This is a genomic window from Pseudomonas fluorescens (genome assembly GCF_902497855.1).
GTDB classification, from domain to species: Bacteria; Pseudomonadota; Gammaproteobacteria; order Pseudomonadales; family Pseudomonadaceae; genus Aquipseudomonas; species Aquipseudomonas fluorescens_BI.
Map to the genome: position 1 here is coordinate 438,266 of NZ_CABVHU010000001.1, position 114,353 is coordinate 552,618.

The 114,353-nt window shown below is 61.7% G+C and carries 108 protein-coding genes, 1 tRNA gene and 1 pseudogene (2 of these 110 running past the window's edge); 61 read left to right on the plus strand and 49 right to left on the minus strand.

Translation table 11 applies throughout. The annotated features are described in order from the left end of the window. The 5 genes from F8N96_RS02065 to F8N96_RS02090 all read left to right on the plus strand — a co-directional run. Positions 1-384: the end of a WD40/YVTN/BNR-like repeat-containing protein gene (locus F8N96_RS02065; protein WP_150796351.1), read on the plus strand. 603 nt of this gene lie to the left of the window's left edge; 384 of the gene's 987 nt are visible here — the last part of the coding sequence; its start codon lies beyond the left edge, outside the window; it ends in the stop codon at positions 382-384. A 15-nt stretch (positions 385-399) separates the two neighbouring features. Beyond that, a complete protein-coding gene (locus F8N96_RS02070) occupies positions 400-2,823 on the plus strand; it encodes an efflux RND transporter permease subunit (protein ID WP_150796352.1) in 2,424 nt (807 codons plus the stop codon). A gap of 155 nt (positions 2,824-2,978) precedes the next feature. Further along, a complete protein-coding gene (locus F8N96_RS02075; protein WP_150796353.1) occupies positions 2,979-4,214 on the plus strand; it encodes a helix-turn-helix transcriptional regulator in 1,236 nt (411 codons plus the stop codon). Positions 4,215-4,768: 554 nt separating this feature from the next. Further along, positions 4,769-5,536 (plus strand): SDR family oxidoreductase, encoded by a 768-nt coding sequence (locus F8N96_RS02085; protein ID WP_150796354.1) that lies wholly within the window; start codon positions 4,769-4,771, stop codon positions 5,534-5,536. A gap of 12 nt (positions 5,537-5,548) precedes the next feature. Next, positions 5,549-6,382: an SDR family NAD(P)-dependent oxidoreductase gene (locus tag F8N96_RS02090; RefSeq protein ID WP_150796355.1), complete on the plus strand. Its 834-nt coding sequence runs from the start codon at positions 5,549-5,551 to the stop codon at positions 6,380-6,382. 490 nt (positions 6,383-6,872) lie between these two features. Here the strand turns inward: F8N96_RS02090 and dmpG are convergent, their stop codons facing one another. The 4 genes from dmpG to F8N96_RS02115 form a co-directional block, all read right to left on the minus strand. Further along, on the minus strand, positions 6,873-7,901 hold the full coding sequence (gene dmpG / locus F8N96_RS02100) for a 4-hydroxy-2-oxovalerate aldolase (protein ID WP_150796356.1): 1,029 nt from the start codon (positions 7,899-7,901) through the stop codon (positions 6,873-6,875). 10 nt (positions 7,902-7,911) lie between these two features. Beyond that, on the minus strand, positions 7,912-8,838 hold the full coding sequence (locus tag F8N96_RS02105) for an acetaldehyde dehydrogenase (acetylating) (protein WP_150796357.1): 927 nt from the start codon (positions 8,836-8,838) through the stop codon (positions 7,912-7,914). 31 nt (positions 8,839-8,869) lie between these two features. Continuing rightward, the gene (locus F8N96_RS02110) at positions 8,870-9,661 is read right to left on the minus strand and encodes a fumarylacetoacetate hydrolase family protein (RefSeq protein ID WP_150796358.1); all 792 of its coding nucleotides are present in this window, start codon (positions 9,659-9,661) and stop codon (positions 8,870-8,872) included. Between the two features lie 74 nt (positions 9,662-9,735). Next, positions 9,736-10,509, minus strand: coding sequence for a glucose 1-dehydrogenase (locus tag F8N96_RS02115; RefSeq protein WP_150796359.1), 774 nt, complete (start codon positions 10,507-10,509; stop codon positions 9,736-9,738). 375 nt (positions 10,510-10,884) lie between these two features. Here F8N96_RS02115 and F8N96_RS02120 point away from each other — a divergent pair, with 375 nt between their 5' ends. The 5 genes from F8N96_RS02120 to F8N96_RS02140 all read left to right on the plus strand — a co-directional run bounded on the left by F8N96_RS02120 (position 10,885) and on the right by F8N96_RS02140 (position 17,859). After that, on the plus strand, positions 10,885-12,072 hold the full coding sequence (locus F8N96_RS02120) for an acyl-CoA dehydrogenase family protein (protein ID WP_150796360.1): 1,188 nt from the start codon (positions 10,885-10,887) through the stop codon (positions 12,070-12,072). A gap of 79 nt (positions 12,073-12,151) precedes the next feature. Then, a complete protein-coding gene (locus F8N96_RS02125; RefSeq protein WP_064677314.1) occupies positions 12,152-13,174 on the plus strand; it encodes a ferredoxin--NADP reductase in 1,023 nt (340 codons plus the stop codon). A gap of 20 nt (positions 13,175-13,194) precedes the next feature. After that, positions 13,195-14,811, plus strand: a complete 1,617-nt coding sequence (locus tag F8N96_RS02130; protein ID WP_150796361.1) for a FadD3 family acyl-CoA ligase — start codon at positions 13,195-13,197, stop codon at positions 14,809-14,811. Positions 14,812-14,906: 95 nt separating this feature from the next. After that, positions 14,907-16,553, plus strand: a complete 1,647-nt coding sequence (locus F8N96_RS02135; protein ID WP_150796362.1) for a DUF1302 domain-containing protein — start codon at positions 14,907-14,909, stop codon at positions 16,551-16,553. Positions 16,554-16,626: 73 nt separating this feature from the next. Beyond that, complete coding sequence (locus F8N96_RS02140; protein ID WP_150796363.1) at positions 16,627-17,859, plus strand: NADH:flavin oxidoreductase; 1,233 nt, start codon at positions 16,627-16,629, stop codon at positions 17,857-17,859. Positions 17,860-18,575: 716 nt separating this feature from the next. Here the strand turns inward: F8N96_RS02140 and F8N96_RS02155 are convergent. Further along, the gene (locus F8N96_RS02155) at positions 18,576-19,412 is read right to left on the minus strand and encodes an alpha/beta fold hydrolase (protein WP_150796364.1); all 837 of its coding nucleotides are present in this window, start codon (positions 19,410-19,412) and stop codon (positions 18,576-18,578) included. A gap of 274 nt (positions 19,413-19,686) precedes the next feature. On the opposite strand from F8N96_RS02155, the gene F8N96_RS02160 reads away from it, so the two are divergent. The 3 genes from F8N96_RS02160 to F8N96_RS02170 are packed head-to-tail and all read left to right on the plus strand — an operon-like array spanning position 19,687 to position 21,844. Further along, positions 19,687-20,421 (plus strand): SDR family NAD(P)-dependent oxidoreductase, encoded by a 735-nt coding sequence (locus tag F8N96_RS02160; RefSeq protein ID WP_150764613.1) that lies wholly within the window; start codon positions 19,687-19,689, stop codon positions 20,419-20,421. Positions 20,422-20,435: 14 nt separating this feature from the next. After that, positions 20,436-21,209 carry an SDR family NAD(P)-dependent oxidoreductase gene (locus tag F8N96_RS02165; RefSeq protein ID WP_150796365.1) on the plus strand — a complete coding sequence of 258 codons (774 nt, stop codon included), beginning with the start codon at positions 20,436-20,438 and terminating at the stop codon, positions 21,207-21,209. After that, positions 21,209-21,844, plus strand: a complete 636-nt coding sequence (locus F8N96_RS02170) for a nuclear transport factor 2 family protein (protein ID WP_150796366.1) — start codon at positions 21,209-21,211, stop codon at positions 21,842-21,844. Before F8N96_RS02165 ends, F8N96_RS02170 begins: the two co-directional genes overlap by 1 nt. A 236-nt stretch (positions 21,845-22,080) precedes the next feature. Here F8N96_RS02170 and F8N96_RS02180 read toward each other — a convergent pair whose 3' ends face one another. Together F8N96_RS02180 and F8N96_RS02185 are read right to left on the minus strand one after the other, a co-directional pair. After that, the gene (locus tag F8N96_RS02180; RefSeq protein ID WP_150796367.1) at positions 22,081-23,274 is read right to left on the minus strand and encodes an acyl-CoA dehydrogenase family protein; all 1,194 of its coding nucleotides are present in this window, start codon (positions 23,272-23,274) and stop codon (positions 22,081-22,083) included. Beyond that, positions 23,271-24,443: an acyl-CoA dehydrogenase family protein gene (locus F8N96_RS02185; protein ID WP_150796368.1), complete on the minus strand. Its 1,173-nt coding sequence runs from the start codon at positions 24,441-24,443 to the stop codon at positions 23,271-23,273. The genes F8N96_RS02180 and F8N96_RS02185 overlap by 4 nt, the downstream gene beginning before the upstream one ends. Before the next feature lie 326 nt (positions 24,444-24,769). Here F8N96_RS02185 and F8N96_RS02190 point away from each other — a divergent pair, with 326 nt between their 5' ends. The 16 genes from F8N96_RS02190 to F8N96_RS02275 all read left to right on the plus strand — a co-directional run bounded on the left by F8N96_RS02190 (position 24,770) and on the right by F8N96_RS02275 (position 41,608). Continuing rightward, positions 24,770-25,660, plus strand: a complete 891-nt coding sequence (locus F8N96_RS02190) for a VOC family protein (protein ID WP_150796369.1) — start codon at positions 24,770-24,772, stop codon at positions 25,658-25,660. A gap of 13 nt (positions 25,661-25,673) precedes the next feature. Continuing rightward, positions 25,674-26,549: a CoA transferase subunit A gene (locus F8N96_RS02195; RefSeq protein ID WP_150796856.1), complete on the plus strand. Its 876-nt coding sequence runs from the start codon at positions 25,674-25,676 to the stop codon at positions 26,547-26,549. Positions 26,550-26,561: 12 nt separating this feature from the next. Continuing rightward, a complete protein-coding gene (locus tag F8N96_RS02200; protein WP_150796370.1) occupies positions 26,562-27,359 on the plus strand; it encodes a CoA-transferase subunit beta in 798 nt (265 codons plus the stop codon). A gap of 17 nt (positions 27,360-27,376) precedes the next feature. Then, complete coding sequence (locus F8N96_RS02205) at positions 27,377-28,285, plus strand: enoyl-CoA hydratase (protein WP_150796371.1); 909 nt, start codon at positions 27,377-27,379, stop codon at positions 28,283-28,285. Then, on the plus strand, positions 28,282-29,394 hold the full coding sequence (locus F8N96_RS02210) for an NAD(P)H-dependent flavin oxidoreductase (RefSeq protein ID WP_150796372.1): 1,113 nt from the start codon (positions 28,282-28,284) through the stop codon (positions 29,392-29,394). The genes F8N96_RS02205 and F8N96_RS02210 overlap by 4 nt, the downstream gene beginning before the upstream one ends. Continuing rightward, positions 29,391-30,143 (plus strand): enoyl-CoA hydratase family protein, encoded by a 753-nt coding sequence (locus F8N96_RS02215; protein WP_150764622.1) that lies wholly within the window; start codon positions 29,391-29,393, stop codon positions 30,141-30,143. The genes F8N96_RS02210 and F8N96_RS02215 overlap by 4 nt, the downstream gene beginning before the upstream one ends. Positions 30,144-30,152: 9 nt before the next feature. Next, positions 30,153-31,316: an acyl-CoA dehydrogenase family protein gene (locus F8N96_RS02220; RefSeq protein WP_150796373.1), complete on the plus strand. Its 1,164-nt coding sequence runs from the start codon at positions 30,153-30,155 to the stop codon at positions 31,314-31,316. A 10-nt stretch (positions 31,317-31,326) separates the two neighbouring features. Continuing rightward, positions 31,327-32,385, plus strand: a complete 1,059-nt coding sequence (locus F8N96_RS02225; RefSeq protein ID WP_150796374.1) for an acyl-CoA dehydrogenase family protein — start codon at positions 31,327-31,329, stop codon at positions 32,383-32,385. 3 nt (positions 32,386-32,388) lie between these two features. Then, on the plus strand, positions 32,389-33,540 hold the full coding sequence (locus F8N96_RS02230) for an acetyl-CoA C-acetyltransferase (protein ID WP_150796375.1): 1,152 nt from the start codon (positions 32,389-32,391) through the stop codon (positions 33,538-33,540). 62 nt (positions 33,541-33,602) lie between these two features. After that, the gene (locus F8N96_RS02235; protein WP_150796376.1) at positions 33,603-34,481 is read left to right on the plus strand and encodes an SDR family oxidoreductase; all 879 of its coding nucleotides are present in this window, start codon (positions 33,603-33,605) and stop codon (positions 34,479-34,481) included. Positions 34,482-35,079: 598 nt separating this feature from the next. After that, on the plus strand, positions 35,080-35,865 hold the full coding sequence (locus tag F8N96_RS02250) for an SDR family oxidoreductase (RefSeq protein ID WP_150796377.1): 786 nt from the start codon (positions 35,080-35,082) through the stop codon (positions 35,863-35,865). 10 nt (positions 35,866-35,875) lie between these two features. Next, entirely contained in the window at positions 35,876-36,346 is a 471-nt protein-coding gene (locus F8N96_RS02255; protein WP_150796378.1) for a MaoC family dehydratase, read from the plus strand. A gap of 7 nt (positions 36,347-36,353) precedes the next feature. After that, the gene (locus F8N96_RS02260) at positions 36,354-37,562 is read left to right on the plus strand and encodes an acetyl-CoA C-acyltransferase (protein WP_150796379.1); all 1,209 of its coding nucleotides are present in this window, start codon (positions 36,354-36,356) and stop codon (positions 37,560-37,562) included. A gap of 90 nt (positions 37,563-37,652) precedes the next feature. Continuing rightward, positions 37,653-38,861: a LuxR C-terminal-related transcriptional regulator gene (locus F8N96_RS02265; protein ID WP_150796380.1), complete on the plus strand. Its 1,209-nt coding sequence runs from the start codon at positions 37,653-37,655 to the stop codon at positions 38,859-38,861. A gap of 112 nt (positions 38,862-38,973) precedes the next feature. Beyond that, complete coding sequence (locus F8N96_RS02270; protein ID WP_150796381.1) at positions 38,974-40,386, plus strand: DUF1329 domain-containing protein; 1,413 nt, start codon at positions 38,974-38,976, stop codon at positions 40,384-40,386. 181 nt (positions 40,387-40,567) lie between these two features. Further along, the gene (locus F8N96_RS02275) at positions 40,568-41,608 is read left to right on the plus strand and encodes a Rieske 2Fe-2S domain-containing protein (protein ID WP_150796382.1); all 1,041 of its coding nucleotides are present in this window, start codon (positions 40,568-40,570) and stop codon (positions 41,606-41,608) included. Positions 41,609-42,678: 1,070 nt separating this feature from the next. Here the strand turns inward: F8N96_RS02275 and F8N96_RS02285 are convergent. From F8N96_RS02285 to cysD, 8 genes are all read right to left on the minus strand, one after another. Further along, complete coding sequence (locus tag F8N96_RS02285) at positions 42,679-43,470, minus strand: SDR family oxidoreductase (protein WP_150796383.1); 792 nt, start codon at positions 43,468-43,470, stop codon at positions 42,679-42,681. Positions 43,471-43,510: 40 nt separating this feature from the next. Next, positions 43,511-43,978: an SRPBCC domain-containing protein gene (locus F8N96_RS02290; RefSeq protein ID WP_150796384.1), complete on the minus strand. Its 468-nt coding sequence runs from the start codon at positions 43,976-43,978 to the stop codon at positions 43,511-43,513. A gap of 20 nt (positions 43,979-43,998) precedes the next feature. Continuing rightward, a complete protein-coding gene (locus tag F8N96_RS02295; RefSeq protein WP_150796385.1) occupies positions 43,999-44,454 on the minus strand; it encodes a nuclear transport factor 2 family protein in 456 nt (151 codons plus the stop codon). A gap of 22 nt (positions 44,455-44,476) precedes the next feature. Beyond that, entirely contained in the window at positions 44,477-45,193 is a 717-nt protein-coding gene (locus F8N96_RS02300; RefSeq protein ID WP_150796386.1) for an EthD domain-containing protein, read from the minus strand. 18 nt (positions 45,194-45,211) lie between these two features. Further along, complete coding sequence (locus F8N96_RS02305) at positions 45,212-46,399, minus strand: sulfotransferase family protein (protein WP_150796387.1); 1,188 nt, start codon at positions 46,397-46,399, stop codon at positions 45,212-45,214. Beyond that, positions 46,396-47,508 carry a DUF1214 domain-containing protein gene (locus F8N96_RS02310; RefSeq protein WP_150796388.1) on the minus strand — a complete coding sequence of 371 codons (1,113 nt, stop codon included), beginning with the start codon at positions 47,506-47,508 and terminating at the stop codon, positions 46,396-46,398. The genes F8N96_RS02305 and F8N96_RS02310 overlap by 4 nt, the downstream gene beginning before the upstream one ends. 74 nt (positions 47,509-47,582) lie before the next feature. After that, positions 47,583-49,496: a sulfate adenylyltransferase subunit CysN gene (cysN, locus tag F8N96_RS02315; RefSeq protein WP_150796389.1), complete on the minus strand. Its 1,914-nt coding sequence runs from the start codon at positions 49,494-49,496 to the stop codon at positions 47,583-47,585. Next, the gene (gene cysD / locus F8N96_RS35745; RefSeq protein WP_318187365.1) at positions 49,496-51,097 is read right to left on the minus strand and encodes a sulfate adenylyltransferase subunit CysD; all 1,602 of its coding nucleotides are present in this window, start codon (positions 51,095-51,097) and stop codon (positions 49,496-49,498) included. The genes cysN and cysD overlap by 1 nt, the downstream gene beginning before the upstream one ends. Before the next feature lie 437 nt (positions 51,098-51,534). Between cysD and cysQ the strand changes: the two genes are divergently transcribed. Further along, entirely contained in the window at positions 51,535-52,305 is a 771-nt protein-coding gene (gene cysQ, locus F8N96_RS02325) for a 3'(2'),5'-bisphosphate nucleotidase CysQ (protein ID WP_150796391.1), read from the plus strand. 74 nt (positions 52,306-52,379) lie between these two features. Here the strand turns inward: cysQ and F8N96_RS02330 are convergent, their stop codons facing one another. From F8N96_RS02330 to F8N96_RS02340, 3 genes are all read right to left on the minus strand, one after another. Beyond that, complete coding sequence (locus F8N96_RS02330) at positions 52,380-52,823, minus strand: hypothetical protein (RefSeq protein ID WP_150796392.1); 444 nt, start codon at positions 52,821-52,823, stop codon at positions 52,380-52,382. Positions 52,824-53,015: 192 nt separating this feature from the next. Further along, entirely contained in the window at positions 53,016-53,819 is an 804-nt protein-coding gene (locus F8N96_RS02335) for a putative hydro-lyase (protein WP_150796393.1), read from the minus strand. A gap of 91 nt (positions 53,820-53,910) precedes the next feature. Next, positions 53,911-54,858: a LysR family transcriptional regulator gene (locus tag F8N96_RS02340; RefSeq protein ID WP_150796394.1), complete on the minus strand. Its 948-nt coding sequence runs from the start codon at positions 54,856-54,858 to the stop codon at positions 53,911-53,913. Positions 54,859-55,124: 266 nt separating this feature from the next. Between F8N96_RS02340 and F8N96_RS02345 the strand changes: the two genes are divergently transcribed. Then, positions 55,125-56,387 (plus strand): OprD family porin, encoded by a 1,263-nt coding sequence (locus tag F8N96_RS02345; RefSeq protein ID WP_150796857.1) that lies wholly within the window; start codon positions 55,125-55,127, stop codon positions 56,385-56,387. 151 nt (positions 56,388-56,538) lie between these two features. Here the strand turns inward: F8N96_RS02345 and F8N96_RS02350 are convergent, their stop codons facing one another. Together F8N96_RS02350 and F8N96_RS02355 are read right to left on the minus strand one after the other, a co-directional pair. Continuing rightward, the gene (locus F8N96_RS02350) at positions 56,539-56,805 is read right to left on the minus strand and encodes a pyocin activator PrtN family protein (RefSeq protein ID WP_150796395.1); all 267 of its coding nucleotides are present in this window, start codon (positions 56,803-56,805) and stop codon (positions 56,539-56,541) included. A gap of 158 nt (positions 56,806-56,963) precedes the next feature. Further along, positions 56,964-57,248, minus strand: a complete 285-nt coding sequence (locus F8N96_RS02355; protein WP_150796396.1) for a phage antirepressor KilAC domain-containing protein — start codon at positions 57,246-57,248, stop codon at positions 56,964-56,966. Positions 57,249-57,296: 48 nt separating this feature from the next. Between F8N96_RS02355 and F8N96_RS34990 the strand changes: the two genes are divergently transcribed. The 7 genes from F8N96_RS34990 to F8N96_RS34995 all read left to right on the plus strand — a co-directional run bounded on the left by F8N96_RS34990 (position 57,297) and on the right by F8N96_RS34995 (position 59,789). Next, positions 57,297-57,710: a hypothetical protein gene (locus F8N96_RS34990; protein WP_191630702.1), complete on the plus strand. Its 414-nt coding sequence runs from the start codon at positions 57,297-57,299 to the stop codon at positions 57,708-57,710. After that, on the plus strand, positions 57,707-57,919 hold the full coding sequence (locus F8N96_RS02365) for a hypothetical protein (RefSeq protein WP_150796398.1): 213 nt from the start codon (positions 57,707-57,709) through the stop codon (positions 57,917-57,919). The genes F8N96_RS34990 and F8N96_RS02365 overlap by 4 nt, the downstream gene beginning before the upstream one ends. Beyond that, the gene (locus F8N96_RS02370; protein ID WP_191630701.1) at positions 57,916-58,122 is read left to right on the plus strand and encodes a hypothetical protein; all 207 of its coding nucleotides are present in this window, start codon (positions 57,916-57,918) and stop codon (positions 58,120-58,122) included. The genes F8N96_RS02365 and F8N96_RS02370 overlap by 4 nt, the downstream gene beginning before the upstream one ends. A gap of 210 nt (positions 58,123-58,332) precedes the next feature. Then, positions 58,333-58,524: a hypothetical protein gene (locus F8N96_RS02375; protein ID WP_150796399.1), complete on the plus strand. Its 192-nt coding sequence runs from the start codon at positions 58,333-58,335 to the stop codon at positions 58,522-58,524. Positions 58,525-58,690: 166 nt separating this feature from the next. Beyond that, complete coding sequence (locus F8N96_RS02380) at positions 58,691-59,092, plus strand: hypothetical protein (RefSeq protein WP_150796400.1); 402 nt, start codon at positions 58,691-58,693, stop codon at positions 59,090-59,092. Continuing rightward, positions 59,085-59,414: a hypothetical protein gene (locus tag F8N96_RS02385; RefSeq protein ID WP_150796401.1), complete on the plus strand. Its 330-nt coding sequence runs from the start codon at positions 59,085-59,087 to the stop codon at positions 59,412-59,414. Before F8N96_RS02380 ends, F8N96_RS02385 begins: the two co-directional genes overlap by 8 nt. A gap of 159 nt (positions 59,415-59,573) precedes the next feature. Further along, the gene (locus F8N96_RS34995) at positions 59,574-59,789 is read left to right on the plus strand and encodes a hypothetical protein (protein ID WP_191630706.1); all 216 of its coding nucleotides are present in this window, start codon (positions 59,574-59,576) and stop codon (positions 59,787-59,789) included. Positions 59,790-59,872: 83 nt separating this feature from the next. Here the strand turns inward: F8N96_RS34995 and F8N96_RS02390 are convergent, their stop codons facing one another. After that, complete coding sequence (locus F8N96_RS02390; RefSeq protein ID WP_150796402.1) at positions 59,873-60,073, minus strand: DUF3606 domain-containing protein; 201 nt, start codon at positions 60,071-60,073, stop codon at positions 59,873-59,875. A 495-nt stretch (positions 60,074-60,568) separates the two neighbouring features. Between F8N96_RS02390 and F8N96_RS02395 the strand changes: the two genes are divergently transcribed. After that, positions 60,569-60,847 carry a hypothetical protein gene (locus tag F8N96_RS02395; RefSeq protein WP_150796403.1) on the plus strand — a complete coding sequence of 93 codons (279 nt, stop codon included), beginning with the start codon at positions 60,569-60,571 and terminating at the stop codon, positions 60,845-60,847. Positions 60,848-61,459: 612 nt separating this feature from the next. Here F8N96_RS02395 and F8N96_RS02400 read toward each other — a convergent pair. From F8N96_RS02400 to F8N96_RS02420, 5 genes and pseudogenes are all read right to left on the minus strand, one after another. After that, positions 61,460-62,044 carry a DUF6338 family protein gene (locus F8N96_RS02400; RefSeq protein WP_150796404.1) on the minus strand — a complete coding sequence of 195 codons (585 nt, stop codon included), beginning with the start codon at positions 62,042-62,044 and terminating at the stop codon, positions 61,460-61,462. 135 nt (positions 62,045-62,179) lie between these two features. Continuing rightward, positions 62,180-62,450 (minus strand): annotated as a pseudogene (locus F8N96_RS35250) (Fis family transcriptional regulator); the annotation flags it as partial. A 15-nt stretch (positions 62,451-62,465) separates the two neighbouring features. Beyond that, on the minus strand, positions 62,466-62,756 hold the full coding sequence (locus F8N96_RS02410) for an addiction module antidote protein (RefSeq protein ID WP_150796405.1): 291 nt from the start codon (positions 62,754-62,756) through the stop codon (positions 62,466-62,468). Further along, positions 62,753-63,049 carry a type II toxin-antitoxin system RelE/ParE family toxin gene (locus tag F8N96_RS02415; RefSeq protein ID WP_150796406.1) on the minus strand — a complete coding sequence of 99 codons (297 nt, stop codon included), beginning with the start codon at positions 63,047-63,049 and terminating at the stop codon, positions 62,753-62,755. Before F8N96_RS02415 ends, F8N96_RS02410 begins: the two co-directional genes overlap by 4 nt. Positions 63,050-63,335: 286 nt before the next feature. After that, positions 63,336-63,423, minus strand: a tRNA-Ser gene (locus F8N96_RS02420). A 123-nt stretch (positions 63,424-63,546) separates the two neighbouring features. Here F8N96_RS02420 and F8N96_RS02425 point away from each other — a divergent pair. Beyond that, positions 63,547-64,218: a Bax inhibitor-1/YccA family protein gene (locus tag F8N96_RS02425; protein ID WP_064677351.1), complete on the plus strand. Its 672-nt coding sequence runs from the start codon at positions 63,547-63,549 to the stop codon at positions 64,216-64,218. 570 nt (positions 64,219-64,788) lie between these two features. On the opposite strand, the gene F8N96_RS02430 is transcribed toward F8N96_RS02425, so the two are convergent. Continuing rightward, positions 64,789-65,229 carry an Lrp/AsnC family transcriptional regulator gene (locus F8N96_RS02430; protein WP_150796407.1) on the minus strand — a complete coding sequence of 147 codons (441 nt, stop codon included), beginning with the start codon at positions 65,227-65,229 and terminating at the stop codon, positions 64,789-64,791. A 136-nt stretch (positions 65,230-65,365) separates the two neighbouring features. Between F8N96_RS02430 and F8N96_RS02435 the strand changes: the two genes are divergently transcribed. Beyond that, positions 65,366-66,259 carry a DMT family transporter gene (locus F8N96_RS02435; protein WP_150796408.1) on the plus strand — a complete coding sequence of 298 codons (894 nt, stop codon included), beginning with the start codon at positions 65,366-65,368 and terminating at the stop codon, positions 66,257-66,259. Positions 66,260-66,266: 7 nt separating this feature from the next. Here F8N96_RS02435 and F8N96_RS02440 read toward each other — a convergent pair whose 3' ends face one another. Together F8N96_RS02440 and F8N96_RS02445 are read right to left on the minus strand one after the other, a co-directional pair. Continuing rightward, positions 66,267-67,298, minus strand: coding sequence for an FUSC family protein (locus F8N96_RS02440; RefSeq protein WP_150796409.1), 1,032 nt, complete (start codon positions 67,296-67,298; stop codon positions 66,267-66,269). Between the two features lie 56 nt (positions 67,299-67,354). After that, a complete protein-coding gene (locus F8N96_RS02445) occupies positions 67,355-68,980 on the minus strand; it encodes an NADP-dependent glyceraldehyde-3-phosphate dehydrogenase (protein ID WP_150796410.1) in 1,626 nt (541 codons plus the stop codon). 343 nt (positions 68,981-69,323) lie between these two features. Here F8N96_RS02445 and F8N96_RS02450 point away from each other — a divergent pair, with 343 nt between their 5' ends. From F8N96_RS02450 to F8N96_RS02510, 13 genes are all read left to right on the plus strand, one after another. After that, positions 69,324-70,211: a Dyp-type peroxidase gene (locus F8N96_RS02450; RefSeq protein WP_150796411.1), complete on the plus strand. Its 888-nt coding sequence runs from the start codon at positions 69,324-69,326 to the stop codon at positions 70,209-70,211. A gap of 349 nt (positions 70,212-70,560) precedes the next feature. Next, positions 70,561-71,313, plus strand: a complete 753-nt coding sequence (locus tag F8N96_RS02455; RefSeq protein WP_150796412.1) for a GntR family transcriptional regulator — start codon at positions 70,561-70,563, stop codon at positions 71,311-71,313. Positions 71,314-71,324: 11 nt separating this feature from the next. After that, a complete protein-coding gene (locus F8N96_RS02460) occupies positions 71,325-73,055 on the plus strand; it encodes a fumarate reductase/succinate dehydrogenase flavoprotein subunit (protein WP_150796858.1) in 1,731 nt (576 codons plus the stop codon). Between the two features lie 25 nt (positions 73,056-73,080). Continuing rightward, positions 73,081-73,326, plus strand: a complete 246-nt coding sequence (locus F8N96_RS02465; protein ID WP_150796413.1) for a ferredoxin family protein — start codon at positions 73,081-73,083, stop codon at positions 73,324-73,326. A gap of 298 nt (positions 73,327-73,624) precedes the next feature. Further along, positions 73,625-75,031: an ABC transporter substrate-binding protein gene (locus F8N96_RS02470; RefSeq protein WP_150796414.1), complete on the plus strand. Its 1,407-nt coding sequence runs from the start codon at positions 73,625-73,627 to the stop codon at positions 75,029-75,031. Positions 75,032-75,302: 271 nt separating this feature from the next. Beyond that, positions 75,303-76,085, plus strand: coding sequence for an ABC transporter permease (locus F8N96_RS02475; RefSeq protein WP_150796415.1), 783 nt, complete (start codon positions 75,303-75,305; stop codon positions 76,083-76,085). Continuing rightward, on the plus strand, positions 76,085-76,933 hold the full coding sequence (locus F8N96_RS02480; protein WP_150796416.1) for an ABC transporter ATP-binding protein: 849 nt from the start codon (positions 76,085-76,087) through the stop codon (positions 76,931-76,933). The genes F8N96_RS02475 and F8N96_RS02480 overlap by 1 nt, the downstream gene beginning before the upstream one ends. Next, positions 76,930-77,892 carry a HEAT repeat domain-containing protein gene (locus F8N96_RS02485; protein WP_150796417.1) on the plus strand — a complete coding sequence of 321 codons (963 nt, stop codon included), beginning with the start codon at positions 76,930-76,932 and terminating at the stop codon, positions 77,890-77,892. The genes F8N96_RS02480 and F8N96_RS02485 overlap by 4 nt, the downstream gene beginning before the upstream one ends. Beyond that, complete coding sequence (locus F8N96_RS02490; protein WP_150796418.1) at positions 77,889-78,164, plus strand: DUF971 domain-containing protein; 276 nt, start codon at positions 77,889-77,891, stop codon at positions 78,162-78,164. The genes F8N96_RS02485 and F8N96_RS02490 overlap by 4 nt, the downstream gene beginning before the upstream one ends. A 134-nt stretch (positions 78,165-78,298) precedes the next feature. Then, entirely contained in the window at positions 78,299-78,916 is a 618-nt protein-coding gene (lexA, locus tag F8N96_RS02495; RefSeq protein ID WP_150796419.1) for a transcriptional repressor LexA, read from the plus strand. Beyond that, positions 78,916-79,533, plus strand: a complete 618-nt coding sequence (gene imuA, locus F8N96_RS02500) for a translesion DNA synthesis-associated protein ImuA (RefSeq protein WP_150764740.1) — start codon at positions 78,916-78,918, stop codon at positions 79,531-79,533. The genes lexA and imuA overlap by 1 nt, the downstream gene beginning before the upstream one ends. A gap of 7 nt (positions 79,534-79,540) precedes the next feature. Further along, complete coding sequence (locus F8N96_RS02505; protein WP_150796420.1) at positions 79,541-80,956, plus strand: Y-family DNA polymerase; 1,416 nt, start codon at positions 79,541-79,543, stop codon at positions 80,954-80,956. After that, positions 80,932-84,030: an error-prone DNA polymerase gene (locus F8N96_RS02510; protein WP_191635325.1), complete on the plus strand. Its 3,099-nt coding sequence runs from the start codon at positions 80,932-80,934 to the stop codon at positions 84,028-84,030. Before F8N96_RS02505 ends, F8N96_RS02510 begins: the two co-directional genes overlap by 25 nt. 251 nt (positions 84,031-84,281) lie before the next feature. On the opposite strand, the gene F8N96_RS02515 is transcribed toward F8N96_RS02510, so the two are convergent. From F8N96_RS02515 to F8N96_RS02545, 7 genes are all read right to left on the minus strand, one after another. Beyond that, positions 84,282-84,944 (minus strand): flavin reductase family protein, encoded by a 663-nt coding sequence (locus F8N96_RS02515; RefSeq protein WP_150796422.1) that lies wholly within the window; start codon positions 84,942-84,944, stop codon positions 84,282-84,284. 12 nt (positions 84,945-84,956) lie between these two features. After that, positions 84,957-86,444 carry an amidohydrolase family protein gene (locus tag F8N96_RS02520; RefSeq protein ID WP_150796423.1) on the minus strand — a complete coding sequence of 496 codons (1,488 nt, stop codon included), beginning with the start codon at positions 86,442-86,444 and terminating at the stop codon, positions 84,957-84,959. Continuing rightward, entirely contained in the window at positions 86,441-87,637 is a 1,197-nt protein-coding gene (locus F8N96_RS02525) for an amidohydrolase family protein (RefSeq protein ID WP_150796424.1), read from the minus strand. The genes F8N96_RS02520 and F8N96_RS02525 overlap by 4 nt, the downstream gene beginning before the upstream one ends. A gap of 166 nt (positions 87,638-87,803) precedes the next feature. Beyond that, positions 87,804-88,856: an extracellular solute-binding protein gene (locus F8N96_RS02530; RefSeq protein ID WP_150796425.1), complete on the minus strand. Its 1,053-nt coding sequence runs from the start codon at positions 88,854-88,856 to the stop codon at positions 87,804-87,806. A 32-nt stretch (positions 88,857-88,888) separates the two neighbouring features. Then, positions 88,889-89,677 carry an ABC transporter permease gene (locus F8N96_RS02535; RefSeq protein ID WP_150796426.1) on the minus strand — a complete coding sequence of 263 codons (789 nt, stop codon included), beginning with the start codon at positions 89,675-89,677 and terminating at the stop codon, positions 88,889-88,891. Next, positions 89,674-90,591, minus strand: a complete 918-nt coding sequence (locus tag F8N96_RS02540; protein ID WP_150796427.1) for an ABC transporter permease — start codon at positions 90,589-90,591, stop codon at positions 89,674-89,676. The genes F8N96_RS02535 and F8N96_RS02540 overlap by 4 nt, the downstream gene beginning before the upstream one ends. Before the next feature lies 1 nt (position 90,592). Further along, positions 90,593-91,678: an ABC transporter ATP-binding protein gene (locus F8N96_RS02545; protein ID WP_150796428.1), complete on the minus strand. Its 1,086-nt coding sequence runs from the start codon at positions 91,676-91,678 to the stop codon at positions 90,593-90,595. A gap of 140 nt (positions 91,679-91,818) precedes the next feature. On the opposite strand from F8N96_RS02545, the gene F8N96_RS02550 reads away from it, so the two are divergent. From F8N96_RS02550 to F8N96_RS02560, 3 genes are all read left to right on the plus strand, one after another. Beyond that, a complete protein-coding gene (locus tag F8N96_RS02550; protein ID WP_150796429.1) occupies positions 91,819-92,511 on the plus strand; it encodes a GntR family transcriptional regulator in 693 nt (230 codons plus the stop codon). A 242-nt stretch (positions 92,512-92,753) separates the two neighbouring features. Continuing rightward, positions 92,754-94,865: a PAS domain-containing sensor histidine kinase gene (locus F8N96_RS02555; RefSeq protein WP_150796430.1), complete on the plus strand. Its 2,112-nt coding sequence runs from the start codon at positions 92,754-92,756 to the stop codon at positions 94,863-94,865. A 192-nt stretch (positions 94,866-95,057) separates the two neighbouring features. Continuing rightward, a complete protein-coding gene (locus F8N96_RS02560) occupies positions 95,058-97,691 on the plus strand; it encodes an excinuclease ABC subunit UvrA (RefSeq protein ID WP_150796431.1) in 2,634 nt (877 codons plus the stop codon). Positions 97,692-97,859: 168 nt separating this feature from the next. Here the strand turns inward: F8N96_RS02560 and F8N96_RS02565 are convergent, their stop codons facing one another. The 6 genes from F8N96_RS02565 to F8N96_RS02590 are packed head-to-tail and all read right to left on the minus strand — an operon-like array spanning position 97,860 to position 103,287. Continuing rightward, positions 97,860-99,803, minus strand: a complete 1,944-nt coding sequence (locus F8N96_RS02565) for a response regulator (protein ID WP_150796432.1) — start codon at positions 99,801-99,803, stop codon at positions 97,860-97,862. Then, complete coding sequence (locus F8N96_RS02570; RefSeq protein ID WP_150796433.1) at positions 99,793-100,668, minus strand: sensor histidine kinase; 876 nt, start codon at positions 100,666-100,668, stop codon at positions 99,793-99,795. Before F8N96_RS02570 ends, F8N96_RS02565 begins: the two co-directional genes overlap by 11 nt. Then, complete coding sequence (locus F8N96_RS02575) at positions 100,661-101,677, minus strand: ATP-binding protein (protein WP_412071797.1); 1,017 nt, start codon at positions 101,675-101,677, stop codon at positions 100,661-100,663. The genes F8N96_RS02570 and F8N96_RS02575 overlap by 8 nt, the downstream gene beginning before the upstream one ends. Then, a complete protein-coding gene (locus F8N96_RS02580) occupies positions 101,668-102,072 on the minus strand; it encodes an anti-sigma regulatory factor (RefSeq protein ID WP_150796434.1) in 405 nt (134 codons plus the stop codon). Before F8N96_RS02580 ends, F8N96_RS02575 begins: the two co-directional genes overlap by 10 nt. Further along, complete coding sequence (locus tag F8N96_RS02585; protein WP_059405963.1) at positions 102,069-102,431, minus strand: STAS domain-containing protein; 363 nt, start codon at positions 102,429-102,431, stop codon at positions 102,069-102,071. The genes F8N96_RS02580 and F8N96_RS02585 overlap by 4 nt, the downstream gene beginning before the upstream one ends. Positions 102,432-102,435: 4 nt before the next feature. Continuing rightward, entirely contained in the window at positions 102,436-103,287 is an 852-nt protein-coding gene (locus tag F8N96_RS02590; RefSeq protein WP_150796435.1) for an STAS domain-containing protein, read from the minus strand. Between the two features lie 463 nt (positions 103,288-103,750). On the opposite strand from F8N96_RS02590, the gene F8N96_RS02595 reads away from it, so the two are divergent. Further along, the gene (locus F8N96_RS02595) at positions 103,751-104,020 is read left to right on the plus strand and encodes a hypothetical protein (RefSeq protein ID WP_150796436.1); all 270 of its coding nucleotides are present in this window, start codon (positions 103,751-103,753) and stop codon (positions 104,018-104,020) included. 164 nt (positions 104,021-104,184) lie between these two features. Here the strand turns inward: F8N96_RS02595 and F8N96_RS02600 are convergent, their stop codons facing one another. After that, complete coding sequence (locus F8N96_RS02600) at positions 104,185-104,706, minus strand: DUF4142 domain-containing protein (protein WP_150796437.1); 522 nt, start codon at positions 104,704-104,706, stop codon at positions 104,185-104,187. A gap of 217 nt (positions 104,707-104,923) precedes the next feature. Between F8N96_RS02600 and F8N96_RS02605 the strand changes: the two genes are divergently transcribed. Beyond that, positions 104,924-105,166, plus strand: a complete 243-nt coding sequence (locus F8N96_RS02605; protein ID WP_150796438.1) for a DUF465 domain-containing protein — start codon at positions 104,924-104,926, stop codon at positions 105,164-105,166. Positions 105,167-105,358: 192 nt separating this feature from the next. Here the strand turns inward: F8N96_RS02605 and F8N96_RS02610 are convergent, their stop codons facing one another. The 6 genes from F8N96_RS02610 to F8N96_RS02635 form a co-directional block, all read right to left on the minus strand. Then, positions 105,359-106,375, minus strand: coding sequence for an SMP-30/gluconolactonase/LRE family protein (locus tag F8N96_RS02610; RefSeq protein ID WP_150796860.1), 1,017 nt, complete (start codon positions 106,373-106,375; stop codon positions 105,359-105,361). A gap of 68 nt (positions 106,376-106,443) precedes the next feature. After that, positions 106,444-107,589: an SRPBCC family protein gene (locus F8N96_RS02615; protein ID WP_150796439.1), complete on the minus strand. Its 1,146-nt coding sequence runs from the start codon at positions 107,587-107,589 to the stop codon at positions 106,444-106,446. Between the two features lie 110 nt (positions 107,590-107,699). Next, positions 107,700-108,563: a LysR family transcriptional regulator gene (locus tag F8N96_RS02620; protein WP_150796440.1), complete on the minus strand. Its 864-nt coding sequence runs from the start codon at positions 108,561-108,563 to the stop codon at positions 107,700-107,702. Between the two features lie 265 nt (positions 108,564-108,828). After that, the gene (locus tag F8N96_RS02625) at positions 108,829-110,676 is read right to left on the minus strand and encodes an amidohydrolase (protein ID WP_150796861.1); all 1,848 of its coding nucleotides are present in this window, start codon (positions 110,674-110,676) and stop codon (positions 108,829-108,831) included. Between the two features lie 319 nt (positions 110,677-110,995). Continuing rightward, positions 110,996-111,310 (minus strand): SCP2 sterol-binding domain-containing protein, encoded by a 315-nt coding sequence (locus F8N96_RS02630; RefSeq protein ID WP_150764762.1) that lies wholly within the window; start codon positions 111,308-111,310, stop codon positions 110,996-110,998. A 64-nt stretch (positions 111,311-111,374) separates the two neighbouring features. Next, the gene (locus F8N96_RS02635) at positions 111,375-112,085 is read right to left on the minus strand and encodes a histidine phosphatase family protein (protein ID WP_150796441.1); all 711 of its coding nucleotides are present in this window, start codon (positions 112,083-112,085) and stop codon (positions 111,375-111,377) included. A 203-nt stretch (positions 112,086-112,288) separates the two neighbouring features. On the opposite strand from F8N96_RS02635, the gene sohB reads away from it, so the two are divergent. Both sohB and F8N96_RS02645 read left to right on the plus strand, forming a co-directional pair. Continuing rightward, a complete protein-coding gene (sohB, locus tag F8N96_RS02640) occupies positions 112,289-113,311 on the plus strand; it encodes a protease SohB (RefSeq protein WP_150796442.1) in 1,023 nt (340 codons plus the stop codon). Between the two features lie 201 nt (positions 113,312-113,512). Then, positions 113,513-114,353 carry the 5' end (the start) of an NEL-type E3 ubiquitin ligase domain-containing protein gene (locus F8N96_RS02645; RefSeq protein ID WP_224794069.1) on the plus strand. Its footprint extends 4,010 nt past the window's final position, so 841 of the gene's 4,851 nt are visible here — the first part of the coding sequence; the start codon lies at positions 113,513-113,515; the stop codon falls past the right edge of the window.

Sequence of the window (114,353 nt, forward strand, 5' to 3'; positions counted from 1 at the left end):
CCGGCGTTCTACAGCGGCTCGCTGTTCGGCATCGTGCGCTTGAGCGCGGATAACTGGGTGACCTACGGCATGCGCGGGCATGTATTCGTCAGCCACGACTTCGGCGACAGCTGGACCCAGATCAACGTGGGTAACCAACTGCCGTTGTACGGCCATGTGCTGCTGCCCGATCACTCGGGGCTGGTGATCGTCGGCGCTGGCAGCTCGGTGGTGCGCCTGGATGCACAGGGCGCGCTGGTGGGTGTCGAACGCCTGGCAGGGCTCGGTACGTTGACCTCGGCGACGATGGTCGGCTCGCGGCTGCTGGTGGGTGGCGAGCGCGGAGTATTGCAGGGTTCAGGTGGCAGCGTTGCTGCCCTAGTGGCCAAACAGGCCACCCGGTAAATTGAGAGGCAGGCAATGAATCAAGGTAAACACTGGGTGACGCGTTGCGTTGAAACCTGCGCCGACCATCTGATGGCCTGGCGCAAGGGGCTGCTGTTGCTGTTCGTGCTGGTGACGCTAGGCCTGGGCTACAGCGCCACCCACACGCAGCTGGATCCGGGGTTTAACAAACAGATCCCGGTGACCCATCCCTACATGGTCAACTTTCTAAAGTTCAGCCGTTACTTCACCGGCGCCAACCGCCTCTTGGTCAGCGTGCGCTGGAAAGGCGAGGGTGACATCTATAACGCCCAGTACCTCGAGACCCTGCGCAAAGTCACCGACGATGTGTTTTTCATTTCCGGGGTCAGCCGCCCCAGCGTGACGTCGCTGTTTACCGCCAATGTGCGTTACATCGAAATTACCGAGGAAGGTTTTTTTGGCGACGTGGTGGTGCCTCCGCGCTTTAGCGGCACCCTCGCGGACCTGGCTCAGGTACGCAGCAACACGGCGGCCTCCGGACAGGTAGGCCGGCTGGTGGCCAATGACCTGAAGTCAGCCATGGTCCGCGCCGATCTGCAGGACACCGACCCCAAGACCGGCCAGCCGGTGTCCTATGTCGACATCGCCAAGCGCCTGGAAGAAATCCGCGCCAAATACAACAGTCCCGATATCGAGATCAACATCGTCGGCTTCGCCAAACTGGTGGGCGATGTGGTCGAAGGACTGAACACGGTAATCGGCTTTTTTGTCGTGGCCTTCGTGATCACCGGGTTGCTGCTGTGGCTGTATTCCCGTTCCCTGCGCCTGACCGTGGTGGCGCTGGTGGTGGCGTTGCTGCCGGTGGTCTGGCTGCTGGGCCTGTTGCCGTTGCTGGGGTTGGGCATTGATCCGATGTCGATCCTGGTGCCGTTCCTGATCTTCTCCATCGGCGTGTCCCATGCGGTGCAGATGACCAACGCCTGGAAGCAGGATGTGCTGGCCGGTAGCACTTCCAGGGAAGCGGCGCGTTCGGCGTTCTGCAAGATTTTCATTCCCGGTTCCCTGGCCTTGTTGATGAACGCCCTGGGATTTGCGGTGATCATGTTGATCGACATTCCCATCGTCCACGAACTGGGGGTGACGGCCTGCATTGGCGTGATGCTGATGATCATCACCAACAAACTGATGCTGCCCATCATCATTTCCTACCTGCGCCTGGAACCTGCGCTATTGCGCCGGGCGCAATCACGTCCTGCGGGCAGGCATCGCCTGTGGTGGCGCCTGTCGGCGCTGGCCGAACCAGGGCCGGCCCTCGGGGTATTCGCCATCAGTCTGTTGCTGCTGGCGGGCGGGGCCTACAAGGCGCGCGACCTGGCGGTGGGCGATATCGGTGCAGGCGCGCCGGAGCTGCGGGCCGATTCGCGCTATAACCTGGACAACGGCAAGATCATCAGCAGCTATTCCATCGGCCTCGATGTGATGTCGGTGTTCGTCCAGGTCAAGGGCGTCGAAGAAGGCTGCTTGTCGCCCACCGTGATGCGTGCGGTGGAAGCCTTCGATTTCCGCATGCGCACGGTCTCTGGCGTGCAGTCGATCCAGAGTGTGGCGGACATGGGCAAGCGGGTGATCGCTGGCAATAACGAAGGCAATCCGCGCTGGGCGGCGATTCCAGGATCACCCCGTGGCCTGAGTCAGGGCGCGCGGGCCTATGTGCCCGATGACGGGCTGGTCACCGACGGCTGCCAGCAGATGCAGATCCTGGTGTTCCTTGCCGACCACGAAGGCAGCACGGTCAGCCATGCGATCGCTGAAGCCCAGCGGATCATTGTCGAGGTCAGCTCGCCGCAAGTCGAATTCCTTCTGGCCGGTGGCAACGTCGGGGTGATGGCGGCCTCCAACGAGGCGGTCAAGCGCGCCGAAATCATCATGCTCGGGGCGCTGTTCGGTTCAGTCGCGCTGTTTTGCTGGATGACCTTCCTGTCGATCCGCGCGGTGCTGTGCATTCTGGTGCCGCTGGCAATTGTCGCGATCCTGTGCAACGCCTTGATGACCATGCTCGGGATCGGCCTGAAGGTCGCCACCTTGCCGGTGATGGCGTTGGGGGTGGGCGTGGGCGTCGACTACGGCATTTATCTGTACGAGCGCATCCAGCATGAAATGCTGCGCGGAGCCAACCTGCGCGAGGCGTTCTACGAGGCCATGTGCCAACGCGGCACGGCGGCGGTATTCACGGCCGTGACCATGTCCATTGGCGTCTGCACCTGGGCCTTCGCGCCGCTGAAGTTCCAGGCGGACATGGGTGTGTTGCTGTCGTTCATGTTCCTGGTCAACGTGCTGGGGGCGATTTTCCTCCTGCCGGCGCTGGCGGCCTGGTTCAATCGCGGGCGACCGTTGGTCCGCGAACGGGCACGCCAGCACCCGGCACCACAAGGCACGTATCAGCTGAAAAAAAGCCCGGCTGCGCGTGATTCTCAATAGCGAAAAAATAAACCTGCCGGGCCTATTGTGGAGTAGGCAGGCGACAGGGAAACTGACGCGCGGGGCCCCTGTTTTCGGGGCCCCCGCAGGCCACTAGCCAAAATTATAAAAATAACAAGGGAAGGGCGCCGTCCTTACCCGAGCGAGGAAAGACTATGCAAGATGGTGTCCTGACCCCGGAAGTCCTGGCGAGCCTTGGCCTGGATCTCACGCGCTACAACGAGTTGGTGGGCGAGATCTACGACGGCGCCCTCGATCCGAAACTGATGGCCAACGCCCTCAGAAGCTTTCGCAAACTCTACGAGGCCAACTACGTCACGCTGATCCTGCGGGTGCCGGACCAACCCGATACGGGTGTGATGATCCTCGTTGGCGATCTCGAAGGTGCCGGTGACGTCTGCTACATGACCTACCCGCAGACCAATACGCCGTTCGCCAACCAGCCACTGGACAAGGTGTTCACCGTCGATGACATCATGAGCTCCACGGAATGGGAACACAGCGCCTACTTCAAGGCGTTCTGCGGTCCCAACGATGTGTATCACGTGATGTGCGCGGACATTTCCACCCCGGACGGCGGCAAACTGCGCTTTCGCGTCACCCGCCCGAAACATGCCCCCAACTTCTGCGCCAACGATCGGGCGCTGTGCGCCAGTTTCCTGCCACACCTGCGTCGTGCCTCGCAATTGCATAACCTGCTGGACCGCAGCGAATCGCTGAGCGGATTGTACTCCCAGGCCATCAGCCGGTTATCGGTGGCGACCCTGGTGCTCGACGAGAGCGGCAGCGTATTGCAGATCAACCCGGTGGCCCAGGAAATTCTCGCCCGTTCCGATGGCCTGAAACTGGTGGGCGGACGCCTGGAGGCGACCTATCCAAGTGACAACCGTGAACTGCAACGCTTGATTCGCGGCGCGTTCTGCCCAGATGCCCCGAAAAGTGCCGAGGCCATGTCGGTGACGCGGCCTTCAGGTCTGGTCAACCTCGGTGTGGTGGTCGAATCTATTCCGTCCCTGGACTGGGCCGAGGAGAAGGGCCAACCGACGGCGTTGGTGTACATCCGCGATGCGTCGAGCAAATCCCTGGCCAGCGAAGTGGTGACCAAGCAGCTGTTCAACCTGACCAAGGCCGAAACTGCCCTGGCCATGGAGCTGGCCAACGGCCTGTCCCTGGAAGAAGCTGCCGAGGCCCTCAATATCCGGCGTAACACCGCGCGGGCGCACTTGCGCTCGATTTTCTCCAAGACCGGCGTGCGACGCCAGACCGAGCTGGTGCGCATCATGCTCAACAGCGTGGTGGCCTTGGGTAAACCCAAGCTGGTGTTGAAAATGGGTGAGAAAATCAAGGTGCCGCCGCTGAAACTGGCCGTGCCTATCTATCGCCAGGCGTGAGAACACCGCGGTGTCTGGTTCGCTGTAGGAGCCAGGCTTGCCGGCGAAGAACGATAACGCGGTACAACAGGCACACCGCGGCGTCTGGTTCGCCTGTAGGAGCCAGGCTTGCCGGCGAAGAACGATAACGCGGTACAACAGGCACACCGCGGCGTCTGGTTCGCCTGTAGGAGCCAGGCTTGCCGGCGAAGAACGATAACGCGGTACAACAGGTACACCGCGGCGTCTGGTTCGCGGGCAAGCCTCGCTCCTACAGGCGAAGAACGATAACGCGGTACAACAGGCACACCGCGGCGTCTGGTTCGCCTGTAGGAGCCAGGCTTGCCGGCGAAGAACGATAACGCGGTACAACAGGCACACCGCGGCGTCTGGTTCGCGGGCAAGCCTCGCTCCTACAGGCGAAGAACGATAACGCGGTGTGTCAGATAAACCGCAGCGCCTGGTTCGCGGGCAAGTCGGAACGCCGCCCGCTCGCTCCTACACGTAGTCCGCACAGACGATGCCGTCGCTTGATAGCCCTGTCGATACTGGGGGACCAATCACGGAGAATCACCATGCCAATTACAGCCATCACCGGGAGCGCCTCGGGAATCGGGGCCGCCGTATCCGCCGCCATGCGCGCCGTCGGGCACCAGGTCATCGGTATCGATCGCAGCAACGCCGAAGTGGTCGCGGACCTGTCCACCCCACAGGGTCGTGCCGCGGCCATCGCGCAAGTGCTTGAACTCAGCGGCGGAGTTCTCGACGGGCTGATCTGCTGCGCCGGGGTTGGTGTCACGGCGCCGACCTGCGGCCTGATCCCGGCGGTCAATTACTTTGGCGTCAGCCAGTTGCTCGACGGCCTGCAAGGGGCGTTGGCCAAGGGGCAACAACCGGCGGCGCTGGTGATCGGCTCGGTGGCGGCGACGCATTCGGGGGCCGACGGCCAGCCGATGATTGACGCGATGCTCGCAGGTGATGAAGATCAGGCGATCGCGTTGGCCAACTCCCTCAACCAGCCTCACGTCGCCTATGCCGCCTCTAAATACGCCATCAGTCACCATGCCCGCAACCTGGCCATGAGCTGGGGCAAGCAGGGCATGCGCTTGAACGTGGTGGCGCCGGGCGCGGTAGAAACCCCGTTGCACCAGGCTTCGCTGGAAGATGCACGGTTTGGCCAGGCGACCCGCGATTTCGTCGCGCCCCTGGGCCGCTCCGGTCGCCCGGATGAGCTCGCCGCAATGGTCGCCTTCCTGCAATCGCCACAAGCATCGTTTGTCCATGGCAGCGTGGTGTTCGTCGATGGCGGCATGGACGCCATGGTCCGCGCCTCGCGCTTCTAAAAAGGAATCGACATGAACAAGGTGGCATTCATCACCGGCGCCAGCCGTGGTATCGGCCGCGAGGCGGCGCTGGCGTTCGCCCGCGCCGGTTTCGATCTGGCGATCAGCGCCCGTACCCTCAACGAGGGTGAACAACATGAACATGCCCTGCGCGACGCCGCCGGGGCACCGCTGGCCGGCAGCCTCAATGGCACTGCGCAGGCGTTGCGCGAACTCGGTTGCCGGGTACTCGTGGTGCCGATGGACCTGCTCGACAGCGCCTCGGCCCTGGCTGCCTGCGAGGCGGTGCTGGCCGAGTACGGGCGCATCGACGTGCTGATCAACAACGCGATCTACCAGGGCAGTGACCTCAACGCCGGGTTCATGGACCTGCAAGCCCAGACCCTGGAGAGGATGTTCCAGGGCTACATCCTCACCCCCTTTCTATTGACTCGGGCAGTGGCCGAACACATGGTGACGCGCGGTGGCGGGGTGGTGATCAATGTCACCTCCGGCGCTGGCGAAAGCGACCCACCGGTGGCGGCGGGCAAGGGCGGTTGGGGTTATGCGTACGGTGCAGGCAAGGCCGCGGTGTCGCGACTGTCCGGGGTGCTGACTACGGAACTGGGTGAGGCGGGCGTTCGCGCCTATACCCTCAATCCGGGCGTAGTCACCACCGAAGCCCTCAAGGCCACCATCGGCGACAAAGGCCTGATCGCCCTGCGCGCCGGCAGTGCCCCACCTCACGTTCCGGCGGCTGTGATGCTGTGGCTGGCCACCGCCGAACAGGCGCCAGGGTTTCAACGCCGGACCATCGCTGCGCAGCCGTTTGCGTTGGAGCATGGGATTGTGGCTGATTGGCGTTAACCCGAAGAACGATGCACCGCAGCGCCCGGCTCCTGTAGGAGCCAGGCTTGCCGGCGAAGAACGATAACGCGGGGTGTCAGATACACCGCAGTGCCTTGTTCGCGGGCAAGCCTCGCTCCTACAGGCGAAGAATGATAACGCGGTGTCTCAGATACACCGCAGTGGCTGGTTCGCTGTAGGAGCCAGGCTTGCCGGCGAAGAACGATAACGCGGGGTGTCAGATAAACCGCAGTGCCTGGTTCGCGGGCAAGCCTCGCTCCTACAGGCGAAGAATGATAACGCGGTGTCTCAGATACACCGCAGTGGCTGGTTCGCTGTAGGAGCCAGGCTTGCCGGCGAAGAACGATAACGCGGTGTGTCAGATTGATCGTTCCCACGCTCTGCGTGGGAATGCATCCCGTGACGCTCTGCGTCACATCCAGAAGCGGACGCAGAGCGTCCATGGCGGCATTCCCACGCGGAGCGTGGGAATGATCAGTTGAGCGGGGCCTTACGCCTGCCGCCGCTGGCGGGCGAGGGTCATGGCGGTGTCTTCGATCATGTCTTCCTGGCCGCCGACCATGCCGCGACGGCCCATTTCCACGAGGATTTCCCGGGCCGACACGCCATATTTCTTCTCGGCGCGCTTGGCGAACAACAGGAACGAGCCATAGACCCCGGCGTAGCCCATGGTCAGGGCATCGCGGTCGCTGCGGATCGGGAAGTCCATGATCGGCACCACCAGATCCTCGGCCACGTCCTGGATGCCGAACACGCTGACGCCAGTCTCGATGCCCATGCGGTCGCACACCGCTACCAGTACCTCCATCGGCGTGTTGCCGGCACCCGCGCCGAGGCCCGCGCAGGCGGCGTCGATACGGTTGGCCCCGGCGGCAATCGCGGCGATGGAGTTGGACACGCCCATCGACAGATTGTGGTGGCCATGAAAGCCGATCTCGGTCTCGGGCTTGAGGGCCGCGCGCATCGCCGCCACGCGGGCGCTCACGTCGTGCGGCAGCAGGTAGCCCGCCGAGTCGGTCAGGTAGATGCAGTTGGCGCCGTAGCTTTCCATCAGCAAGCCTTGCTTGACCAGGCCTTCGGGGCTGTTCATGTGGGCCATCATCAGGAAACCGACGGTGTCCATGCCCAGGCCACGGGCGTGGGAGATGTGCTGTTCGCTGACATCGGCCTCGGTGCAATGGGTGGCCACGCGAATGGTGTTGACCCCCAGCTCGTGGGCCATCGTCAGGTGGTCGACGGTGCCGATGCCCGGCAGTAGCAGGGCCGAGACCTTGGCCTTTTTCATCAGCGGGATCACCGCCGACAGGTATTCCTCGTCGGTATGGGCCGGGAAGCCATAGTTCACCGAGCTGCCGCCCAGGCCATCGCCGTGAGTGACTTCGATCAACGGTACGCCAGCCGCGTCGAGGCCGCAGGCGATGTCTTTCATTTGCTGCAGGCTGATCTGATGACGCTTGGGGTGCATGCCATCGCGCAGGCACATGTCGTGAACGGTGATGCTTTTGCCGCGAAGATCCATGGTCGGCTCCTTATGCGTGGGCGGTTTGGGCGGTGGCTTGCAGCACCAGTTCACCCTTGAGGATTTCCTCGGCGAACATCTCGGCGGTGCGTGCCGCGGCGGCGGTCATGATGTCGAGGTTGCCGGCGTACTTGGGCAGGTAGTCGCCCAGGCCTTCGACTTCCATGAAGATCGACACCCGATTGCCGTCGAACACCGGGCCGTTGACCAGCTTGTAGCCGGGCACATAGCGCTGCACTTGCTCGATCATGGCCTCGATTGCGGCGGTGATCGCCGGCTGGTCGGGTTCGCTGGCGGTCAGGCAATGCACGGTGTCGCGCATGATCAGCGGCGGCTCGGCGGGGTTGATGATGATGATCGCCTTGCCCTTTTTCGCGCCGCCGACCTTTTCCACTGCGCTGGCGGTGGTGCGGGTGAACTCATCGATGTTTTTCCGGGTGCCGGGGCCGACCGATTTGGAGGCGGCGGTGGCGATGATTTCGGCGTATTCCACCGGCTGCACGCTGGACACCGCCGCCACCAGCGGAATGGTGGCCTGGCCGCCGCAGGTGACCATGTTGACGTTCATCACGCCCAGGCCCAGTTGCGCCTTGAGGTTGACGGGTGGTACGCAATACGGGCCGATGGCCGCCGGGGTCAGGTCGATCATCAACACGCCCAGGGCATTGAGCTTGCGCGAGTTCTGCGCGTGCACGTAGGCCGAGGTGGCGTCGAAGGCGATCTGGATCTGGTCTTCGAGGACATGGGGCAGCAGGCCGTCGACGCCATCGGCGGTGGTTTTCAGGCCCAGTTCACGAGCCCGCGCCAGGCCTTCGGAGGTGGCGTCGATGCCGACCATCCACACCGGTTCCAGCACTTCGCTGCGCATCAGTTTGTACAGCAGGTCGGTGCCGATGTTGCCCGGCCCGATCAGCGCGCATTTGATCTTTTTGCTCATGTTTTTTGGCTCCTGAAGAGGGAAGGGCGATTCACGGGACAAAGCGCAGGCTGGTTTCGCCCAGTCCGGTCATGGACAGGCTGATGCGGTCGCCGGCGACCACTGGCACCAGCGGCGCCAGCGCACCGGAAAGAATGATTTCGCCACGGCGGAACGGGATACCCAGTTCGCCCAGGGTATTGGCCAGCCAGGCCACGGCCGCGCAGGGATGGCCTTGCACCGCCGAGCCCAGGCCCGAGCCTGCCGGTTCGCCGTTTTTCAGCAGTTGCATGTGCACCGCGGCGAGGTCCAGTGAACGCGGGTCGATGCGCTGGGTGCCGAGGGCGAATACGCCACAGGACGCGTTGTCGGCCACAGTGTCCTGGATGCGGATCTGCCAGTCGTCGATCCGCGAATCGACGATCTCGAAGCACGGCACGACCCATTGGCTGGCGGCCAGCACATCCTCGGCACTGATGCCCGGGCCTTGCAGGTCTTCGGCGAGGATAAAGGCGATTTCACCTTCGGCCCGTGGCTGGATCAGGTTATGGCGGGCCAGGCTGACATCGCTGTCATCCTCTACCTGCATGGCGTCGGTGAGGAAGCCGAAGTCCGGTTGGTGGACATCGAGCATGTCCTGCACGGCGCGGCTGGTGACCCCGATTTTCTTGCCGACCACTCGCTCGCCAAGAGCTTCGCGGCGTTGCAGGAAGTGCAGGGAAATCCGGTAGGCCTGCTCCAGGGTGATCTGCGGATAACGGCGGGTCAGGGGGGGCAGCGTCTGGCGACCGCGCAGGGCGTTGAACAACTCGTCGCCGAGCGCATTGATCAAATGGGTGTCCATGGTGCGGGCTCCAGATGAATGGAAAGAAAAAAAGCCCGCCCCAACGTCATCAGGGGCAGGCCCAAAGGAGTCGGTCAGCCAGGCCAGACCGACGAGTCGGCACCGCCATCGACATCAATGATCTTGCCGGTCACCCAGGCCGAAGCGGGGCTGGCCAGGTACAGCGCGGCGGCGGCGATGTCTTGCGGGGTGCCCAGGCATTTGAGCGGGGTGTTGGCTTCCATGACTTCGCGCATGGCGGCGGGCATCACGCCGTTCAGCGCTTCGGTCAGGGTGGGGCCGGGGGCGACGGCGTTGACCCGGATCTGCGGTGCGAAGTCCTGGGCCAGCAAGCGGGTCAAATGGCTGAGAGCGGCCTTGGCCGTGCCGTAGGCGCTGAAATGGCGCTGGGCATAGCGCGCCGCCACCGAGCTGACATTGATGATGTTGCCGCCACCGGCCTCGCGCATCAGCGGCACGCACAACTGGCAGAAGGCGTAGCTGGTGGCGACGTTGAAGTTCAGCACCTGGGCGAACTGTTCAGGCGTCATGGCCAGGGGATCGTTGGGCCCGCCGCCGCCGACGTTGTTGACCAGATGCGTGATACGGCCCATATGCTCAACGCTGTGGCGCACCAGTGCCTGGCGTTGCTCGGCATCGTTGACGTCACAGGCGAAGGCCAGGGCGCGCCGGCCCAGACCGCGAACTTCTTCGGCCACGGCCTCTACTTCATCCAGCGAACGTGCCGAGCACACTACATCGGCGCCGGCTTCGGCATACGCCAGGGCAATCGCCCGACCAATGCCGCGGCCGCTACCGGTGACGATGGCGACGCTGCCGTGCATCTGGAAACGCTGCAAAATACTCATGGGCCCTTGCTCCGTGGGGTCGATTGTCGATGGAATTTAATATCGCCGCCACGGCTGCCGCCAGCATCGTCTCAATGGACTAGCGCCGCGGGTGCCGCGTTCTTCGCCTGTAGGAGCCAGGCTTGCCGGCGAACCAGACGCTGCGGTGTATCTATCAAACCGCGTTATCGTTCTTCGCCTGTAGGAGCCAGGTTTGCCGGCGAACTGGACGCTGCGGTGTATCTATCAAACCGCGTTATCGTTCTTCGCCGGCAAGCCTGGCTCCTACGGGAACCGGGCCCCCCTAGTCCGCTTTGACGATGAATGATTGTTCGCTCGATCCGATGATCCACCACAACTCGCGCAGTGGCGCAGTGAGATCGGGAGAATTGAGTGATGCACAGCATGCGAGAAAAGACCCAGGACGAACGTGATCTGCTGGAACGTGCGCGCAGCCTGGTGCCGGCACTCAAGGCACGCACGGCGCAGGCCGACAAGGATCAGAAGGTGCCGGTGGAGAGCATCGTCGAGTTGCAGGCCGCCGGTTTGCTGCGGGCCTTGCAGCCGAAGGCGTTCGGTGGTTATGAAGTGGACCCGCGAACCTTCTTCGAAATCCAGACCATCCTCGCCGAGGGTTGCATGTCCACGGCCTGGATCTACGGCGTGATGGGGGTTCACCCCTGGCAGCTGGCACGTTATCCGATCGAAGCGCAGCGTGAAGTCTGGGCCGATGACCACAGCACCCTGATCTGCTCGACTTATATGCCGGCGGCCAAGGTCACGGTGGTGGAGGGCGGTTACCGGATCAGCGGACGCTGGGGTTTCTCCAGCGGCAGCGAGCACTGCCAATGGGTGCTGTTGGGCGGCATCCTGCCACCCGATGGCGAACTGGCCGCCGAGCACGGTACCTTCCTGCTGCCACAACGCGACTATCTGATCGAGCGCAATTGGGACGTGCTGGGCCTGCGCGGCACCGGCAGTCATGACATCGTGGTCGAGGATGTATTCGTCCCGGCCCATCGCGTGCAACGCACCAATAACTGGACCCTTGAAGCGACGCCCGGGCGCCTGGTCAACACCAACCCGATCTACGCGATCCCCTTCGCCCAGGTGTTCTCGCGCGCTGTCTCGACCTCGGCCATCGGTGCCCTGCAAGGCGCGATCAACGAGTTCCGCGACAACGCCGCCAAACACATCGGCAAGCACGGCGCCCGTACCGCTGACGATCCGGTGGCGCAAACCGCTGTTGCCGAGGCGATGATCACCGTCGACAGCCTGCGCCTGGTGCTGGAGCGCAACTACGCGCACCTGATGAGCCTGGCCCGTGCCGGCGAATACCCGGACACCGAAACCCGCCTGCTGTATCGCTACCAGTCGGCCTATGTGACCAACATCTGCGCCGAGCGGGCCAACGATCTGCTGCGCAGCATGGCCGCCTCTGGCTTGTACAACACCAACCCGGTGGCGCGGCTGTTCCGCGACCTGCATCAGGCGCGTGGGCACATCGCCAACAACTACATGGCCTACGGACGCAGCTACGGCGCGGTGATGCTGGGCCTGCCCAACCCGGACCCGTACGTCTGAGGCCATGGTGCCCGTTTCGATACCCCTGGGTTTACACCTGCCCGTGATGCTCGGGCAGGTGGTCATGAGTACCTGAGCTATGAACAATTATCTTGCCCTGCGCGTGGCGCGAGTGATCGAGGAAACCGCTGATGCGCGTTCCCTGGTGTTCGACGTGCCGGAGCATTTGAGCGAACACTTTCGTTATCAACCCGGCCAGTTCCTGACCTTGCGAGTGCCCTTCGAGGACGGCTGGTTGCCGCGCTGTTATTCGTTGTCGAGCACGCCGTTGCTGGGTGAACCGCTGCGGGTGACGGTCAAGCGCGTGCGGGATGGCCGGGCCTCGAACTGGCTCTGCGGCGAGTTGCAGGCCGGTCAAACCCTGGAGGTGCTGCCGCCCGCCGGGGTGTTTGTGCCGCGCAGTCTGGACGACGACCTGCTGCTGTTCGGCGGGGGCAGCGGCGTGACGCCGGTGCTTTCAATCCTGCGGTCGGCGCTGTTGGCCGGCCACGGCAGGATTCTGTTGATCTACGCCAACCGCGATGAAGCCTCGGTGATTTTTCGCGACGAACTCAAGGCCCTGGCCAGCGCGCACCCGCAACGTCTGCAGATTGTCCACTGGCTCGATTCGGTGCAGGGCATTCCAGCCGTCGAGCAATTGGCTGAACTGGCGCGTCCGTTTACTGACGCCCGGGCCTTTATCTGTGGCCCCGGGCCGTTCATGGACGCAGCGGTCAGTGCACTCAAAAGCCTGGGCCTGCCCGGCGGCCGGGTCCATGTCGAACGCTTTGTCTCATTGCCCGGCGAAGGCGAACTGCCCCTGGCGGCCAGCAGTGAAGCGGCGATGGCTGCGCAGTTATCGGTGCGCCTGGATGGCGAGGAACACAACCTGGCCTGCGACAGCGGCGAAACCGTGCTGGCAGCGATGGAACGTGCCGGCCTGAATCCACCCAGCGCCTGCCGAGTGGGCGGCTGCGCCTCGTGCATGTGCACGCTGGAAAGTGGCGACATCGAACTGCTGCACAACGATGCGCTGGACAGCGGTGAACTGGCCGAAGGCTGGATTCTGGCCTGCCAGGCTGTGCCAACCAGCGCCCACTTGCGTATCCGTTTTCCCGAATGATGCAGATCACCGAGCCTACGATGAACCAGAGCCTGAAGATATCCCCGCCGCTAAGCGAAGTGCCCACCACCATTGCCCGGTTGGTGTTCCAAAGCGCCGAACGCTTTGCCGGTCGCACGGCCATCGAAGACAACGGACAGTGCACTGATTACGCCGAACTGCCAGAACGGGTCATGGGCTTTGCCCGGGGCTTGATGGCCCTGGGCATCCAGGCCGGCGACCGGGTCGGTATCTGGGCGCCGAACAGTGGTGACTGGATCCTCGCGGCGCTGGGCATTCAGTGCGCCGGTGCGGTGCTGGTGCCGATCAACACACGCATGAAGGGCCTTGAGGCCGCCGATGTGCTGGAGCGCAGCGGCTGCCGGCTGTTGTTTGTCCCGCAGCGTTTTCTCGACGTCGACTACCCGGCGCTGCTCGCGCCCCATCGGCCGCCCAGCCTCGAACACCTGGTGCTGTTAGATGGCGACACGCCAGGGCTGTCGTCGGACTTGACCCTTGCACAGTTCCTGCTCGGCGCGGCAACCATCGATGCCGACCGCGCCAGACAGCGAGCATTGGCGGTCGGCCCCGAGGCCATGTGCGACCTGTTGTTCACCTCCGGCACCACCGGCAAACCCAAGGGCGTGATGAGCGGCCACGGTCAGAACCTGCGGGCCTTCACCGAGTACGTCAAGGTCATCGGCCTGGTGCCGGGTGACCGCTACCTGATCGTCAACCCGTTCTTCCACGCCTTTGGCTACAAGGCCGGTTGGCTGACCTGCCTGATCGGCGGGGCGACCATCCTGCCCCATGCGGTGTTCGACGCCGAACAAGTGTTCCAGCGCATCGCCCGTGAGCGCATCAGCGTACTGCCCGGCGCGCCGACCCTGTACCTGTCGCTGCTGGCCCATCCGCGGCTCAAGCAGACCGACCTGTCGAGCTTGCGCATCGCGGTGACCGGTTCGGCGAGCATCCCGCCGAGCCTGATCGAACGCATGCGCAACGAGTTGGGGTTTGCCGTGGTGACCACCGCCTACGGCCTGACCGAGTGCGGCGGACTGGCGACGATCTGCGATCCCCAGGACTCGGCGCAGGTAATCGCCGGCACCAGCGGACGGCCGATTGCCGGCACCGAAGTGAGCATCCGCGACCCGCACAACCAGGTGCTGGACGCCGGGCTTACCGGTGAGATCTGCCTGCGTGGCTTCCACATCATGCAGGGCTATTTCCAGAACCCGGAAGCGACCCGCGAAGCCATCGACGCCGAAGGCTGGCTGCACACCGGCGACGTCGGGCGCCTGGACGAAGCGGGCAACCTGATCATCACCGACCGCCTGAAGGACATGTTCATCGTCGGCGGTTTCAACTGCTACCCGGCGGAAATCGAAGCGGCGCTGATCAGGCACCCGGCGATTGCCCAGGTGGCGGTGATCGGCATCGCCGATGAACGCATGGGCGAGGTCGGGTGTGCCTGCGTGGTGCTGCGCGACGGTAGAGAGCTCGACGAGGCGCAACTGATCGCCTGGAGCCGAGAGCAAATGGCCAATTACAAGGTGCCGCGCCAGGTGCGCTTCTTCAACGCCTTGCCACTCAACCCGTCGAGCAAGGTGGCGAAAAACGAACTGCGGGCGGTGGTGGCCAACAACGCTCAGGCATGAGGCGCACCCGTCTCACCAAACGGACGATGTGCGCGGCACCGGCTTTTTTCATGCTGTGGCGACACCAGAAAAAACAACAACAAAAGGAGAGGAGCATGTTTACGCGAAACACTGTCGCGCGCCATTCGGGGAACCTGACCGGTAGCCGCTGCCTGTTGGCAACGGCCATCACCATCGCCAGTGCCACAGCCAGCGCCGCACCGACCATCGAACTGGGAGAAAACACCACCCTGGATTCATCGCTGACGGTCAACTACACCGCCTCCTTGCGTACCGCCAAGCAGGCCAGTCAATACCGCAACGACCCGAACAACGACGACGGCACGCGCAACTTCAAGCGCGGATCGTTGATCAACAACCGCCTGAGCCTGTTTGGCGAGCTTCAACTCAAGCACGACAACCTCGGTGCGGTGTTGCGCGGCAGTCAGTTCTACGATGATGTCTACAACCAGAAAAACGCCAATGACTCGCCGCAGACGGTGAACAAGGTCGGCCACAACGATGGCTTCAGCGACGAAACCCGCAGGCTCAGTGGCAGCATGGCGCGACTGCTCGACGCGTATGTGTATGGCAACTTCGATGTCGGCGAGACCCAGTACCTGTCGCTCAAGGCCGGGCGGCACCTGGTGGCCTGGGGCGAGAGCCTGTTCTGGCCTAACATCAGCCAGGGCCAGGCCCCGGTGGATGCCACCAAGTTCAACGTGCCGGGTACCGAGGCCAAGGACTCGTACCTGCCGGTGGGGCAGGTGTCCGGATCGTGGTCGCTGAATGAAAACCTGGCGCTGGTGGGCTACTACCAGTACGAGTGGGAAAAGACCCAGCTCAACCCTGTGGGCGACTACTTCGGCAGCGATACGTTCGGTCCCGGCGCCGAGTTCTATCGCCTGGGCAGCGGTGCGGTCGACCGCCTGCCCAACGGCCTGGCGGTCGGTTATGCCGGCGAAAAAGACGCCAGCGACAGCGGCCAATGGGGCCTGGGCGTGCGCTACCGGATCACCGAGAACACCGAAGTGGGGCTGTTCCATTACCGCTATAACGAGCGCATCGGCTCGATGTTCTTCGACTTCACCGGCACCACCCAATACTCCTCGCTCAAGAGCATCGGCCATGACGGCACCGCGCCGTCCTATCGCCTGGGCTACTTCGAAGACGTCAAGCTGTCGGGCATCAGTTTCACCTCCAAGGTTGGCGACTCGGTGCAGTACGCCGGTGACCTGAGCTACCGCGATGGCGCCTCGGTCTACCTGAACAACGGCGCGCCCACCACCGGGCAGATCTGGCAAGGCAACCTCAACGCCATGTACATCCTGGGCCCAAGCCTGCTCGCCCATCAGACCACCTTCATGGGTGAAGTGGTGCATCAACGCATCGACGGGGTGGACAGCCTGACGATCACTGGCGGCGGGGTCGGCGTGGACGGCACCTTCGACACGTTCGAGTCGAAGACCCAGACCCGCGGTTCGACCCTGCTGGGCATTGGCGCCTACATGGATTACCCGTCCATCGCCACGGGCCTGGACCTGAGCACCAAAGTGGTGTGGACGCAGAACGTCGACGGCAGCGCCTATCAGGGCCTGGGCCGTGACGAGAAGCGCCTGACCGTGGGTGGCGACTTCAAGTACCTGGGCAACTTCCAGATCGGCATGACTTATGTCGCTTACCTGAGCTCGCCGGATGTCGCCCAGGGCCGACTGCTGGCTGACCGCGATTACCTGTCGCTCAACGCCAAGTACACCTTCTGATGATCATGGCTGCGTCGCGAGATGGCGACGCAGCCTTCATTTGTAGCCTGATAACAACAAAGAGAGGCCTGTCATGAACCTTCGTCCGACTCCGTCACCGTTCAGCCCTATTGCGATTGGCCCACTGACCCTGAAAAACCGGTTTATCAAATCCGCCACCAACGAGGGCATGAGTGCCCAGGGCGTGCCGTCCAAGCAACTGGTGAAGTTGCACTCGGCCCTGGTCGCTGGCGGCACCGCCATGACCACCGTGGCCTATTGCGCGGTGAGCAGCGATGGCCGCACCTTGCCCAACCAGTTGACCTTCACCCAATCCAGCCTGCCGCACTTCAAGGCCCTGACCGACGGCGTGCACCAGGCCGGTGGCCTGGCCAGCGCGCAGATCACCCACGGCGGCTGCTTTACCTTCATCCGCGAACGCTCGACCAAACGGCCGCTGTCAGCCAGCGGCGGTTTCAACAAGATCGGCCTGATGAGTGGCATGTTCCTCAAACAGGCAATGACCGAAGCCGACATGCAGCAAGTGGTGCGCGAATTCGCGCAAGGCGCACGCCTGGCACGCCAGGCGGGTTTCGATGCCGTGGAAATCCACATGGGTCACGGCTACCTGCTCAGCCAGTTCATTTCGCCGATGTACAACAAGCGCCGAGATCAGTACGGCGGCAGCCTGGAAAACCGCCTGCGCTTTCCGCGCCAAGTGCTGCGTGCGGTGCTGGATGCGGTCGGCAAGGACATGGCAGTGATCTGCAAATACAGCGTCACTGAAGGCGTGCGCGCCGGTAACAGTGCCGAAGACGGGGCGCAGATCGCCCGCATGCTGGAAGAGGAGGGTGCTCACCTGCTGGTGCTCAGCGCCGGGATGAATGCCGAGTCGATCACCACCATGTTCGGCTCTTCCTTCCCCAAGGAAAACCGCGTGCAACAGAAGAACAAGATCATCGCCCTGGCCATGGCCATCCAGCGCCGCAAAGAGCCGACCGTGGAATTCCGTGAACTGTATTTGCTGGAACATGCGCGCAAGGTACGTGCCGCGGTGAAAATGCCGCTGGCTTATCTGGGCGGCGCCAAGAGCCTGGCCAGCATCGAAAAGATCATGGCCGAGGGTTTCGACCTGGTCGCCATGGGCCGGGTGTTGCTGGCCGAGAATGACTACGTCAACAAACTCGAAAGTGGTGCCAGCCGCGACTCGATCTGCACCGCCTGCAACCGCTGCGTGGCGATGATGTACACCCCCGGCGGCACCTCTTGCGTACTGGGCCAGCCCGGCGATGCCGTGTTGAACAGCCAACAGGCGGCGAGTCGCTAACCCGCGCGGGCCTGTAGGAGCCAGGCTTGCCGGCGAAGAACGATAACGCGGTGCGACAGATGCACCGCAGTGCCCGGTTCGCCTGTAGGAGCGAGGCTTGCCCGCGAAGAACGATAACGCGGTGCAACAGATAAACCGCGGTGCCCGGTTCGCCTGTAGGAGCGAGGCTTGCCCGCGAAGAACGTTAACGCGGTGCAACAGATATACCGCGGTGCCCGGTTCGCCGGCAAGCCTGGCTCCTACAGGCGAAGAACGATAACGCGGTGCAACAGATAAACCGCGGTGCCCGGTTCGCCGGCAAGCCTGGCTCCTACAGGCGAAGAACGATAACGCGGTGCAACAGATAAACCGCGGTGTCCGGTTCGCCGGCAAGCCTGGCTCCTACAGGCGAAGAACGATAACGCGGTGCAACAGATAAACCGCGGTGCCCGGTTCGCCTGTAGGAGCGAGGCTTGCCCGCGAAGAACGATAACGCGGTGCAACAGATAAACCGCGGTGTCCGGTTCGCCGGCAAGCCTGGCTCCTACAGGCGAAGAACGTTAACGCGGTGCAACAGATATACCGCGGTGCCCGGTTCGCCGGCAAGCCTGGCTCCTACAGGCGAAGAACGTTAACGCGGTGCAACAGATAAACCGCGGTGCCCGGTTCGCCGGCAAGCCTGGCTCCTACAGGCGAAAACGATAACGCGGTGCAGCAGGTACACCGCGTCGCCCGGATCAGCCGTTCTGCAGGAAGTCGATGCAGCTGCGGTTGAACAGCTCGCGATGTTCCACCTGGACCCAATGCCCGCAACGGTTGAGCACGATGAACCGGGCGTTGGGCGCGCCGTCGATGATGCGCTGGGCGCCGCTGATCGGGTTGAACAGATCGTTGGTGCCCCAGAAACCGAGGATCGGGCACTGGATCTCGCCCAGGCGTGTTTCCATGTTCGGCACCATCATCGTGCTGAACAGGTTCTTCGGCTGGGTTACCGCCACCGCCACGCGTTCCTGCAGCAGGCTTTCGGGCAGGATCGAATCATCGAACAACTGCAGGCGCATCATGCTGCGCATCTCGTCCATGCCGATGGGGCCGGCGTTGAACAGGCTGACCATGCGCACGATGCCTTCCATCTTGAAGTAGGTTTCCCGCTCCTCGACACCGCCCGGTGCCAACAGGATCAGGCCCTGAGGCAATTGCGGCAGACGCAGGGCCAGGCCCAGCGCAATCGCGCCACCCAGCGAATTACCCAGCAGGGTGCAGCGCTGTACGCCGATGGCTTGCAGAAATGCCGCTACGCAGTCGACGAAGAAATCCAGGTTGTACTGGGCGTCTTCGGGTTTGTCCGAACGGCCGAAACCCGGCAGGTCGAGCACGATGTTGCGGTAGCCGGCGGCGGCGAATTGCGGATAGTTGCCCTTGAAGTTGCTGAAACCACTGGCGCCCGGTCCGCTGCCGTGCAGCCACAGCACCACGGGGCCCGCGCCTTCATCCAGATAGTGCAGGCGCAAACCGTTGTTGGGCAGCGTTGCGTAATGGCCGACGGGCAGAGGCAGGTCTACGGGTTGGTTCATGGGGTTCTCCATTTTCTGCGGATTCATAAAGCACAGCCGCGTCAGGCGCGACAGCGAATTGAATGCAGCGAGTTGAAGGGAAACGCTGCACCTGACGTGGTGTGCACCCATGAATGCTGGGGCCGTGGAGGATTGCCGGCATCGTCCGTTCAGACCACCCGGCGATAGTCCCATCGGACGATGTGGGCCAAGGCACTTGCCGCTAATCATGCAGGTGACGGCTCCACTGCAAGGGCAGCGGGCTGCAGCGTATTTGCACATTCGGAGATTGCTGATGAAATTACTCAATAAAGTCGCCTTTGTGACCGGCGCAGGGCAGGGCATGGGCCAGGCCATCGTGCGTGGTTTTGTCGCCGAGGGCGCCAAAGTGGTGGCTGTCGACCTGAATCAGGCAGCCCTGGCCGAGAGCCTGGCAGACCTGGGCGACCAGGTATTGGCCCTGGCCTGCAACGTCGGTGACGGCGCCTCCGTGGCCGATGCGATGGGCCAGGCCGAGCAGCACTTCGGCGGCCTCGACATCCTGGTCAACAACGCTGGCGTGGGCGGGCTGGACAGCTTCCTCGACACCCCGGACGAGAGCTGGGCGCGAGTGATCGGTGTGAACCTGGGCGGCACGTTCCTGTGCTGCCGTGAAGGTGCCAGACTGATGATCAAAGGTGGCCGCAAGGGCGCGATCATCAACCTCTCCAGCACCGCCGCGCTGACCGGCGACGGCCCAAGCCACTACTGCGCCTCGAAAGCCGGAGTGATGGGCCTGACCCGTTCGATCGCCCGTGAACTGGCCGCCAGCGGCATACGCGTCAACACCCTGGTACCGGGGCCGACCAACACGCCGATGATGGCCGGCATCCCTGACGAATACATGCAAGCGCTGCTGAAAAACGTACCTCTGGGCCGCATGTGCGAGACCGACGAGATCGCCAAAGTCGCCGTGTTCCTGGCCAGCGAAGACGCCAGTTTCATGACCGGGCAGAACATCGCCGTCAACGGCGGCATGGCCTTTATCTGATCAGGGAGTTACCCATGAGCAAGCGTTTACAAGGAAAAATCGCCTTCATCACCGGCGCCGGCTCCGGCATCGGTGAAGCCACCGCCCTGCGATTCGCCGAAGAGGGCGCCACGGTGGTGCTGTGCGGGCGACGTATCGAGCCACTGCAAGGCGTGCAGGAAAAAATCCAGGCCCTAGGCGGCCAGGCCGAGATCGCCGTGGCCGATGTCAGCAACGAACAGGCCTACGTCGGTGCGCTGCAAGCCACCGCGCAACGTCACGGGCGCCTGGACATCCTGGTCAACAACGCGATGGCTTACACCTGGGGCGGCATCGACACGATGACCACCGCCGATTGGCACGCCAACTTCTCCACCACCGTGGACGGCACCTTCTGGGGCACCCGCACCGCGATGCAGTTGATGAAAGAGCAGGGCGGCGGTTCGATCGTCAACATCGCTTCGATCTGCGGCCTGTTCGGCACGGCGTGGATGGCTGGTTACTCGGCGGCCAAGGCGGCGGTGATCAACTTCAGCCGGGCGGCGGCCAGCGAAGGCGCACCGCACAATGTCCGCTGCAACGTGATCATTCCCGGCGTGGTCGACACCCCGGCCACCGCCGGCATGCTGGGCGACGCCAAGGCCCGCACCAACACGGAAAAAGTCATCCCGATGAAACGGGTCGGCCTGCCGGTGGAGCTGGCCAACGCCATTCTGTTCCTGGCCAGCGACGAGGCTTCCTATGTCACCGGCGCCAGCCTGGCGGTGGACGGCGGGCGCGGCTCGGACCTGTACGTGGTGCTCGACTGATGAACCAGGACACGAACGTATTACTCGAGCGCATCGACCGCCTGGAGTCGCTGGACGCGATCCGCCAACTGGCCGGCAAGTACGCCCTGGCCCTGGACATGCGGGACATGGATGCGATGGCCAACTGTTTTGCCCCGGACGTGCGCGTGGGCCGCGACAAGAGCGGTCGTGCGCACCTCAAGGCATGGCTGGACGAAACCATGCGCAAGCAGTTCCATGGCACCTCCCATCACCTGGGGCAACACATCATCGAGTTCAGCGATGCCGATCACGCCACAGGCGTGGTCTATTCGAAGAACGAGCATGAGACCGGTCCAGAGTGGGTGATCATGCAGATGCTGTACTGGGACGACTACGAGCGGATCGACGGGCGCTGGTGCTTCCGTCGGCGCTTGCCGTGCTATTGGTACGCGACCGACTTGAACAAACCGCCGATCGGCGGCCTGAAAATGCGCTGGCCAGGGCGCGAGCCCTATGCCGGGACGTTCCACGAGCTGTTCCCTTCCTGGGACGCATTCTGGGCGCAACGGCCGGACAAGGACGCGTTACCGGAAATTGCCGAACCGGCACCGCTGGAGGGGTTTCTTGCAACCTTGCGGCGCGGGGCGGGTGATCCCAAGATTCGCGTTCGCTGAGGGGCGGTTCTTTTATCAGACCGCCTTCGCTGGCAAGCCAGCTCCTACATTGGATCTTTGCCGTGCATGGGGCTTGTGTACACCCCGATCACCTGTAGGAGCCGGCTTGCCGGCGAAGGCGGTGTGTCAGTCGACATCATTGCCGGATGTCAGACCGCCTTCGCTGGCAAGCCAGCTCCTACAGTTGGCCAGTGTTGCGGCCAAGTATCGGGTTCACTGAAGTCGCGGTTGCCGCTTCATTCCCGCACCCGCGCCTCCCGCGGCATACCCAGAGCACGCTCGGCAATGATATTGCGCTGGATCTCATTACTGCCGCCATAAATCGTATCGGAGCGGGTAAACAGAAACAGCGATTGAAGACGACTCAGCTGATAAGACTGGCCATCGAGGATTTCGGCATCGTCGCCCAACACATCCATCGCCAGCTTCCCGAGGTCTGAGTGCCAGGTTGACCAGGCCAGTTTGTAGATCATGGCTTCGCGGCGCAGGCTGCCATCTTGTGGACCCGAGAGCATGCGCAAGGAGTTGTAGCGCAACACCTTGAGCCCGGCCCATGCCTGGGCGATGCGCTGGCGCAGCAGCGGGTCGCGTGAAGCGCCATTGGCGCGGGCAATGCGAATGATCTCGTCGAGTTCATTGTTAAACTGCATTTGCTGGCCCAGCGTCGAGGCACCGCGCTCGAAGCCGAGCAGGGCCATGGCGATTTTCCAGCCGTCGCCCGGTTGGCCGATCAGGTTATCGGCGTGGGTCACCGCCTGATCGAAAAACACTTCGTTGAACTCGCTGGTGCCGGTCAGTTGCTGGATGGGGTGCACACGGATCTGCGTCTGGGCCATCGGTACCAGCAGGAACGACAAACCGTGATGCCCTTGACTGCCGGGTTCGGTGCGCGCCAAAACAAAACACCAGTCGGCTTCGTGGGCCAGCGAGGTCCAGACCTTCTGGCCGCTGATCAGCCAGTGTTCGCCCGTGGCGTCGAGCCTGGCCCGGGTTTGTACATTCGCCAGGTCGGAACCGGCGCCGGGTTCGGAGTAGCCCTGGCACCAGAACTCGCTGCCACCGAGGATGCCAGGCAACAGGCGCTGTTGCTGGGCCGCCGTGCCGAAGGTGGCGAGGGTCGGGCCAACCAGCCCTTCGCCGATGTGGCCCATGCGTCCGGGCCCGCCGGCGCGTGCATATTCCTCATGGAATATCACCTGCTGGCAGAGGCTCAGGCCGCGTCCGCCATGTTCCTTCGACCAACCCAGGCCAATCCAGGCACCCGCGGCGAGTTCACGTTCCCAGGCTTTGCGTTCTTCGGGAAAACTGTGCTCGTCCCCGGGACCGCCGCGAAAGCGCAACGGCGCAAACTCGCCACTCAGGTGTTCTTCCAGCCATTGTGCGACCTCGCGACGGAAAGCCTCGTCGGCATTGCTGAAACCGATTTTCATGCGTCTTCTCCGAACAGGTGTGCCGCCAGGCGTTCGCGATGCAGTGCAGGGCTGCCCAGCAATTGCTCGCTGGCGCGGGCGCGCTTGAAGTACAGGTGCGGGTCGTATTCCCAGGTAAAACCCACGCCGCCATGCATCTGGATCGACTCGGCGGCGCAGTTGAAAAACGCTTCGCTGGCATGGATTTTCGCCGTGGCGGTGGCCATCACCAATTCGCTGGCGACTGCTTTGTCACCGGCGGGGTCGAGGTGCTCCTGAGCCACGCAGGCGGCGTAATAGACCGCGGAGCGGGCGCACTCGACCTGCAACATCATGTCGGCGCAGCGGTGCTTGATCGCCTGGAAGCTGGCGATGGTGCGGCTGAACTGCCGGCGTTCGGCGATGTACGCCAGGGTCAGGTCGAGGACTTGTTGTGCGCCCCCGGCCTGTTCGGCAGCCAGGCCCACGGCGGCGATCTGCAAGCTCTCGCGCAGCACCGGCCAGCCCTGGTCGGGGGCGCAGAGCAATTGTGCGTCGCTGACGAATACATTCCGCAGTTCGATCCGTGCCAGGCGCCGGGTCTGATCCAGGGTGGGCAGGGCAGTGCGCTCCAGGCCCGGTGTATCGGCGTCGAGGGCGAACAGGCTGATCCCCGACTCCCCCTCGCTGCCAGGCGTACGCGCGGCGATGATCACCAGGTCCGCTTGCGCCCCGTCGATGACCTGGGCGTAACAACCGGTGAGGTTAAACCCACCTGTGCAGGCCCGGGCGATGGTTTGCACGCTGTGCGCATCCCATCCGGGGCCACTGGCGAACGCCAGGGTCGCTCGGGTTTCGCCACCGGCAATCGCGCTGAGCCAGCGCTCTTGCAGCGCCGGGTTGTGTCCCGACAGCAGGGCCGGAATGGCCAGACAAGTCGTGGCGAACAGCGGCGAGCCCAGCAGAAAACGACCGCTCTGTTCCAGCAGGATCGCCAGCTCTACAAACCCCAGGCCCATGCCACCGAAACGCTCGGGGACCATCAGGGCCGGCCAGCACAGCTCCAGGCCGATGCGTTGCCAGACCTCGGGATCGTAGCCGTCCGCGCGAAGCATGGTTGCGCGCACGGCCTGGGAATCACTGGCCGTGGCGAGGAAGCGCTCAGCGCTGTCGCGAATCATCAAGTGTTCTTCGGTAAAAGCGAACTCCATGGGGGCTGTCTCTGCAAAGCGGATGGATGCGCGAAGTCTGGAGTTTGAAGCCGGTGTTCGAATCACTAAAACGGACTAGGGAGATCGCCTCATCGTTCTTCGCCGGCAAGCCTGGCTCCCGGGGGAGTGGGCGCAACACAAAACCAGTGTGGGAGCGAGCCTGCTCGCGAATGCGAACGGTCAGTCGACGCCGATGTTGAATGTGATGCCGCCTTCGCGAGCAGGCTCGCTCCCACAAGTGCTTAGTCTCAACGGACGATGAAGGGGCGGGCGGCGCTTTGCACAATGCTCGCCACGAAGCCCATCCAGCCAACGAGGACCCAGGCATGATCGACATTCGCGGTTTGAGCTATTTCGTCTCGCAAATCGAAAACCTCAGCCATTGGCAGCGTTACGCCGAAGACGTGCTGGGCATGCAAGTGCACCCGGCGCCGGGCGGTGGCTTGTACGTGAAAATGGACGAACGCCCGTTTCGCATGCTGATCGTCGAAGGCAGCGAGGCGCGCTACCTGGCCTCCGGCTGGGAGCTGGCTAACGAGACGGCGTTCAAGGCTGCCCTCGAGCACCTGAGCGCTGCCGGTATCGAATGGCAGCCGGGCACTGCCGCCGAGATCGATCAGCGCGGAGTGCAAGCGCTGGTCAAGGTCACCGACCCGTCGGGCAACTGCCATGAACTGAGCTGGGGTCATCGCTCCGATTGCCAGCCGTTTGTTTCGCCTCAGGGTGTGCCGCGGTTCCTCACCGGCGACATGGGCCTGGGCCACACCGTGCTGCCGGCGCCGAACTTCGATGCCACCCTGGCATTCGCCAAGGACGTGCTGGGCTTCGAGCTGTCGGACATCTTCAACTTCCGTCCCGACCCGTCGGTGCCGCCGATCCGCATTCACTTCCTGCATTGCCAGAACGCTCGTCATCACAGCCTGGCACTGGCCGAGTACCCGGTGCCGTCAGGTTGCGTGCACGTGATGGTCGAGGTGGATTCGATGACTGAGGTGGGGCGTGCCCATGACCGTTTGCTGGCCCATGACGTGAGCCTCTCGGCGACCCTCGGCCAGCACCTCAACGACCGCATGACCAGTTTCTACATGAAAACGCCGTCCGGTTTCGATCTGGAATATGGCTTTGGCGGGCTGCAAGTCGACTGGGCCGAGCATTCGGCGTTCGAGTTCACCCGCGTGAGCATTTGGGGGCACGACTTTTCGGTCGGCCAACGCTAAGGAAATTGTCATGATGAACAAACAACTGACAGCGGCCGATGCGGTCGCTCAATTACGCGATGGCATGACCATCGGTTTCGGCGGCTGGGGCCCGCGGCGCAAGCCGATGGCCATCGTGCGCGAAATCCTGCGATCAAAGGTCAAGGACCTGACCGTAGTCGCCTACGGCGGTCCGGAAGTGGGCATGCTGTGCGCTGCCGGCAAGGTCAAGAAGCTGGTGTTCGGCTTCGCCACCCTCGATGCCATTCCACTGGAACCCTATTACCGCAAGGCCCGTGAGGCCGGTGAACTGGAGCTGATGGAGCTGGACGAAGGCATGTTCCAGTGGGGCCTGCGCGCTGCTGGCATGCGCCTGCCGTTCCTGCCGACCCGTTGTGGCCTGGCCACTGATGTGACGCGCCTGAACCCGGAACTCAAGACCATCCAGTCGCCCTATGCCGATGGCGAGGTACTGGTGGCGATGCCGGCACTCAATCTCGACGTTGCGTTTGTGCATGTCAACGTCGCCGACCGCCTGGGCAACTGCCTGGTGACCGGACCGGACCCGTATTTCGATCACCTGTTCGCCCGTGCCGCCGAGCAGTGCTTTGTCTCGTGCGAGCGCCTGGAAGATCGTCTGGAGCTGAGCGCCGACATGGCTCGTTTCAACACCTTCGAGCGTTACCTGGTGAAAGGCGTGGTGCATGCGCCCCTCGGCGCGCACCCGACGCTTTGCGCCCCCGACTACGGCTGGGACATGAAGCACCTCAAGGGTTATGTCGCCAGCAGCCAGGCGGAAAACGGCTGGCAGGACTATGTGCAGACCTACATCGCCGGTGGCGAGCAGGCCTATCAGGCACAGAACGGCGGTGCCGACTCCATGGGCGCCTTGCCCCTTCCCGTGTTCTGAGGATTAGCGACTATGTCTGCAACCTTTGATTTTACCCTCGCTGAACTGATGATCGTCGCCGCATCCGAAGCCTGGCGCGGCAATGGTGAAGTGATTGCCTCGGGCCTTGGCGTGATCCCGCGCCTGGGCGCCAGCCTGGCCAAACTGACCCATAGCCCTGAACTGTTGATGACCGACAGTGAGGCGTTCCTGGTCGAAGAGCCGATTCCGTTGGGCCCGCGTGGCGACTACGTGCCGCGTTACTCCGGTTACATGTCATTCGAGCGGGTGTTCGAATGCGTGTGGGGTGGACGCCGCCACGCAATGATCGGGCCGACCCAGATCGACCGCTGGGGCCAGACCAACCTGTCTTGCGTCGGCGACTATCAAAAGCCCAGGACCGCGATCCTTGGCGTGCGCGGCTTGCCGGGCAACAGCATCAACCACCTCAACTCGTTCTTCGTACCCAGCCATAACACCCGGGTGTTCGTCAGCGGTGAAGTGGACATGGTCTCCGGTGTCGGCTTCAAGGCCGAGCGCTGGCCCGAAGGTGCGCGCCGCGATTTGATGGACATCCATTGCGTGGTCAGCGACCTGTGCGTCCTCGATTTCAATGGCCCGGAGCGTGCGGTGCAGGTGCGCTCGTTGCACCCCGGCGTGAGTTTCGAACAGGTCCAGAACAACACCGGCTTCCCGTTGCTCAAGTCGGCGCAGTTGCACGAGACCGTGCACCCCACCAGCGAACAGTTGGCCCTGATCCGCCGACTCGACCCCCACGATTACCGCGCCACGGCGATCAAGGGCAACCCGCCCGGCATCCGTACGGCCTGAGGCGAGGAACAGTGAACATGCACAGCAGCGAGAGTGAATTCGTCGTCCGCGAGGACAAAGCCGTCTACGAAACAGACACACCGGTGCTGTACAGCGTGGCCGAGGGGATCGCCACGTTGACGCTGAACCGGCCGACCTTCAATAACGCGCAAAACTCGCAAATGACCTACGCGTTGGACGCCGCCTTTCGCGAGGCGGTGAACGACGACAACGTCAAGGTCATCGTCCTGCGCGGTAACGGCAAACATTTTTCGGCAGGCCACGATATCGGCACGCCTGGACGCGATATCGACAAGCCGTTCGAGCGTGCACACCTGTGGTGGGACCACACCAACAAGCCCGGTGGCGAGCAGCTGTATGCCCGCGAGCAGGAGGTGTACCTGGGCATGTGCCGGCGCTGGCGTGAACTGCCCAAGCCGACCATCGCCATGGTCCAGGGCGCGTGCGTGGCGGGCGGGCTGATGCTGGCTTGGGTCTGCGATTTGATCGTCGCCAGTGATGACGCGTTCTTTCAGGATCCGGTGGTGCGCATGGGCATTCCGGGGGTGGAGTATTTTGCCCATCCCTATGAAATGAACCCGCGTATCGCCAAGGAATTCCTCTTCACCGGTGACCGCATGAGCGCCACCCGAGCCTGGCAAGTGGGCATGGTCAACCGCATGGTGCCCCGCGAAGAGCTGGAGCAGGCGACCTATGCCCTGGCCGCCGGCATCGCCCGTCAGCCGCGCATGGGCCTGGCCCTGACCAAACAGGCGGTCAACCACGTCGAGGACCTGCAAGGCAAGCGCACGGCGATGGATGCGGTGTTCGCCTGGCACCAGTTCGCTCATGCCCATAACGAGCTGTTGTCTGGCGACAAACTGGGCGGCTTCGATGCCAAGGGCATGGCCCGGGCCAACAAGCAGGCAGAGGACAAGAGCCAATGAACCGCTGGCTGGATACGCCACTGACCGAGGCCCTCGGTTGCCGCTACCCGATTGTGCAAACCGCCATGGGTTGGGTTGCCGATGCCAACCTGGTGATCGCCACCACCCAGGCCGGGGGCTTCGGTTTTCTGGCCGGGGCGACCATCGCGGCCGATGAGCTGGAGGGCGAAATCCGCAAGGTGATCGACGCCACCGGTGGCAGCAACTTCGGGCTCAATTTTCATATGTTCCAGGACAACGCCGCGCAGTGCGTCGACCTGGCGATCCAGTACCGCCTGCGCGCCGTGAGCTACGGACGCGGCCCGGACAAAAAGACCATCGCGCGTTTCAAGGCGGCCAAGGTGTTGTGCATTCCCACCGTGGGCGCACTCAAACATGCATTGAAAGCTGTGGAACTGGGCGCCGACCTGATCACCATTCAGGGCGGCGAGGGCGGCGGTCATACCGGTGGTGTCCCCAGTTCCATTCTGTTGCCTCAGGTACTGGCCGCGGTCAAGGTGCCGGTGATCGCCGCCGGCGGTTATGCCACCGGTCGTGGCCTGGCCTCGGTGCTGGCTGCCGGGGGCGCCGGCATCGCCATGGGCACGCGGTTCCTCATGACCCGCGAATCGCCGACACCGGCCGCGACCCTGGAGCGCTACCTGAAGGTCAACGACCCGCAACAGGTGCGCGTGACCACGGCGGTGGATGGCATGCGCCACCGCATGATCGAAAATCGTTTTATCAATCATCTGGAGAAGGCCGGTCCTTTCGGTCGCCTGCGCATTGCCCTGGGAAGTGCCTGGCAGTGGAAGCAGCAGACCGGCATGAGCCTGGGGCACATGGCCTCGGTCTTTATCCGTGCGTTGCGTGAAGACCCCTCGCAGCTGTCGCAAGTGGTGATGGCCGCCAACCAGCCGGTGCTGTTGCAGCGCTCGATGGTCGATGGCGCCCCGGACGAGGGCATCTTGCCCAGCGGCCAGGTGGCGGCGGCCATCGGTGAATTGCTCAGTTGTCGTGAAGTCATTGAAGGCATCGCCAGCGAGGCCCAGCAATGCCTGGACGCACTCCTGATCCGCAGCCAGACCCGCCCTTCGAACCATCCCGCCAGTATTGGAGAACCCCTGTGAACCAGGCATTTACGACACAACTCAATCAGGGGATCGCTGAACTGGTGATCGCCAAACCTCCGGTCAACGCCCTCGACAGCCAGGAGTGGCACGCCCTGGCGCGGCAGATCGAAGCCCTCGGGGCCAATCCCGAGGTGCGGGTGATCGTGATCCGCGCCGAAGGCCGCGGCTTTTGCGCCGGTGTCGACATCAAGGAGCTGGACAAGTACCCAGAACGGATCGTCGAGGTCAACGCCGGTAACTACGCCACGTTCAAGGCCGTGCACCGCAACCCGGTGCCGGTCATTGTCGCGGTCCATGGTTTTGTCCTGGGCGGCGGCATCGGCATCACCGGGGCGGCGGACATCGTCATCGCCTCCGAATGCGCGACCTTCGCCCTGCCGGAAGTCGACCGTGGCGCCATGGGCGGCGGTGCGCATTTGCAACGGCTGTTCCCGGTGCAGAAAGTCCGTTACCTGTTCTTTACCGGCGACAGTATCGGCGCCCCCGAAGCCCTGCAATACGGCTTTATCGAGCGGATCGTCAGTAAGGACCAACTGCGCGAAACCGCTTTGGGCATCGCGGCGAAAATCGCCGAAAAGAGCCCGGGCATGATCCGCATCGCCAAGGAAGCCTTGAACGGCATCGAAGACGGCAACCTGGAAGACAAATACCGCTGGGAGCAGGGCTTCACCATGCAGGCCTACAGCAGCCCGGACTCCGCGGAAACGCGCCGGGCCTTCGTCGAAAAACGCGACGCCAAGTTCTGAGAGAACGCCATGGAACTGACTTATACCCCCAAGCAAAACGCCTTCCGCGCCGAAGTACGCGCCTGGCTGGCGGCCAACCTTCCGCGCGAACCGCTGGCCAGCTACGACACCCGGGAAGGCTTTGAGCAGCACCGCGCCTGGGAAGCGAAGCTGTTCGACAGCCGCTGGTCGATGGTGATGTGGCCCGCCGAACTGGGCGGTCGCGGTTGCGATTTGATCGAGTGGCTGATCTTCGAAGAAGAGTACTACAGTGCCGGGGCGCCGATGCGCGTCAACCAGAACGGCCAGTTGTTGCTGGGGCCGACCCTGATGGAGTTTGGCACCCCGGAACAGAAGCAGCGCTTCCTGCCACGCATGGCCGCCAGTCTCGACATGTGGGCGCAAGGCTGGTCGGAACCGAATGCCGGTTCGGACATGGCAGCGATCACCAGCAAGGCCACGCTCGACGGCGATCATTACGTGATCAACGGCCAGAAAACCTGGTCGACCCGAGCGACCTTCGCCGACTGGCTATTCGGCCTGTTCCGCAGCGAACCGGGCTCCTCGCGCCACCACGGACTGTCGTTCGTGATGGTGCCACTGAATGCGCCGGGCGTGAGTATTCGTCCGATCAAGGCACTCAATGGCAAGGACGCTTTTGCCGAAGTGTTTTTCGACGACGTCCGCGTGCCGGTGGCCAACCGCATCGGTGCCGAAGGGCAGGGCTGGCATGTGGCAATGGCCACTGCCGGTTTTGAACGCGGGTTGCTGCTGCGTTCACCGGCGCGTTTCCAGTACACCGCACGCAAGTTGGTGGAACTGTACAAGGCCAACCGCGACAGCGCCGACCGCGATCCGGGCCTGCGTGACGCGGTGCTGGACACCTGGATGGGTGCCGAGGCCTACGCCCTGTCGGCCTACCACACGGTCGGGCGCCTCAGCCGGGGTGAGCAGATCGGTGCCGAGTCGAGCATCAACAAGATCATCTGGTCGGAGCTCGACCTGAAAATGCACGAAACCGCCATGCGCATTCTGGGCGCCGGCGCCGAGCTGCTGCCGGATACCGATACCGATATCGATGCTGCTGGCTGGCTGGAGGGTTTCCTGTTCGCCCAGGCCGGACCGATCTACGCCGGGACCAACGAAATCCAGCGCAATATCATTGCCGAGCGGATGCTCGGCTTGCCGAAATAAGGAACGGGCCATGGACTTCACCTTTACCGATGACCAGCTGACGTTTCGCGAAGCCATCAGTCGTTTCCTGATGACTGAAGCCGCCCCGGAGATGCTCCGGGAAATCTGGGAAACCGATGTCGGTCGCTCACCGGACTTGCGTCACAAGATCGCCGCTCAGGGCCTGACCGCCTTGTCGGTCCCCGAAGCCGAGGGTGGCCTGGGCATGGACGATGTGGCGTGGGCGCTGATGACCCAGGAGCTGGGGTACTACGCGATTCCCGATTCCCTGGCCGACACCGCGTATGTCGCCACCGGCTTGCTCGCCAGCCTGGTGACCGATCACCCGGCACGCAGCAGCTTGTTGCCACGCATCGCCGAAGGCACATTGCGCCTTGCCATCAGCCACCCCGTCAACTTGCTGGTCAGCGATGCGCAACTGGCAGAAGTGTTGATCCTCATCGATGGCGACGACATTCACGTGGTGCCGCGTTCACAGGTGGATGTGCAGCCCCGGACGAGCATCGATGCATCGCGGCGCCTGGGTCGGGTGACCTGGAACCCGACACCGGCTACCTGTGTGACCAGCGGCGCTGCGGGCCGTGTCTTGCAAGCGCAACTGCTCGACCGTGGCGCCTTGTCGGTGGCCGGGCAATTGCTCGGACTGGCGCAACGCATGCTCGATTTGTCGGTGGACTACGTCGCTCAGCGCAAGCAGTTTGGCAAGCCCATCGGCAGTTTCCAGGCGGTCAAGCATCATTTGGCCGATGTCGCCCGGCAGATCGAACAGGCCAAACCCGTGCTGTACCGCGCCGCCCACGGCCTGGCCCAAGGCGACAGCAACGCCGGCGTCTGGGTTTCCCAGGCCCGCCTGGCCTGCTGCGAGGCAAGCGGGATCGCCGCGCGCAAGGGCATTCAGGTGCACGGCGCAATGGGTTACACCTGGGAAGTCGATCTGCAGATGTTCATGAAACGTGCCTGGGCGCTCGATGCGTCCTGGGGTGATCGGGGCTTTCATAAAACCCGTGTCAGCGACTACCTGTTCGCCGACGGTGCCCGCTTGGGCCCGGGCCATACCTTCGAGGAGTGAGTCATGCCAGAGGCCTATATTGTTGATGCACTGCGCAGCCCCACCGGCAAGCGCAAAGGCGCCTTGAGCGAGGTTCACGCCATTGACCTGGGTGCTCATGTGCTCAAGGCATTGGTGGAACGCAACGCTATCCCGGGCGAAGACTATGACGACGTGATTTTCGGCTGCGTCGACACCATCGGCTCCCAGGCCGGTGATATTGCCCGAACCAGCTGGCTCGCCGCCGGGTTGCCGCTGAATGTGCCCGGCACCACGATCGATCGCCAGTGCGGGTCGTCGCAACAGGCGCTGCATTTCGCGGCGCAGGCGGTGATGAGCGGCACCCAGGATGTGATCGCCGTGGGCGGGGTGCAAACCATGACCCGGATTCCGATTTCCTCGGCCATGCTCGCCGGGCAACCCTTGGGTTTTGCCGATCCGTTTTCCGGTAGCGAAGGCTGGCGCGCACGTTTCGGTAATCAGCCGGTCAACCAGTTCTATGCCGCCCAGCGCATCGCCGATCATTGGGGGATCACGCGTGAGCAGATGGAAGCGTTTGCCCTGCAAAGCCATAGCCGCGCCCTGGCCGCCATCGAGAGCGGGCGTTTCGCCCGGGAAATCGTCGCGTGCAACGGCCTGCGTGCGGATGAAACCCCGCGCCTGACCAGCCTGGCAAAAATGGCCGAGCTGCAGCCGGTGGACCCGCAATTTCCCTCGATCACTGCCGCTGTTTCGAGCCAGACCTGCGACGCTTCATCGGCGTTGCTGGTGGTGTCGGAGGCGGCGCTCAAGCGTTACGACCTGACGCCACGGGCACGCATCCATCACCTCACGGTGCTGGGCGATGATCCGATCTGGCACCTGACCGCGCCAATCGCCGCGACACGCCGGGCCCTGGAAAAAACCGGCCTGCGCATGAGCGATATCGACCGGGTAGAGATCAACGAAGCCTTTGCCTCGGTGGTCATGGCCTGGACCAGGGAACTGGACTACGACCCGGCGCGCACCAACGTCAACGGTGGCGCCATTGCCCTGGGTCACCCGCTCGGCGCCACGGGAGCCCGGCTGATGACCACGCTGTTGAACGAACTGGAATGCAGCGGTGGCCGTTATGGCCTGCAAACCATGTGCGAAGGCGGCGGCCAGGCCAACGTCACGATTATCGAACGCCTCTAGATTTTCCCCATCCGTGCCGCCGTCCGCTGGGCGTGCGGTCACGCAGTCATAAGGAGTCAAGCATGGCTATTTGTTCAGGCCGCACCGTGATCATCACCGGGGCCGGCGGCGGGCTCGGTCGCACCTACGCGCTGGCGTTCGCGGCGGCGGGCGCCAACGTGGTGATCAACGATATTCGCGCCGACGCGGCGCAGGATGTAGCGGGCGAGATCCGCGCCAACGGTGGCCAGGCCATCGCCAACAGTGACGACATCACCACCCTGGCCACCGCCGGGCGCATCGTCGAAGCCGCAGTGGCGGCGTTCGGTGAGGTGCACGTGCTGGTCAACAATGCCGGGGTCTTGCGCGACCGCATGTTCATCAGCCTCAGCGAAGAGGACTGGGACATGGTCATCCGCGTTCACCTCAAGGGCCATTATTGCCTGGCGAACCTGTTGGGGCGGCGTTGGCGCGATCTGGCCAAGGCCGGTACTCCGGTCGACGCACGCATCATCAACACCAGCTCCGGCGCGGGCCTGCAAGGTTCGGTGGGGCAGTCCAACTATTCGGCGGCCAAGGGCGGGATTGCTGCGTTGACCCTGGTGCAGGCGGCTGAGCTGGCACGCTACGGCATCACCGCCAACGCGTTGGCCCCGGCGGCGCGTACCTCGATGACTGAAAGCGCCATGCCCGATGTGGTCAAGAAGCCTGAGGACGGCAGTTTCGACGCCTGGGCGCCGGAAAACGTCGCGCCGTTGGTGGTGTGGTTGGGCAGCACCGAATCAGCCCACGTCAGCGGCCAGATTTTCGAGAGCCAGGGTGGCCGTATTTCCCTTGGTGACGGCTGGCGCACCGGGGTCACCCGCGACAAAGGCGCGTTGTGGCGTGTCGAGGAAATCGGCGCCGCCGTCGATGCGATCCTTGCCCAAGCCCCCGCTGCGCAGCGGGTCTGGGGCAGCTGAGAGGCCTGCCCTGTAGGAGCCAGGCTTGCCGGCGAACAGGGCGCTGCGGTGTATCTATCAAACCGCGTTATCGTTCTTCGCGGGCAAGCCTCGCTCCTACAGGCGAACCAGGCGCTGCGGTGTACCTGTTGCACCGCGTTATCGTTCTTCGCCTGTAGGAGCCAGGCTTGCCGGCGAACCAGACGCTGCGGTGTATCTATCAAACCGCGTTATCGTTCTTCGCCTGTAGGAGCCAGGCTTGCCGGCGAACCGGATGCTGCGGTGTATCTATCAAACCGCGTTATCGTTCTTCGCGGGCAAGCCTCGCTCCTACAGGCGAACCGGCCACCGCGGTGTATCTGTTGTACCGCGTTATCGTTCTTCGCGGGCAAGCCTCGCTCCTACAGGCGAACCGGGCGCTGCGGTTTATCTGTTGCACCGCGTTATCGTTCTTCGCGGGCAAGCCTCGCTCCTACAGGCGAACCAGGCGCCGCGGTGTATCTGTTGCACCGTGCGCGGGCATAAGCGTTCTGACGCCGCCATACCCCATATTGACGATGCACCCGCGTAGCACCCTCCGTACAACTACAGCGTATTGATTTCTTCGGAGGTAAACGCTGTGAAACAAGCTCCCCCTTATGTCCCGGGCCATCAATTACTGGCTGGAAAATCCGTGCTGATTACCGCCGCCGCAGGTGCCGGTATCGGTTACTCGGCCGCCCGGCGCAGCGCCGAGGAGGGCTGTCGGGCACTGATGATTTCCGACGTGCACCCGCGCCGCCTCGAAGAAGCCGTGGAGCGTCTCAAGGCCGAAACCGGCCTGCAGGCCATTTACAGCCAGCTGTGCAATGTCACGGTCGAAGCCGAAGTCCAGGCCTTGGTGGCGAGCGCGGAAGAGCTGCTGGGCGGTGTCGATGTGTTGATCAACAACGCCGGCCTCGGTGGCCAGAAACTCGTGGTCGAGATGAGCGACGAAGAATGGCTGCGAGTGCTGGATGTGACCCTGACCGGCACGTTCCGCATGACCCGCGCGATGCTGCCACACATGCAGCGCCGTGGCGCCGGCGCCATCGTCAACAATGCTTCGGTCCTGGGTTGGCGCGCACAGAAGGAACAGGCCCATTACGCCGCGGCCAAGGCCGGGGTGATGGCCCTGACCCGTTGCAGTGCGCTGGAAGCTGCCGAGTTCGGCGTGCGCATCAACGCGGTTTCACCGTCGATCGCCCTGCATGATTTTCTCAAGAAGGCCTCCAGTGAAGAGCTGCTCGCCAGCCTCGCCGGGCGCGAGGCATTCGGCCGTGCCGCCGAAGTCTGGGAAGTCGCCAACGTGATGATGTTCCTGGCCAGCGACTACGCCTCCTACATGGTTGGCGAAGTATTGTCCGTCAGTTCCCAACAAGCCTGAGGAGTGGGCCATGAGTCATGTTTTCAGCAGTGCCCAGGCGTTGCTCGAGGCCGAGGGCCTGGACCTGGGTTGCACCGAGTGGCTGACCATCAGCCAGCAGCGCATCGATCTGTTTGCCAAAGCCACGGGTGATCACCAGTGGATTCATGTCGACCCGGCGCGCGCCGCCAGCGGGCCGTTTGGCGCCTGTATCGCCCACGGCTACCTGACCCAGTCGCTCGTCAATCTGTTCCTGCCGCAATTGCTCACCCTCGACAACATGGCGATGGGGGTCAATTACGGCAGCGACCGCGTGCGCTTCCCGGCGCCGGTCAAGGTGGGATCGCGAGTGCGCGGCAGCGCCAGCATCGTGCGCGCCGAGCAGCTGGCGGACGCCGTGCAACTGGTGGTGCGCGTGACCGTGGAAGTCGAGGGCCAGGCGCGGCCCGGCTGTGTGATCGACACCATCAGCCGTTATACCTTCAACCCTATTACCGAGTGAGCCTGTCATGGACCTGAATGAAGTTGTCATCGTTGCCACTGCGCGGACCGCGCTCGCCAAGTCGTTTCGCGGCTCGTTCAACGATACCGAAGCCCCGGTACTGGGCGGACATGTGGTGCGTGCGGTGGTCGAGCGCGCCGGCATCGAACCGGGTGAAGTAGAAGATGTGATCATGGGCGCGGCGGTGCAGCAGGGCACCCAGGCCTACAACATCGGCCGCCTCTGCGCTTATACCGGCGGCTTGCCGGACACCGTGCCGGGCATGGCCCTGGACCGCATGTGCGCCTCGGGCCTGATGAGCATCGGCGTCGCCGCCAAGGGCATCATGACCGGCGAAATGACCATCGCCATTGGCGGTGGCGTGGAGTCGCTGTCACTGACCCAGACCAAGCACAAGAACAGCTATCGCGCCCAGTCCGAGGCCGTGCTGCAAGTCATGCCCAGTGCCTATATCCCGATGCTGGAAACCGCCGAAATTGTCTCGCGCCGTTATGGCATCAGCCGCGCGGCCCAGGACGAGTATTCCCTGCAGAGCCAACTGCGCACCGCCGCCGCCCAACGTGACGGCTTGTTCGACGATGAAATCGTCGGTTTGAGCGTCGATAAGTTGTGCTTCGATGCAGCTGGCCAACCCAGCGGCCATCAGCGTGTATTGGTCGAGCGTGACGAATGCAATCGACCGAACACGCGCCTGGAAGACCTGGCTTCGTTGAAACCGGTATGGAAGGACGGTAAATGGATCGAGCAGGGTGAATTCATTACCGCCGGCAACGCGTCGCAGTTCTCCGATGGCGCCGCGGCCAGCCTGCTGATGAGCCGCGCCGAAGCCAAGCGTCGGGGGCTGACTCCGTTGGGCATCTACCGAGGCATTGCCGTGGGCGGCTGCGCACCGGAGGAAATGGGCATTGGCCCGGTGGTGGCCGTGCCGAAATTGCTCAAGCGCTTTGGCCTGAGCGTGTCGGATATCGGCCTGTGGGAAATCAACGAAGCCTTTGCCTGCCAGGTCCTGCATTGCCGCGATGCACTGCAAATCCCGGCGGAACGTCTGAACGTCAACGGCGGCGCGATTGCCATCGGCCACCCGTTCGGCATGTCCGGGGCACGCATGGTCGGTCACGCACTGCTGGAGGGTCGCCGTCGCGGCGCCCGTTATGTGGTGATCGCCATGTGCATTGGCGGCGGCATGGGTGCGGCCGGTTTGTTCGAACTGCCATAGGGCTGACCGGGGTGCGTTGAGCGTCTATAACACCCATTACGATCAATTGATGCGGGCCATGCAGTCCGGGCCCGCTGCTGGGGAGTGGTTATGCAAAGTCGCGTGCCGAATGCGCAGGTTCTCGCGCAAATGGGGCTGGAGTTGGCCGAGTACGAAGGCCTCATCGGCGACATGTACGACTCGGCCATGGATATTCGCTGCATGGGTGAGTCGTTGCGCCAGCTCCGGAAGCTGTTCAAGGCCAATTTCGTGACCTTGATTCTGCGTGTGCAGGATGAGCCGCTGCTGTCGCCGATGATGGTCGCCGGGGACATCGAACTGGGGGAGGGCGGCATCAACCATTATGCCTACTACGCCAAGTCCACGCTGTTCGACGGTCTGCCCACCGACACGGTGTTCACCATCGATGAGTTGATGACTGATGATGAATGGATCAGTTCTTCTTTTTACCTGTTGTTTTGCCAGCCCCATGACTGCCACCAGATGCTCGGCGCGGACATCCGCATGCCGGACGGAAGCACGGTGCGCTTGCGGATCAACCGGCCGCGGGATCAGGCACGTTTTTCCCAGGTCGAGCGGGCCATGTGCGCCATGCTCTTGCCGCATTTGCGCCGCGCCCTGCACATGCATTCGCTACTGGATCGCAGTGAGTCGCTGGGCAGTTTGTACTCGCAAACGATCAGCCGTATGGCGGTGGCGACTATCGTGCTCGATGAAAACGGCACCGTGGTGCAACTGAACCCGGTGGCCCGGGAGATTATCGCCAGCCAGGACGGCCTTAAAGTCGTCGGCGGGCGGTTGGAGGCGACTTACCCGAGTGACAATCGTGAACTGTCGCGGCTGGTGCGCAACGCCTTTCAACGGGTGAAGCAGGGCCACGCCGGATTACAGATAGCCGAGGCCACATCGATTTCCCGCCCCTCCGGAAAAGTCAGCCTGGGGGTGGTGGTGGAGTTGATTCCGACGCAGGAGCTGGTCGAGGGCAAGGGCAAACCGACCGTGGTGGTCTATGTCCGCGACGCTGTCAGCAAGTCGCTGGTGAGCAATGTGGTGACTTCGCAGCTGTACAACCTGACACCCGCGGAAACCTTGCTGGCGCTGGAACTGGCTAACGGCCTGTCGCTGGAGGAAGCCTCGGAGGCGCTGAACATCCGCCGCAATACCGCCCGTGCGCACCTGCGTTCGATCTTTTCCAAGACGGGTGTGCGGCGCCAGACCGAGCTTGTGCGGATCATGCTCAACAGTGTCGTGGCATTGGCCGGGCCGCAGTTGCCGGGAGCAGCGAAGGATGCGCTGTAGTCTGTCGTTCACAGGCACCGAGGCAAAACGCGTTAGTCCGTGCGGACGATGCTGCCGGTTCCTTGGGCTGCCGATACTGGGTGACCGCTATCGGTAACCAAGGAGAATAAAAATGACCGGCAGTAACCTGGCCTCCAGTTGTCTTGTCTCGCGGGCTGCCAACGCCACTCCCACCTGGGTGCTGGGGTTGTTATTGGGTTGCAGTGCAATCGGTACGGCGAACGCCGCACCGGAAGATGTGGAGCGCCTGGGCAAGGATTTGACTTGCGTCGGTGCCGACAAGAGCGCCAATGCCGATGGCAGCATCCCGGCGTTCAGCGGCAAGTGGCTGGGCGTGCCGCCGCACGTGGACTTCAAAGGGACTGGCAACCATCCGGTTGATCCTTACCCGCAAGAAAAACCGCTGTTCGTGATTACTGCGGCCAACCTGGCGCAATACAGCGACTACCTGTCCGACGGACAGAAAGCCTTGTTCAAGCTCTACCCGGCTACGTACAAGATGCCGATCTACCCCACGCACCGCGATTTCCGTTTCGACGACGCGGTGTGCCAAGCCACTCGCGAAAACGCCAGCATCGCGCGCCTGGTGGATGACGGTGAAGGGGTGGTGGGCAAAACCGGCGGCACAGCCTTTCCGGTACCACGCAGCGGTCTGGAACTGCTGAAGAACGCCTCTGCCTTTACCCTGCGCGCCTGGACCGAGGAATACACCTCTGACAACGCCTACGTACTCAAGGACGGCAACATCAACTGGGGCCGCGTGCATTCGCGCAACCTGGCGCCGTCGCTGGAGCCAGGCAAAAAAGGCGAGACCGCTGGTAACTCGGCCTTCTACCTCAACGAAACCCTGCTGCCACAACGGGACAAGGGCGAGATCAATACCGGCACCGAGTTCTGGAACGACAAGACCGAGCCTCGCCAGGCCTGGCGTTACGATCCGGGCACTCGTCGTGTGCGGCAGTCGCCGGGTTATGGCTTCGACATGTCGTTCCCCGGCAGCGGCGGTTCGATCACCGTGGACGAGGTGCGCCTGTTCAACGGCTCGGGCCAGCGTTATGACTGGAAGATCGTCGGCAAGCGCGAGATGTTCATTCCCTACAACACCTATCGCCTGCATGCGGCCAACCTCAAGTACGCCAACCTGCTGACCCCAGGCCATATCAACCCGGATGCCATGCGCTTCGAGCGCCATCGGGTGTGGGAACTGGAAGGCACCCTCAAGCCGGGTTACCGCCACCTGTACGGCAAACGCAAGTTGTACATCGACGAAGACACCTGGTTCCCGATGCTCGCCGATAACTACGACAACCGTGGCGAGCTGTGGCGGACCTCGATGCTGAACTTTTTCTACGCCTATGAAAGCCAGCGGCCACAGGCGGGCGTGGGGCTGTACTACGACCTGAACGCCGGCAGTTACCTGGCGTTCAACCTGATCAACGAACAGCGCGATGGTTATCAGTTGAACAAGCCGGGCTTCAGCCCGCGGGATTTCGGCCCGGAAGCCGCCCGTCGGTTTGGTCAATAACCGACGCAGCTTCGCGATGGCAAAGGCTGACAGGTGAACCCTTTGAGAGCGGATCTCATTTGATCTAGTCCAAGTGAGGGATGAATCCCTTGCCGGGGCGCTCAATGATATCCGCTATGGGTTCACCCTGTTTTTTTTGGGGGTATTGCTCCCCAAAGTTTCCAATCGAGGAACAATAACAATGACGAAACTCGCTGAAATCAGCATCGAAAACGCCCAGCGTACTCACCGATACGCCCGTGGCTGGCACTGTCTGGGCGTGGCGGAGGATTACCGCGATGGCCAGTTGCACACTTTGAATATCTTTGGCACCCGCCTGGTGGCGTTTGCCGACAGCAAGGGTGCTGTCAGCATCCTCGACGCCTTTTGCCCGCACATGGGGGCCGACCTGTCCCAGGGCACCATCGAAAACGACACGGTGGTATGCCCGTTCCACCACTGGAAATATGACACCAGCGGTAAATGCGTCGAGATTCCCTACTGCAAGCGCATTCCACCGAAGGCCAAGACCCGCAGCTGGTTGACCTGTGAGGAGAACAACCTGCTGTTCGTCTGGAACAACCCTGAAGGACGTCCGCCGAAAGAGGGCGTGATCATCCCGCACCTGGCCGAGATGGACGACCCGGACTGGATTCACGACTGGAACATCGACTCCATGCTGATCGAAACCAACCCACGGGAGTTGGTTGATAACCTGGTGGACGCGATGCATTTCGGCCCCGTGCACGGCACGCCGACCAAATACTTCGCCAATGTCTTCGAAGGGCACATCGGCCACCAGATCTTCCACGGTGATTCCGAGCGCCTGGGTGGCGATCTGATCGCACCGTCGGCCTACTACGGCCCGGCGACCCACTTCACTCACATCAGCTCGATGTTCGGCGATGTGCGGATACACGCCATTTTGCTCAACAGCCATGTGCCTGTGACGGCCAACAGCTTCGACCTGCGTTTCGGCTGCATGGTCAAGCGCGTACCCGGCTGGAGCGAAGAGCAAAACATTGAAGTGGCCAAAGCGTACGTCCAGGGTAATCGCACCTCGTTCTATCAGGACGTGGATATCTGGAAGCATAAAATCCGCATCGACAACCCGGTGCTGGCGGAAAACGACGGCCCGGTCTACCAACTGCGCGAGTGGTACCAACAGTTCTTTACCGATGAAGACAAAGTGCCCGCAAGCATGGCTGAACGCCGTGAATTCATCACGGTCGATGAGCGTTGAAGGGTAACGCTCCCTGAGTTGTTGCAATGACATAGGTCCGACTTAACGGTCACGAGAGCACTGACAATGAAAACAAAAAGTCTTCTTGCCTATCACGTTTGCTTGTTGCTTCTGTTCCTCCTGGTGGGGACCGTACTGGTCTCCCCGCCAGCGCAATCGCCCAGTTTTAAAGCCTGCAAGCAATATGCAGGCTGTGTCGCCATCAGCCAGAGTGTTCCGAACTGGCTGAATTTCCGCTAGGGTCAGCGTGCGTCGAACAATGCACACCACAAGGTTGACAAGACCTTGTGGTGTGCATTTTTTCGTGTGTAGGAGCCAGGCTTGCCGGCGAAGAACGATAACGCGGTGTCTCAGATCCACCGCAGTGCCTTGTTCGCGGGCAAGCCTCGCTCCTACAGGCGAAGAACGATAACGCGGTGTCTCAGATCCACCGCAGTGCCTTGTTCGCTGTAGGAGCCAGGCTTGCCGGCGAAGAACGATAACGCGGTGTCTCAGATCCACCGCAGTGTCTGGTTCGCTGTAGGAGCCAGGCTTGCCGGCGAAGAACGATAACGCGGTGTCTCAGATCCACCGCAGTGCCTGGTTCGCTGTAGGAGCCAGGCTTGCCGGCGAAGAACGATAACGCGGTGTCTCAGATCCACCGCAGTGCCTGGTTCGCGGGCAAGCCTCGCTCCTACAGGCGAAGAACGATAACGCGGTGTCTCAGATCCACCGCAGTGTCTGGTTCGCTGTAGGAGCCAGGCTTGCCGGCGAAGAACGATAACGCGGTGTCTCAGATACACCGCGGCGCCTTGTTCGCGGGCAAGCCTCGCTCCTACAGGCGAAGAACGATGACGCGGTGTCTCAGATCCACCGCAGTGTCTGGTTCGCGGGCAAGCCTCGCTCCTACAGGCGAAGAACGATGACGCGGTGTCTCAGATACACCGCGGCGCCTTGTTCGCGGGCAAGCCTCGCTCCTACAGGCGAAGAACGATAACGCGGTGTTTCAGATCCACCGCAGTGCCTTGTTCGCGGGCAAGCCTCGCTCCTACAGGCGAAGAAGGGGGCGACATCCCTGTCGCCTTGAGGGTTTAGCAGGGCAGAAAGTGACCGCCGTTGACATCGAGTTGCGCGCCGGTAATGACCTTGGCGTAATCGCTGGCCAGGTACAGGGCGGCCATGGCGCAATCGTTGTCTTCGGGGATTTTGCGCAACGCAATCTGCTGGGCGACCTGGTCGACCAGCGACTCCATCGGGACGCCCAGGCGCTGGGCTTCGCTCTCGAAGTAACCGATCACCGGAGCGCCCCACATCCAGCCCATGAAGGCGGAGTTGACGCGGATGCCGAACGGGCCGAGATCCTGGGCCAGGTACTGCACGGCGGTTTTCAATGCGCCCTTGGAGACGGCATAGCCGGATTCCAGTTGGTTGGGGGTGCGGGTGGCCATGGTGTTGATCATGACGATGCTGCCCGACTTCTGTTTCTTCATCTGCGGCAGCACGGCCAGGGTCATGTGCATGGTGCCAAACAGGTTGACGTCCATCGCCTTGCGCCAGTCGTCCATTGACGACTCGGAAGAACTGCCCCAGGCGCCATGGGCGTAGGCAGAGTTGATCAATACGTCGATCTGGCCGAAGTGTTCGATCGTCAGGTCGGCGAGCGTCTGGCACTGTTCGGCCTGGGCGATGTCGGTGGGGACTTTCAGGACAGGAGTGCTGTAGCCGGCGGCGCGGATGGCCTGTTCAGCCTGGTCCAGTTTGGCGGGGGTGCGGGTGGCCAACACCACGGCCTTCGCCTGATACTCCGCGGCACGCACGGCCAGCTTGATGCCCAGGCCCGGGCCGATACCGGAAATGATGACGACTTTATCTTTCAGCAACATGGAAATTACCTTCTTATTGTTTTGGTAGGGAACGGGTCGTTCAGCTGCGGCTGGCGTGCAGTTCTTCGGCACGTCGTTTCAAATCCAGGGCCATCTGGTCGAAACCGATTTTTACCCATGCACCGTGTTCACGCATGATCGTGTCCTGGTTCAGGCCCAGGAAAATATCAGTGGTGAAATAGCTGCAGCGGTTGGCGTCGATGGCCTTGATGTATTGATCGCGGCGGGCGGCGTCCATGTTGTCCGGGACGGGGCGCTGCTCCCAGGACAACAGTTGCTCGGGGTCGCAGGCCACGAGGTATTCGAAGACCGGAACGGTTTCGCCGGTGTCGGGGGTAAGTACCTGCATATGCACCTCGTCGCCGATCTGCAGGTCGCACTGAATGCGCGGACAGAAGGTGTTCCACTGGTGGTAATTGTCCAGATTAATGAGCACTTCCCAGACCACCCGGGCGGGGGCGTTAATTTCCACCGTGTGGGAGGTCACTATGTTTTCGGCTCTGGCCATGACTGTCTCCTGTTGTGCATTCAATTGATGGGTCTGGAGGTGATCTGCAGCTGTTCGCTCAAGGGTTGGATAGTCTCGAGCAGGGTTTCGTAGCCCGTCTCGGCGATCATCCAGCGCTCGCCGCGCTTGATGTAGCGATCCTGGTAGATCGCGCTGCCGTGCATGTGGGTGTTGTCCTCGAGGTTGATGAACACGTAGCTCAGGTACCAGAGGGCCGTGGCCTGGTTTCCATCGACTTCGATTTCCGGGGTGTGACCGTTGTGGGTGGCCAGGCGGGTCTTGGTGAACGAGGTGCGGTAGAAGTCCAGCGCATCGCCCAGGCCATTGACGTGAAATTCGTAGGCAGGGCTCTTGAACGACAGGGCGACGTCTTCGGTGAGCATGCCCTGCAGCATCTCGATGTTGCAGGTGTCGATGGCACGAAAGTAGCGCGCCTTGAGCTGCTTGATCAGCTCGATTGCTTCTAGGTCCAACATGGGAAGCCTCCTTGTGGGCTACTCAGGCACTGAGCTGGTACTCGCTGGTGAGGATGCAGTCGAGCTTCTGGAAGTCGATGAACTTGCTGGTCGATTCGTACATGGCCTGCTGGCGCTGCGCGCATTTGTCCGGGTCGCCCAGGGCCGCGAAGAATCCTTGCGGATTGCCGATGGCCTCTGGCGGGAAGTTTTCTTCGACGATCCCGTGCAGCACCGGCGCACCGAAGGTGAGTGCCCGTACCACGGTGTTCTGCCGGTAGCCGAAGATCGACTGCAGAGGGTAGGCATTCGGCCCGTGGCCGTTGCGCCAGGTGTCGTACCAATACTCGTAGCTCATCCGATCGGGCTTGTGCAGCAGCGCCACCTGATTCATCCCGGGTGTGCGCTCGCCAACCGGTACCCGGTAGTGGGCTGCGCGCGCCTTGCGCTCCTCGGGGTAGGGTTCGGACTCCAGCACCAGATAAGCCTCCAGGCGGCTGGTCAACGGTGTCACGAGCGCCTTGATCGAAGGCCATTGCGAGGCACTGTCCAGCCACACCGAGAGCAATCCGTCCAGGGGGACGGCGCTATTGATAATGCGCTGTGCAGACGCGGCGGCCACGCCCTCATCGACCACCATGACGCGGGTGGTGCGCGCGCCGGCGCCAACCAGATTGTCGCCCAGGTCGAGCAACGCCTGGCGCCATTGCTCGACGCTTTGCTGTGGCGGTTTCCACAGGGTCAACATGAGTTTTTCCATGAATCCTCCAGCCTGGGTTTAGTGGTTGACGCTCAAATGACAGGCGCGATATTCCTTGTAGTCCTCAGTCATCTGCGCCTCGTTCAAACCGAAGCGCTCCAGGCTGTAGTCGTGGCTGGCACGTTTCTCCCGGCTGTTTTGCGACAGCCAACCCTGTGCGTCGGCGCGGGCCTTATCGGTAAACGGCAGATCGGCGAAGGCGTAGACCCTTTCCAGCACGTCCATCGGCTGGGTCACGGTGTCGGCGAAGTGGATGTCGAGAAAGCGCTCGGCAGCGTGCTGGTCGCGGACCTGCATGGTGTGACGGATGCCACGCGCCATGCGGTGGTTCCACTGTTCGCCGGCGGCTTTCGGATCCGGGTTGTCGCTGTACATCTGCCACAGCGTGTGGGCCATGCTGGCCATTGACGGGATGGTCTGGGCCGGCTCGCGGTGGGTCAAAATCACCTGCGCCTTCGGGAAAACATCCAGCAGTAGATGCAGGGTGTGCAGGTGTTGGGGGGCCTTGAGCAGCCAGCGCTGGCCTGCAGGTTCACCCCGTTGGCCTTTCTGCCATTGCAGGAACTGCAGCATTTTTTTCAGCTGGGTATAGACCGGCCGCTGATCTTGCTGATCCAGCCAGCGGGTATAGCTGGGCACGTTGACGTAGGCGTCCATGGCGCACATGAACGAGTGTTCCATGAGCATGAACTCTTCGTCGCAGAGCATGGCATCGAGCGGGTGGATGGCGAGGATCTGCGGGATGACCTGGGCCATCAGCTCGACCTCGGCCTTGGCCTGGGCGATGCGTTTGGCCGGCACGGCCAGGGTTTCGTCTGCCAGCGGTGCCGGGAAGCGGGTCTCCCACCAGGCAGCCGAGTAGAAGCGCGGGTCAACCGCCAGCGTGCGTTGCAGCATGGTGGTGCCGGTGCGTGGCAGGCCTACGATGACCAGCGGATCGTCGATCTGTATCTGGGTGATTTGCGGATAGCGGACAAGGTAGTCCTCGATCACCAGGCGATTGACCAGTTGTCCCACCAGTCTTTCCTGCAGCAAGTACTGGCCGGTCTGCGACAACCCGGCTTCGGCGGCCAAGGCAACCAGCAGGGCCTCCAGAGACTCGCGATAGTTGTCATCGCCAAAATTGCTCAGGCCGTCGGTGCGCGCGATGGCGCTGGCCAACAGGCGTTCGACGGTCAACTCTTCAATCAGGGTATGCGCGTTCATAGGGCCTCCGCGATGGCAGACACTTTTACTACTTGGGTGGTGGGGTGGCATTGCTCCTGGGCACCGACCCAGCGCAGGCACATCGTGCCTTGGCGTACGCCGGCGGTTTGCAACCAGTTACTCAGCCCGGGATCCAGCTCGCTGAGGACCAGGGTCACGCCGCCGTTGTCGTCGTATTGGGCCTGGTGTTTGTTGAAGCAGATCTGGTGGTAGCGGTAGTCCAGCGACTCCATCCAGTAGTTGTTGATCTGCAAGTTCCAGAAGTCGCAGTCCGGTACTTTGTCGATGTGGATGACCAAGGCTTCGTCTTCAGCCAGCGCCCAGTGTGAGTGGTAGTAGAAAATGTTCGGGTCGCCGCCCACTGACTGGCACAGGGCCTGGTTGGCCGGTGGCAGTTGATTGCTGTGAGGCAGGTAGCTTTGGCTCCAGTCGGCGAACAGCCTGGCGGTGTTCTCCACGAAACTGGAGACCCGCGCCAGGCCTTGCTGGAAGGTCGCCGGATCGAGGGCCTGTGGCTTGGAATCGGTACCCATGCGCTCAATGCTCAGCTTGGCCGGCTCTTCAATCCGACGGTCGAGAAACGTCTGGCGCACGATCAGGGCGTTGGTGGCGTCTTCCATTTTCAGCCAGTTGCCCGGTTTCGGCTCGCGACTGAGGATGATTTCGAAGTTGCCCTGGGCATCGACCTGTAGCTGGCTGGCATCGATGAAGCCGGTCTGGATCAGGGTGCCGTCGGTTTCGTAACCGCCTTTCTGGGTGCCGAAACTCAGGTAGGCGACACTGCCGCGCTGGCCTTTGATGCGGTAATCCAGCGTGCCGTCCAGGCGCGAGTACTCGTAGAGGTTGTCCGGGTTGTCGGCACCGATCTTCGCGGTCTCGTGGGAGGTCTTGAAGAAGCTGGGAAAGGCCGGATCGGCAAACTCGATGTGCATCTCCAGGCCGATGCGCAGCAGGCGCGTGAGGTAGCGGAAGCCTTCGGCGCGGGTGGCCGCATCGGCCGGCGCTTCGGGACGCAGAATCTGCTCGCCGCAGCGCTTGAGGTGATCGCAAAACGTGGCCCAGGTCTGGCCACTCAACAGGTGTTGTTCGTCAATAGAGCTGATTGTCATTGTTAGACTCTCTTGATTGGGCGAACCCGGACCGTGAGCGCCCCCGCAGAGGCGCTCGTGCCCGGGCGATGGGGCTAGAACGCCTGACTGATGATGCCGCGCTCGGTCAGCACCGCGATGATGCGATCCACGGCGCCCTCCGGTGTCAGCTTGCTGGTCTCGATATGGATGTCCGGCTTGTTCGGCACCTCGTAAGGTGAGTCGATGCCTGTGAAGTTCTTCAACTCGCCACGGCGGACTTTCTTGTACAGGCCCTTGGGATCACGCGCCTCGGCCACGGCCAGCGGCGTGTCGACGAAGATCTCGATGAACTCGCCTTCCTGCAGCAGTTCGCGCGCCATCTCGCGCTCGGAACGGAACGGCGAGATGAAGGCCGTCAATACAATCATCCCGGCATCCACGAACAGCTTGGACACCTCGGCCACCCTGCGGATGTTTTCTACCCGGTCGGCATCAGTGAAGCCCAGGTCGCGGTTCAGGCCGTGGCGCACGTTGTCGCCGTCGAGCAAGTAGGTGTGCCGGCCGCGGGCGTACAGTCGGATTTCCAGCAGGTTGGCGATCGCCGACTTGCCGGCGCCCGACAAACCGGTGAACCACAGCAGCACGGGCTGCTGGCCCATCTGTTCGGCGCGCGCTTTCTTGTTCACATCCACGTGCTGCATATGAATGTTCTGCGAACGGCGCAGGGAAAACTCGATCAGGCCCGCGCCCACGGTGGCGTTCGTCAGACGGTCGATGAGGATGAAGCTGCCGGTTTCACGGTTGTCCTTGTAAGGATCGAAGGCGATCGGCTGGCTGGTAAAGAGGTTGCACACGCCGATCTCGTTCAACGCCAGCTCTTTGGCCGCCAAGTGTTCCATGGTGTTGACGTTGACCTTGTACTTGGGCATCGACAAGGTTACCGGCAGGGTTTTGCCGCCGACTTTCATCAGGTAGGGGCGACCGGCGAGCATGGCCTGCTCGTGCATCCAGATCAGGCTGACCTGGAACTGGTCGGCCACGCTGGTCGGGTCTTCTGCGGTGGACAGCACATCGCCGCGACTGCAATCGACTTCTTCGGTCAGGGTCAGGGTGATGGACTGTCCGGCCACGGCTTGTTGCAAGTCACCGTCGAGGGTGACGATGCGCGAGATACGGCTCTCTTGTCCGCCCGGCAACACGCGTACACGGTCACCAGGACGAATCACACCGCTGGCGATGGTGCCGGTGAAACCACGAAAATCCAGGTTGGGGCGGTTGACCCACTGCACCGGCATACGGAACGACAGTTTCTGTTGGTGCGCCTCGTCGATCTCGACGGTTTCCAGGTAACCCATCAGCGTGGTACCGCGGTACCAAGGCATGTGTTCGCTTTGCTCGGTGATGTTCTCACCCCGTAGCGCGGACATCGGGATGGCGGTGAAATCCTGTAGGCCGATCTGCTTGGCGAAGGCGCGGTAGTCATCGACGATGGCGTTATACACTTTCTCCGAGTAGTCCATCAGGTCCATCTTGTTGACCGCCAGCACCACCTTGCGAATGCCGAGCAGCGAGGCCAGATAGCTGTGACGCCTGGATTGAGTCAGGACGCCGCGTCGGGCATCGATCATCACCACGGCCACGTCGGCCGTGGAGGCACCGGTCACCATGTTGCGGGTGTACTGCTCATGCCCCGGGGTGTCGGCAACGATGAACTTGCGCCGGTCGGTGGAGAAAAAACGGTAGGCCACGTCGATGGTGATGCCTTGTTCGCGCTCGGCGGCCAGGCCATCCACCAACAGGGCGAAGTCCAGTTCGCCACCCTGGGTGCCGACTTTTTTCGAGTCGGCCTCCAGCGCTTCCATCTGGTCTTCGAAGAGCATTTTCGAATCGTAGAGCAGGCGCCCGATCAAGGTGCTCTTGCCATCGTCCACACTGCCGCAGGTCAGGAAGCGCAGCAGGCTCTTGTGCTCGTGGGCCTTGAGGTATTGCTCGATATCCTCGGCAATCAGGTCAGATACGTGTGACATTAGAAATACCCCTCTTGTTTTTTCTTCTCCATCGATGCGGCCGAGTCGTGGTCGATCATTCGCCCCTGACGCTCGGATGTGCGGGTCAGCAGCATTTCCTGAATGATCTTGGGCAGCGTATCGGCATCGGACTCGACGGCACCGGTGAGCGGGTAGCAACCGAGGGTGCGGAAGCGCACGTTGCGAATCATCGGCACTTCACCCGGGTTGAGCGGCATGCGTTCGTCATCGACCATGATCAGCATCCCGTCGCGCTCGACCACCGGGCGGGGCGCGGCGAAATACAACGGAACGATCGGGATGTTTTCCAGGTGGATGTACTGCCAGATGTCCAGCTCGGTCCAGTTGGAGAGGGGGAACACGCGGATCGACTCACCCTTGTGTTTGCGCGTGTTGTACAGGTGCCAGAGCTCCGGGCGCTGGTTCTTCGGGTCCCAGCGGTGCTGGTCGGAGCGGAAGGAGAAAATCCGTTCCTTGGCCCGTGATTTCTCCTCGTCGCGGCGTGCGCCGCCGAAGGCTGCGTCGAAGCCGTAGTGATCCAGCGCCTGCTTCAGACCTTCGGTCTTCATGATGTCGGTGTGGATTTGCGAGCCGTGCTTGAACGGGCTGATGCCCATTTCAATGCCTTCGGGGTTGGTGTGGGTCAGCAGGTCCACGTTCAGTTTGGCCACCATCTGATCGCGGAAGCGATACATCTCCTGGAACTTCCAGGTGGTGTCGACATGCAGCAAAGGGAAGGGCGGCTTGGCCGGGTAGAAGGCCTTCATGGCCAGGTGCAGCATGACCGCGCTGTCCTTGCCGATGGAGTAGAGCATGACCGGGTTGTCGGATTCGGCGACAACCTCGCGCATGGCCTGGATGCTTTCGGCTTCCAGTCGTTGCAGGTGGGTAAGCGTCATAGATTTTCCTTTCGCTTTTTGTTGTTGTCGCTTATCAACGTACAACTGCCGCGGTTCGGACTTATGCGCGACTTGATGTTTTAACATCAGGCGCAACATCTGCAGCATGGGGTTGTGGGGCAGGGTGGACGCGACACCTGTCACCTTGTCGAGCGCATCGTCATGGCTGGTGCGCGCAGCTTGCTGGCTGATGTGGGTCGCCAGCTCGCGGGCACCGCTGAGCATTTCGCTGGCTTGCGGCAGGTGAAACAGAAGCAGCCGGTCGGCGCGCTCGCCGGCCCAGGTGATGAAGGTGGCCGCACGTTGCCAGTGCATGCCCGAGAGTAGGGCGAACACCTTGCGTTCGGCACAGCGATGCAGGCGGTCGAAGAACTCGACCAGATGGGGCGCGCGCAGCCCGTCTTCGTAAGGCAGCCAGAGGACCTTGCCGCGATTGCTGATAGCGCGCAGTACGCCATAACTGAGTTTGCCCTGGTCGTTGGGTGCACCGTAGTCGTCGATCCAGAGGATCTCGCCGTTCTGCGCGCGAGCCTGGTCAAGGATGTGCCCGTAGGTGCTGCGGTACCAGCGCTGCACGGCCAGCGAAGCCTTGGCGACACGTTTGGCCGGGCGCTCGGCATTGAGCTGCCAGCGTTGCAAATAATGGGCGGCGGTGCGTTCCGGCAAGTCGATCCCATGCAGGCGCCGGACCAGTGCCTGCATGGCCTCCAGCTGCCAGAGCAGGAACGGTAGCTGGTGCTGTTCGGGCAGTGTGCTGACCAGCAGTTGGTAGATGTTCTGTTCCTGCTGAGCCGAGAGGCTGCGGCCTTCGCCTTGCTTGCGTCCGCGGTCGCGCACGGGCACGGCATTCCAGCCGCCGGCTTGCCAGGCCTTGTAGGCAGCGATGATGGTCGGGGAAGAGAGTCCTGTGTCCTGGCTGATGGTTTTGAGCGTGCTACCGGCGATGCGCAACTGCACGGCGCGCAGGCGGAGCCTGTTGATCTGAGGAACGGATAGCTGATTGCCGTGGGGCACAGGAACTCCTGTTAAACATCCATTTGCTGATTGGCGGTGTTGCGGATGTCTGTACTGTTCCCCGATCCGGAAAACGGCGCATAGGCCGTATGGACCATACGAAGAACAAAAACAGGAGAAACCCCATGAACGAGTCAATGGCTGTTCTGCTCGAAGATGTCATCGGTATTGCCCGCGCAGCGGGCGAATTGGTGTTGGAGGTGTACCGCTCGGATTTCGAGGTGCGGGGGAAGGTCGATACCTCCCCGGTGACCGAGGCTGACGAGCGCGCCGAGACCCTGATTCTGCAGGCCCTGGCGGCGCGCACACCGCAGATTCCGGTAATTTCCGAAGAGGCCGCCGCCGCTGGCCAGGTGCCCGAGGTGGGCCGGCGTTTCTGGCTGGTGGACCCGCTGGATGGCACCAAGGAGTTCATCAATCGCAACGGCGAGTTCACCGTCAATATCGCCCTGATCGATAACGGCGAACCGGTGCTGGGGGTGGTTCTGGCGCCCGCACTGGAGCGTCTGTTCGCCGGTGCCCGGGATTGCGGAGCCTTTATCGAACAGGCCGGACAGCGCCAGGCCATCCACTGTCGGGCGGTGACGGAGGAGGGAATGGACGTGGTTGCCAGCCGCTCCCATGGTGATGCCGAGGCGCTGGATGCATTCCTCGACGGGCGCAAGGTGCGCTCCCTGAAAAGTGCCGGCTCATCGCTGAAGATTTGCCTGGTGGCTGCCGGCGAGGCGGACCTTTATCCGCGCCTGGGACGCACCATGGAGTGGGATATCGCCGCGGGGCATGCGGTGCTGGTCGCCGCCGGCGGACAGGTCTGCACCCTGGCCGGCGATGCGTTGCGTTATGGCAAGCCCGGGCTGGACAATCCGCATTTCTACGCGCGTGGACTGCAGTACTGATTGAGTTGAGGCGTCACCGTGCCCTGGCTGAAGTTGCGCAGGTCACGGTACCGAACTGCTTGCTCGATTCGCCCCTAGCCAGCGTTGATGTTGCCGCAGAAAAGAGGGCGGCTGCCGTCTGCCGGGCTCGTGCGAACGAGCAAGACATAGTCCCCCTTGGTCAGTTCGCTCAGCGCCACCGGTGCTTGGGCCCAATGCTTGGTTCGCGGGGCGAGCGATGGATAGTCGACGCTGTTGGCCTGACGGGTCCTGTACGCAGGTTGTGCGCTGAGCTGCTGGCAGGAGCCAGCGTAGATGGCGGTGTCGAGGCGGCTGGATACGGCCATGTCGTGGGGGACACCACCGACGGTGAGCCAGATGCTGGTTTGGTTGCCCACCGGGCTGAGGGTGGCTCGAGCGATATGCTCTGCGTTTTGCGGGGTAGCATTGAGGGGGACATCGACAATCTCGGTTCTGCTCGCGCAACTTGAAATTGCCCCTGCCGCCACTACCAACGCCAGCCAAGATGTTCTGTTCATCACAGATCTCCTGAGTTGAGGTACGTTGATTTCATCCCCCCTGTGAAGTCTAGTTGCCCGCCCCGGGCGCGGGATCGAGCTGATGGGTGGTTGCACCCGGTCATCTCAAATCCGGCAGAAGCCAGAAAGCCGAGCAAGTTTGTACAAGGTGTTGGGTGGCGGTTGGAATTAACGTCTGATGTCAGCCATTCGCTACACCGCGCTGTTGGACAAATCCGTCACCAGCATGCAGCCGGGGGCGTGGGTGATGCACAGTGGCGGGCGTGAGGCCTGCACCACCGATTGAGGTGTCACGCCGCACGCCCAGAACACCGGTATTTCGTCCGCTTCAACGGGGACGGCGTCGCCATAGTCCGGAGCGTCGAGCGCGTGGATGCCGATCAGCGCCGGATCACCGATGTGCACGGGAGCGCCGTGGACGTTGGGCATACGTGCGGTGATTTGAATGGCCTGGATGGCGGCTGCGGCTTTCATCGGTCGCATGCTCACCACCAGCTTGCCACCGAGGCGAGCGGTGGGGCGCGTGTCGATGTTGGTCTGGTACATGGCAACATTGCGCCCCAGATCGATGTGCTTGAGGGGGATGCCGGCATCCAGCAGCGGTTGTTCGAAGGAGAACGAGCAGCCGATGGCGAAGGCCACCAGGTCATCCTGCCAGAGGTGCTCGATATCCAGCGGTTCTTCGCTCAGTTCGCCATGGCGATAAACCCTGTATCGAGGCACATCATGGCGAATATCAATGGCTGTCCCGAGGTTGCGAAAGTACGGATCGCCCGGTTCGGTAACGTCGAGCAACGGGCAGGCTTGACGGTTGAGGGTGCAATACCTGAGGAACTCGTTGGCCCAGTCACTGGGCAGTATCACGATATTGGCTTGCACCCGGCCTTGGCCCAGGCCGCTGGTGTGACCCTGATAGTGCCCGGCGGCGATGCTTTGACGCAGGGCGAGAGGGGTGCTGCGCTGCAGTTGTTCGAAGGACGGGGCGGGCTGATTCATCATGGCATCTCGGCAGGTTCGTTGATCCTTTTTAAAAAACCACGGCGATGCCGTCCAACAAGGAATGTTGATGCCCCCAGACAACTAAAAGTTATTCGAGGGGTGGTCGGTTGTCGAGGCCCGGTGCCGGCACCATGAGTAACGGCCCGACATCCGCGGCGTATTGGCAGACCACCTGACGGCTCATCTCGACGATGTTCTCGATCAGTTCCAGGCCGACCCCGGCGCGCCACGAGGCCACGACCTCCAGTTGCGGCAAGCGGCTGCCGGGTTCCAGCTGGATCAGTTCGCCGCTGGCCAGGGGTTTGGCCACCAGTGCCGCCGGCAAGGCGCCGATACCAAAACCGTCACGAATCAGCCGGGTCATGGCCGACACCGAGTTGACGCAACTGACGCGTGGTGCGCCGATGCCATGGGCGTGCAACAGGTTGAGCACATCCTGATGCGGTCGTGAGTGTTTGACGAAGGTAATGATGCGCTCACCGGCCATCTCGGTGAGCGAGGCATAAGGCCGGGCATAGATCGAGTTGCTGGCGGCGATCCAGTGCATGGGGTAGTGCGCCAGCTCGAGGTTGCGAACGCTTTCGTGGCGGATCAGGTCAGTCTGGAAAACGATGTCCAGATAGCCCTTTTTCAATTGCTCGCAGAGATTGCGCGCGGCGTCGGCGGTGATCTCGATTTCCACGGCCGGGAAGGTCTGCATCAGGGTCGACATCAACGGGCTGAGCCAGGTGTGAATCACCGTATCCATCACGCCGATGCGCACCAGGCCCTTCTGCGGGCTGGTGTTGTCCAGCGAGTGTTTCAGCGCACGCTGAACCTCGAGCATCTGCTCGGCATAGTCGAGCACCTTGAGCCCTTCGGGCGTCAGCGACACCCCGCGTGAATCACGCACGAACAGGCGCAGGCCCAACTCATCTTCCAGCGCGGCGATCCGGCTGGAGATCGCGGCCTGAGTGCTGAACATTTTCTCGGCGGTCAGGCTGAAGCTTTGCAGGCGGGCGACCCAGACGAAGGTTTCGAGGAATTTGAGGTTCATGGCGGTTCCCTTGGCGCTTGTGGTTCTTGTAATGAAGGGGCGGGATGCAATTGTTACTCCAGAGTCCGCCATCGCGGGCATCAAATTTTCTTATGAATAACCTCGTCTTTTTCCCGTTTGACGCCGTTCTGCCCCGACACGAAGAATCCGCCCCACGACGCAGGTCGCTGCGTCCGCCCCCCACGACAACGCCTTCACAAAAAAACAATGAGGCGTGTCCGTCATCTTCGCTTGCTGCTGCAGGAACCTCTTCCATGGGAAAAATCATGACTGTCCACGTGCCTTCAAAAGCGGGTCGCACCCACCCATTCAAGGGGTACGCCCCGGCTGGCACATTGCTCGGCTTGAGTCTGCTCTGCGCGCCGGTCGCTCAGGCCGATTTCGTGGCGGACAGTAAAGGCAGCCTGGAAGCGCGCAATTTCTACTTCAACCGTGACTTTCGCCAGGACGGTTCGCGCGACAAGGCCGAGGAATGGGCGCAGGGTTTTCTGTTGCGGATGGAGTCGGGTTACACCGCGGGCACCTTGGGTTTTGGCCTGGATGTGTTGGGCATGGCCGGTTTCAAACTGGACTCCGGTGGCGGTACGGCGGGCACCAATCTGTTGCCGCCGGATGCGTCCGGCGGCTCACAGGACAGCTATGGCGAGTTAGGCCTGACAGCGAAAATGCGCGTGTCCAACAGCACCCTGAAGTTCGGGACGCTGCAGATCAAGGACCCCGTGGTGAATTCCAACGATACCCGCCTGTTGCCGGGTACGTTCAAGGGTGGCTTGGTGAATGTGCAGGAAATCGATCGGTTGAAACTCACGGCCGGTCAACTCACGCAGATCAATTTTGTCGACTCCACCGACTATCAGGACATGACCGCCAACCGCATTGGCGGGCAAAGCGACAGGTTTCAGTTTGCCGGGGCTGACTATCAGTTACTGCCGAACCTGACTGCGCAGTACCGCTACGGCCAGCTTGAAAACATCTACCAGCAAAATTACCTCGGGTTTGTGCACTCGCTGGACCTGGGCGCCGGCCAGTCGCTCAAAAGCGACGTGCGCTATGCGCGCAGTACCGAAGACGGCAACTTTCGAGATATCGACAACCAGGCCTTCGGTGCGTTGTTCACCTATAGCCTGGGCGGCCATGCGCTGGGCGTGGGCTATCAGCGCATGAGCGGCGACGATCCGTTTCCGTATATCGGGCGCAGCGATCCGTACCTGGTCAACTTCGTGCAGATCGGTGACTTCGCCAACATCGACGAACATTCCTGGCAAACGCGCTACGACTACAACTTTGCCGCCCTCGGTGTGCCGGGGTTGACCTTCATGACCCGCTACATTTCTGGCGACAATGTGCAACGCACTGCGCCGGGTGAAGGCAAGGAATGGGAGCGCAACACCGATATCGCTTACGTGGTGCAGGACGGTACGTTGAAAGGGCTCGGTTTTAAATGGCGCAACGCGTCAGTGCGTTCGAACTTCGGTAATGATCTGGATGAGAATCGTGTGATCGTCAGCTATGTCGTGGCGCTTTGGTAAATGATTTTCAGGGCGGAAACGATCAGGGAATTGGCGTCAGAGCGCGCCAAACCCCAGAAACGACAAAGCCTTGAAAAATCAGGGCTTTGTCGTATAAAAATGGCGGAGGCGATGGGATTCGAACTCATGGACCTGTTACAGTCGACGGTTTTCAAGTCCGAGATACAAACGCCCGTAATTCGTGGCCTGTAGCTTGTTTTCGTTCTAATATGAGCATTTTTTGGTTCCGCTGCAGGCCGCATTCCACAAGGGGCGGCATCTCCGTCAGCAGTGTCTTTTCGTTAAGGTTGCGGAAGTACTGCACGCGCAGCTTTTCCAGAGAGATAAGCACGTCGCCGAAGGTGCGGTAGAACAGCTCTACGGTGGCCGAATCCGGTGCTGGCAGTAGCCGCAATGTGGATTGATTGTCACTACTCATCGACTTTCAGGCTCTCCGTGCGTTGTTGTCGTGCTGGATGGTTCCAGGCGTTGAGGCAATGGCGTTTGGTAAGCTCCCGCAAGTGCTCAGGCACTTCGAGGAGCGCAGCGTTGCGTTCCTCGCGAGTGCGCATTGCGACGATCTGGCGGGCGAAATCTCTAGGCCACTTCACGGTTGTCAACCGAGATTGCTGGAAGTTCGAGGCCGAGTTGTTTGGCCAGCCACTGGATACCTGGTTGTTTCACTCGGGTCGACTGGCTGGACTGCATACCCAATTCGGCGTGATACCAGTTGCTGTCTTTGACGCGCAGGTACTCTCGGTCGCGGGTCGGATAAGCCGGCAAATTGCTTTTGTTAATCAGGCCCTTGTTCCGCATCAAACTGATCAGTTTGGGCCGGATAGTGCCGAGGTGTTTGGCGGTTTGGGCAAGGGTGCGCTCCATCGCTACCTCCTAGGCTGCATGCGCCGCGGGAGTCGCCACGGCAGCCAAGTGGTTGATGGATTCGACGACATTTTCATACATCTCGACTTCGGTCCCGCCTTCGGCAACGCTATCTCTGCACCGACACCGATCCTGCTGGGCATCATGCAGGAGGCATCGGTCGACCTGTCCTTCGATTCCAAGGAATTGTTTGGTAGCGAGCAGTTCGCGGTCGATGCGGCACGCGGCCAAGGCAAGCTCACGGGCAAAGCCAAATTGGCGCAGATCAGCTTGCTGCAGTGGAACCAGTTGGTGTTCGGTCAGACGCTGACCACCGGCCAGGTGCTGGTCCACCACGCCACGGTCCCGACCGCTATCCCGGTTGGCGCCGAGATCATCGTCACCCCACCGGCCGGGGGGCTCGCTCTCGGGCGATCTGGGGGGGGCGTGGCGCGGGCGCAGTACCCTTTGTACGGGTGTTGAGTGCGCCGACCGCTGGCCAGTACACCTTTGATGTGGCGACCGGCGAATATGGTTTCGCCGCGGCTGATGTCGCCACGCGGGTGTTCATTGACTATCGCTACACCGTGCAGACCGGCAAGAGCCTGTCAGTGCGCAATATTCCAGACTTTGAGTTCACCGGCTATGCCGACGAGTTCGGTGAGGTGTGCTACTGGAGTGCCAACGAATGAGCACCGTGAACATCCCCGGCATCAGCTACCCGTTCCCGGGTCAGTCGTTGGTGATTTCGCCGTTGTCGTTGGGTGACCTGGAGCAGTTGTTGGATCAGATCAATGCGATCGTCGCCGGGTGGTATGGACCGGGGCAGCATTGCGACGGTGATCGATGCCACGTACGCGGCGCTACGCCGCAATTACCCGGATATGTCGCGTGAGGAGGTGGCGGGTTTACTGGACCTGCGCAAAATGCGCGAGGTACTGAACGCCGTGATGAGTGCGTCCGGGATGGAAGCGCAGCCGGTGACCGAACTGGGGGAAGTCCCGGCCCCTTCGACTGGGGCCAACTCTACGCTCACCTGATTGCCAGCACCGGCCAAAGCCCCGTTACGCTTCGGCGCGAGTGGGATATGACGATGGTGGGGCACATGACCCACTACTGGCATCACCATCCGCCGGTTCATGGGCTCGTCGCTGGCTACATGGGATACAAACCTGAAACGCAGGTTAAAAATGCACCTGATCTGGCGACAAACCTTGCAGCATTGGCCGAAGACCTTCGCGACGATCTGCCCCAGCATTTACGCAGTGCGCTCGATGCATTCGTTCGGGAATCATGAGTTGTAACGGAAGTGCGACTGTCAAATCTTATGTTTTAGTTCCAGTCCTTATCGTAGGCACTATCCAGTGGGATTACGCATTTTCTTAGGCTGAGAGTTGTTTTGTTGAAAATCGTCTACGCTTACAAGGCAGGCTTCGCTCGTTAACTCTTGGTGAGATTATATTATGCGTATCCTTAAGATGGCCGCTATTAGCTCCGCAATTTTTTTGGTCTTCTCTCATCATGCGTATGCTGACCATCCAAAGTGCGGTAAGACACCTATTGTTGCTAATGAAATGGAGCGGATAGACTTGGAGGGTAAAGCTAGTGCGTTATCTAAAGTTATCTCGGAGGCAAGCCTTTCCGGAAAAATAGAAATTACAAAGACGGATGTTTTTCAAAATTATAGCGATGCTGGATATTCCAGGGCGACATCATTTTTGCAGTATCAATATTGTGTACTTATTATGGATGATACAGAGTTGTCCACCGAGAAGAAAATGGATCTTCTGGGCAAGGCCAATGCTGTTTGGATGACTCCGCCAAAAAAAAATAGTTGTTCAGGCGGGAGCTCCGTTTGTGGATAACACCGACACTAATCTGCCTCAAATTAATTTTAAATATAGTTCAATTGTTTTTTTTGTAGATGGGGAGTTGCAGTCTAGTTTCAATTTGAATGAGGGTTTTCCAGCGGTAGATATGTCGGTAGCGCAAGGGCAGCATACCTTTGAATTTGAATCTGAAATCAGACCTATAGGTCATAGCTCGGTAAAATCTAATTGTAAAGGCGTATTTAACGTATTGGATGATAGTGGGGTTTTTGCTCCTTATATTAAGTTGGGGAGGGCGGGTGGTGGAAGTAGTGCGGTATTGTTAAGGTCTTGCTCCGTCAAACCAGTTTCTAGTTAGAGGGTTTGCTAAGTCTTGACGGTAAAATTACTGTGTTGGTGTGTTGAGTGGGCGCTTGGTGGTTTTTGGTAGGCTGTTTGTTTCGCCCCTATCTGGTGAGTCATTTAATTTGGTCCCGTTTTTATGGGACTTTTTTTTGTTCAAAATTAAGGTGGTGAAATGGATAGAAACATCGCATACCAGTTCACTGCCGGTACCCAGGGTTTTGATCGGGCAGTGGATAGCATCGAGCGCAACATGCGTGATGCTCGGAGCACCTTCAATCGTGAACTCAAGGCAATCAACACCAACACCCGCGCCGCGATGGTGCTCTCAGACCTGTTCACACGGGCTGATACTCAAGCGGGAGAGCTGGTTTTCGTTGATTTTGAATAGCAGGGAAGGGAGCAGGTCTGAGTGTGGCATCGAATCCTCCGTGGAGTGTTCAGAGTAGTAGCATTCGAATCTGGGGAAGTATATTAGGGCAATTTTAGGGCCGCTATGGGCCGCAAGACGCCAAGGAAAAGGCAAAGGGCTTTAACGCCCACTTCTTTCATTGCTTTTTTGAGTTGTTCCTCAGTCACACCAAACTTCTTCGAGCAGTCACGCAGTTCGTGCGATTGGTTGACGTTAATCTTATCTCGATCCGATTTACCCGTTTTCGTGAGGTCATCAGGCATTTATTTTGCTCCTCTTTGTTAAAGAAGCAGCCGACTTGGATGCGACAACATCCCGACCAGCCGCTGTCCTCGCAGATTGCCCCTGCAAATCCAGCCAAGGCTCATACTCTTCGCTCAAAGCGTGCCGAGTTCAGAGTTTCACCGCATCACGTGTCGCGTGTTGGCTGACAGGCTTTCAGATATTGGACTGAATCGCCTTGCAAATCACGCCGGTGCCGCCGCCAGTTCGCGCAGCAGGTCGGGGCCAACTCGCGCAGCGGGTATTAAGGAAAAAGGGATTTATTTTCTGAATCTAGGTGTAGAGCCTTGCACTGACGTAAATACATCAGTCACCTTTTTGGTTCTCACCTTTTTGGTTCAGCTATCGAGAAACACCGATTGAGCCAGGACTCCCATTGGCCACCTACGGCCGCTGAGTTGGAAAAATTCGAAAAGTCATTGCAGGGCATTCGCGTACCTCCGATTGTTAATCGCTGACGATGTGCGGAGCGGGAGGTGCCGTTTTTAGTCAGGTATAAAACGGAATTAGATACGATTTACGTTAACGTACACGGACCCTTCCCGAAGGACGAGAAAATTTCACTTTGCGAGATGGCGGCACTGCAGCAGTCTTGGAATGAAGTTGCTACGGTTATCCGTGGTGTTGATATCGTTCATGGGAAAACTGTCAGTTTAAACGTGGTGCAGTTGTTCGAGCTTGGAGAAAGTTTGAATCTGGTTAATTCGTCGCCAGGTGCGTTGACAGCACAAGCTGCAGTTCCTCGTTTGGCTTGAACCTATGGGGTTCCAGACGCAAACGTAAAAATCACCATTGAGTTCTGACTGTAAATATCACTGAGAAAGCCCAGTCCCGCGCTGGGCTTTTTGCGCCGGGTTGTCAGGTATTAGCCTGCCGATGCGTTTTCATCAAGATGGTTTTTTCGGGGGCGGCGGCGGTGCTTTGGAAGGTTGCGCGGGCATTGGTCGGCGTAAAGTATCCTGCGGCGACAAGCCATCTCGAAAGAGGATAGGACCGTTCTTGTTTTTTGAAGTCATACGAACCTCATTATTGTTTTGGTTTTTCAGGCGCTGACGGCGGTGCTTTGGGGACTGTTGAAGGCAAAGGCCGGCGTATGATATTAGAAGGCACCAGATTTTCTGGTGAATAGGTTAGCTCCCCATTCCTTAGCTTGCGAAGTATTTCCTCCTCTACAGGCGTCATGCCCAACTCCTCACCCGTTCTTCGGCTTTTCTGGCGGCTGTGGGGGGGCTTTCGGGACACTCGTAGGCATAGCGTTACGAGTTCCCGGGGGATTAATGTTGAAGCCTTCATGAAGGTCTCTCAGTAGCCCATTATGGAGTAGCTCTTCAGTGGATCTATTGTCTCTGTCGCTCATTGGTATCACCTCAGTTCAAGAATTCGACCCATTGAACGTCTGTCCCTAGGATCATGTAGGAGTGAGTCAGCGTTGACGGTATCGCCGCCTCGCCTTCTATCCAGTGTGGGCTGCTTATTAAATAAACACCTGTTTGTCTGTCGTTAGGGAAGGCGTCTATGTATCCCATCATTCGCCGGCCATCGGCCAAATGGATTATGACCGCATGAGCAGACATCTTCTTGTGTATGTGGACCGCGTCTCCCTGGGAAGCTCGCGTGGTCAACCTAAGTTTCCGAGCCAATGAAAAGGCTATGTCGTTATTGCAGATATACGCTAAAGCTATACCGGTCCCGCCACCGAGGATCACGGCAATAGCGCGTCCTGAAGCTTCTGACCACTCCCCAAGCGAGTAATAGTTACCTAGAAAGTATGCGAGTTTTTCCATCCCCAGTACGAGTAGCTGAATGGCTCCCGTAATGATCAACGCTTGTAGAACCCGCTCGAAATGGGGTGGCTTTGGGATTTCAGCCAGCCAGTACAAGACAAGCATTGCCAAGAACCCAGGCATGAGTTGCTGCAGTATAGGCATGACCTCGGCAGAAAGACCTTCCATATTAAGGTGCCCGCTTAGTACAGAGCGCAGCCTTCCTGCGCTGTGTATGCGAATGCTTGGTCATGAAGCGTTCCTTGTTTTCGGGTATGGCTCTGATGGGGCTTTTTGTATTTGGCTGCCAGGCGTGAGCTGCCGTCGATCCGGCACGAGTAGAACTTCTGCTCGTTGGCCAAGAGCGCGAGCGGCGCTGGCCAGTGTATCCAGTGTCATGCAAGCATCATCTTGATCAAATGCGCGTTCCTCAGCAGTACAGCTGGAGTGCATCCGCCCAGCCAGAGCCTTCTTAGTGACGCGCTGCGCCTTCATGGTCTCGGCAATCTGCCAAGCGATAACACGCTTGAGAGCGGAGCAGATACCTCTTCAAGGAGGCTTGCTCAGAGAGGAAATCGCCGAAGTTGGAGCCGATATGCTTGCTATGGCATCAGCCGTGCACTGGCTGTGCGTGCAACTCAACACCCATCGCGCGCATCACCTTCACTACGGTGTCGAAGCGAGGTTTGGCGCCTGGCGCGAACGCCTTGTACAAGCTGGCACGACCAAGACCTGAGTCTTTGGCGATCTGCGCCATGCCTCGGGCTTTTGCTACATGACCAACAGCGCGGATCAGTTCATCGGTATCGCCGCCGGCCAAGACCTGAGACAGGTATTCACTGATCATCTCATCGCTATCGAGGTAGGCGGCCGGGTCGAACTCAGTAATTACAGGTTTCATTCAATCTCTCCCGCCAGCTTTTTGGCCAGCTCAATATCGCGCGACTGGGATGATTTATCCCCGCCGCACAGCAGCACGACAACCACTTCACCGCGCCGAGTGAAGTACAACCGGTAAGCCGGTCCAACCTCCAGACGCATTTCGCAGACGCCTCCTCCTACAGGCTTTACGTCACCCAGCCCGCCATCCTTCGCGCGAGCCATGCGTCGGATGATGGAGGCCTTAGCCTTGAGATCCCGCAAGCGGAGTAGCCAGCGATTGAAGGTGTCAGTCTGTTGGATAATGAGCGTCATGCCTCAATTGTATCCGGGTGGAGACATAACGCAATGTGCAATATCACTATACTGAGCAAATTTGCTGGTGGGCTCGATGCTTGCTGCTTGTTCCAGGAATGAAGCCCAGACTGGTTCTGGGCTTCATTGGGTTCGGGATGTGGTATGGAGGGATTGTGTTCAACTGGTAGGACGCCGGAGGAGGGTTTCGACAGTCGAGTTATGGAGCGCCTCACCGGTTGGCGTCCTTGGACCAAACCCCAGAAACGACAAAGCCCTGAAAAATCAGGGCTTTGTCGTATAAAGATGGCGGAGGCGATGGGATTCGAACTCATGGACCTGTTACAGTCGACGGTTTTCAAGACCGTTGCCTTAAACCACTCGGCCACACCTCCGTTTGCGTTGCGGGCGCCATAATACCTGAATGAAACACACTGTCAAACTCTCTTCGTAGCTTGTTACAGAGCGTCTGTTATGATCTTTGCGACTGAACGTTTCAAACCAACAGGAGTGTCGCCATGCGCGAACAGGATTACGCAGTTAATAACAGCGTGCAGGCTGAGCAGCTAGAGGTTAGCCGCGTCCTGCGCAACACTTACGGCTTACTCGCCCTCACCCTCGCATTCAGCGGCGTGATGGCGTATGTCGCCCAGCAGATGCGTGTCGGCTACCCGAACATCTTCGTGGTGCTGATCGGTTTCTACGGCCTTTTCTTCCTGACCAACAAGCTCCGTGATTCCGCCTGGGGCCTGGTGTCGGCATTTGCCCTGACCGGTTTCATGGGTTTCCTGCTCGGCCCGATCCTCAACCGTTACCTGGGCATGCAAGGAGGCGCCGAGGTCGTGAGCTCGGCCTTCGCGATGACCGCGCTGGTGTTCGGCGGCCTGTCGGCCTATGTGCTGATCTCCCGCAAGGACATGAGTTTCCTCAGTGGCTTCATCACTGCGGGTTTCTTCGTGTTGCTGGGTGCGGTGGTGGCCAGCTTCTTCTTCCAGATCAGCGGCCTGCAACTGGCGATCAGCGCAGGTTTCGTGCTGTTCTCCTCGGTCTGCATTCTGTTCCAGACCAGCGCCATCATCCACGGCGGCGAGCGTAACTACATCATGGCGACCATCAGCCTGTATGTATCGATCTACAACCTGTTCATCAGCCTGTTGCAGATCTTCGGCATCATGAGCCGCGATGATTGATCGCTGGCGTTGAGTAAAAAAACCCGCTTCGGCGGGTTTTTTATTGGGTTTTTATGGAGCGACAAGGGGGAGAGGGCGATAGCTCGTACTGAGGAAGGGCAATGGCGAGATCAAAAGATCGTAGCCTGCGGCAGCTCCTGCAGAGGGGATTGAGTACGGTCGAATTGGATGGGGCGTCTGTCAGGGCGCCTTCGCCGGCAAGCCGGCTCCTACAGTTGGATTGCGTGCGGATTAGAGAGCCAGGTCGGCCGGTAGGCCGCCTCGGTTCGGCTTTTGCTTTTGCTTTGGCGGTGCACGCCCCCTCGAGAGGCCGAGTGGAGGTTCTGCGCAGTGGGCAACCCGGCATGGATGCCGGGTTAGCCGCCCCCGGCCATGGATGGCCGATGGCGGCGGGCCCACGGAGCAGGACCGGAGCGAGGGCATGCCGAGCCTAGGCGAGGCACCGAACGACAGGGGCAAGAGCGTTTGGTTACTTTGCGCTTTTCAAAGTGACCCGCCGTCAGGGCGGAACCCTAAGTAGCCGTGACCGCAGCAACGGATATGTACACGATCAAACAAACCCGCCACGCATCACAACGCCATCGGCGGCAGCCGCCGCTTGACCGGGGTCTTCTTGACGATCGCAGTATTGGTTTCGGCGTGGCTATTGAGACGGTCGAGGAGGGTGTCGAGCTGCTCCATCGAGCGCACATGCAGGCGAGCAATAAAACAGTCGTCCCCAGTAACCTTGTCGCACTCGGTGAACTCAGGGATCGCCTGGATCTGCCGCTCCACCTCCTGCAACTGCCCCGGCAGCGGGCGAATGCGGACGATAGCCTGCAGCTGATAGCCGAAGCATCGTGGATCGATCTCCACCGTATAGCCCTTGAGCACACCCCGCTCCTCAAGGCGGCGCAGACGCTCGGCGACACTGGGCGAGGACAGCCCGCTGATGTTCGCCAGGGCCTTGAGCGAGCGCCGCGAGTCCTCCATCAAGGCCGAGATCAGCACCTGGTCGATGTCATCGGTCATGGCGAAATCCTCGATTAGGCAATTCATCGGACCCGCCTTGATAAAAAAGGCAGAAACCGAGTTTAGCCTGATTTTTGCGCTGGAGAAGCCCCCCGGCGAATGGGCATACTTTGGGCTCAAACACAGGAGTCTGATGATGGACAAGACTATACGTCGCGGCTCATTCGAAATGACCGCCGCCATGCTGATTTCCGGGACCATCGGCTGGTTCGTGCTGGTGTCCGGGCAACCGGTGCTGGACGTGGTGTTCTGGCGCTGCGTGTTCGGCGCCGGTACCTTGCTGCTGATTTGCGCGGCATTCGGCTTCCTGCGCCCCGGCATCCTGACCCGCACCACCTTCTTGCTGGCCGTGTTCAGCGGCGTGGCGATTGTCGGCAACTGGGTATTGCTGTTCGCGTCTTACTCCCGCGCCTCGATTGCCATCGGTACCGCGGTGTACAACGTTCAGCCGTTCATGCTGGTGGGGTTGGCGGCGTTATTCCTCAACGAGAAAATCACCCTGCAGAAGCTGTTCTGGCTGGGCATCTCGTTTTTGGGGATGCTGGCCATTGTCAGCGCCCATGGCGACCAGGGTGGAAGCGGCAACGATTACCTGATGGGCATCGCCCTGGCGCTGGGGGCTGCGTTCCTTTATGCGATTGCGGCGCTGATCATCAAGCGCCTGACCGGTACGCCGCCGCATCTGATCGCGCTGATCCAGGTCAGCACCGGCGTGCTGCTGCTCGCGCCGTTCGCGCACTTCTCGGCGCTGCCGCAAGCACCGAGCGCCTGGGCCAGCCTGGTGACCCTGGGTATCGTCCACACCGGCGTGATGTACGTGCTGCTGTACGGCGCCATTCAGAAACTGCCGACGGCACTGACCGGTGCGTTGTCGTTCATCTACCCGATTGCGGCGATCTTCGTCGACTGGTTTGCCTTTGGCCATCGCCTGGAGCCCCTGCAATGGCTGGGTGTCGCCGCGATTCTGCTGGCGGCTGCCGGCATGCAGCAGGGCTGGACCCTGAAATGGCGGCGCACGGTCACGCCATGAACCGGCGTCAGATGTTCCAGCGCGGTGCGGTCTTGGCCAGGCGCTGGCGCATCTGGCCGATGTTGGCGGCCAACTGGCGGTTCAGCAACCGGTAGCCGTCCAGGGCGTTATAGACAGGGGCATCCAGGCTGGCATCGGTCGGCAGTTCGGCGGGGCGACTGAGGCGCTGGGTGGCGCCTGATTTCAACGCCCGGGCCATGCCGATCAACTGCACCCGAACCAGCCGATGCTCGGCTTTGAGCGTCGATTGCAGATTGGCCATGGCCACGGGATCGCTGGCATCCGGCCGGGTATTGCCGAGGATCTCCAGGGTGCTGATACACAGGCGCAGATGGCGCTGGATGGCATCGAGTTCGGTCATGGAAATCTTCACTTCCTTGGACACCGACGGCATCAGCGAGCGCAGTTGCAGCATCACCGTGTTCAGGCGGCCCATGATTTTGTGATATTCGTCATCGCTGACCGACTGGCCATTGATGATGCGTGCGTGGATCGCCGCGCAGTCGCGCAAGGCATCGGCCAGGTTGTAGCGCCAGGAGTAGACCGCGTACAGCGGCAGGGCGAAGGAAAACGCCAGGGCCAGGGCAATGCCGATCAGGATGTCGACCCCGCGCCATAAGCCGTCGGTGACTGGATTGTCGCCGTGGCCGGCGACGATGAACACGGTAATCGCCGACAACAGTGCGGTGTAACCCCCCTTGCCGATGGCGTGGTACGAGAAGAACCCGCACACCACGGCCATCGCGAAATAGGTCAGCCATGGCATGCCGAGCCAGGCCTCTTGTGCCACCAGCGCCAGACCGACAGCGGCACCGATCAAGGTGCCGATGGCGCGCTCGGCGGACTTTTTGCCGATATTGCCGTGATGCTGCAAGCCGCCGATCACCACCAGCATCGTCACCGAGGCCCACTCACCGTGGGGCAGGTTGATCCCGGTGGTCAGCAGGATCGTGGCCAGCAACCCAAGCGATACGCGTACCGCGTGGATCAGCCTGGCGTGGCGATAGCGCCGGTACGGGTCCAGTAACGGACGCAGCATCCGGCGCAGCAGTGGTGGCAGTCGGTTGGCTCTGAATGTGCTCAGGCTTGATCTCCTCAGAAGATGTAATCGGTGGTCAGGAAACTCGAACTGCGTCCGCTGATGATGTCGCTGATGAGTTCCTTGTTGGTTTCCTGGAATTTGGTCGCCACCAGGGTACGAATCGAAAACACCCGCAGCGCATCATGTACCGACAGCGTACCTTCGGCGGAGTTCTTGCGGCCGTTGAACGGGTAGGTGTCCGGCCCGCGCTGGCACTGGGCGTTGAGGTTGATCCGCCCGACCTGGTTGGCGAAGGTGTCCACCAGCCGGCCCACCGCCACCGGGTTGGTGCCGAAGATGCTCAGCTGCTGGCCGAAGTCCGATTCCAGGACGTAGTCGATCACCGTGTCCAGATGCCGGTAAGGCACGATCGGCACCACCGGCCCGAACTGTTCTTCCTGGTAGACGCGCATCTGCGGCGTCACCGGGTACAACACGGCGGGGTAGAAGAACGAGGCGCGGGCTTCACCGCCGTTGGGGTTGACCACGGCGGCGCCTTTGCTCACCGCATCGGCCACCAGCGAGTGCAGGTAATCGACCTTGCTCGCCTCCGGCAACGGCGTCAGCGCGACACCGCTGTCCCACGGCATGCCGGGTTTGAGCGTGGCGAGTTTGGCGTTGAATTTATCGATGAAGGCCTCGACCACATCTTCGTGGACGAAGAGGATTTTCAGCGCGGTGCAGCGCTGACCGTTGAAGGACAGGGAACCGGTGACGGCTTCGTTCACGGCGTTGTCCAGATCCACCTCAGGCAGGATGATGCCAGGGTTCTTTGCATCCAGACCCAGCGCCGCGCGCAGACGGTGCGGCCTTGGGTGCAGTTTTTTCAGGTCGCTGGCGGCCTTGTTGGTGCCGATAAACGCAAAGATGTCGATCTTGCCGCTGGCCATCAGCGCGCTGACGGTCTCGCGGCCGCTGCCGTAGATCACGTTGATCACCCCGGCCGGGAAGCTGTCGCGGAAGGCCTCCAGCAATGGACGGATCAACAGCACGCCGAGTTTGGCCGGTTTGAACACCACGGTGTTGCCCATGATCAGTGCCGGAATCAGCGTGGTGAAGGTCTCGTTCAACGGGTAGTTGTAAGGCCCCATGCACAACGCCACGCCCATGGGCACGCGGCGGATCTGGCCGAGGGTGTCCTGTTCCAGCTCGAAGCGACTGGAGCGGCGGTCGAGTTCCTTCAGGGCGTTGACGGTGTCGACGATGTAGTCGCAGGTGCGGTCGAATTCCTTTTCCGAGTCCTTGAGGTTCTTGCCGATCTCCCACATCAACAGCTTGACCACCGCTTCACGCTGTTCGCGCATGTGGCCGAGGAAGGTTTCGACGTGCTGGATCCGCTCGGCCACGCGCATGGTCGGCCACAACCCCTGACCCCGGTCATAGGCGCGGACGGCGGCGTCGAGGGCCGTCAATGCAGTGTCCGCGTCGAGCAAAGGCGTGCTGCCGAGGATGACTTGTTCGTCGCCGTTCGCACCGGCCAGGTACACCGGGCTGCGGACCTGGGCGAGGGCGCCTGGCCAGGTTTTCAGCTCGCCGTCGACCAGGTATTCACGCTGCTCGATCTGGCCGTCGAGGCGGTATTTTTCCGGGATGTCGCCGGCAGAGGGAAACAGGTTGCCAAGGATCTGTGCTGTGGTCATGTCGCTACCCCGTCTGGATTGGGTGATGCGGATATGGTCTGTTATCGCTATGCACTGTGACCAGGTCAAGGCCTGATCACGACGCGGCTGCCGAAAGTAGTGGCGCCAGGCCGTAAAACAGTCGCGCAGTGGTTTGAAACTCTTTGCAGGTTGCGTGTTCGATCAGTGCAGCTGAAACGTTTTACCAGATCGCTGCACCTATTGTCATGACCCCCGGCATGCTGGCTGTCATGATTGTTTAAAAGACACTTGCGCCGTGCAACGAGGCAGCAATCTTTTGCCCCGAGAACACACAACGGCCAACGCTGCGGGTAAACTTCACGCTCTTTCCAAAGGAGTTCATATGAGCCACTACCAGCCGGGCATTCTCGCCACCCCAGTCCCACCTCAAGCCCGTCATATGTTCTTCGCCCTGGAATCCGCCGCTGCACTCCCGGCCGCGCTCGACAACTTGATGCAGCTGGTGGACGGCAAGTCGGCAGTGGTCGGTTTCGGCGAGTCCCTGGTCAAGGCGCTTCACGGCCAGATCGAAGGCTTGCGCCCCTTTCCGGCACTGACCGGGGTCGGCGTCGATAATCCGTCGACCCAGCACGCGCTGTGGTGCTGGTTGCACGGTGTCGACCGTGGCGAGTTGCTCAATCGCAGCAACGCCATCGAAGCGGCCCTGGCACCGGCTTTGCGCCTGGTGCAGATGAACGAAACCTTCCGCCACCTCACCGGGCACGACCTGACCGGTTACGAAGACGGCACTGAAAACCCCCACGACGAAGCCGCCGTGGCCGCCGCGCTGGTGGGTGAGGGCGCGGAAGGCCAGGTGGGTGGCAGCTTCGCCGCGATCCAGCAGTGGCAGCACGACCTGAAAGGCTTCCACGCGCTGCCGTCCCATGAGAAGGACAACATCATGGGCCGGCGCTTGAGCGACAACGAAGAACTCGACGACGCGCCGATCTCCGCTCATGTCAAACGCACCGCCCAGGAAAGCTTCGCTCCCGAAGCGTTCGTGGTACGCCGCTCGATGCCGTGGATCGAAGGTGACCGCGCCGGCCTGATGTTCCTCGCCTTCGGTTTCTCCCTCGATGCGTTCGAGGCCCAACTGCGGCGCATGAGCGGTCTGGAAGATGGCATCACCGATGGTCTGTACCGCATGAGTCGGCCGATCACTGGCGGCTACTACTGGTGCCCGCCGCTCAAGAACGGTCGTCTGGACCTGCGTGCATTGCGCGTCGTCTGATTCTGTCGGTCTGTCAGCCACCACCGCCGCTGAACGTGCCACCGCCTTCGCCAGGCCGGCTCCTACACGGATTGGTGTCGTTCACGAATTTTTTGCGCACTGAAGATCCTCTGTAGGAGCCGGCTTGCCGGCGAAGGCGGTCTGTCAGTCAACACCTCTACTGACCGTGCCACAGCCTTCGCCGGCAAGCCGGCTCCTACAGGAGATCGGCGTCGTCCACCAATGCCGTGTTCGCTGAAGCTCCCGTGTGTTGCCGGCGAAATCTAACCTTATACCCAAATAGTATTTCTCAAGCCCGCCATTAGAACTTTAAGATCACGTCATAACTCGTTATAACAAGTGATCTGCCATGACCGATAACGTTCTATCCCTGAGCAGTGTTCCGCTACACACCCAACTGCGGGATGTACTGCGCGCCCGCATTCTCGACGGCGAATACCCGCAAGACAGCCAGATGCCGTCCGAAAGCGAGCTCGGTGCGCTGTTCAAGGTCAGCCGCATCACCGTGCGCCAGGCGCTGGGGGACCTGCAGAAAGAGGGCCTGATCTTCAAGATTCACGGCAAGGGCACTTTCGTCGCCAAGCCGAAAACCTTTCAGAACGTCAGCACCTTGCAAGGCCTGGCCGAGTCCATGACCGGGCGTGGCTACGAGGTGATCAACCGCCTGCGCAGCTTCAAATTCATACCGGCCGACAAACTCGTCGCCGATCGCTTGCAGGTCGCCGAAGGCGAGATTGTGGCGCAGATCAAGCGGGTGCGGCTGATCAATCGCGAACCGATCTCGCTGGAAATCACCTACCTGCCCAAGGCCATCGGCGAGCGGCTGGAGAAGGCCGATCTGGTCACCCGCGACATTTTCCTGATCCTCGAGAACGACTGCGGCCTGGCCCTCGGTCACGCCGACCTGGCCATAGACGCGGTACTCGCCGACAGCGACCTGACCCAGGCGCTGAACGTCGAAACCGGCTCGCCGATCATGCGCATCGAGCGCCTGACCCACGACGCCAGCGGCCAGCCCCTGGACTTCGAACACCTTTACTACCGCGGCGATGCCTTCCAGTACCGCCTGCGGATCGACCGGCAAAAAGGGGATCAGACATGACCCACAGCGCTATGAACAGAAGTACGCTTGAGCAGGAATACGACATCGTCGTGATCGGTGGCGGCACGGCCGGGCCCATGGCGGCGATCAAGGCCAAGGAACGCAACCGCGACCTGCGGGTGCTGCTGATCGACAAGGCCAACGTCAAACGCAGCGGCGCCATCAGCATGGGCATGGACGGCCTGAACAACGCGATCATTCCCGGTCACTCGACGCCGGAGCAGTACACCAAGGAAATCACCATCGCCAACGACGGCATCGTCAATCAGGCTGCGGTCTATGCCTACGCGACCCACAGCTTCGAGACTATCGAGCAACTGGACCGCTGGGGCGTGAAATTCGAGAAAGACGAAACCGGCGACTACGCGGTGAAGAAGGTCCACCACATGGGCGCCTACGTGCTGCCGATGCCGGAAGGGCATGACATCAAGAAAGTCCTGTACCGCCAATTGAAACGGGCACGGGTCAGCATCACCAATCGCGTCGTTTGCACGCGCTTGCTGACCGACGAAGAAGGCGCGGTCAACGGCCTGATGGGCTTCGATTGTCGCACCGCCGATTTCCACGTGATCAAGGCCAAGGCCGTGATCCTCGCGTGCGGTGCCGCTGGCCGTTTGGGCCTGCCGTCCTCCGGCTACCTGATGGGCACCTATGAAAACCCGACCAATGCCGGCGACGGTTACGCCATGGCTTATCACGCCGGTGCGGAACTGGCGAACCTGGAATGCTTCCAGATCAACCCGCTGATCAAGGACTACAACGGCCCGGCCTGCGCCTACGTCACCGGTCCGTTGGGCGGTTACACCGCCAACAACAAGGGCGAACGCTTCATCGAGTGCGACTACTGGAGCGGGCAGATGATGTGGGAGTTCCACCAGGAGCTCGAAAGCGGCAACGGTCCGGTGTTCCTCAAGCTCGATCACCTGGCCGAGGAAACCATCCAGAACATCGAAGAGATCTTGCACAGCAACGAACGCCCGAGTCGCGGCCAGTTCCACGCCAACCGCGGCACTGACTACCGCACGCAGATGGTCGAGATGCACATCTCGGAGATCGGTTTTTGCAGCGGTCACTCGGCGTCGGGGGTGTGGGTCAACGAGAAGGCCGAGACGTCGGTCAAGGGTTTGTACTCGGCGGGCGACATGGCCGCGGTGCCGCATAACTACATGCTTGGCGCGTTCACCTACGGCTGGTTCGCCGGCACCAACGCGGCGGATTTTGTCGCCGGACGCGAATTTTCAGCGGTCGATGCGCAGCAGATCGAAACGGAAAAGGCACGGGTCTATGCGCCACTGGATCGCGAACACGGTCTGCCACCGGCCCAGGTCGAGTACAAGCTGCGGCGTTTTGTGAACGACTACCTGCAGCCGCCGAAGGTGACCAAGAAGATGCAGATCGGCCTGCAACGCTTCAGCGATATCCAGCGCGATCTCGATCAGATCAAGGCCCATAACGCCCACGAGCTGATGCGCGCCATGGAAGTCAGCATGATCCGCGATTGCGCCGAAATGGCCGCCCGCGCTTCGCTGTTTCGCGCCGAGAGTCGCTGGGGGCTTTACCACTATCGGGTCGATCACCCGCAACGCAACGACAGCGACTGGTTCTGCCATTGCCACTTGAAGAAGGATGAAAACGGGCTGATGAGCAGTTTCAAGAAAGCCGTCGAGCCATACATCATCCCGCTGGATGCCGAGGAAATGCAGGCCTACGACCGGCTGCGAGTCGGTGCCTTTGCTGCCTGAGCCTCACCACAAGAGAGACCGCGAAATGGCCTATGAACCCCAGGAAATATTCTTTCGCTCCAATGCGCCGGTCACAGTCGATGAGGACCTGTGCATCGCCCATAAAGGCTGCACCGTGTGCGTCGACGTCTGCCCGATGGACCTGCTGGCGATCAACCCGGCCACGCAAAAGGCCTACATGGCCTTCGACGAATGCTGGTACTGCATGCCCTGTGAAAAGGACTGCCCGACCGGGGCGGTGAAAGTGGAAATACCCTATCTGTTGCGCTGAAACCGGGACCCTGTAGGAGCTGGCTTGCCAGCGAAAGCGGTGTGTCAGTGACAGAGATGTTGAATGTGCCGACGTCTTCGCCGGCAAGCCGGCTCCTACAGGGATTTGTGCCGAGTCAAATTTTGCAGACACCAGAGAAACCTGTGGGAGCGAGCTTGCTCGCGATCAGGCCGGGCCTGACAACAAAAAAGCCATCCGGCAACCACCGGACGCCTGTTTCAAGACACCCCTCGTTTCCCACCACGCCCTGATCGTGGCGGAGACGAATATCCAAAAAATGATTCGAGGGGATTTACCTATGCTATTGCGTGCATCGTTAGCCGGTCTGGTACTGGCTTCATTCACCCTGTCGGCGTCAGCCGAAACCATCCGCATCGCCATCGGCACCCAGGACACCACGATCAACTGCGCCGCCGGCGGCCTGTTGATTCGCGAGCTCGGTCTGCTGGACAAATACCTGCCCCACGACGGCCCCTACAAGGATGCCAAGTACGAGGTGCAGTGGAAGAACTTCACCAGCGGCGCGCCCCTGACCAACGAGATGGTTGCCGGCAAACTCGACTTCGGCGCCATGGCCGATTTCCCCGGTTCGTTCAACGGTGTGGCATTCGAAACCGCGGGCAAGCACAGCCTGTTCATCAGTGTGTTGTCGGGCAGCATCAAGGGCAGCGGCAACGGCATCGTGGTGCCGAGCGCTTCGCCGGTGCAGTCATTGGCCGAGCTCAAGGGCAAGACCATTTCCGTGCCGTTCGCCTCCACCGCCCATGGCATGTTGCTGCGCGCCGTGGCCGCCCAGGGCTGGGACCCGCTCAAGGACGTGAACATCATCGCCCAGCCGCCGGAGGTCGCCGGCTCGGCGTTGCAGGCCGGGAAGATCGACGCCCACGCCGACTTCGTGCCCTTCGCCGAACTGTTCCCGAGCCGGGGTTTTGCCCGCAAGATCTACGACGGTTCCCAGGCGAATGCCCCGACGTTCCATGGCGCACTGGTCGATCAGGCGTACGCGAAAAAGTACCCGGAAATTGTCGTCGCCTACCTGCGCGCCAGTCTCGAAGCCAATCAGTTGCTGACAGCCGAGCCCGAGAAGTACAGCGAGTTGATCGCCAAGGTCACCGGGGTCGATGCCGAGGTCAATTACCTGTTCTACGGTCCGCTCGGGGTGCAGACCCGTGACCTGAGCTGGAAGCCGGAATACCGCCAGGCCGTCGGCACCGCCATCGATACCCTCAAGCTGCTGAAGAAGGCTGACCGCGGTCTCGATCTGAATACCTTCATCGACGATCAATACATCCGCGCCGCCTTCAAGGCCTCGAACCTGGATTACAGCGCACAGCTTGCCAATTACGAGTCGACGCCGCTGACAGCGGTGGATGCGCTGAGCGGCAAGGCCATCACCGACTTCAGCCATGTGGCCGAAATCTGGGTGCGCGGCGAGGCGAAAGTCCGTCAATACGCTTCGGCGGAGTCGGCGTTCAGCGCGCTGGCGAGCTTGAAGCAGGAGGGCAAAAACATCCGCGCGGTGTATGCCCAGGCGAGTGACAGCGGGATCAAGTTGCTGGCGGATCAGGCGTGGTTTGCCAGTGACGCGAAAGGGCGCCTGAGCGCGTTCCTGCTGAAGGGCCAGGCCCAGCAATTCGCCACGGCCCAGGGCGGCAAGGTGTTCGACTTCACCGATGCCACCGCACAGGTCGTTGCCGTGCGCTGACGCCGCGGCCCTGTGTAGGAGCCGGTTTGCCGGCGAATGCGGTCTTGCATTCAACATTGAGGCTGGCTGGTCCGACGCCTTCGCCGGCAAGCCGGCTCCTACAGGGGAGCGCGACGTCGTATGAAGATATTGAGTTCACCAAAGATCCGTTGTAGGAGCGAGATCGGCTTGCCGACGAAAACGGTCTGGCATTCAACATTGATGCTGGCTGGTCCGGCGCCTTCGCCGGCAAGCCGGGCTCCTACAGGGTTCAAGGTTGAGAGGAATTATTGTGTATCGATCATATTTGCGTTGGGTTCCCAGAGCTGCCTCGTTGCTGCTCTGCCTTGTGTTCTGGCAACTCGCCGCCAGTGGCCACTGGAACCTCGGCCTGGTCACCTTTGCCAACGTCCCGACGCCGCTGGCGGTGATCGACGCCGCCCTCGGTCTCGGCGATTCCGGCAAGCTCGTCCAGCACCTGAGCAGCAGCCTTGGCCGGGTGTTTGCCGGTTACCTCGCGGCGCTGATCATCGGCATTGCCCTCGGCCTGGCCATCGGTCGCTCGAAATGGGCGGAAGATTTACTGCTGCCACCCCTGGAAGTCCTGCGGCCGATTCCGGCGGTGGCCTGGATTCCGCTGGCGATCCTGATGTTCCCGTCGTCAGAGCTGTCGATGGTGTTCATCACCTTCACCGGCGCGCTGTTCCCGATCCTGCTCAATACCGTGCACGGCGTCGAAGGCGTCGACCCGCGGCTGATCGCCTCGGCGAAAAGCCTCGGGGCAGGGCGGCGGGCGATTCTTTTGGAAGTGATCCTGCCGGGCGCCGCACCGAGCATCATCACTGGCCTTGCCATCGGCATGGGCACTTCCTGGTTCTGCCTGGTGACCGCGGAAATGATCTCCGGCCAGTACGGCATCGGCTATTACACCTGGGAGTCCTACACCATCCAGAACTACGCCGACATCGTGGTCGGCATGCTGCTGATCGGCGTACTCGGGATGGGCAGCAGTCTGCTGATCAAACGGCTGGGCGGGTTGTTCACGCCCTGGCACCGACCACGAGGAAAAGCCTGATGAGCGTGATGCAAACCCCTGAAGGGCGGATCGACATCCGCCAATTGTCCATTGTCCTCGGCGAAGACAAACATGCCTTCGAAGCCGTGCAAGGCCTGGACTGCCAGATCGAGCCGGGGCAGTTCGTGTGTATTCTCGGACCGTCCGGTTGCGGCAAATCGACCTTGCTCGGTGCGCTGGCCGGGCATCTGCAAACCTATGCCGGCACCCTGAACGTCGACGGTGCGCCAGTCTCGGGCCCATCGCCCCAGCGCGGTATGGTCTTTCAGCACCACACGCTGTTCCCCTGGCGCACGGTGCGCGACAACGTCGCCTTCGGCCTGAAAATGCGTGGCATCGACAAAGCCGAACGGCACCGGGCCGCCGACGAAATCCTCGCTCTGGTGGGCCTCGAAGGTTTTGCCGAGCGCTGGCCCGATCAGCTGTCCGGCGGCATGCAGCAGCGGGTGGAAATCGCCCGGGTGCTGATCAATCGTCCTCGGCTGTTGCTGATGGACGAGCCGTTCGGCGCCCTCGATGCCCTGACCCGGTTGAACATGCAGGAACTGCTGCTGGACATCTGGACGCGCATACGCACCACGGTGGTGTTCGTCACCCATGACATCGACGAAGCGCTGTTCCTCGCCGATCGGCTGCTGGTGATGAGTTCGCGCCCTGGCCGGATCATCGAAGACCTGCGCCTCGATTTCCCCCGGCCACGCACCACCGAACTGGTGACGAGCCACGCGTTCTCCCGCTTGAAGCGTCATTGCCTCGAGTTGCTGCGTCACGAAGACGGTCGGCAGCTGCCGCGCCTGAACCCTCTCGGACTTCCCCCTGAAAATAAACTGCCGCGGTTTGCCCTATGACCTCTCTATTCGATGTAACCGATAACGACGACATTCTCGCCCTGCAACCGCGCCTGACCGATGAAGACCCCGGAGTGCGGCGGATTGCCTTGATCGAACTGGCCGACCTCGAGGAACCGGATGGCTTGCTGTGGCTGGTCGACCGGTTGACGCAAGACCCGACCGAAGAGGTCCGCGCCGAAGCGGCACGGCTGCTGGAAGCCTGGGAGGACGAGCCCGTGGTCGAAGCACTGTGCCAGGCCCTGACCGATCCCGCTCAGGCGGTGCAGGCCGCTGCCGCGCAAAGCCTCAGCCTGCTCAAGAGCGAAGCGGCGGGCCGGGTGATTCTGCCGTGGACCGGGCACGCCGACATCAGCGTGCGTATCGCCGCGTTCAGGGCCTTGCGCGAGTTGCGGTTTCCCCTGGCGGCTCAAGCGGCTGTGGTGGCGCTGAATGATGAAGACGCCAGCGTTCGCCGCGAAGCCGTCGGCGTACTCGGCTGGCTCAAGCAGCTCGATGCCTTGCCGGCGCTGGCCCGATTGGCCAGTGCCGATCCGGACACCGAAGTCCGCCGCGCCGCCACCGGGGCCTTGGGCCTGGCATGCGATGCCCAAGTGCTGCCGGCCCTGCGCCAGGCCCTGCAGGACCAGGCCTGGCAAGTACGCGAAGAGGCGGCCACCACCCTGGGCAAGGTCGGACACGCCGACGCCGGGCCGGCACTGGTCGACGCCCTGGGCGACGATTACTGGCAAGTGCGCCTGCGGGCCACCCGCAGCCTCGGTCGCTTGCGCTACGTTCCGGCCCTCGACGCGCTGATCGAAACCCTCGGCCACCGCATCAGCAACCTGCGCAAGGAAGCCGCGCTGGCCCTCGGCGAATTGAACGATAAAGGCGCCATCGCGCCCTTGCAGGCGGCACAGGACGACGGCGATCCGGAAGTGCGCAAGGCCGTGCGCATTGCCTTGAGTCAACTGCAATGAACCCGGTAGCGATCGGCAATTCCCCAAGCCGGCAGCAACTGCGCCTGAACTGGCCGGATGGTCGTGAGCAAGTGTTGGATCATGCCGAGTTGCGCCGGCAATGCCCGTGTTCGCAGTGCCGGGCGTTTCGGTTGCAAGGGCTGACAGTGAAAGTCGACGGGCGCATCCGTGTGATTGAGCTCAACCAACAGGGCTACGGCCTGCAACTGATCTTCAGCGACGGCCACGAACGCGGGATCTACCCGTGGCCCTACCTCTCAGGACTCACCTGAAACCCGTAGGAGCGAGGCTTGCCCGCGAAGGCGGTGTGTGTCAGGTGCGCAGCCTTCGCGGGCAAGCCTCGCTCCTACGGGGGGCAGATTCGCGGACTGATGGTTCTTGTCAGGGAAGCCTGGAAAGAGTACAAATGTACTCCATGACGACTCTGACTCCCCGCCGTACCGCCATCCTGACCTTCATCCGCGAGCGAATCGCCGAGCACGGTCAGCCTCCGAGCCTCGCTGAAATCAGCGAGGCGTTCGGCTTCGCCTCCCGCAGCGTGGCGCGCAAGCATGTGCTGGCGCTGACCGAAGCCGGGTTTATCGAAGTCAATGCGCATCAGGCCCGGGGCATTCGTTTGCTCGGGCAACCGGCGCGGCCCGAGCTGCTGGACATTGCGGTACTGGGGCGGGTGGCGGCGGGTGCGCCGATCGGCGCCGATGCCGAGGTGCACAGCCGCTTGCTGCTCGACCCGTCGATGTTCTCCCGGGTGCCGGATTACATGCTGCGGGTCCGGGGCGACTCGATGATCGAGGACGGCATTCTCGACGGTGACCTGGTGGGTGTGCATCGCAATCCGGAGGCCGTCAACGGCCAGATCGTCGTGGCGCGGCTGGACGGGGAAGTCACCATCAAGCGTTTCGAACGGGTCGGCGATGCCGTGCGCCTGTTGCCGCGCAACCCGGCCTATCAGCCGATTATCGTTCGCGCGGATCAGGACCTGGCCATCGAAGGGGTGTTCTGCGGTCTGGTGAGGCAAGGGTGATGGGCGCCGTCGTTGCGTTGGATACGCTGTTCAATGGCGGCCAGGTCTGGCGGGGCCGGCCTGCGCCACCGGCCGCCAGCCCGCAACCCACCGGGCATGCCGCGCTGGACGCAGCCTTGCCCACGGGCGGCTGGCCGGAAGCGGCGTTGACGGAGATCCTGCTGGCCGGGCAGGGCGTCGGCGAGTTGCAACTGGTGTGGCCGGCGCTGGCGCGGTTGTCGGCGGCGGGTGAACGCATCGTGCTGGTGGCGCCGCCCTACGTGCCGTATCCCCAGGCCTGGCAGAACGCCGGGGTCGATCTGCGCCAGTTGTCGATCATCCGGGCCAGCGAGCGCGATGCGCTGTGGGCGGCGGAACAATGCTTGCGTTCGGGCAGTTGCGGTGCGGTGTTGTGCTGGCCGCACAAGGCCGATGACCGCGCCTTGCGCCGCTTGCAGGTGGCGGCGGAAACCGGCTCGACCCTGGCATTCGCCTACCGCTCGATCCATGAAGCCATCAACCCTTCGCCCGCCGCCCTGCGCATCGCCATCGACGCCAGGCCTGCGCAATTGCGGGTGCTCAAGTGCCGGGGCGGGTTGGCGCGCTCGGCGCCGATTGCCTTCCCGGTGGGGCATTGAGGTTGCCATGCGCTGGGTGTGCATTCTCTTCCCGCAATTGGCGCTGGACGCGGTCTTGCGTCAGCGCGCCGATCCCGACGAGCCGCTGGCGCTGCTGACTGGCCCGGCCCAGCGTCGGGTGTTGCAGACGGTCAACGCTTCGGCCCGGGCGCTGGGCTTGCGTCCGGGGCAGTCGATGACGGCTGCGCAGGCCCTGAGCAAGGGCTTCGTCACGGCGGAATACGACGTTGCCGAGATCGAACACTGGCAGCAGTTTCTCGCCGCCTGGGCCTACCGGTTCAGCTCCCAGGTCAGCGTGCATTACCCGCGGGCGGTGGTGTTTGAAATCGAATCCAGCCTGGGGTTGTTCGGGCCCTGGCCGCACTTTGAAGCGCGCTTGCGGGCCGAGCTCGGCGAGCTGGGGTTTCGCCACCGCATCGTTGCGGCGCCCAACCCGGTGGCGGCGCGGGTATTGGCCAATGCCTATGACGGTCTGGTGGTGCCCGACGATCAAGCCTTGCAGTATCACCTGGGGCAGTTGCCCATTGACCGCATCGGGTTGGAGGCGGGTGTCGCCACGGCGTTGTCGCGCATGGGGTTGCGCACCCTGAGTCAGGTGCAGGCGTTGCCCCGGCAGAGTCTGGCCCGGCGTTTCGAGGCCCAGGTGCTCAAGCACCTGGATGCCTTGCTGGGTACCCGTCGGCTGGCGCTGGCGTTCTACTTGCCGCCGGACCGCTTCGATGTGCGCATCGAGCTCAATTTCGATGTGCAGTCCCATCAGGCGCTGCTGTTTCCGTTACGCCGCCTGACCTGTGACCTTGCTGCTTTCCTGTGTGGCCGGGACAGCGGCGTGCAGCGCTTTGACCTGCACCTGGAACATGCCGGGCTCCCGGACAGCGTGATCAAGGTCGGCCTGCTCAGCGCCGAGCGCGATCCGGCGATGCTCTTCGAACTGGCCCGGGGCCGGCTGGAACAGGTCCAGGTCGAAGCCCCGGTGCGCGGGTTTCGTTTGCGCGCCGAAGACTTGCCGGCCTTCGTTCCCCAGTACCAGGAACTGTTCGACGACCGCCCGCAGCAGTCCTTGCCCTGGGAACAACTGCGCGAACGCCTGCGCGCCCGGCTCGGGGATGACGCAGTGCACGGCTTGCGGTTCCAGGCCGATCACCGGCCGGAGTGTGCGTGGCAGGCCAGTGTCGACAGTCAGCCCTGTGCGGGGTTGTCGGGGGTGCAACGACCGGGTTGGCTGCTGACCGAACCCCTGGCGGTCCACGAAAGCTCGACGCGTATCCTCATGGGGCCCGAACGCATCGAGTCCGGTTGGTGGGACGGCGCCGACGTGCGCCGGGATTACTACCTGATCGAAACCCGTTCCGGCCAGCAGGGCTGGGCCTGGCGGGCGGTGGGTGAGGGCGGCCCGTTGTGGCTGCAGGGCTGGTTCGCATGACTATCGATTATGCCGAGCTGCATTGCCTGTCCAACTTCAGTTTCCAGCGCGGAGCCTCCAGTGCCCTCGAGCTTTTCCAGCGGGCGAAAAAACAGGGCTATCAAGCGCTGGCAATCACTGACGAGTGCACCCTGGCGGGCATCGTTCGCGCCTGGCAAGCGGCCAGGTCCGTGGAGCTGCCGCTGATCATCGGCAGCGAGATCCGCATCGACAACGGTCCGAAACTGGTGCTGCTGGTCGAAAACCTCGAGGGCTACCAGACCCTGTGCCGACTGATTACCCGAGCCCGACGCCGCACGCAGAAAGGCCATTATCAGGTGCTGCGTGAAGACTTCAGCGAACCGATACCGGGACTGCTGGTGCTGTGGGTACCGGACGCTGTCGATGACGTTGAACACGGTCGCTGGCTGCAGCAGACCTTCGCCGAACGGCTGTGGCTGGCGGTCCAGTTGCATCGCGGCCAGGACGATAGCCGCCGGCTGAACCAGCTGCTGACGCTGGCAAGTGAGCTGCGCATCCCGGCGGTGGCCAGCGGCGATGTACATATGCACGCGCGCGGGCGGCGCGCTTTGCAGGACACCATGACCGCGATCCGCCATCACCTGCCGGTGGCCGAGGCCGGGTTGCGCCTGCACCCCAATGGCGAGCGCCATCTGCGCAGCCTCGAGGCCTTGGGCGATCTGTATCCGCAAGCATTGCTCGACGAAACGCTGAACATCGCCCGGCGCTGCACGTTCGACCTCGGCCAGTTGCGTTATCAGTACCCTCGGGAGCTGGTGCCCGAGGGGCACACGGCCACCTCCTGGCTGCGGCTGTTGACGGAACAGGGCATTGCGTGGCGCTGGCCACAAGGCCCGCAAGCCAAGGTGCTGCTGCAGATCGACAAGGAACTGCAACTGATCGCCGAGCTGGGTTACGAAAGCTATTTCCTCACGGTTCACGACATTGTGCGTTTCGCCCGGGAGCAGAAGATTCTTTGTCAGGGCCGTGGGTCGGCCGCCAACTCGGCGGTGTGCTTTGCCCTGGGCATCACCGAAATCGATCCGGATCGCACCACGCTGTTGTTTGAACGCTTTCTCTCCAGGGAACGCAACGAACCACCGGACATCGACGTCGATTTCGAACACGAGCGGCGTGAAGAAGTCCTGCAGTACGTGTTCCGGCGTTATGGCCGAACCCGCGCGGCGCTGACCGCGGTGGTCAGCACCTATCACTCGGCCGGTGCGGTGCGCGACGTGGCCAAGGCCTTGGGGTTGCCGCCGGACCAGGTCAATGCCCTGGCCGATTGCTGCGGTCACTGGAGCGATGACACGCCTCCCGTGGAGCGCCTGCGCGAAGGCGGTTTCGACCCCGACAGCCCGGTGTTGCGCCGGGTGCTGAGCCTGACCGGGCAGTTGATCGGCTTTCCCCGGCACCTGTCCCAGCACCCCGGCGGCTTCGTGATTTCCGAGCAGCCCCTGGACAGTCTGGTGCCGGTGGAAAACGCCGCCATGGCCGATCGCACCATCATCCAGTGGGACAAGGACGACCTGGACGCGGTCGGGCTGCTCAAGGTCGACATTCTGGCCCTGGGCATGCTCAGCGCGATTCGCCGCTGTTTTGATCTTCTGCGTCGGCACCGCAACCTTGACCTGAGCCTGGCGACGATCCCGGCCGAGGATTCGCAGACCTACGACATGATCGGCCATGCCGACACCGTCGGTGTGTTCCAGATCGAGTCCCGGGCACAGATGTCGATGCTGCCCAGGCTCAAGCCCAGGAAGTTTTACGACCTGGTGATCGAGGTGGCGATCGTGCGGCCGGGGCCGATTCAGGGCGGCATGGTTCACCCTTATCTGCGGCGGCGAAACAAGGAAGAGCCCGAGACCTATCCCTCCCCGGAACTGGAAGCCGTGCTCAAACGCACCCTGGGCGTGCCACTGTTCCAGGAACAGGTGATGCAGATCGCCATCGTCGCCGCCGACTACAGCCCCGGCGAAGCCGATCAATTGCGCCGTTCCATGGCCGCCTGGAAACGCCACGGCGGACTGGAGCCGCACAAGGATCGCCTGGCCGCCGGGATGAAGAAAAATGGCTATACGGCCGAGTTCGCCGCGCTGATCTTCGAACAGATCAAAGGCTTTGGCAGCTACGGTTTTCCCGAGTCCCACGCCGCCAGTTTTGCCTTGCTGACCTACGCCAGTTGCTGGTTGAAATGCCACGAACCGGCGGCCTTCGCCTGTGCGCTGATCAACAGTTGGCCCATGGGTTTCTACAGCCCGGACCAGATTCTGCAGGACGCGCGCCGGCACCACTTGCAGATCCGCCCGGTGGACGTGCGGGCCAGCGACTGGGATTGCAGCCTGGAGCCGATCACCGGTGCGCAGCCGGCGATTCGCATGGGCTTGCGGATGATCAAGGGGTTTCGCGAGGACGATGCCCGGCGCATCGAAGCGGCACGGGCGAAGGGGGTGTTCATCGACATCGCCGACCTCGGCGAACGGGCGCGACTCGATGCCCGTGCCCAGGAACAACTGGCCGATGCCGGGGCGCTGCGCGGGCTGGCCGGCGACCGGCATCGGGCGCGCTGGGAGGTGGCGGGGGTGCAGAAACAGCTCGGCTTGTTTGCCGGGCTGCCGCGCCAGGAGGAAGACGCGGTGGCATTGCCCAAACCGACCGTGGGCGAGGACCTGCTGGCCGATTACACCAGTGTCGGCACCACCCTCGGGCCGCATCCGCTGGCCTTGCTGCGGGGTGAATTGAAAGCCCGGCGTTGCCGCAGTTCGAAAGAGCTCATGGAGGTCGAGCACGGCCGACCGGTCAGCGTCGCCGGACTGGTGACCGGCCGACAACGCCCGGGCACCGCCAGTGGCGTGACCTTCGTCACCCTCGAGGACGAGTTCGGCAACGTCAACGTGGTGGTCTGGCGCGACCTGGCCGACCGGCAGCGACGGGTGCTGGTCGGCTCGCAGTTGCTCAAGGTCGACGGGCGCTGGGAAAAGGAAGGCGAGGTGCGCCACCTGATTGCCGGACGCTTGAGTGACCTGAGCCCGTTGCTTGATGGCATCAGCGTGCGCAGCCGGGATTTCCGCTGATCCCGCACATCCCCTGCATGATCGTTCCCACGCTCTGCGTGGTAACGCCTCCCGTGACGCTCTGCGTCACAGCGGACGCAGAGCGTCCGTGGCTGCATTCCCACGCAGAGCGTGGGAACGATCAAACCGGGCATCCCCCTGTAGGAGCCGGCTTGCCGGCGAATGCGTCAGCACATTCAACATCACTGTGACTGACCCACCGCTTTCGCCAGCAAGCCGGCTCCTACAGATCGTGGTCATGATCTCGCGGATTATTTGCCCTCAGGCCAAAACCGCTGCCCACCCCCCGGTGCATCCGTCCACGCTTGCAGCGACCGGGTCGGCAAATCGAAATAATCCCGGGTGCGTGCATACCCATGCCCACCCATCCGGCCAATCGCATCGAGCCCCAACTGGTCGATGTACAAGGTTTTCGGGTCGATCAACTCATCCCGCACATGGGCCATCAGCACTTCGCCAAAGATGATCTCCCGCGACTGCCCGATGGACAGCGCCATCATCCTGCGGCATTCCAGCGCCACCGGTGCTTCGCCGATCCTCGGGCATTTGACAGTCGTGCCGGGGATAGCGGTGAGCCCCGCGGCCGTCAGTTCGTCGAAGCCCGGGGCGAAGGGCACGGCGCAGACGTTCATGGCTTCCACCAGGGCATCGCTGACGATGTTCACGGTGAATTCCTGGTTGAGCTGGATGTTGCGGGTGGTGTCCTTGGGGCTCTGGTCGCCGTAGTTTTCCACGCCCAGCGCAAGGATCGGCGGGTCGGCCGAGAGGGCATTGAAGAAGCTGAACGGCGCGGCGTTGATCCGGCCTTCGCCGTCGATGGTGGTGACCAGGGCAATTGGCCGTGGCACCACGCTGCCGATCAGGATCTTGTATTTGTCCCGCGCACTCAATGTGCTGAAGTCGAAGCTTTGCATGGGCAGAAATCTCTAAGGAAGTGGATCAATCGTGCTCAACGGCACCTGTGCGCTGTAGTCGTCGGCAAACGGGATGGCCGGTTGGAACAGGCCTTTCCAGTCCGGTTGGCCAAAAGCCCTTTCACTGTGGCTGCGCATCAGTTTTTCGAATTGGCGTTGCGCCTGGCGTTGCAGGGCGGGGTAGTCCACTCCTTGAACCTGGCCATCCTGCATCACGCAGCGGCCGTCGATGTAGCTGGCGATGCAGTCGTCACCGCGACCCGCGAGCACCAGGTTTTTCAGCGGATCGAACAACGGTCCCAGGTGCAGGCCGCGCAGGCTGAATACCGTGATATCGGCCTTGGCGCCGGGTGCCAGGCGGCCGAGATCGTCGCGACCCAAGGCCCTGGCGCCGCCGAGGGTGGCGGCGTTGTACAGGTCCAGCGTGCTGGTCAGCGAGTTGCCGCCCTCCATCAAGCGGGCGATGTTCAGGCCCTGGCGCATGTTTTCCAGCAGGTCCGCCGGCCAGGTGTCGGTGCCCAGGGCGAAGTTGATACCCTTGGCTCGATAGCGCCCGAAGGAATTCAGCGCCTCGCCATCCCGGGCAAACACCACCGGGCAATGCACCAGGCTGGCGCCGCCGTCCACCACCCGCTGCAGGTCGTCATCGCCGTCGGTGTAGATTCCGTGGGGCAGCAAACTGCGCGGGGTCAGCAGGTCCAGTTGCGCCAGCCACGCCAGGGGCGAGACGCCGCGAAGTCGCTCGACCATCGCCACCTCGCCGAGCCCCTGGCAGCAATGCAAACGCATCGGCGCCTTCAGTTCCCGGCTCAGCGCGGCAGTGCGTTGCAGCAATGCCGGGGTGCAGGTCTGGATGCGGTCCGGCAGCAGCGCGCCGCGAATCAGACCGCCCTGTGCGCCGTCGAAGTCATAAAAAAACCGTGCGGCGGCCTCAAGTCCGGCCATCCCCCGAGCCTCGTCCCAGTGATGCCCGAGACTGCCATCGGCGCGCCAGTAACCCATGCCGCTCATATAGCAGGGACCGAGGTAAGTGCGCAGCCCGAGCTCACCGGCAATACCGGCCACCGCGGCAAATTCGTCGTAGGTCTCGGCCCATTCGCGGTAGTACATCGAGGTGATCGGCATGGCGGTAGTGATGCCGTTGCGGATCAGCTGCGTGAAGGCGTAGCGGCATTTGAAAACCTCTTCATCCGCGGTGTAGCTCTCCCGCGGACCGGCCGCCAGGTAGTCCTCGGACCCCATCCGGCCCATGGCCCGCTCATCGCCGTTGTCGAGTGTCAGCACCGTGGAGTCCAGGTCCCCGAGCGCATCCAGGTCGATGAAGCCCGGCCCGATCAAGGCATTGCCGTAATCGATCCACTGATCCACCGGCCCCGGATAATCACGCCCGACAAACAGGATGCGCGAGCCTTCGAACACCACTTCGCCGTCGCGCCACAGCACATGTCGCTGGCCATCGAAGCCGACGACACAGCTCGATTTCAGGCCGATGCGCTTCACAGGCGACTGTCCAATAAAGCCCCATTGGCGGCGATCAGCCTGCCTGCCCGATACACCTGGCGCACCGGTCGTGAGACCACGGCCTCGCCCAAGGTCTGCACCGGCATCAGCAGGAAGTCCGCCGGCCGGCCGATCTCCAGCCCATAACCGTCACAGCCCAACGCCCGAGCGCCATTGACCGTGGCCGCCTCGAACGCCGCCGCCAGTTCCTCGTCCTTGTTCAAGTCGAAACGAAACGCCAGCAGCATCGCCCGTTCCAGCATGTCACCGTTGCCCATGGGCGACCAGGCATCGCGAATGCCGTCCGAACCCAGGCAGACATTGACCCCGGCCTCGCGCAGGGCGAGGAAGGGTGGCACCGCGCAGTCGGCGGGGGCCGAACTCATCAGTGAAATGCCCAACACCGCCAGCCGCTCCGCCAAGGGTTTGACCTGACCCCAGGGCAACATCCCCAGGCAATACGCATGGCTGATCATCACCCGACCCTGACGCGCGAAACGCTCGGTGTAGTCGGCGATCAGCGCGATCTGCCACAGGCCCAGTTCACCTTTGTCATGCAGGTGTATGTCGATACCGCGATCGAACTCGCTGGCCAGTTTGAAGACGAAATCGAGTTGGGCGATCGGGTCGTTGTCGATGCCGCAGGGGTCTAGGCCTCCGACGTTCTCCACGCCCAGGGCCATGGCTTCGCGCATCAGTTCGGCCGTGCCCGGGCGGGAGATCAGGCCGGTTTGCGGGAACACCACCAGTTGCAGGTCGATCAGGTCGCGGTAATTTTCCTGCAGTTGCTGCATGGCCTCGACATGGCGCAGGCCGAAGTCGGGGTCGATATCGACGTGACAGCGCAGGGTCAGCGAACCGCGGGCGATGCAGTTTTCCAGCAGGGCGCCGGCTCGTTGGGCGATGGGGGCGTCGACTTCACGCAGTACCCGGCGTTCGTTGGCGATGTAGTCCTTGAGGGTGGGGCCGGCGCTGTTCGGGCGCCAGGGTTGGCCCCAGAGGGTTTTGTCGAGGTGGACGTGGCTTTCCACCAGGGTTGGGGTGAGGAGCTGGTGTTGGCCGTCGAGGTCGGTGGCGGCCAGCGGTGCGTTGGTGGCCGGGCGCCGTGCTTTGAACAGGCCGTTTTCCAGCAGCAGGTCTTCGGCGGGTGCGCCGTAGGGGCGCACGTTGCGTAGCCAGCGGGGTTGGGTCATCTGAAACCTCATTCAGGTCTTTGAATTCTGTGGTGATTGAGCGGGCCTCTTCGCTGGCAAGCCAGCTCCTACAGGGGGTTGTGTCGATCAGAAAATTTTCGAACAGCCAAATCCTGTAGGAGCCGGCTTGCTGACGAAGGCCGCGGCTCGGTGTCAAGCCAGGCACTTAACCCTTGAGCTTCGCCCAAATCCGGTCCTGCAGCTCTCGCGCCTTGTTGCTGCACTCTTTCTCCGGGCGCAGGCGTGAGGCGAATTCATCCGGCATGTTGATGGCGTCCATCACCCGCCATTTGGCGTCGATCAAGGTGTCGCTCTGGATGCCGTTGGCGTAGGCGATGGCATTGGACACGGCGGCGGCGTTTTCCGGTTTCATCATCCAGTCGATGAAGACCTTGGCGTTGCCAGGGTGCGGCGCGCTTTTGGGCACGGCGAAGTTATCCTGGAACATCGCCAGGCCTTCACGGGGGTACACGTACTTGATCGTGCTCTTTTGCAACGTGGCCCGGGCGGTGGAGCCGTTCCAGTTCTGCATCATGATCACTTCACCGGAAGCCATGCGGTCGACGGTGTTGTCGGAGCTGTACATCTTCAGGAAGGGTTTCTGTTTCTGCAGCAGCTCCAGGATGCGCTTGGCGTCCTGCGGGTTTTCGCTGCATTCATCGACGTTCAGGTAATGGCTGGCGGCGTTGATCACGCTGCTCGAGGTGTCGAGGGCGGCGAGTTGGCCTTGCAGTTCCTTGCGCGGTTCGAAGAACTCTTTCCACGAGTCGTCCAGCTTGCCGCCGGGCACTCGCGCGCTGTCATAGGAAAACCCGGTGGTGCCCCACAGGTACGGCGCCGAGAATTTGCGGCCGGGGTCGAAGCTCGGGTTGCGGAATGCCGGTTTGACGTACTGGAAGTTGGGCAGGCTCGATGCATCGAATGCCAGCAGCAAATCCTGCTTGATCAGGGTTTGCATGATCGACTGCGACGGCACGATCACGTCATACGCCGCGCCGCCGGCCTGCAACTTGGCCAGCAGGGTTTCGTTGCTGTCGTAGCCATCCATGGTGACCTTGATCCCGGTCTCCTTTTCGAACTTGGCCAGCAGTTCGACCGGGTAGTAGTCGGTCCAGTTGTAGAAGAACAACTCCTTGGGCTCGGCGGCCTGTGCGTTGAACGCGGTAAAGCAACTCAGGGCAAGACCGGCGACAGCGAAACGCATGCTTTTTGTTTTCATCGGCTTTCTTTTCATGACAGCAGGCTCCAGGCTCATTGTTGTTTGCCGCGCTGTCCCAGCCAGAAGGCCAGCACCACCAGCACGATGGAAATCACCAGCATCAGGGTCGAGATCGCGTTGATCTCCGGGGTCACACCGGCCTTGATCGCCGAGAAGATGTACACCGGCAAGGTCGTGGAACCCGGGCCGGCGACGAAGAAGGTCATGATGAAATCATCGAGACTGACCACGAACGCCAGCACCGAACCCGACAGCACCGCCGGCCACAGCAGCGGCAAGGTCACCCGGCGAAACACTTGCCAGGGGTTGGCGTACAGATCGTTCGCGGCCTCCAGCAGGCTCTTGTCCAGATCGTTCAGTCGTGCGCGAATCGGCAGGTAGGCGAAGGGAATGCAGAAGCCGATGTGCGCGACGATCACGGTCAGCAGACCCAGCTTGATCCCCAGCGCCATGAACAGCAGCAGGGTCGCCACGGCGGTGACGATCTCCGGCAGGATCAGCGGCAGGTTGATGCCGCCCTCGACCATTTTCTGTCCGAAGAACGGCCGGTACGTTGCCAACGCCGCCAGCAAGGCGATGGCCGTGGCGCAGACCGTGGCGATGCTGGCGACGATGATCGAGTTCAGCGCCGCGGTCTGGATCGACGGGTTCGCCAGAATCCGTCCGTACCAGGCGAACGAGAACTCGGTCCACACCGTCGCCGAGCGGTTGGCGTTGAAGCTGTAAGCGATCAACACCAGGATCGGCAGGTACAGATAGGCCAGGATCAGCAGGCTGACTTCCCGGGTCAGGGGCAGTTTTTTCAGGTGCAGGGCGATCATGCGGTGGCTCCCCGGCGAAGTGTTTTGGTGGCGCTGCGGCTATAGAGGGCGTACAGCACCAGGGACAGCAGCAGAATCCCCAGCAGCAGGAATGACAGCGAACTGCCCAGCGGCCAGTTGCGCGCGGTGCCGAACTGCTGCTGGATCAGGTTGCCGATCATCAGGGTCTTGCCGCCGCCGAGAATCGCCGGGGTGATGAAGGCCCCGAGACTCGGCACGAACACCAGCAGCGCGCCGGCAATCACCCCGGGCATCGACAGCGGCAGGATGATCCGCTTCAGTGCGTGCCAGCGGTTGGCGCCCAGGTCGTAGGCGGCTTCCACCAGGCGCCAGTCGAGTTTTTCCAGGGTCGAGTAGATCGGCAGAATCATGAACGGCAGAAAGCTGTAGACCAGCCCGACGCTGACCGCGAAGTCGTTGTAGAGCAGGGTGATGCCACCGACTTGAGGGAACAGCACGTTGAGGCTCTGGGCGACCCAGCCCTGCTCGCGCAGGATGATCAGCCAGGCGTAGTTGCGGATCAGCAGGTTGGTCCAGAACGGAATGGTGATCAGCAACACCATGAGGTTGCGCCGACGCGGGGTCAGGCTCGACATCCACAGGGCCACCGGGAAGCCGAACAGGAAACACAACACCGTGGTGCCGCCGGCCTGGAACACCGAGCGCAACAGCGCCTGGGCATACACCCAGTTCAGCTCCAGTTCACCGTCGAAACCTTCCTGGAAAAACAGTTGCACGTAGCTGTGCAATTGCCAGTCGGCCTGCCAGTCGACACCGCCATAGACGTTGCGCGGCAGCAGGCTGATGTAGCCCATGATGCCCAGCGGAATGGCAATCAGGGCCAGCAGGGTCAGAACCACCGGGCTGAGCAACAGCGCACGGTTGAGGGCGGGAGAAGTGCTGCTGACGCTCATCTCAGGCCTCCATCAACAGGCAGGCGTGGGGCGGCAGGTTGACCGCGACGCGATCGCCGACCACCCGGCCGCGGTTCAGGCCTTCGTTGTTTTCACGCAGCATGACCTTGATGTCGTTGTTCAAACGGCACTGGTACAGGGTGGCAGTGCCGACATACAGCACTGCCTCGATCACGCCGCGCAGGTGATGGGGTTGCGCTGGGTCGACCAGTTGCGAACGTTCCGGACGAAACGCCAGTTGCACCTTGGCGCTGTCGAAACCTGGGGCCGGGCAGGGGATTTCCACCGGCATGCCGCTGGGCACGAACAGGCTTTCATTGTGCTTGCCGCGCTTGATATGGCCAGGCAGGAAATTGATATCGCCAATGAACTGGGCGACGAACCGATGCTGCGGGCGTTCGTAAATTTCATTGGGCGTGCCGATCTGCAGGATCTTGCCGGCGGACATCACGGCAATGCGATCGGACAGGGTCAGGGCTTCTTCCTGATCGTGGGTGACGAAAATGAAGGTGATCCCGGCTTCCTTTTGCACACGCTTGAGTTCGACCTGCATTTCCTTGCGCAGCTTGAGGTCGAGGGCCGACAGCGGTTCGTCGAGCAGCAACACCCTGGGTTTTGGCGCCAGGGCCCGGGCCAGCGCCACGCGTTGCTGTTGACCACCGGACAGCTCGGCCGGTTTGCGCTTGGCCAGGTGTTGCATTTGCACCAGCGCCAGCATCTCGTCGACACGTTGCGCAATCTGCTCGCGATCAAGACCCTGCATCTCGAGGCCGAAGGCGATATTCTGCGCGACACTCATGTGCGGAAACAGCGCGTAGCTCTGGAACACCGTGTTGACCCGACGCTTGAACGGCGGCAGGTCGTTGACCGGCTCGCCGGCGAGACGGATCTCCCCCGCGCTGACATGCTCGAAGCCGGCGATGGTACGCAGCAAGGTAGTCTTGCCACAGCCGGAAGGACCGAGCAGGGTGAAGAACTCGTTGTCGGCGATGTCCACCGACACGTTGTCGAGGGCTGGAGCCAGCCCTGGATCGTCGGAATACCGTTTGGAGACGTTACGCACTTCAATTGCTACTGGATGACCCATAATGGTGCATTCCTCTAATTATTGTATGCAATATCTGGATGCAATCTACAAATAACCGGATTAATCTGCTCGTGCAACCCCCTTTTTCAATGGCTGCTCTTCGCCAGGGGCCGGTTGTTTCATGCAAAGGGAGTGTTCTGATGACAGAGAAAAAACTGGAGACCACGGTCGACCGCGTCTACCAAGGGGTTTACGAGGCGATCAGCAAGCGTTCGTTGCGTCCGGGGATGAAGCTGGGCGAGGCGTCGCTGGCCGAACTTTTCAATGTCAGCCGGACGTCGGTTCGTGCCGCGCTCAAGCAACTGGAAGCCGATGGACTGGTGACCACCGAACCCAACAAGGGGGCGTCGGTGTCATTGCCGAGTGACGAGGAGATCCGTTCGTTGTTCGAAACCCGGCGCCTGATCGAGATCGGCATCGTCAGTGAGCTGTGCCGTCGGCGCGACACTGCGGTGACCCGGGACCTGCGCGATCATTTGTTGCTCGAGGACGAAGCGCACCGCAACGGCGATCATGAACGGCTGATTCATCTGCTCGGCGAATTCCACATCAAGCTCGCGCAAAGCCTGAACAACCCGGTGTTGCTGGACTGGTTCCGCAAACTGATTTCCCGCGCCTCGCTCTACGCCGCCGCACTGGATGACGACAGCCACCAGGCCTGCCGCGATGACGAACACCTGCGCCTGATCGAATACATAGAAGCCGGCAACCAGAGCGCGGCCATCGAGCTGACCTGCATGCATTTGAACGGCATCGAGAAGGCGATTCTCGACGTCGCCGCCACCTTGAAAACCGGTTATCACCCGCTCAAGCATTTGATCGAGGTCCTGTAGGAGCGAGCTTGCTCGCGATGGACGTCAACGATGACGAGTCCTGCCTGGATAAACGCGGTGCCCTTACGTCCATCGTCGGAACGCCGCCCGGAGCAAGCTCGCTCCTACAGGGGTGAGTCAGTGATACGTCAGTGAGTCTTGGATGTACCAGGCAGGGGTGAATCAGTGTTACCTCAGTGAACCATTGGCGTCCCCGGTGCTCGAAGCAAACAGGTGCCACTTCAAGGACAAAGAGCCAGCCGATGCAGTTTCTAGACGATAGCCACGGATGTGCCGGCTGGAGCGGTGAAATGGCCGGGCGCATTCGTGCGTTTGATTGGAGCCTGACCGAGCTGGGGAAGATGGACGCCTGGCCCGCAAGCCTGTGCAGCGCAGTGCAGTTGATGCTCGCTTCGCCGCTGCCGATGGTGATGCTCTGGGGCCGTCCCGGCTACATGATCTATAACGATGCGTACTCGAAATTCGCCGGTGGCCGCCATCCTTACCTGTTGGGTTCCCCGGTGGAGCTGGGCTGGCCGGAAGTGGCCGAGTTCAACCGACACGTGGTCGACACCTGCCTGGCGGGCGGCACGCTGTCCTACCGCAATAAAGAGTTGGTGCTGCTGCGGGACGGGATTCCCGAAGACGTCTGGCTGGACCTGTATTACAGCCCGGTGGCCAATGATGACGGCAAACCGGCCGGGGTCATGGCGATGGTGGTCGAGACCACGGATCACGTGATTTCCGAACGTCGCCGCCGGGCCGCCGAAGATGCCTATCGCGCCGACAATGAACGGGTGCGCCTGGCACTCAATGCCGGCGCCTTGCTCGGCTCGTTCGTCTGGGACATCAAGGGCAATGTGCTGTCTGGCGACGAACGCTTTGCCCGCACCTTTTCCTACCCGGCTGAACAGGATCTGGCCGACCTGCCAACGGACATCGCCCAGGCACGGATCCATCCCGATGATCGCAGTTGGCTTCAGGAACAGGTCAACCGATCGGTGGAAACCGGCGAACCCTTCAACGCCGAATACCGGGTCCTGCGTGCCGATGGCAATTATCTGTGGGTGCAGGCGAGCGGTTGCTGCGAGTTCAACGAGCAGGGCGAACCGTTCCGCTTCCCGGGGGTGTTGATCGACATCCACGAACGCAAGACGGCCGAAGAATCCTTGCTCAGGTTCACCCGCAACCTGGAGCAGCGCGTCGCCGATGAAGTGGAAGCGCGGCTGACGGCTGAAGAGCAACTGCGCCAATCACAGAAGCTCGAAGCCATCGGCGGCCTTACCGGCGGCGTGGCCCATGACTTCAACAACCTGTTGCAGGTGATCGCCGGCAACCTGCATCTGCTGGCACGGCATGAACCGGACAACGCCAATGTGCAGCGCCGGGTCAGCGCCTCGATTGCCGCGGTCGAGCGCGGCGCCAAGCTGTCCTCGCAACTGCTGGCGTTTGCCCGCCGCCAGCCCTTGTCCCCGGCTGTCTGCGATCCACGACAAATTTTCGACGGCCTGGCTGAGCTGTTGCAGCGGGCTCTGGGGGAAACCATCCAGATCAGTGTGACGGCACCTGCAGACGCCTGGCATCTGCATGTGGATCGCAATCAACTGGAAAATGCCATCCTCAACCTGGCGATCAATGCCCGTGACGCCATGCAGGGCGAAGGAACGATCAGGCTGAGTGCCGCCAACATTGCACTCGACGCCCGGTTCTGTGCGGGCAAGGGCATCGTGCCCGGCGATTTCGTCTGCGTTGCGGTGGCGGACAGCGGCGTCGGCATGTCACCCGACGTGCTGGGGCACGCGTTCGAACCGTTTTTTACCACCAAGGCCGATGGCCAGGGCACGGGGCTGGGCCTGAGCATGGTGTTCGGGTTCGTCAAGCAAAGCGGCGGGCATATCGACATGTCCAGTGTACCGGGGCAGGGCACCCGGGTGCAGCTGTATTTCCCCCGCAGCCTGCGGCCGCTGCCCAGTGAATCGGCACTGCATGATCCACAGCAGCCAGGCGGCAACGAAACCGTGCTGGTGGTCGAGGACAACGAGGCGGTACGCAGCGCGGCGGTCGAGTTGCTGCGCGAAGAAGGCTATCAAGTCCTGACCGCCGGGAACGGCGACTCGGCCATGCAGATGTTGCTGGAAGGCGTGGCGGTGGACCTGATTTTCACCGATGTGGTCATGCCCGGCCTGATCAAGAGTTCGGACCTGGCCGCCTGGGCCAAGGTGCAGACGCCACCGGTGCCGATCCTGTTCACCTCTGGCCACACCCGTGACATTATTTCGCGCAATCACCAGCTCAGCCCCGACACGCATCTGCTGAGCAAACCCTACGGTCCCGAGGCGCTGACCCAAATGGTCCGCGCGGTGCTCAATGGCTGACTACAGAACCTGACCGGTGAAATCAAAACGTAACAGCTGAACACAAAACCCCTGTAGGAGCTGGCTTGCCAGCGAAGGTCGTCAACGCTAACGCGTACATTCAGGATAAACGCGGCGCCTATGCGTTCTTCGCTGGCAAGCCAGCTCCTACAGGGGATCGTATTCCAATCAGCGACTCCATAAGGCTGCCCAATGACTGACAAGCGCACCTCCAACCCTCCCTCCGGCATGGTCAGGGTGCGCGGCGCCCGGGAACACAACCTCAAGAACGTCGATATCGATATTCCCCGGGATGCCCTGGTGGTGTTCACCGGGGTCTCTGGCTCGGGCAAGTCCTCGCTGGCGTTCTCGACCCTCTACGCCGAAGCGCAACGCCGCTATTTCGAATCCGTGGCGCCTTATGCGCGGCGCCTGATCGACCAGGTCGGGGTGCCGGACGTCGACTCGATCGAAGGCTTGCCGCCCGCCGTGGCCTTGCAGCAGCAGCGGGGCACGCCGAGCACGCGGTCGTCGGTGGGCAGCGTGACCACGTTGTCGAGCCTGATCCGCATGCTGTATTCCCGGGCCGGCAGCTATCCGCCGGGGCAACCGATGCTGTACGCCGAAGACTTCTCGCCCAACACGCCGCAGGGGGCGTGCACCCAATGTCATGGCCTGGGCCGGGTCTATGAAGTCACCGAAGCCCTGATGGTCCCGGACCCGAGCCTGACCATCCGCCAGCGCGCCGTCGCCTCCTGGCCCATGGCCTGGCAGGGACAGAACCTGCGGGACATCCTGGTGACCCTGGGCTACGACGTCGATAAACCCTGGCGCGAGTTGCCGAAAAAACAGCGCGACTGGATTCTGTTCACCGAAGACACACCGACCGTGCCGGTGTACGCCGGGCTGACTCCGGAAGAAACGAAAGTTGCGCTCAAACGCAAAATGGAACCCAGTTACCAAGGCACGTTTACCGGCGCCCGGCGCTACATCCTGCACACCTTTACCCATTCCCAGAGTGCGCTGATGAAGAAGCGCGTTTCGCGCTACATGCTAGGCAGCCCTTGCCCGGTGTGTGACGGCAAACGGCTCAAGCAAGCAGCGTTGTCGGTGACCTTCGCCGGTTACGACATTGGCGAGCTGTCGCAGATGCCGTTGCTGCAAGTGGCCGAAGTCTTGAAGCCGGTGGCGGCTCACAGTTACCTCGAACTGGCCGATGAAGCGGGTGAGGTGTTGACGCATCTGCAGACCCGCGAGGCCCGTGAGCAGCGAGTGGCCCAGGGCGCCAGCGGTCACGCCAACGCACCGGACGTGCGCCACACGCCCAACCTGTCGGTGGAAAAACGCCTGGCCGCGCAACGGATCGCCCAGGACTTGCTGGAGCGGGTCAGCACCTTGACCGACCTGGGCCTCGGTTACCTCGCCCTGGAACGCAGCACGCCGACCTTGTCCTCCGGCGAGTTGCAGCGTCTGCGCCTGGCGACGCAATTGGGTTCGCAATTGTTCGGCGTTATCTACGTGCTGGATGAGCCGTCGGCCGGTCTGCACCCGGCGGATGGCGAGGCACTGTTCGAAGCCCTGCAACGGCTCAAGGCCGCCGGCAACTCCTTGTTCGTGGTCGAGCATGACCTGGAAACCATGCGCCGCGCCGACTGGCTGATCGACGTGGGCCCGCAAGCTGGCGAGCATGGCGGGCGGATCCTCTACAGTGGACCGCCGCCTGGGTTGGCCGACGTCACTCACTCCCAGACTCGCGCCTACCTGTTCGCCGAACAGGTCGCCCAGCCCCGGGTCAGCCGCCAGGCGACCGACTGGCTGCGGCTGGAAGGCATCACCCGCAATAACCTGAACAACCTCGGCGCCGAGTTTCCGCTGGGCTGTTTCACTGCGGTGACCGGTGTGTCGGGTTCCGGCAAATCGAGCCTGGTCAGTCAGGCGCTGCTGGAGTTGGTGGGCGCACATCTGGGGCGCGCCGCCAGTAACAGCGAGGCTGAAGAGTTGAGCCTGGAGGACGATGCGCCACAGGTCAGCGGCGGCCAGGTCACCAGTGGCCTGGCGTCGATCAAGCGTCTGGTGCAGGTCGATCAGAAACCCATCGGCCGCACCCCCCGCTCGAACCTGGCGACCTACACCGGTCTGTTCGACAACGTGCGCAAGCTCTACGCCGCCACGCCCCAAGCCCGGGACAACGGCTATGACGCCGGCCAATTTTCTTTCAACGTTGCCAAGGGACGGTGTGCGACCTGCGAAGGCGAAGGCTTTGTCAGCGTCGAGTTGCTGTTCATGCCCAGCGTCTACGCGCCGTGCCCGACCTGCCACGGTGCGCGCTACAACCCCGAGACCCTGGCGATCGTCTGGCAAGGTTTGACCATTGCCCAGGTGTTGCAGTTGACGGTGGACGAAGCGGTCGAGGTGTTCGCCGGGCAACCGGGGATTCGGCGCTCGCTGGAGGTATTGCGCGATATCGGCCTGGGCTACCTGCGCCTGGGTCAGCCGGCGACCGAATTGTCGGGTGGCGAGGCCCAGCGGATCAAACTGGCCACCGAACTGCAACGCAACCAGCGTGGGGCGACCTTGTATGTGCTCGATGAGCCCACGACCGGCTTGCATCCACGGGACGTCGATCGCTTGCTCGAACAGTTGAATACGCTGGTGGCGGCGGGGCATACGGTGATCGTCGTCGAACATGAAATGCGCGTGGTGGCGCAGAGCGACTGGGTGATCGATATCGGACCGGGGGCGGGGGATCAGGGCGGGAAGATCGTGGTGGCGGGGACGCCGCAGAAAGTGGCTAAAAGCAGGAAGAGCAAAACGGCGCCGTTTCTGGCCAGGGTGCTTGGAGCTTGAATGTGTGTTGATTGTGCGGGCGCGCCTGTAGGAGCCGGCTTGCTGGCGAAGGCGTCTGCATGGGCGTTGCAAGGTTTGAGGACGCCTTCGCTGGCAAGCCAGCTCCTACAGGGGATCTTTGCCGCTCACAAATCCAGTGTGGGAGCGAGCCTGCTCGCGAATGGTCTATCAGGCGCCGTCCAAAGTGCGCCGAACCTTGTCCAGCAGCTCATTGATCTGGAACGGCTTGACCAGCATCTCCATGCCTTCACCCAGAAACACCTGACGGTTGATCGCGGTTTCGGCATAACCGGTCATGAACAGGATGGGCAGCTTTTGCCGCCAGCCCCGCGCCACATCGGCCAGTTCGCGACCGCTCATGCGCGGCAGGCCGACGTCGGTCAGCAGCAGATCGATGGACTCGTCGTTCTGCAACCGCTCCAGAGCGCCTTCGATGTCGCCCACTTGCGTGCAGCGGTAGCCGGCATCCACCAGCACTTCGGCGACGAACATCCGCACCGATGGCATGTCCTCGACAATCAGCACATGTTCACCGCAACCCTGCGGATCCACGCTGGACGGCTGGTTTCCGCTGGCCAGGAGGTCGGCACTGGCGGGCAACATGATGGTGACTTCGGTGCCGCGCCGGGCCACGCTGCGGATGTGCGCATCGCCGCCCGATTGCCGGGCGAAACCGTAGATGGTCGACAACCCGAGGCCGGTGCCCTGACCCAGCGGCTTAGTGGTGAAGAACGGATCGAACACCTTGCCGATCACACTGTGGTCGATACCGGTGCCGTCATCGCGTACCGCCAGGGCCACATACGCACCGTCGGCCAGATTGGGATCGCCGTGAGAATAGGCGGCATAGGTACTGATCCATACATTGCCGCCCTGGGGCAACGCATCGCGGGCGTTGATCACCAGGTTGAGTACGGCGCTTTCCAGCTGGATCGGGTCGACCAGGGCGATCGCGGGCTTGGTGGTCAATTCCAGTTTCAGGGCGATGCGCTCGCCGATGGTACGCACCAACAGTTCCTCGAGCGATCGCACGTGCTCGTTGATGTTCACGGGGCGGGTGTCGAGGGGTTGCTGGCGCGCGAAGGCGAGCAGGCGATGAGTCAGGGAGGCGGCGCTCATGGCCGAATTCAAGGCCGCTTCGGCGTAGAACTGAACCTTGTCGGTGCGCGAGGCGGCGACCCGCTTCTGGATCAGCTCCAGGCTGGTGATGATGCCGGTGAGCAAGTTGTTGAAGTCATGGGCGATGCCGCCAGTCAGCTTGCCCAACGCATCCATCTTCTGCACTTGCAGCAGCTGGGCTTCGGTGCGTGCACGTTCGGCGACTTCCTTGGCCAATTGGGTGGTGGCGTCGTCCAGCCGGGCCAGGTGTGAGCGTTCGCGGTGTCGGTGTTCGGTGACATCTTCGACGAACACCAGGCTCAATTCCGGTGTGCGGTAGGGCGAAATCTGCCACTCGGTGTCGCGCACTTCGCCTTGGACCCGCATGCTCAGGGTGCCTTTCCAGCGCTCGCCATAGGCCAGGCGCAGGCGCAGTTCGTCGATGATCGCGTCCTGGTCTTCGGCAAAGCACTCGCGCAGGGCGTCCGGATTGCGGTTGTCCTGGATCATCTGCGCGAAGGCATGGTTGCATTCGTGAATTTTCAGCTCGGCGTCCAGCACGGCGATGGGTGCCGACACGTTGACAAAGATTTCCCTGAACCGCGCCTCGCTGTCACGCAGGGCGTTTTCGGTTTCCCGCACGCGCAGCAAGGTGCGCAGGGTGGCCAGCAGCACATCCGGGTCCACCGGGTGAATCAGGTAGGCATCGGCACCGGCGTCCAGTCCGGTGATGATGTCGCCGGTCTGGATCGAGGCCGCCGACACGTGAATCACCGGCAGCAGGGCGGTAGCCGCCTCGGCGCGCAGTTTGCGCACGATGTCGAACCCGCTCATGTCCGGCAGATTGACGTCGAGGATCAAGGCGTCGATGTTGACGCTGTCGATCAGCTCCAGGCCTTCGCCGCCGGTGCCGGCTTCCAGCACTTCATAGCCGTGGCGTTCCAGGCGCCGGCGCAGGGCGTAGCGGGTCGCGACATTGTCGTCGACGATCAGCAAGCGGATGTCACGTTTCATCGGCGGGCTCCATGGCGATGGCCAGCGGGATGATCACGAAAAAGGTCGAGCCCTTGCCCGGCGTACTCTGAACCCCGACCTCGCCACCCAGCAACGCCGCGAAGCGTTTGCACAGCGACAGTCCGAGCCCGGTTCCGCGAAGGCGTTTTTGCAAGGGTGAGTCGACCTGAGAGAAGTCTTCGAACAATGCGCCATGTAGCGCCGGGGCGATACCTATTCCGGTGTCGCTGACGGCAAAGCGCACGCGGTCGCTGCCCTCCAGCCGGGCCGAGACGCGGACTTCGCCGCGGGTGGTGAACTTCAATGAATTGGCAATGAAGTTGCGCAGGATTTGCCCGAGCTTCTTGTCATCGGTGTAGAGCCTTGGCAAACCCACCGGTTCTTCGAATATCAGGTCCACCGCACTGGCGTCGACAATGGGCCGGAACATGCCACGCAGGGCGGCGAACAGGTCCAGCATGTCGAACCAGGCCGGGGAAATGGTGATGCGCCCGGCTTCGATCTTGGCCAGGTCCAGCAAGTCGTCGACCATGTCGCTCAGTTCGCGGGCAGCGACGCTGACGAAGGCCACTTGCTTGTGTTGCTCGGGGCTCAGGGGGCCGTCGAGTTCGTCGCTCAGCAGACCGGTGATGCTCAGGATCGAGCCCAGTGGCGTGCGGAACTCATGGCTCATGTACGACAGGAATCGGCTTTTGAGGTCCGAGGCCTGGCGCAACTGTTCGGCCTGGGTGTCCAGTTCGGCGTACAACGCCAGCACACCCTGGTTGGTTTCATCCAGTTCCTCGCGCAAGGCGTTGGCTTCACCCTGCAGTTGAGCGATCAGTGCGGCTTGTTCGTCAAGCTGACTCATGGGTGTCTCAGCCATGGGTTGCCTCCAGAGCAATGACCAATACCGTCACATCGTCCCGTCCACGACAGAAGTCGCGGTGCAGGATGGCGGCAATCACGGCCGGATGGCGGTGCACCAGGCCGGGGTAATCCTGCAGGTTCCAACGGGACTGCAGGCCGTCGCTGTACAGGATCAATAGCTGACCGTTCACCTGAGCATAGTCAAAGGGTTGGGCCTTTCGATACTGGCCGCCGACGATGCCGGGGTGGGAGGCCAGGCCGCGGGATTTGTCCGGTGCGACCAGGTTGCCGCCGATGTTGCCGATACCGACGAATCGCAGGGCATTGCCGTTGCCGTCGAACTGGGCAATCGCCAAGGCACCGCCGCGGGTGCCAATCATGGCGCGGTGGATGTCTTCGAGCAGCAACAGCGGCGACGCGAACGGCGACAGGGCGAATGCGCGCTCGCCGGCGCGGGCGGCGCGCTCGGCTTCTTCGCCGTGACCGAGGCCGTCGATCACCAGGGCGCTGATGCGGGCACCGTCAAATGCCAGGTGCCAGACATCGCCACAGGCGGGGTCGTGGTGCAACGCATGCTGGCTGATACCGATTCGTCGGTCCGGCGCCTTGTCGCTGCGCGGATACAACCGCGCCAGCAGCACGGCGCCTCGGGCGTCGGCATAGACATCGAACACTTCGGCCTGGCGCGACACCGCCCCAAGACCGATGCCCTGGGTGCCACCGGTGGAAAAGCCGTCGGTCAGGCACGCGTGCAGATCGAAGCCCTGGGCGCGATCGACGGCGAGTATCTCGATCCCGGCTCCTGACGCTCGCGGCAGGACCCTCAGGTGCAGTTCGCCCCGGGTGGCATGCTTGAGAATATTGCTGGCAAGCTCGGTGGCCACCAGTGCCGCACGTCCGGCATCGGTGGCGTCAAAGCCGTGTTTTTCCGCCAGTTGCTGCGCGGTGCGTCGTGCGTGACCGATCTGGCTGCTGTCTTCGATCGGCAGCACCTGGGTCATTGACCCTCCCATGTTCACGTCCATCGTGCGATCGTTATGCGAGTGCCTTTGCCGGGCGTGGTGTGCAGTTCGAATTCTTCCACCAGGCGCTTGGCACCTGTCAGGCCCAGTCCCAGGCCGCTGCCGGAGGTCCAGCCGTCGGTCATCGCCAGTTTGATATCGGCAATGCCCGGGCCTTCGTCACGAAAGGTCAGGCGCAGGCCGCAGCGGGAGTTCTCGTCGAGAATTTGCCAGTCCATGTCGCCACCGCCGCCATAGACCATGGTGTTGCGCGCCAGCTCGCTGACGGCGGTCACCAGCTTGGTCAGGTCGATCAGGCGCATGCCGCACTCCTGGGCGAGCTTGCGCGCCAGTTGCCGGGCGAGCACCACGTCCTGCTCGATATGAATCGGATGAGTGCCGCTGCTGCGCACGGTCATTGTTCGCGTACCCGTGCCTGCAGCAGTTTCATCCCGCGCTCGACGTTCAGCGCCGTGCTGACGCCGGGGAGGGTCAGGCCGAGCTCGACCAGGGTAATGGCCACCGCCGGCTGCATGCCGACCAGCACGGTCTGGGCATCCATGATTTTCGACAGCCCGGAGATGGTGCCGATCATTCGGCCGATGAACGAGTCAACCATGTCCAGCGCCGAGATATCGATCAGCACGCCGCGGGCCGAGGTCCGGCTGATGCGTTCGGACAGGTCGTCCTGAAGGGTCAGGGCCAACTGGTCATGCATGTCGACCTGGATGGTCACCAGCAGGAAGTCGCCCATTTGCAAGATCGGAATGCGCTCCATCGGCTCAGTCCGCCTTGCTGACAGTGATTCCCAAACGGGTCAGGGCCAGTTTCAGGGCGTCGGCCAGGTTGGCCTTGGTGACCACGCCTTGCAGGTCCAGCCCCAGGTGCACGATGGTCTGGGCGATCTGCGGCCGTACGCCGCTGATGATGCAATCGGCGCCCATCAGGCGAATCGCGGTGACGGTCTTGAGCAGGTGTTGGGCCACCAGGGTGTCGACGGTCGGCACGCCGGTGATGTCGATGATGGCGATTTCCGAGCCGGTATCGACGATCCGTTGCAACAGCGATTCCATCACCACCTGGGTACGTTGCGAGTCGAGGGTGCCGATCATCGGCAGCGCCAGCACGCCGTCCCAGAGCTTGACCACCGGAGTCGACAATTCCAGCAGCTCTTCCTGCTGGCGCTTGATCACCGCCTCGCGGGACTTCTGGAACGTGCGGATAGTGTGCATGCCCAGGGCGTCGAGCAGTTCGGACACCTCCCAGAGCTGCTCGGCCAGCAGCGCAGGACTGTCCTGGTAATGGTTTTGCAGCAGCGCAAACATCGGGCCCTTGAGGGCAAAGATGAAACTGGCGGTCTGGTGCGAGTCCTGGCCGAGCAGGGCACGGCTGTGGGAGAGTTTTTCGAGGAACTGGCGAATATCGTCCCAGCCGGAGGACGTGACGTTCTGGTCGTTGCCGCGTTCGAGGCCGGCAATGATCAAGTGCAGGAAGTCCGATGTTTCCTGTTTCAGGTCCTGTTCTTTGAGGTTGCGGGTGGCGCCGCTGGTTTCGAGGTTTTTCGACCATTCCCCAAGCAGGTGGGTCCGGTTCGTTTTCATCGCATCGAGTGTGCTGGTTTGCAGTGCCGCCATGGGACTTTGACTCCTTGGAAAGTGTTGCCGATTCTCCAAATATTGATCGGCACAGATCAGTGACATTTGCCGTACGCAATAGTTTTCGATTCTGACAGGTTTTTGCGATTGGCTGCATCTGGGTGCAAGGCTGGCTGGGTGAAGGCGGCCTCGAGCCTTGCAGTGCTCATGCAGACGCCTTCGCCGGCAAGCCGGCTCCTCCTACAGGGGTTGGCGTTGACCACAATTTAGCTGTACGCAGGTAATCGTGTAGGAGCTGGCTTGCCAGCGAAGGCGGCCTTGAGCCTTGCAGCGCTCATGCAGACGCCTTCGCCGGCAAGCCGGCTCCTACAGGGGTTGGCGTTGACCGAAATCCATCGGTACACGGTGCGGTGATCCATCCGATGGAACGTTGCTGGCAGGAAAGCCTCGAAACTAAAGGGCCGCTGTTTAAACCGCACTTGCAGTGACAAACGAGGTACTTATGAAAGACGACGCGATGACACAGGAGCAGGATCAAACGGGGGCACCGGTCAACCGGAATGATCCGGCGATTGACCCGCAGACGCCGGTCGAGCCGGGTGGGCAACACCAGGGGCAGACCGCTAAACCGGAAAGTGCCGACCAGGCGGTCGACCAGAAGAACCGCCATACCGATAACGACAATGAATTCAGCCCCGGTTTCAAACCGAATCCGGACCGGCCGAAGCCCAGTGATGATACCGATGCCGATATTGATACTGATGGCGGTTAGATCGAAGCGAGCACTGGAAAAAAGACCCCATCCATGGATGTAACGCCGTGAACTGTAGGAGCAAGCTTGCTCGCGATGGTCGTTAACGATAGCGCGTGTTTTCTGACTAAACGCGTCGCTCTTGAATCCATCGCGAGCAAGCTCGCTCCTACATACATATGGCGTTATTTGTCTGGATGAGCCGCCTGCAGTTTTTTGGCCATGTCCAGATGCTTCTCCAGCGCCGGCAGCATTTTTTGCGCAAACGCCTTCAGCTCCGTTGCGCCTTTGACTTTGTCGTCCGTCACTGTGTTGGCTTCTTTCTTGAACAGCTCGATGGTGTCTTCGTGCGCCTTGACTTGATTGTTGGCATAGGCTGCATCGAAGGATTCATCGCGCATGTCGAGGATTTTTTCCTTGGCCTGTTTCACCAGGGTCGTGGTGTCCGGCACCTCGATGTCATGTTTTTTCGCCAGTGTCGCCAATTCATCGTTCGCCTTGGAATGATCGGTGATCATCATGTTGGCAAATTCCTTGATGTCGGCCGATTTGCTTTTTTCCAATGCCAGCCGGCTGGTTTCGATCTCGGCGATGCCGCCCGCGGCCGCGCTGTCGACGAAATCATTGGAGGTGGCAGCAAAGGCCATGCCCATGCTGGTGCTCAAGGCAACGGCCAAGGTGAGGTGGCGCAGGGTAAATCCGTCCATTGGTTATTCTCCACACAGGTTTTCATGGGCGATCGAATGATCGTTAAGCAATGGAGAACGACGGACGGCCAAAGGTTTTATCGCTTTTTCGACAGGACGACGAACGGACACCGCTGGTCTGATAGGCGGTCGACAGAACCGGTCAACCAAGGCCATTCTGATAGTTGGTGAACGCAATCAATCGCGTTTGCCACCGATCAACAAACGGAGGTGTTCCATGCCGGTGACCCATGACCTTTATCAGGACCTGAAATGTTCAAAGGAAGAGATCCAGCAAAAACGCACCAAGGATCCGTTACTGGATTCACTGATCAACAAGTATTCCCAGGCGGACGCCGAGGTAGTGAAGGCCGAGTCCGCCCAATCGGACGCACCCACCGATGAGGCTTTGAAGAAGCTCAAGGCGAAGCGTGTGGAGGTCAAGAACAAGATCGTCGAACGACTTCAGGCGTCGTCCTGATCCTCCATACCCGCCACCGACGACTGGCGACTGAAAAATTGGAAGGGTGATAAATACCGGCACCTCGAATCATCAGAGTCCGAATCGACGGCTCATGCGAGGTGCCCCAATGACTGATCCCCCTGTTTCCAGTAAATAAAAGTCCCCCAGCGAAGAGCAGGGTGGCTACTACCCCATCCCGCTCCCAAAGTGTCACTGCAACGCTGTGCGCAGCGGCAACCGCGCCATGTGCCTGGCTTTCAACGACCCGAAATACAACCACTCCCCATACTCTCGAACCGTGGTGATCGGCGAGTAGTTGCCGCTGCTCCCATCCTGCAGATTGGCAATCACCTTGCCTTCCACATCCAGGCCCAGCACAAACGCACGTTTCTCCACTGGCTTGGGCAACAGGGTCATCGCTCGTACGATCATCTTGCGTGCGAAAGGATGCGCCGCCATGGCATCGAGCAGGGCATTGCGCGGCGCGTACAGTGCTACCCAGAAACGATCCCGGCCATTGAACGCCAGGTTGTCCGGCAAGCCCGGCAAGTTGTCGATGAACAGGTCACGGGTGCCGGCCTTCGGCCCGCTCAGCCAGTAACGACTGATGCGATAGGCACCGGTTTCGTTGACCAGCACATAGCGTTCGTCCGGTCCCAGGGTCACGCCGTTGGCAAACTCCAACTTGTCCATCAGCACAACGGTGTTGCCGGTCTGGAAGTCATAACGCAGCAAACGGCCGTCGCCACCGTGCTCGATGATCGCCTCGCCGTCCCGGCCATAACCGAAGCGGCTGGAAGCATCACTGAAGTAGGCGTAATGCCCGGACTTGTCGATGGCCACGTCGTCGGTGAAGCCAAAGGGCACGCCATTGGCCGCGGTGGTCAAGGCAATCAAGCGTCCCTGGGCGTCCAGGGACAGCAAGCCCTTGACGCCGTCGGCGATCACCAGCAAGCCGTTGGGGTGGCGGGCCAGACCCAACGGCCGGCCGCCGGTATCGGCCAGGATTCTGGACATTTTGCCGTCGAGGCTGGTGCTTATCAAACGGCCGTCATGCAGGCCGGTGATGAGCACGTCATCCTCCAGCAGCAAGGCTTCCGGCCCGTCGATGTCAGCCGCACCGACCGGCTCCACACCTTTGAGGCGTTGATTGTCGGCATACAGTCCGCTGGTCATTGAAGGTGCCGGCGGCGGTGTCCATGCTACGGGTTCGACCTTGGTCGGCATCAGCAGCAGAAAGGCGCCGACGGCAAGGATCAGCAGCAACACGACATGGCGAAACTTGAAGGTTGCACTCACGCGGCGACGCCTGTCGAGGCCAGGTGTTTGAGCGCCATTTCCCGCAAGGCCTGCAACGATGCGGCGGACTCGCGATCGATGCGTCGCTTGAGCAGCAGGCGATTGGCAATGCGCATCCCCAGGCCGCTGAATTGATATTCCAGGGTGCGCACGAACCGCGTGCCGTCACCCTCGGCCACGCACTCGTACGTCACGACCAGCGACAGACCGTTATCGCCCCGCGCCCAAGCGCTCCAGCGACGTCCCGGCAAATACTCCTCCACCACCCAGCGCAAATGCCCCTCGCGTCCGCCCGCTCGAATGTCTTCCTCGAACCGTGACCCGGCATGCAACGGCCCGGCCGGGCCATCGATCTTGAGGGAGGAGGGGTGCCATTGCGGCCAACGGGTCACGGTGCTGGCATAGGCGAGCACGGCAATCGGATTGGCGGCAATATCGATCTGATGCTGCATGCGGGTCATGGGGATTCTCGTCGAGGGCAGGGATATTGGCTCCGGTTCCCAATAAAGGGTGCCGAACAGGTAGTCCATCAATGGGAAAACGATGTTGAAATTGCACCCCTGCATCAATTCGCGGCGGTGATGCAGTTCATGCAGGCGGCGCATCTGGCGGATCCACGGCAGGCGGGTGACCGGATTGCCCGGGGGCAGGTGTTCGCAGGCATGGAACACTTCGTAGATCAGGTAACCGAGGACCAGGCAACCTGCGGACAACCCGCCGACGTTGGCATCGACTTGTGAGAGCAGCCACCAGAGGGGCAGGGCGATGACGACCGTGTGCACTACGATCAGCCAGGCCGGAAACAGAATCACCCGCCAGTCGCAGGCTCTGTCGCAGGTCATGTGGTTGGGGGTAAAGAAACTGTGATGGTCGCCGGCATGTCGGGCATAGAATATCCGCGCGAAGCTTTTTTTGTGGTGACCGAGGTGGCGATGTACCAGGTACACGCCAAAACTGAAGAACACTAAGGTCAGCGGCACCGCCAGCCACTCCAACGGCTGTACCTGATGCAGGGTGCTCCAGAACCCGGCGATGGCGAATAATCCGAACAGCAGCACAAAGGCGCCATGCAGCCACGGATTATAGAGTCGATGGATCCTGGCACGATATTGGCTGCGAAATGCCGCGGTGGTTTGCCTCACTGCTTTCACCTGGGGTTATTGTTATAAATAACCAGCAGATTAGCCGATATCGCGGTTTTGGCAGGGCAAACCTTGAGGCCACAAGCGCCATGCTCCGGTGCAATCGGGACTCAGCCCAGCGGGTTCCAGCGTTGCGACCAGTCATCGTCGGACTGGATAACCTCGCGCAACAGATCGAAGGCGCGCTGCAGGGTCGCCGAGTCGCGGTCGCGGGAGTAGACCAGATAGGTCGGGTAACTGAATTCCGGGGCTTTTGGCACTTTTTCCAGCACGCCGCTTTCCAGGTAACTCTGGACTACCCGGGTACGGAAATAGCCGCTGCCACCGTTTTCCAGGATGTACTGCAAGCCCAGTGGGCCGAGGTTGAAGCTCAAGGCGGCCCGGGCCTTTTCCGGCAGCGCGGCATCGTGCTGGCGACGGAAGTCCGGGCCCCAGTCGATGTACACATAGGGATCGGGTCTTGCGATCAGTCGTACCAGGACCAGTTTTTCTTCCAGGACCTGCTCGACTTGCAGGCGTGGCCAATACTCGGGCTGGTAGACCAGCGCCGCATCCAGGACCCCCAGTTCCAGTTGGCGCAGCAGGTTTTCGCCGTCGCGGATTTCCATGCGCAGGGCATGGCCGGGAATCTTCTCCCGCAGTTCACCGGCCCAGCTGAGCATCAGCGGGTTGCACAGACTGACTTCGCCACCGATGTGCAGCACGTCGTGGTAACCCTCGGGCAATGGCAGGTCCCGACGGGCGGCCTCCCAGGTCTCTACCAGCTGATTGGCATAGACCACGAAGGCCTCGCCGTTCGCGGTCAGGCGAGCGCCCGCGCGGTTGCGCACGAACAGCGTGCTGCCCAACTGGCTCTCGAGCTTCTGCACGCGCGCGGTAATCGCGGTCTGGGTGACGTGAAGCTTTTCGGCTGCCGCGGCAAGGCTGCCGTGGCGGACGATTTCCAGAAAGGTGCGGGCGAGTTCGATGTCCATGGGCAGGCCGTTGCGGGAGGTGCGGGCATTGTAAGTGCAGGCGCAGCTCCTGCAAGGCTTAACGATCAACCCGACCCTGTAGGAGCCGGCTTGCTGGCGAAAGCGGTCTGTCAGCCAATGCCTCTGCTGAATGTACCGCCGTCTTCGCCGGCAAGCCGGCTCCTACACGGGATCGGTGTCGTCCATCCATTTCGAGTTCACCGAAGACCTCTGTAGGAGCCGGCTTGGCGAACGGCGCCACGCGGTGCGTCAGATTCACCTGCATTCAAAACGCAAAACACGAACAACCAAACGCCCCCCAGAACCCGGCGAAATCGCTGACAGGCGCTGACGACAACCGCGCCCGTTCATGACGATGGGCATGCACCGCACAAGCCCCCACGCATTGGTGAACCTGCGCCGTCAGCGGCGCCAGCGGTTTCCAGTGGCCCGGCACGTTAACCACCGGCGACCACTCGGGCACCACAGGCACCGGCGGCGGCCCGAGTTTTTCGAACTCGACGCTGCCGTAGACAATCTTGCCGTCGACAATGGTCAGCACCGACTCGATCCACTTCACGGCTTCGTCTTCGATGTGGAAATAGTCCGCCGACAGCGCGATCAGGTCCGCCAGTTGCCCGACCTTGATCTGGCCTTTCTTGCCCTGCTCGGAGGAGAACCAGGCGCTGCCATGGGTGAAGAGTTCCAGTGCGGTATCGCGGCTCAAGCCTTGCGGGTACAGCTCCAGCCCGCCGACGGTGCGACCGCTGACCAGCCAATAGAGCGAAGTCCAGGGGTTGTAGCTGGACACCCGCGTAGCGTCCGTACCGGCGCCAACCGGAATGCCTTCGGCGAGCATGCGCGCGATGGGTGGCGTGTGCTCGGCGGCCTTGGCGCCGTAGCGCTCGACGAAATATTCACCTTGGAACGCCATGCGATCCTGGATGGCAATGCCGCCACCCAAGGCTTTGACGCGTTCAATGTTCTGCGGGGTGATGGTTTCGGCATGATCGAAAAACCATGGCAGTCCGTCGAACGGGATGTCGCGATTGACCTTCTCGAACACGTCGAGCATGCGGCTGATGGATTCGTTGTACGTGGCGTGCAGGCGGAACGGCCAGCGCTGTTCCACCAGGTGCCGCACCACCGGTTCCAGTTCCTGCTCCATGGTCTGTGGCAGGTCGGGGCGGGGTTCGAGGAAGTCTTCGAAGTCCGCCGCCGAGAACACCAACATTTCCCCGGCGCCGTTGTGGCGCAGGAAGTCATCGCCCTGGCCGTAGCGGGAGGTGCCGGTCCAGTTCTTGAAGTCGGTCAGCTCTTCCTTGGGTTTCTGGGTGAACAGGTTGTAGGCGATGCGCACCGTGAGCTGCCGGTCTTTGGCCAGTTGCTGGATGACCTGGTAGTCGTCGGGGTAATTCTGATAACCGCCGCCGGCATCGATGGCGCTGGTGACGCCGAGGCGATTGAGCTCGCGCATGAACTGGCGAGTCGAGTTGACCTGGTATTCCAGCGGCAGCTTCGGCCCCTTGGCCAGGGTCGAGTAGAGAATCATCGCGTTGGGGCGGGCGATCAACATGCCGGTCGGATCGCCATTGGCGTCGCGCTGGATTTCACCGCCTGGCGGATTCGGTGTGTTGCGGGTGTAACCCACTACTTTCAAGGCGGCGCGGTTGAGCAGGGCGCGGTCGTAGAGGTGCAGCACGAACACCGGGGTATCCGGTGCGGCCTTGTTCAATTCATCGATGGTCGGCAGGCGCTTTTCGGCGAACTGGAATTCGTTCCAGCCACCCACCACGCGCACCCATTGCGGTGTCGGCGTGCGGTCCGCCTGGTCCTTGAGCATGCGCAGCGCATCGACCAGTGACGGCACACCTTCCCAGCGCAGTTCGAGGTTGTAGTTCAAGCCGCCGCGGATCAGGTGCAGGTGCGAGTCGTTGAGGCCGGGAATCACCGTGCGCCCGTGCAGGTCGACGATTTGCGTGCCGGGACCTTGCAGGGCCATGGCCTGGGCATCGCTGCCGACCACCACGAAGCGGCCATCCTTGATCGCGACGGCACTGGCCTGGGGCTTCTTGCGATCGACGGTGTGCAGGCGTCCGTTGTACAGAATGAGGTCGGCCGGGGCATCGGGCATGGTTTTACTCCCTGCTAGCAGTGGGCTGATCCAGGCACCGACGGCACCTGCCGAAAGGCCTTGCAGTACACGCCGGCGATTGAAGCCGTCGTGGTCGTCAGGTGGGCTCATGGCAATGCTCCGCGCAGAAGCTCTTCATAAAAAGGCTCTTCATGAAAAGCGAGGGTCAACGGCCGATGTCTGACGCATGCGGCCAGAAGGAATATAGACCGCAAATCCGCAGGTAGCCGTTTTCCAGGGGCCAAAACGACGAATCCCGCCACTAGGGGCGGGATTCGTTTGCAGCCAGGCGTGCCCCCGAAGGACGGGGACGACGTGCTTAGGCCGGGAACAGCTCGGACAGTTTCATGGCCAGCATCATGTCGCCTTCGGCGCGCAGCTTGCCGCCCATGAAGGCTTGCATGCCGTCGGTTTCGCCGCTGACGATGCCTTCCAGGGTTTCGCTGTCCATCACCAGGGTCACCTGGGCGTCCGGGTTTTCGCCTTCTTGCAGCTCGCAGGTGCTGTCCTTGACGATCAGCGAGAAGTTCTTGGTGTCGTCGATGCGGAAACCGAATACCAGGTCCAGACCGGCAGCAGCGGCTGGGTTGAACTTGGCTTTCATTGCTTGTACGGCATCAGCTACGGAGGTCATGGTTCGATCCTTTCTTGGGTAATTAGAGCTGGGTGGTTACAGCCAGGGTCACAATAGTCCGGACTCAGCGATACGTTATGAGTTCCGGGGCTTTCAACAGTTGCAGGTGCGCCTGACTGTTGAAAGAAGACAGTGCCACCTCGCGCCCGCGAAACTTCAGCAGGTTGAGCGAGGTGTTGACGATTTGCCAGTTCAGTTCGAATGCCTGGCGTGCCGGCATTTGCGTAATGAGGTGGAGCAGGGCAGTGATGGTGCCGCCCGAGGTGAATACGGCGATTTTCTGGGTGTTGTCGGCATTTTCGAGGATGCGCTGCAGACCGGCTTGTACCCGCTCGACAAATCCCAGCCAGCTTTCCAGCCCTGGCGTGTCAAAGGTCCCGGCGAGCCAGCGCTCGATGATCAGCGCGAAGATGCGCTGGAACTCGGCACGGTTTTGCGCGGCATTGCGCAGGATGTCCAGCGCTTCGGGTTCGTCTTCCAGCATGGCTGGCAGCAGCGCGCGGATCACCGCGTCGGCGTCGAATTCGTTGAAGGCGCAATCGGTTTCCAGGATCGGCACCGGCAGGCCCGCGGCAGCGAACTGTTCCAGCGCGCTGTTGGCCGTGTGTTGCTGACGGCGCAGGTCGCCCGCGAGGCAGCGATCGAAGCTGATGCCCAGCCCGGCCAGGTGCTGGCCGAGGACTTCTGCCTGGCGAATACCGGTCGGCGACAGGACGTCATAGTCGTCTGCACCAAAGGAGGCCTGGCCATGTCGAATCAAATAGATACTGCCCACGTCCGCGTCATCCCGGTACGTTGAAGGTCCGGCGAGGTTATGAGGATGACGGTGAGCTGTCAATGAAAAAACATACGCTTGTTTGAAATGCCTGTTACAGGCTTGTTGCGAGAGTTTTCACGGCTGGTCGCCGGGACCGCGCATGGGTATGCTGAGAGTATCGCGCGCGCGTTTATGCAGCGCATCGTATTGAAGGAGTCATTGTGGAGTTTTTTGCCGAGTTCGCCATTTTCCTGGCCAAGACCGTGACACTGGTGGTCGCCATCCTGGTGGTGCTGGCCAGTTTTGCGGCGTTGCGCAGCAAAGGTCGACGCAAGACCGCCGGCCAGCTGCAGGTCAGTAAACTCAATGATTTTTACAAGGGGCTGCGCGAGCGCCTGGAGCAGACCCTGCTTGACAAAGACCAGCTCAAGGCCCTGCGCAAGGTCGAAGCCAAGACCGAGAAAAAGCAGAAGAAAAAGCCCGAGGCCAAGCCCCGGGTGTTCGTGCTCGATTTCGACGGCGACATCAAGGCCTCTGCCACGGAAAGCCTGCGCCATGAAATCACCGCGCTGCTGACCCTGGCCACGCCCAAGGATGAAGTGGTGCTGCGTCTGGAAAGCGGTGGCGGCATGGTCCACAGCTATGGCTTGGCGTCCTCGCAACTGGCGCGCATTCGCGACGCCGGTGTGCCGTTGACCGTGTGCATCGACAAGGTGGCCGCCAGCGGCGGCTACATGATGGCGTGCATCGGCGAGAAGATCATCAGTGCACCCTTTGCCATTCTCGGCTCGATCGGCGTGGTGGCGCAGCTGCCGAACGTCAACCGCCTGCTGAAAAAGCACGACATCGACTTTGAAGTCCTGACTGCCGGCGAATACAAACGCACCCTGACCGTATTTGGCGAAAACACCGAGAAGGGCCGGGAAAAGTTTCAGGAAGACCTGGACATCACTCATCAGCTGTTCAAGAACTTCGTCTCGCGCTACCGCCCGCAACTGGACATCGACAAGGTTGCCACCGGTGAAATCTGGCTGGGCATCGCGGCAATGGACAAGCAACTGGTGGACGAACTCAAGACCAGCGATGAGTACCTCGCCGAGCGGGCGAAGAAATCCGAGCTGTATCACCTGCATTATGCGGAACGTAAAAGCCTGCAGGAGCGCATTGGCATGGCGGCCAGCGGGTCGGTAGACCGTGTCTTGCTGTCCTGGTGGAGCCGTTTGACTCAACAACGCTTCTGGTAAAGAACCTCATGAACGCCTTGTTTCCGGTTTTCGGCAACAAGGCGTTTTGCATTCATGAACGGAGTTTGGTGCGGTACATATATATTTTAAAGCATTGGAATGTTGTTTGTTTACGCTTGTCGTTCATCGGTTATTCGAACTTTTATAAGAAAATGCTCAACGTTAATCTGGTTGTCCACATCAGATTAAAGGTTGTTCAACATGACGGTAAAAACGAATAACACAGCGTTGGATAGCATGACGCCAGAACAACAGGGCGCCTTCTTCTCACTTATTAAACAACAGACCCCGTCCTGGCTGCTTGAGTCGCCCTCCGATGTTCGCGCCGCCCTGCGCAAGAGTCTTATCGCAAGTTACCGCACCCGACGTGAGGTGTTGGATGCCTTGGGCGAACTGAAATCCCCTGAAAGCTTTTGTGCACCCTTGCTGGCCAAGGCCATGTCAGACAAATTGGGCGAGCCGCTTGATATAGAAGGCGTGGTATTTCAGCATGTGCGCTCGACGTCGAGCTTGCTCGGGTTGAGGAAAAAGTTGATCACGCCGATTGACCGCGATCTGTTGATGGCTGCCTGCGAAAATTTCGAATCCAGCGAGACGGCGTCGGGAAATTATGACGACAACTCGTTTCTTTATATTCCGAAACGTATCAATGGGCGGTCCAGCAAGATCCTGTCGATCGAGCCCCATGAGTTCGCGCAACTGTGTCGAACACTGGACTTGGGTAAGCAATACCAGGCGCACCTCAATACTATGTTGGAGAGGGAGCCGTTGCGCGTTAAACATCAAGCCTATGCAAAAGATCGGTTTGAAGTCGACATGCATATCGCTTTCATGAAGAAGCATGTCAGTGCTGATGTTTATAATATGCTGATATCGGTCAAAGATTGCGCTGCGACGATTAAACTGGGTAGCAACACCCTGGGTTATCAAGGGTTGGAGATGCTGGGTGTAAAACTGCATGGCGCGATCTTCGTTGGCCCTGTCAGCGAACAGGCAGACGATGATTACCGATGCGTGGTTTACCTGCCGGGTGACCCTTTGC

Coding starts and splice junctions, on each gene's coding strand:
- F8N96_RS02070 (WP_150796352.1), top strand. CDS start 400: ATGAATCAAGGTAAACACTGGGTGACGCGTTGCGTTGAAACCTGCGCC.
- F8N96_RS02075 (WP_150796353.1), top strand. CDS start 2,979: ATGCAAGATGGTGTCCTGACCCCGGAAGTCCTGGCGAGCCTTGGCCTG.
- F8N96_RS02085 (WP_150796354.1), top strand. CDS start 4,769: ATGCCAATTACAGCCATCACCGGGAGCGCCTCGGGAATCGGGGCCGCC.
- F8N96_RS02090 (WP_150796355.1), top strand. CDS start 5,549: ATGAACAAGGTGGCATTCATCACCGGCGCCAGCCGTGGTATCGGCCGC.
- dmpG (WP_150796356.1), bottom strand. CDS start 7,901: ATGGATCTTCGCGGCAAAAGCATCACCGTTCACGACATGTGCCTGCGC.
- F8N96_RS02105 (WP_150796357.1), bottom strand. CDS start 8,838: ATGAGCAAAAAGATCAAATGCGCGCTGATCGGGCCGGGCAACATCGGC.
- F8N96_RS02110 (WP_150796358.1), bottom strand. CDS start 9,661: ATGGACACCCATTTGATCAATGCGCTCGGCGACGAGTTGTTCAACGCC.
- F8N96_RS02115 (WP_150796359.1), bottom strand. CDS start 10,509: ATGAGTATTTTGCAGCGTTTCCAGATGCACGGCAGCGTCGCCATCGTC.
- F8N96_RS02120 (WP_150796360.1), top strand. CDS start 10,885: ATGCACAGCATGCGAGAAAAGACCCAGGACGAACGTGATCTGCTGGAA.
- F8N96_RS02125 (WP_064677314.1), top strand. CDS start 12,152: ATGAACAATTATCTTGCCCTGCGCGTGGCGCGAGTGATCGAGGAAACC.
- F8N96_RS02130 (WP_150796361.1), top strand. CDS start 13,195: ATGAACCAGAGCCTGAAGATATCCCCGCCGCTAAGCGAAGTGCCCACC.
- F8N96_RS02135 (WP_150796362.1), top strand. CDS start 14,907: ATGTTTACGCGAAACACTGTCGCGCGCCATTCGGGGAACCTGACCGGT.
- F8N96_RS02140 (WP_150796363.1), top strand. CDS start 16,627: ATGAACCTTCGTCCGACTCCGTCACCGTTCAGCCCTATTGCGATTGGC.
- F8N96_RS02155 (WP_150796364.1), bottom strand. CDS start 19,412: ATGAACCAACCCGTAGACCTGCCTCTGCCCGTCGGCCATTACGCAACG.
- F8N96_RS02160 (WP_150764613.1), top strand. CDS start 19,687: ATGAAATTACTCAATAAAGTCGCCTTTGTGACCGGCGCAGGGCAGGGC.
- F8N96_RS02165 (WP_150796365.1), top strand. CDS start 20,436: ATGAGCAAGCGTTTACAAGGAAAAATCGCCTTCATCACCGGCGCCGGC.
- F8N96_RS02170 (WP_150796366.1), top strand. CDS start 21,209: ATGAACCAGGACACGAACGTATTACTCGAGCGCATCGACCGCCTGGAG.
- F8N96_RS02180 (WP_150796367.1), bottom strand. CDS start 23,274: ATGAAAATCGGTTTCAGCAATGCCGACGAGGCTTTCCGTCGCGAGGTC.
- F8N96_RS02185 (WP_150796368.1), bottom strand. CDS start 24,443: ATGGAGTTCGCTTTTACCGAAGAACACTTGATGATTCGCGACAGCGCT.
- F8N96_RS02190 (WP_150796369.1), top strand. CDS start 24,770: ATGATCGACATTCGCGGTTTGAGCTATTTCGTCTCGCAAATCGAAAAC.
- F8N96_RS02195 (WP_150796856.1), top strand. CDS start 25,674: ATGAACAAACAACTGACAGCGGCCGATGCGGTCGCTCAATTACGCGAT.
- F8N96_RS02200 (WP_150796370.1), top strand. CDS start 26,562: ATGTCTGCAACCTTTGATTTTACCCTCGCTGAACTGATGATCGTCGCC.
- F8N96_RS02205 (WP_150796371.1), top strand. CDS start 27,377: ATGCACAGCAGCGAGAGTGAATTCGTCGTCCGCGAGGACAAAGCCGTC.
- F8N96_RS02210 (WP_150796372.1), top strand. CDS start 28,282: ATGAACCGCTGGCTGGATACGCCACTGACCGAGGCCCTCGGTTGCCGC.
- F8N96_RS02220 (WP_150796373.1), top strand. CDS start 30,153: ATGGAACTGACTTATACCCCCAAGCAAAACGCCTTCCGCGCCGAAGTA.
- F8N96_RS02225 (WP_150796374.1), top strand. CDS start 31,327: ATGGACTTCACCTTTACCGATGACCAGCTGACGTTTCGCGAAGCCATC.
- F8N96_RS02230 (WP_150796375.1), top strand. CDS start 32,389: ATGCCAGAGGCCTATATTGTTGATGCACTGCGCAGCCCCACCGGCAAG.
- F8N96_RS02235 (WP_150796376.1), top strand. CDS start 33,603: ATGGCTATTTGTTCAGGCCGCACCGTGATCATCACCGGGGCCGGCGGC.
- F8N96_RS02255 (WP_150796378.1), top strand. CDS start 35,876: ATGAGTCATGTTTTCAGCAGTGCCCAGGCGTTGCTCGAGGCCGAGGGC.
- F8N96_RS02260 (WP_150796379.1), top strand. CDS start 36,354: ATGGACCTGAATGAAGTTGTCATCGTTGCCACTGCGCGGACCGCGCTC.
- F8N96_RS02265 (WP_150796380.1), top strand. CDS start 37,653: ATGCAAAGTCGCGTGCCGAATGCGCAGGTTCTCGCGCAAATGGGGCTG.
- F8N96_RS02270 (WP_150796381.1), top strand. CDS start 38,974: ATGACCGGCAGTAACCTGGCCTCCAGTTGTCTTGTCTCGCGGGCTGCC.
- F8N96_RS02275 (WP_150796382.1), top strand. CDS start 40,568: ATGACGAAACTCGCTGAAATCAGCATCGAAAACGCCCAGCGTACTCAC.
- F8N96_RS02285 (WP_150796383.1), bottom strand. CDS start 43,470: ATGTTGCTGAAAGATAAAGTCGTCATCATTTCCGGTATCGGCCCGGGC.
- F8N96_RS02290 (WP_150796384.1), bottom strand. CDS start 43,978: ATGGCCAGAGCCGAAAACATAGTGACCTCCCACACGGTGGAAATTAAC.
- F8N96_RS02295 (WP_150796385.1), bottom strand. CDS start 44,454: ATGTTGGACCTAGAAGCAATCGAGCTGATCAAGCAGCTCAAGGCGCGC.
- F8N96_RS02300 (WP_150796386.1), bottom strand. CDS start 45,193: ATGGAAAAACTCATGTTGACCCTGTGGAAACCGCCACAGCAAAGCGTC.
- F8N96_RS02305 (WP_150796387.1), bottom strand. CDS start 46,399: ATGAACGCGCATACCCTGATTGAAGAGTTGACCGTCGAACGCCTGTTG.
- F8N96_RS02310 (WP_150796388.1), bottom strand. CDS start 47,508: ATGACAATCAGCTCTATTGACGAACAACACCTGTTGAGTGGCCAGACC.
- cysN (WP_150796389.1), bottom strand. CDS start 49,496: ATGTCACACGTATCTGACCTGATTGCCGAGGATATCGAGCAATACCTC.
- cysD (WP_318187365.1), bottom strand. CDS start 51,097: ATGCAGGCACTGGTCCGGCGCCTGCATGGGATCGACTTGCCGGAACGC.
- cysQ (WP_150796391.1), top strand. CDS start 51,535: ATGAACGAGTCAATGGCTGTTCTGCTCGAAGATGTCATCGGTATTGCC.
- F8N96_RS02330 (WP_150796392.1), bottom strand. CDS start 52,823: ATGAACAGAACATCTTGGCTGGCGTTGGTAGTGGCGGCAGGGGCAATT.
- F8N96_RS02335 (WP_150796393.1), bottom strand. CDS start 53,819: ATGAATCAGCCCGCCCCGTCCTTCGAACAACTGCAGCGCAGCACCCCT.
- F8N96_RS02340 (WP_150796394.1), bottom strand. CDS start 54,858: ATGAACCTCAAATTCCTCGAAACCTTCGTCTGGGTCGCCCGCCTGCAA.
- F8N96_RS02345 (WP_150796857.1), top strand. CDS start 55,125: ATGACTGTCCACGTGCCTTCAAAAGCGGGTCGCACCCACCCATTCAAG.
- F8N96_RS02350 (WP_150796395.1), bottom strand. CDS start 56,805: ATGAGTAGTGACAATCAATCCACATTGCGGCTACTGCCAGCACCGGAT.
- F8N96_RS02355 (WP_150796396.1), bottom strand. CDS start 57,248: ATGGAGCGCACCCTTGCCCAAACCGCCAAACACCTCGGCACTATCCGG.
- F8N96_RS02370 (WP_191630701.1), top strand. CDS start 57,916: ATGAGCACCGTGAACATCCCCGGCATCAGCTACCCGTTCCCGGGTCAG.
- F8N96_RS02375 (WP_150796399.1), top strand. CDS start 58,333: ATGACCCACTACTGGCATCACCATCCGCCGGTTCATGGGCTCGTCGCT.
- F8N96_RS02380 (WP_150796400.1), top strand. CDS start 58,691: ATGCGTATCCTTAAGATGGCCGCTATTAGCTCCGCAATTTTTTTGGTC.
- F8N96_RS34995 (WP_191630706.1), top strand. CDS start 59,574: ATGGATAGAAACATCGCATACCAGTTCACTGCCGGTACCCAGGGTTTT.
- F8N96_RS02390 (WP_150796402.1), bottom strand. CDS start 60,073: ATGCCTGATGACCTCACGAAAACGGGTAAATCGGATCGAGATAAGATT.
- F8N96_RS02400 (WP_150796404.1), bottom strand. CDS start 62,044: ATGGAAGGTCTTTCTGCCGAGGTCATGCCTATACTGCAGCAACTCATG.
- F8N96_RS02410 (WP_150796405.1), bottom strand. CDS start 62,756: ATGAAACCTGTAATTACTGAGTTCGACCCGGCCGCCTACCTCGATAGC.
- F8N96_RS02415 (WP_150796406.1), bottom strand. CDS start 63,049: ATGACGCTCATTATCCAACAGACTGACACCTTCAATCGCTGGCTACTC.
- F8N96_RS02425 (WP_064677351.1), top strand. CDS start 63,547: ATGCGCGAACAGGATTACGCAGTTAATAACAGCGTGCAGGCTGAGCAG.
- F8N96_RS02430 (WP_150796407.1), bottom strand. CDS start 65,229: ATGACCGATGACATCGACCAGGTGCTGATCTCGGCCTTGATGGAGGAC.
- F8N96_RS02435 (WP_150796408.1), top strand. CDS start 65,366: ATGGACAAGACTATACGTCGCGGCTCATTCGAAATGACCGCCGCCATG.
- F8N96_RS02440 (WP_150796409.1), bottom strand. CDS start 67,298: ATGCTGCGTCCGTTACTGGACCCGTACCGGCGCTATCGCCACGCCAGG.
- F8N96_RS02445 (WP_150796410.1), bottom strand. CDS start 68,980: ATGACCACAGCACAGATCCTTGGCAACCTGTTTCCCTCTGCCGGCGAC.
- F8N96_RS02450 (WP_150796411.1), top strand. CDS start 69,324: ATGAGCCACTACCAGCCGGGCATTCTCGCCACCCCAGTCCCACCTCAA.
- F8N96_RS02455 (WP_150796412.1), top strand. CDS start 70,561: ATGACCGATAACGTTCTATCCCTGAGCAGTGTTCCGCTACACACCCAA.
- F8N96_RS02460 (WP_150796858.1), top strand. CDS start 71,325: ATGAACAGAAGTACGCTTGAGCAGGAATACGACATCGTCGTGATCGGT.
- F8N96_RS02465 (WP_150796413.1), top strand. CDS start 73,081: ATGGCCTATGAACCCCAGGAAATATTCTTTCGCTCCAATGCGCCGGTC.
- F8N96_RS02470 (WP_150796414.1), top strand. CDS start 73,625: ATGCTATTGCGTGCATCGTTAGCCGGTCTGGTACTGGCTTCATTCACC.
- F8N96_RS02480 (WP_150796416.1), top strand. CDS start 76,085: ATGAGCGTGATGCAAACCCCTGAAGGGCGGATCGACATCCGCCAATTG.
- F8N96_RS02485 (WP_150796417.1), top strand. CDS start 76,930: ATGACCTCTCTATTCGATGTAACCGATAACGACGACATTCTCGCCCTG.
- F8N96_RS02490 (WP_150796418.1), top strand. CDS start 77,889: ATGAACCCGGTAGCGATCGGCAATTCCCCAAGCCGGCAGCAACTGCGC.
- lexA (WP_150796419.1), top strand. CDS start 78,299: ATGTACTCCATGACGACTCTGACTCCCCGCCGTACCGCCATCCTGACC.
- imuA (WP_150764740.1), top strand. CDS start 78,916: ATGGGCGCCGTCGTTGCGTTGGATACGCTGTTCAATGGCGGCCAGGTC.
- F8N96_RS02505 (WP_150796420.1), top strand. CDS start 79,541: ATGCGCTGGGTGTGCATTCTCTTCCCGCAATTGGCGCTGGACGCGGTC.
- F8N96_RS02515 (WP_150796422.1), bottom strand. CDS start 84,944: ATGCAAAGCTTCGACTTCAGCACATTGAGTGCGCGGGACAAATACAAG.
- F8N96_RS02525 (WP_150796424.1), bottom strand. CDS start 87,637: ATGACCCAACCCCGCTGGCTACGCAACGTGCGCCCCTACGGCGCACCC.
- F8N96_RS02530 (WP_150796425.1), bottom strand. CDS start 88,856: ATGAAAACAAAAAGCATGCGTTTCGCTGTCGCCGGTCTTGCCCTGAGT.
- F8N96_RS02535 (WP_150796426.1), bottom strand. CDS start 89,677: ATGATCGCCCTGCACCTGAAAAAACTGCCCCTGACCCGGGAAGTCAGC.
- F8N96_RS02540 (WP_150796427.1), bottom strand. CDS start 90,591: ATGAGCGTCAGCAGCACTTCTCCCGCCCTCAACCGTGCGCTGTTGCTC.
- F8N96_RS02545 (WP_150796428.1), bottom strand. CDS start 91,678: ATGGGTCATCCAGTAGCAATTGAAGTGCGTAACGTCTCCAAACGGTAT.
- F8N96_RS02550 (WP_150796429.1), top strand. CDS start 91,819: ATGACAGAGAAAAAACTGGAGACCACGGTCGACCGCGTCTACCAAGGG.
- F8N96_RS02555 (WP_150796430.1), top strand. CDS start 92,754: ATGCAGTTTCTAGACGATAGCCACGGATGTGCCGGCTGGAGCGGTGAA.
- F8N96_RS02560 (WP_150796431.1), top strand. CDS start 95,058: ATGACTGACAAGCGCACCTCCAACCCTCCCTCCGGCATGGTCAGGGTG.
- F8N96_RS02565 (WP_150796432.1), bottom strand. CDS start 99,803: ATGAAACGTGACATCCGCTTGCTGATCGTCGACGACAATGTCGCGACC.
- F8N96_RS02570 (WP_150796433.1), bottom strand. CDS start 100,668: ATGGCTGAGACACCCATGAGTCAGCTTGACGAACAAGCCGCACTGATC.
- F8N96_RS02575 (WP_412071797.1), bottom strand. CDS start 101,677: ATGGACGTGAACATGGGAGGGTCAATGACCCAGGTGCTGCCGATCGAA.
- F8N96_RS02580 (WP_150796434.1), bottom strand. CDS start 102,072: ATGACCGTGCGCAGCAGCGGCACTCATCCGATTCATATCGAGCAGGAC.
- F8N96_RS02585 (WP_059405963.1), bottom strand. CDS start 102,431: ATGGAGCGCATTCCGATCTTGCAAATGGGCGACTTCCTGCTGGTGACC.
- F8N96_RS02590 (WP_150796435.1), bottom strand. CDS start 103,287: ATGGCGGCACTGCAAACCAGCACACTCGATGCGATGAAAACGAACCGG.
- F8N96_RS02595 (WP_150796436.1), top strand. CDS start 103,751: ATGAAAGACGACGCGATGACACAGGAGCAGGATCAAACGGGGGCACCG.
- F8N96_RS02600 (WP_150796437.1), bottom strand. CDS start 104,706: ATGGACGGATTTACCCTGCGCCACCTCACCTTGGCCGTTGCCTTGAGC.
- F8N96_RS02605 (WP_150796438.1), top strand. CDS start 104,924: ATGCCGGTGACCCATGACCTTTATCAGGACCTGAAATGTTCAAAGGAA.
- F8N96_RS02610 (WP_150796860.1), bottom strand. CDS start 106,375: ATGCCGACCAAGGTCGAACCCGTAGCATGGACACCGCCGCCGGCACCT.
- F8N96_RS02620 (WP_150796440.1), bottom strand. CDS start 108,563: ATGGACATCGAACTCGCCCGCACCTTTCTGGAAATCGTCCGCCACGGC.
- F8N96_RS02625 (WP_150796861.1), bottom strand. CDS start 110,676: ATGCCCGATGCCCCGGCCGACCTCATTCTGTACAACGGACGCCTGCAC.
- F8N96_RS02630 (WP_150764762.1), bottom strand. CDS start 111,310: ATGACCTCCGTAGCTGATGCCGTACAAGCAATGAAAGCCAAGTTCAAC.